The 86209-nt window shown below is 57.2% G+C and carries 80 protein-coding genes and 7 tRNA genes (1 of these 87 only partly in view); 28 read left to right on the plus strand and 59 right to left on the minus strand.

The features are described 5' to 3' along the window. Both O146_RS0107025 and O146_RS11435 read right to left on the minus strand, forming a co-directional pair. Nucleotides 1–112, minus strand: partial view of an enoyl-CoA hydratase-related protein gene (locus O146_RS0107025; protein ID WP_035000638.1) — the 5' end (the start) only. Its footprint begins 680 nt before the window's first position; only the first 112 of its 792 coding nucleotides appear in the window; the start codon lies at nt 110–112; its stop codon lies beyond the left edge, outside the window. Nucleotides 113–181: 69 nt separating this feature from the next. After that, complete coding sequence (locus tag O146_RS11435) at nt 182–1528, minus strand: glutaminase (protein ID WP_021354081.1); 1347 nt, start codon at nt 1526–1528, stop codon at nt 182–184. Between the two features lie 108 nt (nt 1529–1636). On the opposite strand from O146_RS11435, the gene O146_RS0107035 reads away from it, so the two are divergent. Continuing rightward, a complete protein-coding gene (locus O146_RS0107035; RefSeq protein WP_027018039.1) occupies nt 1637–2221 on the plus strand; it encodes a nicotinamidase in 585 nt (194 codons plus the stop codon). Nucleotides 2222–2260: 39 nt separating this feature from the next. Here the strand turns inward: O146_RS0107035 and O146_RS0107040 are convergent, their stop codons facing one another. Next, nucleotides 2261–2542: a DUF3618 domain-containing protein gene (locus O146_RS0107040; protein ID WP_021354079.1), complete on the minus strand. Its 282-nt coding sequence runs from the start codon at nt 2540–2542 to the stop codon at nt 2261–2263. Between the two features lie 236 nt (nt 2543–2778). Between O146_RS0107040 and bcp the strand changes: the two genes are divergently transcribed. Together bcp and O146_RS0107050 are read left to right on the plus strand one after the other, a co-directional pair. Further along, on the plus strand, nt 2779–3249 hold the full coding sequence (gene bcp, locus O146_RS0107045; protein WP_027018040.1) for a thioredoxin-dependent thiol peroxidase: 471 nt from the start codon (nt 2779–2781) through the stop codon (nt 3247–3249). 75 nt (nt 3250–3324) lie between these two features. Next, entirely contained in the window at nt 3325–3945 is a 621-nt protein-coding gene (locus tag O146_RS0107050; protein WP_021354076.1) for a TetR/AcrR family transcriptional regulator, read from the plus strand. Nucleotides 3946–3982: 37 nt separating this feature from the next. Here O146_RS0107050 and acpS read toward each other — a convergent pair whose 3' ends face one another. The 4 genes from acpS to O146_RS0107070 are packed head-to-tail and all read right to left on the minus strand — an operon-like array spanning nt 3983 to nt 7531. After that, complete coding sequence (gene acpS / locus O146_RS0107055) at nt 3983–4387, minus strand: holo-ACP synthase AcpS (RefSeq protein WP_023018320.1); 405 nt, start codon at nt 4385–4387, stop codon at nt 3983–3985. Between the two features lie 4 nt (nt 4388–4391). Continuing rightward, complete coding sequence (gene bioD / locus O146_RS11440; RefSeq protein WP_051619319.1) at nt 4392–5069, minus strand: ATP-dependent dethiobiotin synthetase BioD; 678 nt, start codon at nt 5067–5069, stop codon at nt 4392–4394. After that, nucleotides 5066–6607: an adenosylmethionine--8-amino-7-oxononanoate transaminase gene (locus O146_RS11445; protein WP_081820604.1), complete on the minus strand. Its 1542-nt coding sequence runs from the start codon at nt 6605–6607 to the stop codon at nt 5066–5068. The genes bioD and O146_RS11445 overlap by 4 nt, the downstream gene beginning before the upstream one ends. Before the next feature lie 3 nt (nt 6608–6610). Then, nucleotides 6611–7531, minus strand: a complete 921-nt coding sequence (locus O146_RS0107070; protein WP_021354072.1) for an SPFH domain-containing protein — start codon at nt 7529–7531, stop codon at nt 6611–6613. A 248-nt stretch (nt 7532–7779) separates the two neighbouring features. On the opposite strand from O146_RS0107070, the gene O146_RS0107080 reads away from it, so the two are divergent. Beyond that, the gene (locus O146_RS0107080; RefSeq protein WP_051619334.1) at nt 7780–8601 is read left to right on the plus strand and encodes an SDR family oxidoreductase; all 822 of its coding nucleotides are present in this window, start codon (nt 7780–7782) and stop codon (nt 8599–8601) included. A gap of 106 nt (nt 8602–8707) precedes the next feature. After that, on the plus strand, nt 8708–9319 hold the full coding sequence (locus O146_RS0107085; RefSeq protein WP_021354069.1) for a class I SAM-dependent DNA methyltransferase: 612 nt from the start codon (nt 8708–8710) through the stop codon (nt 9317–9319). Nucleotides 9320–9438: 119 nt separating this feature from the next. Here the strand turns inward: O146_RS0107085 and O146_RS0107090 are convergent. Next, nucleotides 9439–9520, minus strand: a tRNA-Leu gene (locus tag O146_RS0107090). 72 nt (nt 9521–9592) lie between these two features. Here O146_RS0107090 and O146_RS11450 point away from each other — a divergent pair. Both O146_RS11450 and O146_RS0107100 read left to right on the plus strand, forming a co-directional pair. Continuing rightward, complete coding sequence (locus tag O146_RS11450; protein ID WP_023018325.1) at nt 9593–10030, plus strand: hypothetical protein; 438 nt, start codon at nt 9593–9595, stop codon at nt 10028–10030. Continuing rightward, nucleotides 10030–10392 (plus strand): DUF3817 domain-containing protein, encoded by a 363-nt coding sequence (locus tag O146_RS0107100; protein ID WP_021354068.1) that lies wholly within the window; start codon nt 10030–10032, stop codon nt 10390–10392. The genes O146_RS11450 and O146_RS0107100 overlap by 1 nt, the downstream gene beginning before the upstream one ends. 74 nt (nt 10393–10466) lie before the next feature. Here O146_RS0107100 and O146_RS0107105 read toward each other — a convergent pair whose 3' ends face one another. The 8 genes from O146_RS0107105 to clpS all read right to left on the minus strand — a co-directional run bounded on the left by O146_RS0107105 (nt 10467) and on the right by clpS (nt 16490). Then, on the minus strand, nt 10467–11108 hold the full coding sequence (locus O146_RS0107105) for a non-canonical purine NTP pyrophosphatase (protein WP_023018326.1): 642 nt from the start codon (nt 11106–11108) through the stop codon (nt 10467–10469). Continuing rightward, on the minus strand, nt 11108–11899 hold the full coding sequence (gene rph / locus O146_RS11455; protein ID WP_023018327.1) for a ribonuclease PH: 792 nt from the start codon (nt 11897–11899) through the stop codon (nt 11108–11110). Before rph ends, O146_RS0107105 begins: the two co-directional genes overlap by 1 nt. Before the next feature lie 29 nt (nt 11900–11928). Then, a complete protein-coding gene (locus O146_RS0107115; protein WP_021354065.1) occupies nt 11929–12702 on the minus strand; it encodes an MBL fold metallo-hydrolase in 774 nt (257 codons plus the stop codon). A 68-nt stretch (nt 12703–12770) separates the two neighbouring features. Continuing rightward, the gene (murI, locus tag O146_RS0107120; protein ID WP_021354064.1) at nt 12771–13604 is read right to left on the minus strand and encodes a glutamate racemase; all 834 of its coding nucleotides are present in this window, start codon (nt 13602–13604) and stop codon (nt 12771–12773) included. Nucleotides 13605–13767: 163 nt separating this feature from the next. Next, the gene (locus O146_RS0107125) at nt 13768–14478 is read right to left on the minus strand and encodes a rhomboid family intramembrane serine protease (protein ID WP_021354063.1); all 711 of its coding nucleotides are present in this window, start codon (nt 14476–14478) and stop codon (nt 13768–13770) included. 15 nt (nt 14479–14493) lie between these two features. Further along, nucleotides 14494–15579, minus strand: coding sequence for a P1 family peptidase (locus O146_RS0107130; RefSeq protein ID WP_021354062.1), 1086 nt, complete (start codon nt 15577–15579; stop codon nt 14494–14496). Nucleotides 15580–15593: 14 nt separating this feature from the next. Beyond that, nucleotides 15594–16127, minus strand: coding sequence for a DUF2017 domain-containing protein (locus tag O146_RS0107135; protein WP_021354061.1), 534 nt, complete (start codon nt 16125–16127; stop codon nt 15594–15596). A 51-nt stretch (nt 16128–16178) separates the two neighbouring features. Beyond that, entirely contained in the window at nt 16179–16490 is a 312-nt protein-coding gene (clpS, locus tag O146_RS0107140) for an ATP-dependent Clp protease adapter ClpS (RefSeq protein WP_031268667.1), read from the minus strand. A 224-nt stretch (nt 16491–16714) separates the two neighbouring features. On the opposite strand from clpS, the gene O146_RS0107145 reads away from it, so the two are divergent. After that, nucleotides 16715–18058, plus strand: a complete 1344-nt coding sequence (locus O146_RS0107145; RefSeq protein ID WP_023018331.1) for a nicotinate phosphoribosyltransferase — start codon at nt 16715–16717, stop codon at nt 18056–18058. Further along, nucleotides 18059–20197, plus strand: coding sequence for an ATP-dependent DNA helicase (locus O146_RS0107150; protein WP_027018044.1), 2139 nt, complete (start codon nt 18059–18061; stop codon nt 20195–20197). It abuts the gene before it with no gap. Between the two features lie 18 nt (nt 20198–20215). On the opposite strand, the gene serB is transcribed toward O146_RS0107150, so the two are convergent. The 3 genes from serB to nrdF all read right to left on the minus strand — a co-directional run bounded on the left by serB (nt 20216) and on the right by nrdF (nt 24898). After that, the gene (gene serB / locus O146_RS0107155) at nt 20216–21517 is read right to left on the minus strand and encodes a phosphoserine phosphatase SerB (protein WP_051619320.1); all 1302 of its coding nucleotides are present in this window, start codon (nt 21515–21517) and stop codon (nt 20216–20218) included. Between the two features lie 240 nt (nt 21518–21757). Beyond that, nucleotides 21758–23500 carry an aa3-type cytochrome oxidase subunit I gene (ctaD, locus tag O146_RS0107160; protein ID WP_027018046.1) on the minus strand — a complete coding sequence of 581 codons (1743 nt, stop codon included), beginning with the start codon at nt 23498–23500 and terminating at the stop codon, nt 21758–21760. 414 nt (nt 23501–23914) lie between these two features. Continuing rightward, on the minus strand, nt 23915–24898 hold the full coding sequence (gene nrdF / locus O146_RS0107165) for a class 1b ribonucleoside-diphosphate reductase subunit beta (RefSeq protein ID WP_021354054.1): 984 nt from the start codon (nt 24896–24898) through the stop codon (nt 23915–23917). A 195-nt stretch (nt 24899–25093) separates the two neighbouring features. Here nrdF and O146_RS0107170 point away from each other — a divergent pair, with 195 nt between their 5' ends. Beyond that, nucleotides 25094–25834 carry a FadR/GntR family transcriptional regulator gene (locus O146_RS0107170; protein WP_023018334.1) on the plus strand — a complete coding sequence of 247 codons (741 nt, stop codon included), beginning with the start codon at nt 25094–25096 and terminating at the stop codon, nt 25832–25834. Between the two features lie 52 nt (nt 25835–25886). Here the strand turns inward: O146_RS0107170 and nrdE are convergent, their stop codons facing one another. From nrdE to O146_RS0107195, 5 genes are all read right to left on the minus strand, one after another. After that, a complete protein-coding gene (gene nrdE / locus O146_RS0107175) occupies nt 25887–28049 on the minus strand; it encodes a class 1b ribonucleoside-diphosphate reductase subunit alpha (protein WP_021354052.1) in 2163 nt (720 codons plus the stop codon). A gap of 92 nt (nt 28050–28141) precedes the next feature. Continuing rightward, entirely contained in the window at nt 28142–28582 is a 441-nt protein-coding gene (gene nrdI, locus O146_RS0107180) for a class Ib ribonucleoside-diphosphate reductase assembly flavoprotein NrdI (protein WP_023018335.1), read from the minus strand. A gap of 145 nt (nt 28583–28727) precedes the next feature. Then, nucleotides 28728–28973, minus strand: a complete 246-nt coding sequence (gene nrdH / locus O146_RS0107185) for a glutaredoxin-like protein NrdH (RefSeq protein ID WP_021354050.1) — start codon at nt 28971–28973, stop codon at nt 28728–28730. Between the two features lie 462 nt (nt 28974–29435). Continuing rightward, entirely contained in the window at nt 29436–29558 is a 123-nt protein-coding gene (gene ykgO / locus O146_RS0107190) for a type B 50S ribosomal protein L36 (protein WP_021354049.1), read from the minus strand. Between the two features lie 184 nt (nt 29559–29742). Continuing rightward, nucleotides 29743–31164 (minus strand): sugar porter family MFS transporter, encoded by a 1422-nt coding sequence (locus O146_RS0107195; protein ID WP_081820605.1) that lies wholly within the window; start codon nt 31162–31164, stop codon nt 29743–29745. 41 nt (nt 31165–31205) lie between these two features. On the opposite strand from O146_RS0107195, the gene nadE reads away from it, so the two are divergent. Beyond that, a complete protein-coding gene (gene nadE / locus O146_RS0107200) occupies nt 31206–32060 on the plus strand; it encodes an ammonia-dependent NAD(+) synthetase (RefSeq protein WP_081820606.1) in 855 nt (284 codons plus the stop codon). Nucleotides 32061–32067: 7 nt separating this feature from the next. Here nadE and O146_RS0107205 read toward each other — a convergent pair whose 3' ends face one another. Beyond that, complete coding sequence (locus tag O146_RS0107205; RefSeq protein ID WP_027018049.1) at nt 32068–32826, minus strand: fructosamine kinase family protein; 759 nt, start codon at nt 32824–32826, stop codon at nt 32068–32070. A gap of 57 nt (nt 32827–32883) precedes the next feature. Here O146_RS0107205 and O146_RS11460 point away from each other — a divergent pair, with 57 nt between their 5' ends. Beyond that, the gene (locus tag O146_RS11460) at nt 32884–33726 is read left to right on the plus strand and encodes an SNARE-associated domain-containing protein (RefSeq protein WP_238632401.1); all 843 of its coding nucleotides are present in this window, start codon (nt 32884–32886) and stop codon (nt 33724–33726) included. A gap of 51 nt (nt 33727–33777) precedes the next feature. On the opposite strand, the gene O146_RS0107215 is transcribed toward O146_RS11460, so the two are convergent. Beyond that, nucleotides 33778–34320: a hypothetical protein gene (locus O146_RS0107215; RefSeq protein ID WP_027018050.1), complete on the minus strand. Its 543-nt coding sequence runs from the start codon at nt 34318–34320 to the stop codon at nt 33778–33780. Between the two features lie 96 nt (nt 34321–34416). Here O146_RS0107215 and O146_RS0107220 point away from each other — a divergent pair, with 96 nt between their 5' ends. Continuing rightward, on the plus strand, nt 34417–35607 hold the full coding sequence (locus O146_RS0107220; protein WP_027018051.1) for a cytochrome P450: 1191 nt from the start codon (nt 34417–34419) through the stop codon (nt 35605–35607). A gap of 108 nt (nt 35608–35715) precedes the next feature. On the opposite strand, the gene O146_RS0107225 is transcribed toward O146_RS0107220, so the two are convergent. The 7 genes from O146_RS0107225 to ramA form a co-directional block, all read right to left on the minus strand. Continuing rightward, a tRNA-Ala gene (locus tag O146_RS0107225) sits at nt 35716–35788 on the minus strand. A gap of 204 nt (nt 35789–35992) precedes the next feature. Continuing rightward, nucleotides 35993–36712, minus strand: a complete 720-nt coding sequence (locus O146_RS0107230; protein ID WP_027018052.1) for a DsbA family protein — start codon at nt 36710–36712, stop codon at nt 35993–35995. Between the two features lie 65 nt (nt 36713–36777). Next, nucleotides 36778–37299 carry a MauE/DoxX family redox-associated membrane protein gene (locus tag O146_RS0107235; RefSeq protein WP_023018347.1) on the minus strand — a complete coding sequence of 174 codons (522 nt, stop codon included), beginning with the start codon at nt 37297–37299 and terminating at the stop codon, nt 36778–36780. A gap of 1 nt (nt 37300) precedes the next feature. Next, entirely contained in the window at nt 37301–39916 is a 2616-nt protein-coding gene (locus tag O146_RS0107240; RefSeq protein ID WP_027018053.1) for an ABC transporter permease, read from the minus strand. 2 nt (nt 39917–39918) lie between these two features. Next, a complete protein-coding gene (locus tag O146_RS0107245) occupies nt 39919–40737 on the minus strand; it encodes an ABC transporter ATP-binding protein (protein ID WP_027018054.1) in 819 nt (272 codons plus the stop codon). A 126-nt stretch (nt 40738–40863) separates the two neighbouring features. Beyond that, the gene (gene murA, locus O146_RS0107250; RefSeq protein ID WP_027018055.1) at nt 40864–42126 is read right to left on the minus strand and encodes a UDP-N-acetylglucosamine 1-carboxyvinyltransferase; all 1263 of its coding nucleotides are present in this window, start codon (nt 42124–42126) and stop codon (nt 40864–40866) included. A 30-nt stretch (nt 42127–42156) separates the two neighbouring features. Next, nucleotides 42157–42999, minus strand: a complete 843-nt coding sequence (ramA, locus tag O146_RS0107255; RefSeq protein ID WP_021354037.1) for an acetate metabolism transcriptional regulator RamA — start codon at nt 42997–42999, stop codon at nt 42157–42159. Between the two features lie 319 nt (nt 43000–43318). Between ramA and cysK the strand changes: the two genes are divergently transcribed. Further along, nucleotides 43319–44254 (plus strand): cysteine synthase A, encoded by a 936-nt coding sequence (gene cysK, locus O146_RS0107260; protein WP_027018056.1) that lies wholly within the window; start codon nt 43319–43321, stop codon nt 44252–44254. A gap of 20 nt (nt 44255–44274) precedes the next feature. Further along, nucleotides 44275–44841: a serine O-acetyltransferase EpsC gene (gene epsC / locus O146_RS0107265; protein ID WP_021354035.1), complete on the plus strand. Its 567-nt coding sequence runs from the start codon at nt 44275–44277 to the stop codon at nt 44839–44841. 264 nt (nt 44842–45105) lie between these two features. Here epsC and O146_RS0107270 read toward each other — a convergent pair whose 3' ends face one another. The 3 genes from O146_RS0107270 to O146_RS0107280 all read right to left on the minus strand — a co-directional run bounded on the left by O146_RS0107270 (nt 45106) and on the right by O146_RS0107280 (nt 46073). Further along, nucleotides 45106–45399 (minus strand): GNAT family N-acetyltransferase, encoded by a 294-nt coding sequence (locus O146_RS0107270; RefSeq protein ID WP_021354034.1) that lies wholly within the window; start codon nt 45397–45399, stop codon nt 45106–45108. Between the two features lie 473 nt (nt 45400–45872). After that, nucleotides 45873–45945 (minus strand) — tRNA-Phe (locus O146_RS0107275). Between the two features lie 54 nt (nt 45946–45999). Then, nucleotides 46000–46073: transfer RNA gene (locus O146_RS0107280), tRNA-Asp, on the minus strand. Between the two features lie 147 nt (nt 46074–46220). On the opposite strand from O146_RS0107280, the gene O146_RS0107285 reads away from it, so the two are divergent. Then, a complete protein-coding gene (locus O146_RS0107285) occupies nt 46221–47135 on the plus strand; it encodes an SDR family NAD(P)-dependent oxidoreductase (protein WP_081820607.1) in 915 nt (304 codons plus the stop codon). 118 nt (nt 47136–47253) lie between these two features. Here O146_RS0107285 and O146_RS0107290 read toward each other — a convergent pair. Continuing rightward, nucleotides 47254–47330: transfer RNA gene (locus O146_RS0107290), tRNA-Asp, on the minus strand. 31 nt (nt 47331–47361) lie between these two features. Next, nucleotides 47362–47434: transfer RNA gene (locus O146_RS0107295), tRNA-Glu, on the minus strand. A 140-nt stretch (nt 47435–47574) separates the two neighbouring features. Between O146_RS0107295 and O146_RS11465 the strand changes: the two genes are divergently transcribed. Beyond that, a complete protein-coding gene (locus tag O146_RS11465) occupies nt 47575–47973 on the plus strand; it encodes a metal-sensitive transcriptional regulator (RefSeq protein WP_023018352.1) in 399 nt (132 codons plus the stop codon). Here the strand turns inward: O146_RS11465 and O146_RS0107305 are convergent, their stop codons facing one another. Beyond that, on the minus strand, nt 47974–49452 hold the full coding sequence (locus tag O146_RS0107305) for a DUF4185 domain-containing protein (RefSeq protein WP_051619322.1): 1479 nt from the start codon (nt 49450–49452) through the stop codon (nt 47974–47976). 144 nt (nt 49453–49596) lie between these two features. Between O146_RS0107305 and O146_RS0107310 the strand changes: the two genes are divergently transcribed. Further along, on the plus strand, nt 49597–49830 hold the full coding sequence (locus O146_RS0107310; RefSeq protein ID WP_027018059.1) for a heavy-metal-associated domain-containing protein: 234 nt from the start codon (nt 49597–49599) through the stop codon (nt 49828–49830). Nucleotides 49831–49858: 28 nt separating this feature from the next. Then, a complete protein-coding gene (locus tag O146_RS0107315; protein ID WP_035000639.1) occupies nt 49859–52180 on the plus strand; it encodes a heavy metal translocating P-type ATPase in 2322 nt (773 codons plus the stop codon). A gap of 330 nt (nt 52181–52510) precedes the next feature. Here O146_RS0107315 and O146_RS0107320 read toward each other — a convergent pair. After that, nucleotides 52511–52583: transfer RNA gene (locus O146_RS0107320), tRNA-Lys, on the minus strand. A 98-nt stretch (nt 52584–52681) separates the two neighbouring features. Beyond that, nucleotides 52682–54193, minus strand: a complete 1512-nt coding sequence (locus O146_RS0107325) for an acetyl-CoA hydrolase/transferase family protein (protein ID WP_021354028.1) — start codon at nt 54191–54193, stop codon at nt 52682–52684. A 293-nt stretch (nt 54194–54486) separates the two neighbouring features. Between O146_RS0107325 and dusB the strand changes: the two genes are divergently transcribed. After that, a complete protein-coding gene (gene dusB, locus O146_RS0107330; protein WP_027018061.1) occupies nt 54487–55635 on the plus strand; it encodes a tRNA dihydrouridine synthase DusB in 1149 nt (382 codons plus the stop codon). A gap of 24 nt (nt 55636–55659) precedes the next feature. Here the strand turns inward: dusB and mshD are convergent, their stop codons facing one another. Then, on the minus strand, nt 55660–56754 hold the full coding sequence (mshD, locus tag O146_RS0107335; RefSeq protein ID WP_051619323.1) for a mycothiol synthase: 1095 nt from the start codon (nt 56752–56754) through the stop codon (nt 55660–55662). Nucleotides 56755–56784: 30 nt separating this feature from the next. Between mshD and O146_RS0107340 the strand changes: the two genes are divergently transcribed. Further along, a complete protein-coding gene (locus tag O146_RS0107340; protein ID WP_051619324.1) occupies nt 56785–57585 on the plus strand; it encodes an LmeA family phospholipid-binding protein in 801 nt (266 codons plus the stop codon). Here the strand turns inward: O146_RS0107340 and O146_RS0107345 are convergent. Further along, nucleotides 57582–58616, minus strand: a complete 1035-nt coding sequence (locus O146_RS0107345; RefSeq protein ID WP_021354023.1) for a diacylglycerol/lipid kinase family protein — start codon at nt 58614–58616, stop codon at nt 57582–57584. The genes O146_RS0107340 and O146_RS0107345 overlap by 4 nt on opposite strands. Before the next feature lie 151 nt (nt 58617–58767). Here O146_RS0107345 and O146_RS0107350 point away from each other — a divergent pair, with 151 nt between their 5' ends. Continuing rightward, nucleotides 58768–59385: a heme-binding beta-barrel domain-containing protein gene (locus tag O146_RS0107350; protein ID WP_027018064.1), complete on the plus strand. Its 618-nt coding sequence runs from the start codon at nt 58768–58770 to the stop codon at nt 59383–59385. Between the two features lie 52 nt (nt 59386–59437). Here O146_RS0107350 and O146_RS0107355 read toward each other — a convergent pair whose 3' ends face one another. Then, nucleotides 59438–60397: an aminodeoxychorismate lyase gene (locus tag O146_RS0107355; protein WP_027018065.1), complete on the minus strand. Its 960-nt coding sequence runs from the start codon at nt 60395–60397 to the stop codon at nt 59438–59440. A 40-nt stretch (nt 60398–60437) separates the two neighbouring features. Between O146_RS0107355 and ygfZ the strand changes: the two genes are divergently transcribed. Beyond that, nucleotides 60438–61673 carry a CAF17-like 4Fe-4S cluster assembly/insertion protein YgfZ gene (gene ygfZ / locus O146_RS0107360; protein ID WP_027018066.1) on the plus strand — a complete coding sequence of 412 codons (1236 nt, stop codon included), beginning with the start codon at nt 60438–60440 and terminating at the stop codon, nt 61671–61673. A gap of 120 nt (nt 61674–61793) precedes the next feature. Beyond that, nucleotides 61794–61973, plus strand: coding sequence for a DUF3073 domain-containing protein (locus O146_RS0107365; RefSeq protein WP_027018067.1), 180 nt, complete (start codon nt 61794–61796; stop codon nt 61971–61973). Between the two features lie 151 nt (nt 61974–62124). On the opposite strand, the gene purM is transcribed toward O146_RS0107365, so the two are convergent. The 12 genes from purM to purD form a co-directional block, all read right to left on the minus strand. Further along, complete coding sequence (gene purM / locus O146_RS0107370; protein WP_027018068.1) at nt 62125–63207, minus strand: phosphoribosylformylglycinamidine cyclo-ligase; 1083 nt, start codon at nt 63205–63207, stop codon at nt 62125–62127. A 67-nt stretch (nt 63208–63274) separates the two neighbouring features. After that, nucleotides 63275–64786 (minus strand): amidophosphoribosyltransferase, encoded by a 1512-nt coding sequence (gene purF, locus O146_RS0107375; protein ID WP_238632404.1) that lies wholly within the window; start codon nt 64784–64786, stop codon nt 63275–63277. 126 nt (nt 64787–64912) lie between these two features. Then, nucleotides 64913–65314, minus strand: coding sequence for a sterol carrier family protein (locus O146_RS0107380; RefSeq protein ID WP_027018070.1), 402 nt, complete (start codon nt 65312–65314; stop codon nt 64913–64915). A 78-nt stretch (nt 65315–65392) separates the two neighbouring features. Next, the gene (trhA, locus tag O146_RS11470; RefSeq protein WP_051619338.1) at nt 65393–66043 is read right to left on the minus strand and encodes a PAQR family membrane homeostasis protein TrhA; all 651 of its coding nucleotides are present in this window, start codon (nt 66041–66043) and stop codon (nt 65393–65395) included. 257 nt (nt 66044–66300) lie between these two features. Then, nucleotides 66301–68607, minus strand: coding sequence for a phosphoribosylformylglycinamidine synthase subunit PurL (gene purL / locus O146_RS0107390; RefSeq protein WP_051619325.1), 2307 nt, complete (start codon nt 68605–68607; stop codon nt 66301–66303). Between the two features lie 12 nt (nt 68608–68619). After that, nucleotides 68620–69300 carry a phosphoribosylformylglycinamidine synthase subunit PurQ gene (gene purQ, locus O146_RS0107395; RefSeq protein WP_021354014.1) on the minus strand — a complete coding sequence of 227 codons (681 nt, stop codon included), beginning with the start codon at nt 69298–69300 and terminating at the stop codon, nt 68620–68622. After that, entirely contained in the window at nt 69300–69602 is a 303-nt protein-coding gene (purS, locus tag O146_RS11475) for a phosphoribosylformylglycinamidine synthase subunit PurS (protein WP_081820609.1), read from the minus strand. Before purS ends, purQ begins: the two co-directional genes overlap by 1 nt. A gap of 72 nt (nt 69603–69674) precedes the next feature. Then, nucleotides 69675–71006 (minus strand): glycosyltransferase family 87 protein, encoded by a 1332-nt coding sequence (locus O146_RS11480; protein WP_051619327.1) that lies wholly within the window; start codon nt 71004–71006, stop codon nt 69675–69677. 112 nt (nt 71007–71118) lie between these two features. Beyond that, on the minus strand, nt 71119–73383 hold the full coding sequence (locus O146_RS0107410; RefSeq protein WP_027018072.1) for a S9 family peptidase: 2265 nt from the start codon (nt 73381–73383) through the stop codon (nt 71119–71121). A 98-nt stretch (nt 73384–73481) separates the two neighbouring features. Beyond that, nucleotides 73482–74381, minus strand: coding sequence for a phosphoribosylaminoimidazolesuccinocarboxamide synthase (locus O146_RS0107415; RefSeq protein ID WP_027018073.1), 900 nt, complete (start codon nt 74379–74381; stop codon nt 73482–73484). 154 nt (nt 74382–74535) lie between these two features. After that, nucleotides 74536–75954 (minus strand): adenylosuccinate lyase, encoded by a 1419-nt coding sequence (gene purB, locus O146_RS0107420; protein ID WP_425265833.1) that lies wholly within the window; start codon nt 75952–75954, stop codon nt 74536–74538. 188 nt (nt 75955–76142) lie between these two features. Then, nucleotides 76143–77498, minus strand: a complete 1356-nt coding sequence (purD, locus tag O146_RS0107425; protein ID WP_027018075.1) for a phosphoribosylamine--glycine ligase — start codon at nt 77496–77498, stop codon at nt 76143–76145. A gap of 66 nt (nt 77499–77564) precedes the next feature. On the opposite strand from purD, the gene O146_RS0107430 reads away from it, so the two are divergent. Next, entirely contained in the window at nt 77565–77990 is a 426-nt protein-coding gene (locus tag O146_RS0107430) for an HIT family protein (protein WP_027018076.1), read from the plus strand. A 91-nt stretch (nt 77991–78081) separates the two neighbouring features. On the opposite strand, the gene O146_RS11485 is transcribed toward O146_RS0107430, so the two are convergent. Continuing rightward, nucleotides 78082–79731 (minus strand): sensor histidine kinase, encoded by a 1650-nt coding sequence (locus O146_RS11485; protein ID WP_155896246.1) that lies wholly within the window; start codon nt 79729–79731, stop codon nt 78082–78084. Between the two features lie 66 nt (nt 79732–79797). Further along, on the minus strand, nt 79798–80511 hold the full coding sequence (locus tag O146_RS0107440; RefSeq protein ID WP_023018374.1) for a response regulator transcription factor: 714 nt from the start codon (nt 80509–80511) through the stop codon (nt 79798–79800). 142 nt (nt 80512–80653) lie between these two features. On the opposite strand from O146_RS0107440, the gene O146_RS0107445 reads away from it, so the two are divergent. From O146_RS0107445 to O146_RS0107455, 3 genes are read left to right on the plus strand one after another with little or no spacing between them, the layout of a single operon-like run. Continuing rightward, on the plus strand, nt 80654–81721 hold the full coding sequence (locus O146_RS0107445) for an App1 family protein (protein WP_027018077.1): 1068 nt from the start codon (nt 80654–80656) through the stop codon (nt 81719–81721). A gap of 58 nt (nt 81722–81779) precedes the next feature. Next, nucleotides 81780–82826: a daunorubicin resistance protein DrrA family ABC transporter ATP-binding protein gene (locus O146_RS0107450; protein WP_027018078.1), complete on the plus strand. Its 1047-nt coding sequence runs from the start codon at nt 81780–81782 to the stop codon at nt 82824–82826. Next, nucleotides 82826–83647, plus strand: a complete 822-nt coding sequence (locus tag O146_RS0107455; protein WP_027018079.1) for an ABC transporter permease — start codon at nt 82826–82828, stop codon at nt 83645–83647. Before O146_RS0107450 ends, O146_RS0107455 begins: the two co-directional genes overlap by 1 nt. 208 nt (nt 83648–83855) lie before the next feature. Here the strand turns inward: O146_RS0107455 and O146_RS0107465 are convergent. Beyond that, a partial coding sequence (locus tag O146_RS0107465; RefSeq protein ID WP_027018080.1) for a YPDG domain-containing protein occupies nt 83856–86209 on the minus strand: 2354 nt, incomplete at its 5' end.

An 86209-nucleotide genomic window follows, 5' to 3' on the forward strand; every position in this document is an offset into this window, starting at 1 on the left:
CGAAAGCGGTGTGCGTAAGAGCATTGCGTTTATCTGGGTTATGCAGCGTAATTATTGCCAAATTGTCAGCAATTTCTTGCTGTACGAGCTGCTGGGGCTGCTGTTCGGGCATTATGTATGTTCACTCCTAGTGTGGCCTGTTTTGCACCACACTAGCAAAGAATTAGTGACCCAACACACATTAGCCTTCCCAGGCGGGAGGCTGCGGTCCTTCGTCTGGGTCCGGGCAATCGTCGTCATGATAACGATCGTCTTCCCGCTCAGTAGCAAACGGCGCAGATTCCTGCTCATTGACATGAATCTCCGTGCCATCCACCGTGCGGTAATCCGGCACATGATCGTCTGGGTCCACAATCGAGATTCGGAAACCTTTTTCTTCCAGCAGGTGCATACCTTCTTTGAGCAAGAACCGGCCCATGCGGCGAATACCCGACACGCGCGTCATATCGAAAATAACGTGGTCCCCGGAAATCTCGTGCTGCGACAACTCGTACAAGATGGATTCTGCAGAGTTGAAGTTAATCATGCCCTGCAACGTGACGACGGTGTCTTCCTGGTAGGTCACGATCGAGCGCACCGCATCCACTCCGGCGCGGTCATCCGCTGCCATCAAGTGCAAGCCCATGTCTTTCGAAAGCAGTTTAAAAATACGGACGCCACGAACAGAATTACCGTATTCATTCAAGCGCGGAGAATATGAGGCAAAGCCCAACTGCCCAGGCAAAGTACCCAGCAAACCACCCGAAACACCAGATTTTGCGGGAATGCCCACATGCGCCATCCAACGCCCAGCCTGGTCGTACATTCCCGCTGAGCTCATCACCGCCAAGGTTAAGCGGCAGACATCTGGCTCCAGGACACGCTTGCCGTTCAGCGGATGCACGCCACCATTGGCCAACACTGCGGACATGAAGGCCAAATCGCGGGTCGTCACCATGACCGAGCATTGCGCGGTGTAACTAACGACGGCATCGTGGGCGTCGTCCTGAATAATGTCGTAATTGCGCAGCATGTGTGCCAATGACAAGTTACGGTCAGCGTATTGCAGCTCGGAATCGCAGAGATCATAGTCCACCCGCAGCTGGCGGCAGGCCATCTCAGACAAGAAAGCGCGGATCATTTCAATCCGGTCTTCCACCGTAGCGCCAGTCCCGCCGATCAACTGGGTCACGGCAATCGCGCCCGCGTTGATCATCGGGTTTACCGGGCGGTGGCCTTCCCGGTCCAGGGAAAGCTCATTGAACGCTTCACCCGACGGTTCCATGCCGACGATCTCACTGACCACGTCGATGCCATGCTCTTGCACAGCCATCGCATAAATAAACGGCTTAGAGATCGATTGGATGCTGAATTCCACCTCGGCATCACCGGCGCTATAGATATGCCCTGAGGTGGTACACATCGCCGCACCCAAGGAATTTGGGTCTTTATTCGCCAGTTCAGGAATATAGTCGGCATTAGAACCGGCGTCTTGGTAGCGAACCTCGTCCAGGATGGTGTCGAGGTAGGAAGAAATTGGTGCTTTCACAATCACTCTCCTGGATAAATTAAATCTACTGAATCGGCAAAAATCTCGTGCCAGAATACGCCCCACTGCAGGCGGGCAAACACCCGGGGAATACTAGACTGAGAAACTATGAGCAACAACACTAAGCAAAACCGCACTGCCCTAATAGTGGTGGACGTGCAAAATGACTTCTGTCCAGGCGGTTCTTTGGGTACTGCACGGGGCAATGAAGTCGCCGAGCACATTGGCACACTGGCCACCGACGATTATGACTATGTCGTAGCGACCATGGACTGGCACATTGCTCCAGGCTCGCATTTTGCCCCAGAAGGCGAAGAACCGAATTTCACTACTACCTGGCCGGTGCACTGCGTGGCGGATTCCCATGGCGCACAGTTGCACCCGGCAGTAGCGGAGATGAAATTCGACGAGACCTTCCGCAAAGGCGAATACACCGCGGCGTATTCCGGTTTTGAGGCTACGAGCGCTAGTGGCACCGGGTTGGCCGATTGGCTGAACGAACGTGACATCGCGCAGGTCGACGTCGTCGGTATTGCCACGGATTATTGCGTGCGCGCAACGGTACTGGATGCCTGCACACAGACAAAAGCCCGCGTGCGCGTGCTACGTGAGCTGTGTTCACCGGTAGCGGAAGACACAGAACGCAGCGCTATCGAAGAGATGCGCAACGCGGGTGCAGAAATCATCGACTAACGCCGATTTTCACCAACGCGACGGATAAAACCTAAGGTTTTATACGTCGTGTTCCACAATCATGCGCTTGAGCTCTTGAATGTCATTCTTGCGCTGACGCCCCTTGAACACGTTGAATGCGATGCCAGCAGCCACAACGGCACCCACACCAGCCAAGATCTTCTGCACCTGCGGGTCTTGCAGCTTTTCCAGGAGGTTGGACTTGGCATCGTTGACTAAGTTGCCAGGTTTGGTGCGCTGCGCGAGCTCATCAAGCGTTCCCGCCAGCTGCTTACGGGTGCGTTCAATGTCACGCTGAATATCATCAATTTTCCGTGCCACGTGGACTCTCCTAATTATTCACTGCGTTTTATTCACAACGTTTTATTCACTGCGCTGGTTCACTGCCCCAGTTCGCCACACCGGTTCATGACACCGGTTCGCTGAGCCGGTGCGATACGCCGGTTCACAACACCGGTGCGATGCTCACAGTTTCCTGGCAATTGTGTTAGCTAGTCTACGTCAGACTACCCTTGCACGCCTACCCGGCGGCCTGCCAAGCCGGTATGGTGTTAGGTATGAGCAATATTCAACTTGGCGTAGGAGATGCTGCACCCGATTTCGAGCTGCCTAACGACGAGGGCGGCACCACGAAACTATCGGATTACTCGCGCGTACTGGTCTATTTCTACCCCAAGGCCAATACCCCAGGTTGTACAAAACAAGCCTGCGATTTCCGCGACTCCTTGAGCCAACTCAATGATTTGGGCATCGACGTCGTCGGTATTTCACCGGACAAGCCAGAAAAACTCGCGCAGTTTAAAAAAGACCACGACCTGAATTTCCCGTTGCTTTCCGACGTCGACAAGAAAGTCATGGAAGCCTACGGCGCTTTCGGCGAGAAAAACAACTACGGCAAGAAGGTGCAGGGCGTTATCCGTTCCACCTTCCTCATCAACAACGGTGCTGTGGCACTCGCTCAGTACAACGTCAAGGCCACGGGCCACGTTGCGCGCGTAGTGCGTGATTTGCCAGAGCTAGAAAGCTAAACGGCGCCACATCACTGGTTCTGTTAAGCAAACACTAAAAACTCACGTAGTAGACAAGTCAGGGCGTAGAAGCCGATGTCAGAGATTCTGGTGCCACGGCGTCGGCCGTCGCAAGCACGCAGCCGGGAGCGTTTCCATCGCATTTTGCAGGCCGCACGGGCTGTGCTTGTCGACGTCGGTTTCGAGTCCTTCACTTTCGATGAAGTCGCCCGCCGTGCCGAGGTACCCATCGGCACGATCTACCAATTCTTTGCCAATAAATACGCAATGATCTGCGAACTTGATCGCGTCGACACCGCAGAAACCGTTGGTGCTCTGCAATCATTTTCTGCACAAATCCCCGCTCCACAATGGCCCGAGGTGTTGGAAGGTTTCATTGACCACCTCGCACATATGTGGAGTGAAGATCCCTCCCGCCGTGCTGTCTGGCACGCCATCCAGTCCACGCCGGCTACGCGTGCCACAGCCGCGGATACCCAGCAAGAAATGCTGGCGATTATCGCACAAGCCCTGCGCCCGCTGGCACCAGAAATGGGGGAAACGGCCCGCCATGAGATGGCCGGGCTGCTCGTGCACACCGTGGTCTCCCTGATGAATTTTGGTGTACAAAGCGACGATGCCAAAGCTTTTTCCCGCACCGTCGACGAAACCAAACGGATGCTGGTCGCCTACCTATTCAGCGTGGCCACTCTATAGTGCTGATAATAATCGCTGGGCAAACACGAGTTTTACGCTAGTAATAGAGCACGCAGCTCGCGGTGGCGTAATCACCATCGTGGCTGATGCTGATGCTGTGCTGAAATTGCCCGATCGCTGCCGTGATCTCATGCGCCAAATCCGGGGCGAAATCCAGTGCTAACCTGCCCCAGCGGTCCGGGCGCACCGTGATTGCCGACCAATCGATGTCTTCTTCCCGCAACCACGGCGCACTGCCATAACGAGCCTGCGCCCAGGCCTTCAAAAAAGCCTCTTTCGCGGCCCACCGCCCCGCCAAGTGCACATACTGCCCGTGGGCGCTGGCCTGGGCGCTACGCCACTCAAAATCACTGAATACACGACGGAAACGAGAACCAGGGATCTCTAATTGCTCACGTAATCCGGGCACATGAACCAGGTCCGTCCCAATGGAAATCTGCACTGTTTTACATCCCCAACATTGGTAGCCCGGCTACCGTATGAAACGCCGGAACCCCCAGCTTGTCGACGCGCTCGCGAAACTCTTCTGGGGAGCACTCCCCCATTGCTTCCGGCAGGCTAAACCACAATTGCTTGCCCGTTACCCGCGGCAATTCTTGCACATTCAATTCCGTTGCCAAATCTGGCTGCTCCGACATGCTCCCACCAATCAATCCGGCGACTTCCACCCCGGCGGCTTCTGCGGTGCGCACCGTCAACTCAGCCATGTTCAAGCTGCCCAAGCCGGTGCTCGTCACCACCACCAACTTTTCCCCAAGGTCTTTGGCCAGGTCCAGCACACTAAACTCCCGCCCATTGCGGTCAGTGCCTAAGCGCACTAACAAACCTCCAGCGCCTTCCACTAAACAAATTCCGTGTTCCGCGCGGAAATCAGAGATCCACTGGCCCACTGCGTCGCGGTCTGCCTGCGTGAGCCCGGCGCGCTTGGCTGCCAGGTTTGGTGCCAGTGGGTCTGGGTAACGCCGGTACACGTCACCGGCAATGCCCGTGAGTTTGGTGACCACGGCGGCGTCATCGTCGTCACCAGTTTGTAGTGGCTTCAGCACCGGTTGCTGCCAAGCCCATCCGAGCGTGGCGGCTGCGATGGTTTTGCCCACTCCGGTTCCAGTACCGGTAATGATCATGCGGTTTCCTTTGGCGTGGTTGGTGCGGTTGCTGTGGTCCGTGTAGTTGATGTGGTTGCTGGCGTTGTTTCCGTCAGCTGAGTTGTTCGCGCCTCGGTGTCGCGAATGCCGCGGGTGCCATGTGCGTCACCGGTGCCACGGGTGCCGCAGACTTCAACAATGCGTGCGATGGCTTGGCAAATGGCAGTCAGCTCATCATCGTTGCAGATATACGGTGGCATGGTATAAACCAGGCGCCCGAAGGGGCGAAGCCAGACCCCAGCAGACAGCGCAGCGGCAGTTGCTTGCGCCATGTCGACGTCCGCATCCATTTCCACTACGCCGATCGCACCGAGCACCCGAACATCAGCCACGCCGGGCTTGTCGCGTAATGGCTGCAGCCCCGCGACGAGTGCTGATTCGATCCGTGCTACGTCGCTGCGCCACTCGCCTTCCCGAATCATTGCTGTCGCCTCGGTGGCAACTGCACAAGCCAGCGGGTTAGCCATGAACGTCGGGCCATGCATCAGCGCAGCAGGCTGCATGGTCTCCGCGACTTCTTTCGTGGCCAAGGTGGCTGCCAAGGACATAAATCCACCGGTGAGAGCCTTGCCGACGCACAAAATATCCGGGGTGATGCCCGCTGCATGGGTGGTAAACACCTCGCCAGTACGACCAAAACCGGTGGCGATCTCATCGGCGATTAACACGATGCCGTGTTTGCTGCACAACTCGCGAATGCCCACGAGTAGTTCGTGATCGTGAAAACGCATGCCCCCGGCTCCTTGCACCACCGGCTCGATGATCATCGCGGCAACCTCGCCATTCATGGCGTCTTCTACCACCTGCAGGTATTCTTCTCGCTCTTGCGCGCTCGCACCCCGCGTGGGGGGCGCGGGCACAAAGATTTGTTCTTTTACTGTTCCGTTCCACAGGGAATGCATGCCGCCGTCGGGATCGCACACGCTCATCGCTTGGAAAGTGTCGCCGTGGTAACCAGAGCGCCAGGTTAACAGCTTGTTGCGGCTGGTTTCGCCATCTGCGGCTGGGCTCGCTCCACGGGCGTATTGCAGCGCCATTTTGATGGCAACTTCCACGGCAACTGACCCAGAATCCGAATAAAACACCTGCTGGTAACGGTTTTCGGTGAGCGCGAGCAAATTTTCTGTTAGCTGCGCAGCTGGTTGGTGCGTCAGGCCGCCGAACATAACGTGACTCATCGCATCAATCTGATTTTTCGCTGCCGCCACCAAACGCGGGTGAGAATGACCAAAGCAGGCAGCCCACCACGAACTCATGCCGTCGATCACCCACTGCGAATCTGGTTGTGCTGAGCTTTCCGAATCGGCTGAAGCTTCCACCGCTGGGCCGGGTGCTGCGGTGGTGACGGCGTCGGCAAGCTCCAAATAGCAACCATCGGTCGAGCGAACCACCCTCGTTGGCTCGCCAGGTGCAGCATATGGGTGCCAAATATGCTGGGCGTCGATCCGAGAGATCTCCCGGCTAGACCTGAATTTCGGGGAAAATTCTGGGGAAAATTGTGCTGGCGTGTCAGGCACGGGTTAGTCCTTTTTCTTGTTCGCAGGCTTGTTACTAGAGCTGAGCTGAGTTGAGTACAACACATTGCGCATGCCGTCGAAAAGCTCGCCCATGCCGCCTGGGTTATTAGGCATAAACATCACATTCGAGCCCCCATTACCGGCAACATCGACCATTGCGTCCAAATACTGCGAAACCAGCATGAGTACCTCCGGAGATTCCTCAATGCCCGCCTCACGCAGCAGCTCATACTGCGCAGCAATGCCTTCCACAATTTCTTTACGCTGGTCCGCCACACCCCGTCCCTGCAAACGACGGGCCTCCGCAGCTCCTTCAGCTTCCTTGACCACACGGATCTTTTCGGCTTCTGCCTGGGAGACCGCAGCATCACGCTCGCGCTGGGCGGCGTTGATGGCGTTCATGGAATCACGCACCTTGGAATCTGGGCGGATATCCGTGACCAGGGTATTGACAAAGTGCCAACCATATTCCGCCATGTTGTCGCGCAAGGATTCCGCCACATTGCGGGCAATATCGTCTTTGGAGGAAAACGACTCATCCAGCTTCATCCCAGCCACCGAAGAACGTACATTGTCTTGCACATACGCGATGATTTGCTGCTCATGGTTAGACAGCAGGTAGTAGGCCTCGCGCTCGCGACCTTCCACGACTTGGTACTGCACCGCGACGGGGATTTGCACAAAGACGTTGTCCTGGGTTTTCGTCTCGACCATCACATCAAGTTGCTGCACCTGCAACGAGATCCGATCCCGCACCCGGTCGACAAAAGGAATTTTGATATTCAGCCCGGCGTGCGCAACATGGTGAAATTTGCCCATGCGCTCGATGACAGCCGCCTGCCGGGTTTGCACAGTAAATATGGAGGACGTAGCTACCAAAATTAGCAGTACGAGGAGAATCCCCACCATAGAGAGCAAAATCATGTGCGCGTCCTTTCAGTTGCTGTGTTTGCTGTGTTCGGAAGTCTGCTGTGTTCGGAGGTCGCCATCCCAGATTGAGATCAGCAGAAGCACCACGAGCGCTTCTTTCCCATTTAAACGCATTTTCTTTGCGCGCGTAACCCCAAGCACTCCTGAGGGCGGCAACCACAACAAGGCCCCTGTTCTCCTAGGAACCACCAGCAGGTGTTAAATACAACATATACTCGGAAATTGTGGCGTAGCCTATGAACATGAACTCCCAGCAACCGCACCTAGCAACCGGCCAACACCCCATTCACGTGACCCCACGCAGCATTTTTGTCTCCGGCGGCGCAACTGGAATTGGCAAAGCTGTCGCCACGAAATTCCTTGATTCCGGATGGGTGGTCGGTGCCTATGACATTGACGACGACCGCCTGCAGCAGTTCCAATCCGAATATCCACAACTCATCACCGGCCACCTGGATGTCACCGACGCCGAACAATGGGACGAGGCATTGGCGCATTTCACCGCGTATACCAACGGAACGCTAACCGTCCTGGACAACAACGCCGGCGTGATCGGCTTCGGCGATATTACCGAGCAAGACCCTGATCTGATCGCAGCCCAAGTAAGCATCAACTGCACCGGTGTCACCCTGGGAGCGCGCGCAGCACACCAATACCTAAAAAAGACCCCGGGAGCTCATCTCATAAACATGGGCTCAGCATCCTCGATCTACGGACAACCGCACATCGCCCCGTATTCGGCATCTAAATTTTATGTCCAAGGCTTCAGCCAAGCGCTGGAGCTGGAATGGGAAAAAGACGAGATACGTGTACTCAACATCATGCCACTCTGGGCAAAAACAAAGCTGGCCAGCGGTAACGCGGAATCCATTAAACGCTTAGGCGTGCATCTAACACCAGAACAGGTAGCGGACAAAATTTGGCAAGCCGTGCACCCCGCCAACAGGTTAACCCGGCATCGCATCATGTACTCAGTCGGGCTACCGTCGTTAGTCATGCGCTACGCCGCCAGGTTTGCCCCTTCCATTGTCGTGCGATGGATAAACAAGTTGATCGCACAGTAACCATCCCCGCCGCGCAGAGCTCTTGAACCAGCCGCGTTGGCGCCGGGCGCTTGGAATCCCCGCCGCGCCAGGCCACTTGGTCGCGCAGACGAACTAGAATGGAACCATGCCTACCTGGAATGACCTCACCCGCAACAATCCGTCACACTCTGAGAATTACGCTGCCCGGTGGAAACGCTTCGTCGCCGAAGGCAAAGACATTGATGGCGAAGCCCGCTTCGTCGACGCATTGAGCCCACGCAGTGCCAAAATCCTCGACGCAGGCTGCGGTACTGGCCGGGCCGGCGGGCCACTGATCGCACGCGGCCACACCGTTGCCGGAATCGACCTAGACCCGGTGCTGATTGAGCATGCCAAACACGACTTCCCCGACGCCGAATGGCACGTTGGTGATCTAGGCTCTGCCACGTTGTACGAACAGCCAGAGCTGGGGCACATGCGCGGCAGCTTCGACGTCGTCTTTAGCGTCGGTAACGTACTCGGCTTCATTGACCCAGCGGATCGGGAAACCGCCATTGCGAATCTCTATGAGCCATTGCGGCCAGGTGGTCGCGCAGTACTAGCATTTGGTGCTGGCCGTGGTTGGGGCTTCAGCGAATTCCTCGAATCGTGTACTGCGGCTGGTTTCGCCCAAGACCTCCTGCTATCTAGCTTCAACATCGAACCATTCGATACTGACTCTGATTTCCTCATCGCTGTGCTACGTCGACCACGGTAGGCTTCAACCCGGGCATTTTTGACCCATTTTTGACCGAGAACGAGCCCTCACGAACCCAAACCAGAAATCAAAAAACCCTCGCTTACCTGGAAAAAACCTGGTGGCGAGGGTATAAAATGTGCGCCCGGTGAGACTTGAACTCACACGTCCGAAGACACTGGAACCTAAATCCAGCGCGTCTGCCAATTCCGCCACGGGCGCTTGCGAAAATATAGTTTAGCGCACACCGTCGCCAGTGCCAACTTTCGCCCCCAGTTAGGTAATCTTGAGGCCGTGAAGGACTCGCAGAATGACAAACGCGCCACGATCCGCGTGCGGTGGTGGCACCTCGTCCTGCTCGCTATCGTCGTCATCTGCTTCTTCGGGCTGGCCTGGTGGCAATGGACGCGATTCCAATCCGGTTCCGGCACCTTCCAAAACCTCGGTTACGCACTCCAATGGCCCTTGTTCGCAGGTTTCGCGGTATTCGCCTACCGCATGATTTTGCGCTACGAAAACGAGAAACTGGCCGAAGAAAACAACCCCGAAACAAGCAACCAGCCTTATGTCGCAGACAGGCACAAGCTAGAGCAAACCGTTACTGCCATCGACGACGATTTCCTGCCCACCCGACGCAATGACAACGTCGAGGCGTTCAACGAACTGGCAGACCCGGCAGCGCGTCGTCGGCAAGCACGTAAGCAGCACCCAACCCAGAAAAAGGACAGCTAGTGAGTACTCAGAAATCCATCCACCCCGAGCGGCAAAAACGCGTGCGCAGCGCACTAACCATTTTCTCGGCGCTGGCCTTTATCACCGGCTTCTTTTTGCTGTTTTTGGTCGGCCGCATGATCAGCGAATACATCCTGGGCCTCGAGATCCCCGTGTGGGCCCGCTATATCGGCGTCGCCCACGGTTGGGTTTATGCCGGGTTCGTGCTCAGCGTGATCAACCTGGGGCTGAAGGCACGCTGGGAGCCCCTGAAATGGCTCAGCACTGCCTTATCCGGAGTGGTGCCGTTTTTCTCCTTCTGGATGGAGGCCAAACGTCGCAAGGAAATTACCACCGAATTTCAGCTTGCCGACGTCCGGTAACTGTCCGGTAACAGTCAGGAAACTGTGAGTCACCGGCTAGCGCCAGTGCCACTGTTTTTCGCAGCTGTCACTGTTTAACGCAGCAATTCGGCCAATGTCGGCACCAGCTGCGCCAACGCCTTGCCCCGGTGCGAGGCGGCATTTTTCTCTTCCGGGCTTAGCTGCGCGGAACTGCGCGCCTGCTCGATGCCCCCAGCCTGGGCAATTTCTGCCTCCGGGACGAAGAGCGGATCATAGCCGAAACCATTTTCACCACGCGGGCTGCGCAACAACTGGCCTTCCCAGCGGCCTTCTACCACGTGTTCGGCTCCGTCCGGAGTAACTAGCGCGCACACCGACACGAATGCACAGCTGCGGCGCTCATCCGGGACGTCGGCAAGCTGCGCTAAGAGCAGTGCATTATTCGCAGCATCATTGCCATGCTCACCGCACCAACGCGCAGACAACACGCCCGGCATCCCAGCAAGCTCGTCAACCGCCAAACCGGAATCATCCGCGATGGTGACCAAGCCGGTGTTTTTCGCCCCGGCGCGGGCTTTGATCAGGGCGTTATCTGCAAAAGTGCGGCCGTCTTCCACCGGTTCCTCGTAAGCCGGGGCATCTGCGGTGCCGATGACCTCGACGTCGGCCAGATCAGCCAACTCCGGAGCCTCGGCAACAATCTTGCGCAACTCAGCGAGTTTCTTGGGATTATTCGATGCAACCAGGATCTGCACTAAGCATCGCCTCCCCGGTCGCCATCATGAGCACCTGCCTGCGCAGCAGCGCCGCCAGACAGCGGCTTCGCCAAAGCGGCACGCTGCGCCTCAATCAACTCGTAGCAACCTTTTTGCGCCACATCCAGCATCTCGTCCAGCTCATCGCGCCCAAAGACGCCATTTTCGCCAGTGCCCTGGATCTCCACGAAATCACCGTGCGCATCCATCACCACGTTCAGGTCAACTTCCGCGCGAGAATCTTCCTCGTACGGCAGATCCAAGCACACGTGTCCGTCGATGATGCCCACGGAGATCGCAGCGATCGGATCCAGCAACGGCTCGCCCGGCACCACTCCCTGTTCTTGCAGCACAGCGATGGCGTCGGCAAGCGCCACGTAGGCGCCGGTGATCGCGGCGGTACGGGTACCACCATCAGCCTGCAGCACATCGCAGTCCAAGTTGATGGTGTTTTCGCCCAACTCGCCCAGATCCACCGCGGCACGCAGCGCACGGCCCACCAAGCGAGAAATCTCGTGGGTACGGCCTTTAACTTTGCCGCGCATGGACTCGCGCGGCATGCGCTCGTGGGTAGCGGAAGGCAACATGGCGTATTCGGCAGTCAGCCAACCTTCGCCAGAGAATTTTTTGAAACGCGGCACGCCCTCTGAAACTGAGGCTGTACACATCACGCGGGTATTACCGAATTCCACCAACACGGAACCAGCCGGGTTGGAGGTAAAACCACGGGTGATGCGCACCGGGCGGAGTTCATCGAGGGCACGTTGATCAGCTCGCTGAAAATCAGACATGCTTGCCAGCATACCTGCGTGCAGCTGGCTTAGACTGTGTATTCATTACCCGGCAGTGCAACTTGCACCCGACCGGAAAAATGATTCTCGGCTGCCCGCACTGTGGCAGCGCTATCACCCCAGGGCTGTAAATGCGTCAGCACCAAATTGCGCACCCCGGCCTTCGAAGCCAGCACCCCGGCATCAGCGCCAGACATATGCATGCCAGAAATCTTATCGGCTGCGGTCACCCCCCAAGCAGCCTCGCAGAGGAAATACTCTGCGCCACGTGCACATTCCACCAGGTCCTCGGTGTAGGCAGTATCAGCCGAATAGGCAATCACCTTGCCACTGACGTGATCTTCAATCCGCAATGCGAACGTCTCTGTCGGGTGCACAGTACGAAACGGGGTGATCGTAGCTTGCTCAAAAACCTGCGGCACACCATGTTGCAAAGCGGTGAACTCGAAAGTATCTGAGAGATCATCTACCTCGTCCAGAAAATTCCCACTCATCCGGCCCAGGTGCGTGACCGTATGGCTCGGACCCAATAGGCGATGACGTCGGTGCGCATTGCGAGTGGGATGAAAACGTCGCCAAACCATCAACCCTGGAAAATCACTGCAGTGATCCGCATGCATATGGCTGATCACTAAGTGGCACGCCGAGGGTTCCGCAATCTCCTGCAGGGCAGCGAACACGCCAGAACCGAAATCTACTACTACCGAGGGCGCAGATGAATCACTAAACGTCAGCAAATAGCCACTAGCCGGGTTGCCCGGCGAGGGTACCGATCCAGAGGAACCAAGAACTGTGAGTTTCATGATGTCTATCCCAGTTGCATCACAGCTGTCAGTTAATCACCAACAACTTATTTTCTAATCCCCATAGTTTAAGCCTTGCCGACGCCAGTTGCAGATCGAGTGACTTCACCCACACCCAAACCTAAAAAGCGCTGGGAAAGCTCCGCGAATTTTTCTGGATCCCCCGTAGATTCAAAAATACGTTGTTGTTTTTTCCCAGTCGCCAACAGATCCAATTCCGTCAAATGCCGCAGAACATCCTTCGCGGTCTCTTCTGCCGAGGAAACCAAGGTGACGTTTTCGCCAATCGCCAACTGCAAAACTCCGGACAACAACGGGTAGTGCGTGCAGCCCAACACGAGCGTGTCGACGCCCGCCGACTGCAGCGGCTCAACATAGCCTTGCGCCACCCCCAAAATCTGCCGCCCGGAGGTAATGCCGCGTTCCACAAAATCCACGAATGCCGGACACGCCACCGCTTGCGCAGTCACCGCCGGATTCAGCCGGAACATGTCTTGGTAGGCACCAGACTTCACGGTTCCTTCGGTACCAATGACACCGATCTTGCCGTTTCGGGTAGTTGCCATCGCACGCCGCACAGCAGGCTGGATCACCTCCACCACAGGCACGTCGTAGCGTTCACGCGCATCGTGCAGGAAAGCTGCGGTGGCGGTGTTACATGCAATAACCAGCATTTTGCAACCACGTTCCACCAATTCATCAGCCACCCGCTGGGCATGGCTGCGCACCTGAGCAATAGGCAAAGGCCCGTAAGGCCCATGCGCAGTATCGCCTATATATAGCACCGATTCATTCGGCAGCTGATCCATAATGGTGCGCGCAACTGTCAAGCCGCCGACCCCAGAGTCGAAAATCCCGATCGGTGCTTCCCGGTCCAGCTGGCGCGGGGTGCGGTTGCTCATGGGCGCAGACAACGTGTTCTGTACGGGGCTCTTGCCGGTGGTCTCGGTTGTGCTCACGGGTTGTAGTTTAGCGGCTGCACAAAATCAGGTTGCTCAGTCTTGTCGATGCCTGCGCTTTACGACAGCCTGAGCGCGCTCGAGCCCACACGTGCACTGCCGCTGGCTATTTCGTGTTGCGCACCATGAATCCGGCAATGATGCCACCGATGAATCCACACAGGTGCGCCTGCCAGGACACGCCCGGCATCGTCGGGAAGATTCCCCAGATTAATCCCGAGTACACGCTGGCAATGACCAGGCCGATAACCAGTTGGGTGAAACTACGATTGAAAATTCCGCGTACCAACAAATAAGCAAACCAGCCATAGAGCACACCGGAAGCACCGATATGCACCGTACCCACGCCGCCAATCAGCCACGTGCCCATGCCTGCAACCAGGGTGATGATCAACGTCGATTTCAGCCATACATGCTTGCCCGAGGCCGCAATCACAAAAGTGAATAATGCCCCTGGGATGGTATTCGAAATCAAGTGCGCGAAATTGCCGTGAATCAGCGGCGCCGTAAACACCGTCCACCAGGCTGTGGTATCCAGCGGGTGTACACCGTAGGCCAACAGCGATCCGCCGAGCACATACTGGTTGACGATGTGCACCGCCCAAATCACGACGACATAGGTCACGGCATAGGATGTGCCCGCTTGTAAACGCCGACCGACGCCTAGCCGCGCAGGTCCACCACCACCGCGGCGGGCCGGTTGGTTCGACAGGTACGGCATCATCCCGCCAGTGTGGCCAGTATTTCCCGGCCCGGAGTAATTCGGGTTGTACTGCCGGAAGTTATCACGGGGTGGTCGGCGAAAACTTGGTTCCATCGGCTGGTCATTCTCCTAGTTCGCGAAATTCGCTGCCTTAGCCAGTTGCGAGTACGTCGGCAAGCCGTAACCGGGTTCCGCATGGACCACGGCATGCACGATGGCATCGCAGACCACCTGGGAACTTGCCGCACACAGGGCAGTCATCGTTTCTGTGGTGATCGTTTCTGCAGTCATCGTTTCTGTGGTGGTCGCTGGATCGTCCACCATGCTAGACGAATTGTGGGGTGAGTCAGCCGATTCTTTCGCAACTGATTCTTTCGCAGCTGTCGAAACCGCAAACAGCGTGTCCCCGTCCAACGGGCTGTGGGCAGGCCGTACAGCCCAGGAAATCCCATCGTGGCCACACATCGCCAACCGGCGTAACTGCGCTTTGCTGAGCGGCGCGTTGGTGGCGATCACCCCGATGGTGGTATTCAGTGACGCGGCTGGGCTGGGCAGATCCGCGAATCTTTCCGGGTCCACGGGTGCGCGCTCCGGGGCACCGAACAATCTACCCGTAGCTGCATCGACGACCTCACCGACGGGGTTAGCTACCACGGCGGCAGAGACTTGGTAGCCTGCAACTTCCCGGCTGGCTTGGCCGAACCCGCCACGTAGCTTTCCGGCGGTAGCTCCACAGCCAGCGCCGATGTTGCTTGTCGATGTCGTATTGGCAACGCCGTCGAAGTTTTCCAGCGCACGAGCCGTGGCACGCTGCCCGTCTGCCGCAGTCGGCCGGTGTTGCGGATCGCCTACGGCAAGATCAAAAATCACCGCCGCGGGCACGATCGGCACCACTGGCCCATCGCTATCCGGGCCGAAAACGCGAAAACCAGCCCCGCGTGATTCCAACTCCGCCATCGCACCATCGGCAGCTGCCAGCCCATACGCAGAACCGCCGGCCAGCACAATCGCTTGTACTGCACCAACGGTATTTTCTGGCGCTAACAAGTCTGTTTCTCGGGTTCCGGGGCCGCCGCCGCGCACATCAACGCTGGCGACCGCGCCTGCGCCAGAACCAGCTGCAGCGAAGCTCAGCACACTCACCCCGGTAGCACCGAGGCTGACATGTCCGATGCCCACACCGGGGCAAAAGTCCATTTCGGACCGATTAGACATACGCATCTAATCTTTTAGTCTTCCATCATGGCGCTAAGCAGCGAATCTTGGTTATAGGCCAACCATTCCACCAACGCGTCGCGGTCTGAGATCAGCTCTGAGACTTTCTTATCCGTATTCGCCAGATACAACCGGGCGTCATTCAGGCCCGCAACAAAGGCCTGCACCTCGGATTCATCCAAGTTAATTTCTACGCCCTCGTTGACCTTTTCGGAGACCAACTGCAGGTTCTGCAGCTTGGCACGCGCAATGTCATTTTCGTGCAGCGAGCGCAACAGGGAACGATCGCCGTCGTATTCCTCGTCGCCTTCGCGCTGAAAATCCGGGAACAACCGCGCCAGTGCGGGATCGTCCGGCGCTTCTTTGTGGCCAGAAGGCATATCCATCATCTCAGCCAACTCGTCTTTCGGCGCGGACTGCGCTCGGGCGATAATCGCTTCCACGACAGCTGCGATAATATCGCCCATGGCTTCACGCTCAATGGGGTCGAGAACGGTCTGGAATTTCGGGCTGCGTCGCAGGCCCTTCTTCTTGCGCCACGGTTGCATGGTCTCGAAAGCTCCTCTAGTCCTTAATTACTCGGAATATCGCGCCGGGGATTAGCCCGCTTGCTGCATCGTCGCCCACAGCCCAGCGGTGTGCAGCTTTTTCACGTCGGCTTCCACCTTATCGCGCTCACCGGAGGTCACCACGGCTTTGCCTTCCGAATGCACCTGCATCATCAGCTCCTGCGCGCGGGATTTCGAAAAGCCCAGCACGGTTTGGAACACGTAAGTTACATAGCTCATGAGGTTGACGGGGTCATCCCACACGATGCACATCCACGGCAGATTCGCACTCGTAGCAACCTCAACGTCAATTTCTTCATCCAGCTCGGGGCTGGCCATTGGGCTAGATGCGTGCACTTCCATGGCGGAGGTTTCTAGTTCTACAGAAACTTCCGACTCGTGAGCCAACTCGTGAGCCTCAGACTTGCGCGTATTCATGACTGCTAGTTTACTGACTCGTTCCCGTGATTTCTGCATATTAGACACCCACGAAGTTCAAGCTAGACACTCACGAAGTTCAAAAGCCTACAATTTCTAGGGCCGTTGAACCTGCTCAGCCCTCCTGCGGCCACCAGCCGTCGGCAAGAATGCTGGGTGTATCCTTAGCGAGTGTGAATTCTTTGCAGCATCCTGCCGCTTCCACCGCGCTATTAACAGATAAATACGAGCTGACGATGCTCGAAGCCGCGCTTGCCGACGGCACCGCCCACCGCAACGTCACCTTCGAGGTTTTCACCCGGCGCTTGCCCACTGAGCGCCGCTACGGCATCGTCGCTGGCACGGCGCGAGTGCTGGAAGCAATCCGCGATTTCCGCTTCACTGAAAAACAACTGGAACAGCTCGATTTCCTGCAACCGGAAACCATCGAGTACCTGCGTAATTATCATTTTCGCGGCCAGGTAGATGGCTACCGCGAGGGCGAGCTCTACTTCCCGTCTTCACCCATTTTGACGGTCCGCGGGACTTTCGCCGAATGCGTCATCTTGGAAACCGTCGTGCTGTCCATTTTGAACGCGGATTCTGCTGTGGCCTCTGCCGCTGCCCGCATGGTCTGCGCTGCGGATGGGCGATTCATGCTCGAAATGGGCTCGCGCCGCACACACGAGTACGCTGCGGTAACTGCCGCCCGTGCGGCTTATCTCGCCGGGTTCGACGCCACCTCTAACTTGGAAGCCGCCAGCCGCTACGGCATTCCGGCGCAGGGGACAGCCGCGCACGCGTGGACACTGTTGCACGTCGACGAGAACGGCCAGCCGGATGAGAAATCAGCTTTTGCTGCGCAGGTGAAACGCCACGGTGCATCGACGACGCTGCTGGTTGATACTTTCGATATCACCCGGGGCGTAGAAAACGCGGTCGCTGTTGCAGGCACAGAGCTGGGGGGCGTGCGCATCGACTCCGGTGACCTCGGCGCACTCACCCGCCGGGTGCGCAAACAGCTTGATGGGCTCGGCGCGACCAACACCAAAATCGTAGTCTCTTCTGACCTCGACGAATTCGCCATCGCTGGTTTGCGCGGTGACCCCGTCGATGTCTTTGGCGTCGGCACTTCCGTGGTCACTGGCTCTGGCTCGCCGACGGCATCGCTGGTGTACAAGCTGGTGGAAGTCGAGGGCAAGCCTGTCTCGAAGCGTTCGTCCGGAAAGGTCTCCGACGGCGGCACCAAAGCCGGCGTGCGCACGTACCGTGAAACCGGAGTGGCTGTGGAAGAAATCATCTACCCGCTTGGCGGCGAGATACCTGCGCATTCCGGTGCAGAAATCCGCGAATTGACGGTTCCGTTGATCCGCGACGGCGAGATCGTCGATGGCTTGGATGACCTGCATGCCTCCCGCGAACTAGTCTCAGCAGGCATTGCCAGCCTGCCGTGGGAAGGTTTGGCTTTGGGCCGCGGTGAACCTGCGGTACCGACGCGTCTGGCTGGGTTCTAAATGGAGTCTGCCAGCACCAATACCAGCGCCAGCACCGGGACCGGCAGCACTAGTACGGGTACCAATACCGGCAGCACCGAAGAACTTCTCGCCACTGCCGTGAGCGGTTTCGGCGGTGCAGATCGCCCAGGCCAGCGTCGGATGGCCAACGCCGTCGAATCCGCCCTCGGTTCCGGGCGTCACTTGGCAGTCCAAGCCGGCACCGGCACCGGGAAATCCCTGGCCTATCTGGTCCCGGCGTTTCGCCACGCGCAAGAAACCGATACGTGCGTCATCGTCTCCACTGCGACTCTGGCTTTGCAGCGCCAGCTCATAGAACGCGATCTGCCTCGGCTTGCCGACGCCCTGGAGCCGGTGATGGAACGGCGGCCAACTTTCGCAATCATGAAGGGTCGGTCCAATTACCTGTGCATGAACAAAATCGCGCAAGCACAACTGGAGCCGGAATTAGAGGCAGCAGCCGAAGACGCAGCTGCCACAGAGGCCGCCAGAGAAGCGGCTGCAGATGCCGCTGGAAAGGCCGCCACAGCTTCCGGGCACACAGTCGAACAAGCTGCTAGCGAAACGCCCGCACGCCCTGGCAACCCGCAACCAATCACCTGGCTAGGAAAACAAATCGCCAGCCTGCACAACTGGGCCCAAGAAACCGAGAGCGGCGACCGCGATGACCTTGACACCAGTGTCAGTGATGCCGCTTGGCGCCACGTTTCGGTCAGCTCCCAAGAATGCCTCGGTGCCTCGCGCTGCCCACACGGCGTGGAGTGTTTCGCCGAACTCGCCCGCCAAGAAGCCCGCGAGGTCGACGTCGTCGTCACGAATCACGCCATGCTCGCCATCGACGCAATCTCCGAGATCGATACCCTCCCCGAACACGATTGCGTCATCATCGACGAGGCCCACGAACTCGATGCCCGCATAACCTCTGCAACCACCGCAGAACTTTCCCCGCGCTCACTGACCTTGGCAGCCAATCGCGCCGGTCCGCTTGGCGCGGAGGGCAAGGATTCCCGTTTGAAGGATCTCGCCGAGCAATGGCGGATTACCACAGAAGATCTTCCCGACGGGCGCTGGACGGAATTGGATCAGGCCGCCGATTCTGAACTCACCGCCATCGCAGATGCGCTGGCGTCGCTACGCGCCACGCTGAAAGATGCCCCGGAGGGCGAAGCCACTAATGAGCCAGAAACCGCAGCCGAGCGTAATAACCTGCGCAATCACTTGGCGACGTTGGAAGAAACCGTGCATCGCATCCAAGAAGTCTTCGATACCGAGGACCCGGCCGCGCAAGACGATGTGGTTTGGTTGGACCGCAATGAACGCTACGGGGACACATTGCAGGTAGCACCCTTGTCGGTGGCAGATTTACTGCGCGACCGCTTATTCGGGGAGAACACCGTGGTGCTGACCTCGGCGACGCTGACTTTGGGCGGGCGTTTCGACGCCATGGGCGCGCAATGGGGTTTGCCCAAGGGTAAGTGGGACAGTTTGGATGCGGGCACCCCGTTTGATCCGGCGAAATCCGGGATTCTCTATGCGCCGAGGCACCTGCCGCAGCCGGGCAGAGATGGTCTGGCACCAGAAACCTTGGAAGAGATGCGTGAGCTGATTATGGCAGCCGGCGGGCGTACCCTCGGGTTGTTTTCCTCGAAGCGGGCGGCCGTGCAAGCGGCCGACGAGTTGCGCCCGAAGTTGCCCTTCCCCGTCTATGTACAGGGTGAGGATTCGATTGGTGCGCTCGTCGAAAAGTTTGCCGCGAAAGAACACTCTGTCCTGTTTGGCACTTTGACGCTGTGGCAAGGTGTCGACGTACCCGGCAAGGCTTGTTCACTCGTGCTGATGGACCGCATTCCGTTTCCGCGGCCCGATAACCCACTGCTGCAAGCACGCTCGGAGGCAGCGCAGGCAGCTGGGCGTAACGGCTTCATGGAAGTCTCTGCCACCCACGCCGCGCTATTGATGGCGCAGGGTGCAGGGCGTCTGTTGCGTTCAGCTACCGACCGTGGCGTGGTCGCGGTATTGGATAACCGGGTGGTCACTAAGCGCTACGGCCAGTTCTTGTTGTCATCTTTACCGCCGTTTTGGCGCACCCAAGATAAAAAGACCGTGCTGGGTGCACTGAAGAGATTGGTGCAGAGCTAGTCCAAAACCGGTCCAGAGCTAGTCCAATGCGACGCGGTGGTAGCTGCCATCCTCCCGGTCGGAAGTATCGATCTCTGTGCGGGGAATCCCCATGATGTAGAGCACTTCATCCAAAAATGGGTGGCTCACCGAGGTATCAGCAATTTCCCGCAATGCTGGCTTCGCATTGAAAGCCACGCCCAGGCCGGCAGCGGAGATCATGTCGATGTCATTGGCACCGTCGCCGACGGCCACGGTTTGTGCCATCGTCAGGCCCGAATCCGCGGCGAATTCCGCGAGTAAATTCGCCTTCGCGGCACGGTCTACCACCTGTCCAATCACCCGGCCGGTGAGCTTACCGTCTTCGATTTCCAGGGTATTGGCCCGAACGTAATCGAGCTCGAGTTCTTCGGCGAGATCTTCTAGCACCTGAATAAAACCACCAGAGACCACCGCGGTGCGATAACCCATACGGTTCAGCGTACGCAGCGTAGTGCGCGCGCCTGGGGTTAGTTCGATGGCATCGGCGACTTCTTGCACCACGGACGCATCCAGCCCAGCCAAAGCCTTTACGCGCTCACGCAACGATTCTTCAAAATCTAATTCCCCGCGCATCGCCCGTTCAGTCACTTCGGCGACTTCCGCTTCCCTGCCTGCGTGGGCAGCGAGCATTTCAATAACCTCGCCGGTGATTAGCGTGGAATCGCAGTCAAAGCACACCAGTCGTTTACCCCGACGGGCCAGACCTGCGCGTTCGATCGCAATATCCACCCCGAGGTTGCTGGTCAGCTGCGCTAGCGCCGCACGGAGGTCTTCACTGGCACCAGGTGCTGGATTTGCTACCGACACAAAGATTTCTAGGCCAGTAACTGGGTAATCCGCTATGCCACGCATGCGGTCGATATTCGCACCGTGCTGGGCCAGGGTGGCGCCGACCGCTGAAATCGCCTGTGCCGTAACTGGGTTTCCCAGCACGACCACGACGTGAGTAGACCGTGGATCTGGTGCCGGAGTCTCGTTATCTTCTGTTCGGTACTCGATGGTGACCTGCTGGCCTAACGGGGTTAATGCAGCGGTCAAAGCTTCAGATAGCTCAGCGAAATGCTCGTCTTTGATGCCAGTAAACGCAGCCAATTGCAGGTGGCCCAAAAACTCAGACTGCTGCACGTCTAACAGCTGCACGCCATAATTAGCCAGCACGCGGAAAAATTCCGCGGAAACGCCTTTTTGGTCTTTCCCGCTGACGATAACGACGGCAGAGCGCAATCCTTTCTGCAAGCGGACGGTTGGTTCGGCTTGCCGGGATGCAGCGGGGGTCTGCTTGGGATCTGGTTGGTTCACAGGTTCCTCAATTCGGTTGCTACGTCGGTGAAACTAGCGGCGGCGTATACGCAGGGTGCCGTTTCTAGGATAAGCCAAACCCCCGCTACCCACTAGGAGTGGATGGGCGCGGGGGTTTGGCTGATTAGCAGGTAGTGGCTAGTTCTGGCGCAACCGCTGTGGCTGATTTCTCCAGAACTATGCTGTTAGAACTTTCGACCTGCTAAGAGCGTTCTTAAGCGTCAGGAGCACAGGCACGGACTAGTGCTTGGCGTGCGAAACCTGGCGTGGGTCTTCGTGTGCTCCGGAGTCGTGAGCGCCAGAGTGCGCTTCGGCACGCATGCGCTCGACCATGTGCGGGTAGTGCAGCTCGAATGCTGGACGCTCCGAACGAATGCGAGGCATCGAGACGAAGTTGTGGCGTGGTGGTGGGCACGAGGTTGCCCATTCCAGAGAGTTGCCGTAACCCCATGGGTCATCGACAGTGACGATCTCGCCGTAGCGCCAAGACTTGAAGACGTTCCATACCAGTGGGATAACCGAAGCACCCAGAACGAAGGCGAAGACGGTGGAGATCTGGTTGTAGATGGTGAATCCGTCGGAGTCCAGGTAGTCAGCGTAACGACGTGGCATACCCATGTTGCCGACCCAGTGCTGCACCAAGAATGTGCCGTGGAAGCCGATGAAGGTCAACCAGAAGTGGATCTTGCCCAGACGCTCGTCCAGCATACGACCAGTCATCTTCGGGAACCAGAAGTACAAACCGGCGAATGCGGAGAACACAACGGTACCGAACAAGGTGTAGTGGAAGTGAGCGATCAAGAAGTAAGACTCAGCCAGGTGGAAGTCCAGTGGCGGCGAAGCCAACATGACACCGGTCATACCACCGAACAGGAAGGTGGTCAGGAAGCCCATGGCCCAAATCATTGGGGTCTCCCAAGTGATGTGGCCCTTCCACATGGTGCCTACCCAGTTGAAGAACTTCATACCGGTTGGGATGGCGATCAGGAAGGTCATGAACGAGAAGAACGGCAACAGGATAGCGCCGGTCACGAACATGTGGTGCGCCCACACAGCCATCGACATGCCACCGATGGACAGCGTCGCGAAGACCAGGCCGATGTAACCGAAGACCGGCTTGCGGGAGAAGACCGGAACAATCTCGGAGATAACACCGAAGAAAGGCAGAGCCAGAACGTAAACCTCTGGGTGGCCGAAGAACCAGAACAGGTGCTGCCACAGGATGGCGCCACCGTTGGCTGGCTCGTAGATGTGGCCGCCAAGCTGACGGTCATACAGAACACCCAATGCACCAGCGGTCAGAACTGGGAAGATCATCAGGGCCAGGATGGCGGCAACCATGATGGTCCAGCAGAAAACTGGCATACGGAACATGGTCATACCTGGTGCACGCAAAGTCAGCAGGGTGGTCAGCATGTTAATAGCTGAGGCGATGGTACCGACGCCAGTAGCGCCGACACCGACGATCCAGAAATCAGCACCCAAGCCTGGGGTGTGGATCGAGTCAGCCAACGGCATGTACATGGTCCAACCGAAGTCCGCGGCACCACCTGGGGTCAGGAACCCAGCCAACATGACGAAGCCACCGATGGTGGTAATCCAGAAACCAAAAGCGTTCAGACGCGGGAAAGCCACATCCGGTGCGCCGATCTGTAGCGGCAGGATGTAGTTAGCGAAACCCCACACAACCGGGGTAGCGAACAGCAGCAGCATCACGGTGCCGTGCATAGTGAACAGCTGGTTGAACTGCTCGTTGGACAGCATCTGCAGGCCAGGGGTGAACAATTCGGCACGAATCAACAGTGCCATCAAGCCACCGAGGAAGAAGAAGCTGAAGGACATGATCAAGTACATGATGCCCAGCTGCTTGTGGTCGGTGGTTGAAAGAATTGTCAACGCCTTAGACCCGGTGCGTTCATGCCCCGTTGGTTGGGGACGAGTTGGCTCGACATAATCATCAAGCCGTGGCGCCACAGCGGTCATAATTCCTCCTAATTACGAAAGCACTCGCCGACCACCAGCACAGCTAATCGGCGCGCACTGGAGGTACAGAAAATGCCAATTAATTACGAGTATTTATATTAGGTCACTGCGAGGTTTTTAGGTAACCACTGAACGTTTTTGTTTTCTCATTTCCCACCTGCGCCCGGCCCAGCATTAGTTAGGCTTAGCCAGGCTCTTTTCGACGGCCACTACCCCACTGGCATGGTGGCACGAGCCTTAGACGGCTTAAGTGCAGGAACACGAAAAACCCCACCAGTAACACGGCGGGGCGCACATAATCTGGAGCACATACTCCGTGAGCCACCCCACTGTAACTGTTGAGGTTTCTGTGAAAAGTTCAACGCCGGAAGGGGGCTGCTATTCCCCCGGTTGGTGTCATACTTTCGACGGGGTTTAGAAATCCCAGTCGTCGTCAGTCGTCAACTCTGCTTTCCCCATGACATAAGAGGAACCGGAACCAGAGAAGAAGTCATGGTTTTCATCAGCATTCGGCGCCAACGCAGACAGAATTTCTGGGGACACTCGTGTTTCGTCAGCCGGGAACATGCCTTCGTAGCCGAGGTTGTTTAGTGCCTTGTTTGCGTTATAGCGCAGGAATCGCTTGACGTCTTCAGTCCACCCGAGCTCGTCGTAAAGATCCTCGGTGTACTGCATCTCGTTTTCATACAATTCGTACAATAACTCGAAGGCGTAATTCTTCAGCTCTTCCTGGCGCTCTGGCGACTGCTTTTTCACCGACTGCTGGTATTTATAGCCAATGTAATAGCCATGCACGGCCTCATCACGAATGATCAGACGGATGATGTCTGCGGTGTTGGTCAACTTCGCACGCGAGGACCAATACATTGGCAAGTAGAAGCCGGAGTAGAATAGGAAAGATTCCAGGAGCGTGGAGGCAACCTTGCGCTTGTCTGGGTCTTCACCGTGGTAATAATCCAGCACGATGCGTGCCTTACGCTGCAAACGCTCGTTTTCTTCCGACCAACGGAATGCATCGTTAATCATCGGCGTCGAGGCCAGAGTCATGAAGATATTCGAATAAGACTTGGCATGCACGGACTCCATGAACGCAATATTTGTCATGACTGCTTCTTCATGCTGCGTCTGGCAATCCGGCAACATAGCCACAGCCCCGACAGTGCCCTGGATGGTATCCAGCAGAGTAAGACCCGTAAAGACCCGCATGGTGGTCTCTTTTTCTTTCTCAGTCAGGGTTTTCCAGGTGGGAATGTCATTGGAAACGGGAACCTTTTCTGGCAGCCAAAAGTTACCAGTCAACCGATCCCAGACCTCTTGATCTTTATCATCGGGGATGGTGTTCCAGTTGATGGCTTTGACCGGTTTGTTCGGATCGTCGGGAGCAGTACCAGATGCCATGGGAGTACCTCGTTCTGTCGGGGATTTTCACTTAAAATTAGGCGTGTATCCCGCCTTTTAACTATCCAATCTAGCCTATTTTGCGCACTCATTTCGGCCTGGATTCGAGCAGTTCTGCACCTAACAAGTGCCGCTCATAACTAAGCTGGATACGGCGTTGCTAATCGACGACTCGTGACGAAAGGAACACCACCCGTGACCCCGCCGCACCACCCCCACGGCGCAACTGCCACTGCCCCACTGCTGGGGTCTGTCTTCGATGAACTTGGCCGCGAAATCGTCTCGGGTGAACACCCAGCAGGTACACAATTTACGCTGCATGCAATCTCCGAGCGTTTTGGAATTTCTCGTACCGTAGCCCGCGAGACCATGCGCGCACTGGAGCACGTGGGCTTAGTAGCCGCAGGCCGGCGGGTTGGCATCACAGTCTTAGAGCAACGACATTGGGCTTTGTTCGATCCGGCTGTCATCAGCTGGCGCTTAGCAGCTCCCACTCAGCGCAGTGCACAGCTGGCTTCCCTCAATGAATTACGGATGGCGGTCGAACCGGTTGCTGCACGGCAAGCCGCGGACAATGCCAGCCCGCAACAACGTGCCGAAATCCTGGAATTGGCTAGCACCTTGGTGCACTTAGCAAAAATGCCCGCCGAAGCGGGCAGGCAGGAGGACGACGCAGCAGACTTCCTAGCAACAGATTTACGTTTCCACTCACTGCTCCTGGAAGCTTCTGGTAACGAGATGTTCGCGGCACTCGTACCGGTATTTTTTGCCATCCACAGTGGCAAAACCGTCTTCGGTGTAGGTGCAGATAAGCCAGTGGCCAACACCCTGGATCTACACCAGGAGTTGGCCCAGTACGTTAGCGACGGCGACGGCATTCACGCAGAGCGCACCTCGCACGCTTTACTGCACGAAGTGGCGCGCTCATTGGAGTAACCGCCCCGACGGGTTCAAACTTTAGTGGTTTCCCCGGCGGGTTTTTAGCGGCTTACAGCATGCAAGAAACGCAGCCTTCTACCTCTGTACCCTCCAACGCTTGCTGGCGCAGGCGGATGTAGTACAGGGTCTTAATACCCTTACGCCAAGCATAAATCTGGGCTTTGTTGATATCGCGAGTGGTCGCAGTATCCGGGAAGAACAATGTTAAAGACAAGCCCTGGTCTACGTACTTCGTGGCTACCGCATAAGTATCAATGATCGCCTCGTAGCCGATCTCGTAGGCATCCTGGAAATACTGCAGGTTGTCATTGTCCATGTGCGGCGCCGGGTAGTAGACACGGCCGACTTTGCCTTCTTTGCGGATCTCGATCTTCGACGCAATCGGGTGGATCGACGAGGTCGAATTGTTGATATACGAGATGGAGCCTGTCGGCGGCACGGCCTGCAAATTACGGTTGTACAAGCCGTGCTTGGCGACGTCTTGTTTCAACTGTTCCCAGTCTTCTGCACTCGGCGTGGTGATCGAAGAATTTGCGAAGAGCTCTTTGACTTTCTCAGTCTGTGGAGCAAATTCGGCTGGGTCGTAGCTGTCGAAGAAGACTCCGCTGGCGTAATCCGATTGTGGGAATTCCGCAAAGTGCTCGCCGCGCTCGCGGGCCAGTTTGTTGGAGGCCTTCAAGCTGGCATACATCACGGATGCGAAGTATGCGTTGGTGAAATCCAGGGCTTCTTCCGAGCCGTAGTAGATGTGCTCGCGGCCTAAGTAGCCGTGCAGGTTCATCTGCCCCAGGCCAATTGCATGCGAGGTGTTATTGCCCTCACGCACTGATGGCACCGAGTTGATCGTGGTCTTGTCCGAAACAGCGGTCAACGCGCGGATAGCCATCTCAATGGTCTTTTCGAAATCCTGCGAGTCCATGGCCTTGGCAATGTTCAAAGAACCCAGGTTGCAGGAGATATCGTGGCCGACGGTGTCATAGCTCAGGTCGTCGTTCAGTACCGATGGACTGTTGACCTGCAAGATCTCTGAGCAGAGATTGGACATGTTGATCCGTCCGGTTTTGACCGGGTTCGCACGGTTCACCGTGTCTTCGAACATGATGTACGGGTAGCCGGACTCGAATTGCAGTTCGGCGATGGTCTGGAACAAGTGCCGCGCATTGATCTTGGACTTGCGGATGCGCGGGTCCTCCACCATGTCCTCGTAGTTGTCGGTAATCGAGATATCGGCGAATGGCTTCCCGTAGACGCGCTCGACGTCATAAGGCGAGAACAAATACATGTCTTCGTTGCGCTTGGCTAGCTCGAAAGTAATATCTGGAACGACCACGCCGACGGACAAGGTCTTGATGCGGATTTTCTCATCTGCGTTTTCGCGCTTGGTGTCCAAAAACGACAGGATATCTGGGTGGTGTGCGTTCAAGTACACCGCACCTGCGCCCTGTCGCGCACCCAGCTGGTTGGCGTAGGAGAAGGCATCTTCCAGAAGTTTCATTACTGGAATCACGCCGGAAGACTGGTTTTCGATGTGCTTGATTGGCGCACCGGATTCACGCACATTGGATAGCAGCAGGGCCACGCCACCGCCGCGCTTAGACAACTGCAAGGCAGAGTTGATGGAACGGCCAATCGATTCCATGTTGTCTTCGATACGCAGCAAGAAGCAGGAAACCAACTCGCCGCGCTGGGCCTTACCAGCGTTCAGGAACGTCGGGGTAGCTGGCTGGAAGCGCCCAGACATGATCTCATCCACCATGGCCTTGGCGATCTCTTCGTTGCCGTCGGCAAGGAATAATGCGGTCATGGATACGCGGTCTTCGAAACGCTCTAGGTATCGACGGCCGTCGAAAGTCTTCAGCGTGTAGCTGGTGTAGTACTTGTAGGCGCCCAGGAAGCTCTGGAAGCGGAATTTGTAGGCATAAGCTTGCTTGAACAATGACTTGATGAATTCGAAGTCATATTGTTCGATCACGGACGGGTCGTAGTAAGAATTTTCGATCAGATAATCAATTTTTTCTTCCAGGTCATGGAAGAACACAGTGTTCTGGTTGACGTGCTGGATGAAGTATTGATTCGCGGCTTCGCGGTCTTTGTCGAACTGAATCTGACCATTTTCGTCGTAAAGATTCAGCAACGCGTTCAACGCGTGATAATCCAGCTGGTGATCGGTACTGACGGGTTCGGCGACAGTTTTGCCGACGTGATTGGTCACGGATGCAACCTTCCTGCTTTGAGACATTGTGAATTAAAAGGTGGTGAATTGAGGGGTTGTGAATTGAGGGGTTGTGGAATGAGATTCTGGAATTAGGATGCGAGATCTTCTACTAGGCCGAGCCGTTGTGCGTTATTGTCCAGACCTTGCCGGACTAGCTCCACGTCTTCGGCGGTTCCCATGAGCTCGAAGCGGTAGACATACGGCACGTTACATTTAGCGGCGATGAGGTCGCCTGCTTTGCCGTAGTCGGCACCGAAATTGCTGTTTCCACCAGAAATGACAGCCCGTAAGTGTTTTCGATTATCGGGGTCATTCAGAAATTTAATAACTTGGGGCGGAACTGGTTTAGCGGTTGCTCGAGTCAACGAAACCCCTCCCCCATAGGTCGGACACACCAGCACGAATGGTTCATCAACACTCAGGTGGCCTTCCTGTGCTGGACGCAGCGGAATGCGTTTGGAGCGATAACCTAGCTTGTCGACGAATCGCTTAGTGTTTTCCGTGGTGGAAGAAAAATACACGACCAACATCGTGGGCCACACTCCTGTCTGCACACGGCAAAAGAAATGACTTGGGTTGACTACCTGAAGGTGACTGCTGGGCTCATTGTTAGGAATGGCCGCTGTCTATGGGAGAGGGGGGAAATATGCAGTTATAACGATGTTCTGTCAGCGATTAGGCCGAGGCAGTAGCCATGGTCTCCGCCAATGCGCTCAGGCGCTCTGGACGGAACCCGGACCAGTGCTGCCCCTCTGCTACTACGACAGGCGCTTGGAGGTATCCCAGGGCCATGACGTAATCGCGTGCTTCATCGTCCATGGAGATATCGATAACGTCGTAGTCCAGATCAAGTGCGTCTAGCTTCTTTTTAGTCATGGTGCACTGCATGCAAGCTGGCTTGGAGTAAACGGTGATTGCCATGGGGAGACTTCCTTGTCAGTACGCATCGGGCGGGTTTTTCGAGTGTTCCTCGATGAAGTTGTGTGGCAAGCCCATCGGCTCGCTTCGACTTCATCGACACTATACGTTGTGCCAATATGTCGCAATTACACTACATATAGTAGTTACATCTGTGGAATCCCCTGCTGGAGGTATTCACAGCCCCCACATCTAGCTCGCGGGCGAGTGATTACTTTCCCAGCCAAGAACACCTTTTCCAGCCCCCGTCAGCATTTCCGCAGGACGACTCACCACACCGTTATCAAATCGTTATACACGGATGTAATTTCACAGGCTGTGATTAGGCTGTGTACAAAATGTGGAAACTCAGCACAGGACGAAAACAGAAATCAGAGCAGGGTGAAAACATAGCAAAACCGCCGCCCCACTCAGTTAAGAGTGAGACGGCGGCATGATACAAGCTTCGGAAGAAACCCAGGTGAATTAGCCCTGACGTGCCTTGAAGCGTGGATCTTTCTTGTTGATCACGAAGGTTTTACCGTGACGGCGGATGACCTGGGCGCCCGGTTTCTTCTTCAGCGACCGAAGCGACTTGCGGACCTTCATCGGGCGCTCCTTTCTGTACGCAGCTACTACACAGCGTGTAGACAATAATTATCAGCGACCGCCCAAAACGGCGATCATAACACAAGCTGACAGTCTACCTATCTCACACCAGTTTTCTCAAATCCCAGTGTTTTCGTGCACTCTCGCCCTGACAGGATAGCTCGTCAACACTCGCTAATGCGCTTTACTTAGCCCAGCGTTTTTCCATAACCTCGCCGACTTCCTCCAAGCTGCGCCCCATCGTCTCCGGGATAAACACCCGGACAAAGCCCAGAGCAACCACACCCAGCATGGAGAAGGCCACGAAGGTGCCGGAACCGCTCAGAATCTCTGTGACTGGCAAGAAAAATTGTGCGACAGCCCAGTTCGCCACCCACAGCGCAAGACCGGCGATGCCCATACCCAGACCACGAGCCTGCACTGGCACAATCTCCGAGATCAACAGCCAGGTAGTTGGGGAAACCGCAGCCTGTTGGAAAGCGATAAACACAGCCATCAGACCTAGCGAAACCATCGCCCAGGTGAAGCTTCCGTCGGCAAGACTATAGGTCAGAGCCAGCACCAACAGGGAGATAATATTTCCGGTCAGCCCCCACGTCAGCAAGCGTTTCCGGCCGACGACATCGATGATCTTCAGGCCTACCCAACAAGCAATAACGGAAACCACACCAATGACGATCGAGGTATACACCGCATTGGTGGTCGAGATACCGACCTCACTCATCATCGTCGGCGCGAAATAAATCACGGCGTTTACGCCCGTGATCTGCTGCGTCACGCCGATCAGCATGGCAATCAGAATGGTCACCCGGATCCAGCGCATCTTTTTCAGCGCCTGGAATTCCTCTGAGGTTTTCGCACCACCGGAAGCAGCGGTACCGGCGTCGTCAAGCTGTTCTGCCTCAACGACGATCGACAGCTCTTCCAACGACATCCCGGCGCGAGCAGCAACCTCGCGGGCCTGATCGGTGCGGCCTTTGCGTGCCAACCAGACCGGGGTATCGGACAAGAAAATCATGCCAGCGGTGAGCATGGCACCCGGAATCGCGGCCATTCCCAGCATCAGGTGCCAGTTGCCAGTCGGTGCCAACAAGGAGTTGACCAGGTACGCCAGCAGCTGGCCGACGACGATCATCAGCGTGTTCAGGGAGACCATGCGACCCCGTACCGCGGCTGGGACCTTCTCCGCGATATACATCGGAACCACGATCGAGACCGCACCGACGGCCACGCCCAAAAAGGTGCGCGCGGTGGCCAGTTCTGCGACGGATCCAGCCAACGCACACCAAATGGAACCAGCACAGAAGATCACACCGTTAACCAGCAGGGTCATGCGCCTGCCCCACCAATCCGCCACGCGGCCACCCAGCAACGCACCGATGGCGGCGCCAACCAGCAGCATGGCGGTAACGCGCCCTTCCTCGGCAGCGCTCATGCCAAATTCGGGGCTGATATATAACAGTGCGCCGGACATCACTCCGGTGTCGTATCCGAAAAGCAGGCCACCGATGGCGGCGAAAGCGGCGACCATTTTCACGTAACGACGGGTTTCGGTCGTTTCGGCACGGGAGGTATCGCGCGCACCAGTCTGATTATTCTCGGTCATTTTCACAAACACTCATTGTGTCAGGCGACTAGGCTAAAACCATGCCGAAAAACCCCAGCATGAAGCAGCAATCGATCATAAAAGCCCTGGGTGTTAAGCCCTTAATCGATCCAGAAGAAGAAGTTGCCCGGCGCGTAAATTTCCTGGCGGAATACCTGAAAACCACCGGTGCACGAGGTTTTGCCCTCGGTATCTCCGGCGGCCAGGATTCCACCCTGGCAGGCCGTTTAGCACAGCTAGCAGTAGAAAAACTGCGCACAGAAGGCCGCAGCACAAAAGGCCACCAGGTGGAGTTTTGGGCACTGCGCCTGCCGCACGGCCAGCAGCACGACGACGCCGATGCGCAGATGGCCCTGGAGTTTATTCGCCCCGACCACCGCGCCAGCATCGATATCGCTCCCGCCACCGTCGCGATGGATCAGGCTGCTGCCGCTGCCGTCGGCGAGACTAGCCTGAGCGATTTCAACCGCGGCAATGTCAAAGCCCGCCAGCGCATGATTGCGCAATACGCAGTCGCAGGTGCACGCGGCCTGTTGGTTATCGGTACTGATCACGCCGCGGAAAACATCACCGGTTTCTTCACTAAATTTGGCGACGGTGCTGCAGACGTCTTACCACTGGCTGGGTTAAATAAACGACAGGGTGCAGCACTCTTGCGCCACCTCAAGGCCCCAGATGCTACTTGGCAGAAGGTCCCCACCGCTGATTTAGAAGACGACCGCCCGGGGCTTGCCGACGAAGAAGCCCTCGGACTGCAGTACTCAGAGATTGACGATTACTTGGAGGGTCGAGAAGTCAGCGAAGAGACGTCCACGCGCATCGAGCGATTGTGGGATGCCGGCCAGCACAAGCGCCACTTACCGGCCACGCTTGCCGACGACTGGTGGCGCAGCTAGACCAGAATTAACCCAGCAGCTGCGCGGTCACCTGAGCTGCGCGTTGTAGTGGCCCCGCATACGCCGACCCATGCGTCAGCGAATGTACCGCCAGTGGGTGCAACTGATGCATCGGGATGAACTCGCGCCAATTTTTCGGCAGCGGCGAAACCTCGTGATAACCGGCGACAATCTCGTCGAAATGCGGGACGCCAAATAGATCCAGCATGGCCAGGTCGGTCTGCGGATGCCCGCCGTGTGCCGCGGGATCAATGAACGCAGGCCCGTCGCTACCGAACAGCAGATTGCCCGTCCACAAATCACCGTGAATGCGGGCGGGCTTCACCGACCACTCCGCAGCGCGGATCGCCTGGCAAGCGCGTAGTACGTCGGCAAGCTCGTCGTCGGCAAGCGTGCCTGCCTGGGCTGCGGCGCGGGCGAATGGCTCGACACGCTGGCGAGTATAAAACTCTCCCCAATCGTCTGTAGGGATGCAGTCCTGTTGCTGGGTACCGATATAGTTCGGACCCTGCCAACCAGCCGGGGGTGCGCCAAAAGCAGGCGCTCCGGCGGCGTGGATGCGGGCTAATTCGGCACCAGCTCGGCGCGCGGTCTTAGCAGTCGGGGCCACCGATTCGATGTATGCCGTCTGCAGCTCATTGCGCTGCGTGTCCACGGCAACGACGCGGGGCACGCATTCGCTGGCTTCACCCAGCCACTGCAACCCTGCAGCTTCAGCCTCGGCAGCACGGTGTTCGTTCGGGCGTTTGGTGAAACTCTGCGTCATATCCCCCGATGGTACGGAAAGGGATCTGGACAGTTCATGGTGCTATAAAGGATCGGTATGAGCGAGACAACCGCAGACGGCACGCACGGGCACAACTTCGGGGATGCAGACCCCTCACAGAAAACTAACTCCCCGCAAGACACTGAGTCCTGGCAGCAAGAACTGCCCAGTTTCATGCGCAATTTCGAGCGCTTCGACTGGATTCTGTGGGGTCTGCTCGCTGCCTCAGGCATCTATGGTTTTGCACTGCTGCCATTCCGCGCGATGCTGCTGGTGGATCACCCCTTTTTATATTCCGCACTGAGTGGTTCAAGCCTGTCGGTGCTCGCGCTAACAGCAGAAAATGAAAACAACACCGGGCTGATCGTCGCTACGGTACTGGTCGCGGCTGTAAGCATGGTGAAGTTTTTGCCGCTGTTTTTCTTGATCGGCAAGCGCTGGGGCCCATCGTTTATCGATTACTCATTTATGGGCCATCCCCCGTTGTGGTTCCGGAAGCTGGAAAACTTCATCTACCGCCACCCGGGTTTTTGTCTGCTGCTGTCGTATATTCCGTTTTCCCCGATCCCAGCGACAATCATCGTCGTCATCGCAGGCATTAAACGCACCAAGGGCTGGATAATCGGCGCCTATGTGTTGGTTTATGCCATTGCGCTGAAGTGCTTCTACGTCTATTTGGGTCTGACCTTCGGTGCCACGGTACGCGAGACGCTGGTAACCATCGAGCGTTACGTCACCTGGATTACCTTCGCCCTGCTGGGATACATGTTTTTCACGATGTGGCTGAAATCCAAGCGGAAGAAGGCACGTTTGCACACCATGGACGACGCCCATGGACTCAGTAATACGGACGGCAGGGCTGAGAAAGACGACCGGATCACGAAAGACGACGCGAGCTAGTGGGGGAGCTCGGTGCTAGTCCGCCGACGGGGGCGACCCGACTAACAACAGCTAGCCCAGAGCCTGCGGGTTTTTCGGCAGCAACCGGCGAGTAACTACCACCATGAACGTGATCAGCAAAATAAACAACGCAGCATCAGCAGCAACGTAGAAATAGTGCGTGGTCGAGCCACCTGCAAAATTTCCGGCCAGCACGGCATCGGTACGGATATTGAGGATCGGGCGAATCACCAGAATCTTGATCGCCAGCACCACGCTAATCGCGATGCCCAGGCCCCAGAGTTTCTGCCGCGACGGCCGACCCAGCAGCCGCACCAGCGTCGTGATGAGTACGACGGCCAGGATGACCTCGACGATGTTCATCGCGAAAAACACCCGTCGGCCAATGCCCAGCCCCAGTGGAATCGTAATCCCTGGGGCGGTGAATTTCAGCGGTGCCTCGATCAGGGAAATGCCGATGATCAGGCCCAACCAAATCGCAGGCAGGAAAAACAGTAGGCTCCGTTTTCCGCGGCCACCTCCGATGGGTTCCGAAGCCAGCTTGCGCGCACTGCTTTTTCCAGGGCTTTTGTTCGAACTAGCAGTCTTTTTCATGCCTCCAGTTTAGCGGTTTGCCCTACTGCTATTGGCCAGAATTTTCTATTTCACATTTCTTATTTCAACAGAAAAATTTCTGTTAACCTCGAAATTGTGTCTGAAAAACTATCTTCTTCCCCTGACAAACTAGACATTCGCACTTCCGACCCGGCCGGGCGTGATCCGTTGGCTTATTCCCACGACGTCCATGCCCATGGCTGCCCGATTGTGCATGACGACGCCGGAGATATCGTCGTTGTTGGTCACGCAGAAGCCACCCGCGTCGCCCAGGATGCCGAAACCTTTAGCTCCGCGGTCTCGCGTTATTTGCAGATCCCGAACGGGCTGGACGGCGACAAGCACAGCGCTTTCCGACGCTTGCTGGATAACTACCTGAATGCCGACGAGGTTGCCCGTTACAGCGCAGATTTCCACCGGGTGGCCCGCGAGGTCATCGACGGTTATCTTGCCGACGCCCCCGCTGCCGGGGATGAAGTGAGCGTCGATGCCGTGCAAGATTTGGGCTACGATTTTGCGGTGCGCGCCATGGTCGCATGGCTGGGATGGCCGCGTGCGATTGAGCCACGGCTGAAGGAATGGGTGGAGAAAAACGCGGCCGCCACTCGCTCTGGGCAGCAGCACCGCACCGCCCGAGTGGCCCAAGAATACGACGAGATCATCAACGAAGTCGTCGGCGAGGTTCGTGCTGCCGGGCAAGATTGCGTGACCTACCGCTTGATCAATGACACCAGTTTGGGCCGCGAGTTGGAATTCGAAGAGATCGTGTCCATCCTACGAAACTGGACCGGCGGTGATCTTGGTTCGATGGCGAAATGCGTGGGAGTTTTGCTGCACGCGCTCGCAAGTAACACTGCCGTAGAAGAGCGCATCCGCTCCGGCATATCTTTCGAGGAGCTGGTGGCGCTTGTCGACGAGATCTTGCGCATTGACGATCCGTTTGTTTCTAACCGGCGGGTCACCACCTGCCCGGCAACGGTGGGTGGCAAGCAGGTCGACGAAGGCCAGCGAGTGTATTTGCACTGGACTGCTGCAAACCGTGACCCGGAGACATTTGCTGACCCAGACGGCTTCAATCCAGAGGCGAATGCCGAGAAGAATCTGGTCTGGGGTACCGGGCCACATGCGTGCCCCGGCAAAGATCTGTCGATGGTAGAAATTGGCGCTTTTGTCGAGGAGCTGCTCGCTGTAGCCACCGTGCAGGCGAGTTCGCAGGCTGGCGCAGAACGCGATGAGCACCCGGTCGGCGGCTGGAGTAGCTTACCGATTACTCTGCAACGGCGCTAAAAGGATAATCCAAAATCCCGGCGCCCCTGCCTAGATTCGAACCTAGGACCAAGTTCGAGCTATACAACAAAACCCCCGGTCATTAACGACCGGGGGAAATGCAAAAAGTGGAGCTAACGGGACTCGAACCCGTGACCCCCACACTGCCAGTGTGGTGCGCTACCAGCTGCGCCATAGCCCCAGGTTGAAACTCACAGCGATGATTGGGTGTTCCTCGCCGTCTGTTCAACGAATGTTGAGTCTACACTTTCACCTTATGCGCAAACAAATCCCGCGCTCAGGCAAGGTTTTCGGAAGATTTTCTTCTACCCTAGCCTGAGCGCGGGAGGTGTCTGTGAAGCTGTGTTAGCTTTCGAGATCAGCACTGAGCTTAGCGCAGCGCGCCTTATTTGGACGCAACAGCGACCTTCACCCAGTCGTTGATGTCTTCAACTTCCAAGTCTTTGCCATCCATCAGAACGCGTGGGGTAGAAACGCGACCGACCTTAGATTCCAAGTCTTTAGCATTGGCCTCGCCAGCTTCGCGGGCCTTCTCCAGGAACTTGCCGCTGCGAATGTCCTCGACAGCCTCGTCAGATGCTTCCATCTGCGCGGCCGCATCAGCGAAATCATCAGGGCCCCAGCTACGGGCAATATCCTGCTGGTTTTCGAACATAGCTTCACGCAGGTTCCACAGGGCATTGACGTCGTCATGCTCTGCTAATGCCAGCAGAGCGGCAACTGCCTGGGTGGAATGACCGTCGCCCTGGTTATCCAGGAAAGTCATAGGGTGAATCGATACGGCCAGGTTTCCAGCGTTGATTTCTTCCAGAGCCTCAGCATCCGTGGCTTCTGCCAAGTGTGCACAGTATGAGCAGGAGAAATCCTCATACAGATCAACGTGTGGGGACTTGTCGGCAGCACCAAACGTCAGGGTGTTGCCGTCAAAACTCGTTTCTGCGGAAACTTGCTTGATCTCCCAATTGGCAAATTTCTCTGCTTTCGCACCCTGTCCAGCAAGGACGATATAGGCAATTACTGCTACCACGATGACCAGCACCGCGACGATGGCACCGATAAAGCCCGCGCTCGATTTCTGGTTCGGGTTGGTTACTTTCTTACTCACTCATCCACCTTGTTCTTCGTTGGTTCTCGCTTGCGAGAAGGTCTCAGTTAAGGATAAACGGCCGCCTACGGATAAATAGCTAAGCGTCGGAAAGGCCTGCGCGCAATCCACACGCTTAAGAAGATATAAAACACATCCCGCAGGATTGTGCGCAAATAGTTCATAGCCTGATCCGATTCGCTGATATCGATGGTGAAGCAACCGCAATCGATCATCAGCCCACGCGCCCAAGCAGACCCTACACCGATAATAAACAGCACCAGCACCGTCGTCGATACCCAGGCTGCTGGTTTCAGGAACAAACCAAGAAGCAGGAATACTCCCCCTGCGATCTCCAGCGGGCCAATCAGATGTGCCAACGCCGAAGACCACTCCGGGGTGAAGATTTCGTAGCCCTCAATGGTCTGTGTCACGGACAGGTGCTGGTTTAGTTTTGCCGAGCCAGCACTGATCCAGATATAGGCCATATAAAACCGAGCGAAAGCGCGAATGGCCTCGAGCACCCAGAAACCTAGAGAGCGCCCCTTCCAGGTGCGTTTCACCACACCAACATCCTTGGGTTCGGTCGTGTTGTCCATATCGCTCATACTAGTCCGCGATAGCTTCCAGCGGTGGTGTTTTAGCAGCCTTGCGTGCTGGCCACAACGCGGAAACCACGCCCACGACTGCCGCACCACCCAGCATGATCAGCACCTGATGCCACGGAATCACCGCACCGCCGAGGCCTTCACCTGCCAGCACGTCGATGAACGACCAGCCCAGGCCAAGCCCCGCAAGAATGCCCATGATGGCACCGAATAGCGCAATCTGGACGGCCTCAACAATGATCATCGTGCGAATCTGTCCACGGTAAGCACCAACTGCGCGCAACATGCCGATTTCTTGTCGACGCTCAATCACACCGAGTGTCAGCGTATTGATAATGCCCAGCACCGCGATGATCACGGCAAGTGCCAGCAAGGCGTACAGAATCGACAGCATCTGATCGATCAGCTGGCTAGCCTCGTCAGCATATTCAGCACCGGTTTTCACCTGGATGACCAGGAATTCCTTGACTGATTCCACCAGCCGCTCGCGCATCTCATCTTCCCCGACAGAATCATCGGTGTTTACCGCGATCATCTGGATCGGAGCGGTATCGCCTTCCATGACTTCATCAACGGCAGATTGTGAGACCAGCAGGTTTTCAAAGATATCGTTCTCGCTGCTGTAAATGCCGGTGATGGTCACTTCGGTTGCGTGCCCAGGTTCCACAGCGACTGGTTCGCCAGATTCATCGGAGCTTTCGGCGGTCTCGAGCGTCGTCAGTGGGAGTGCCTGGCCGACGGTCCAGCCTTCCGCCTTTGCCAGTTCATCACTGACCAGCACTCCAGGTTGGGCAACCAAATCCGCAGAGCCTTCCAGAATTTCCATATCGACGAAATCCTGCGGGCTGCCGTCAATGCTGTTGGTAAAGGTATAGCCCGGACCATAGTTGTATCCGGCCTGCCCGGCGATCTGCACTGGCGCCATGCGCATGGTCACTGTGCTTTCCACGCCATCGGTTTCTGCCAAAGCCCCCGGAACCGCTTGAGGTACTGGGAAAGACCCATCCTGCGGCCCGGTAGCCAGGAAATCTGCGGTGACCGTATCTTCCAGCATGTCACCAATGCTGTTTTTCATGGTCGCACCCAGCATGCCAATGCCGGTGACCAGCATCATTCCCAGGGTCAACGCGAATGCCGTGGCAGCGGTACGACGTGGCGAACGGCGCGCATTCGTGGAAGCCAACCGCCCCATGGAACCAAACGGGGCTCCGATGACCCGGCCCAAAACTGGCACGATGCCCATGCTGAATGCTGGACCGGCCATGAAGTAGCCGACGACCACCAAGAAGGCGCCAATGCCGACCAAGCTGGCGCGCAGGGTGGTTCCAGAATCGTCCAGCAGCATCGCCAGGCCTGCGGCCAGTACACCAGCCACGATGATCACAGTGCCGATGATGGTGCGCACGGTCAGTGGGGCACCTGCAGCGGACTCCGTCGAACGCATGGCTTCTACCGGTTTCACCTGCCCGGCCCGGCGCGCCGGCGCCCAGGCAGAAGCGATGGTGACCACGACGCCCAGGATTATCGGCAGGACGATGGCGGTCAGTGACAATCCCAGCCCTCCACCATCGAAGGACATGCCGCGTGCAGAAAATACCGCGCGGATGACCGCAACCAAACCAATACCGGCAACCACACCAAGAGCCGAACCCAGCAGGCCAACGACCAACGCTTCCACCACCACTGATCCGGTGATCTGGCGCTGAGACGCACCGATAGAACGCAGTAGTGCGAATTCTTTGATGCGCTGCGCCACGATCATAGAGAAGGTATTGGCGATGATGAACGTCCCCACCAGCAGACCAATCAGGCCGAAGGCAACCAAGAAGTAATTGACAAAACTGAGCGCATTGCTGATTTGCTCCGTCAATTCGTCGGCAAGCGCCTGCCCGGTTTGGGCTTCTACCTGTGGATACGTTTCGTTGAGGTGGTTCACCAGTTGCTCAGCAGTGGTGCCGTCATCTGCCGCGACAGCCATCTGGCTAGCAAGACCGTCTGGGTTAAACAGGTTCTGGTAGGAGCCGGCTTCCATCAACACCGACAACGAACCCAATCCTTGTTCCAGTGCTGGGGTGTAGATTCCGCTGACGGTGACTTCGTAGCGGTCTTCTGGAGTGACCAAAATGATCTTCTCGCCGACGCTGATGCCTTGCTCTTCTGCAGCGGTATCGTTGACGATGACCTCGCCTTCACCGTGCGGTGCTGTGCCGTCAATGATCTCGTCAGCGTCCCCCACCTTGTTTTCCGGTGGGTAATACATCTGCAGCGTGGAAGTACCACCACCTACCTGGTAAGCCTCCAGGTTCTCATTGGCGACTACCACGTTGGTAGATTCGGTCAGGTTGACCGCGCGCACCGATTCATCGTCGGTAATCGCTTGCACGGTCTCTCCATCGATGATGGGCAGGCCTTCTGCCGGACCGACTGCTGCGTCGACGTCCTCATAGGCGCTGCCCACGGCTGCCTCAAAGGTCGACGACAGCGAGTTGGTAAACATGAACGCGCCAGAAATAAATGCGGTACCCAGCATCACTGACAGTACCGTCAGTGCCAGGCGCAATTTATGCGAGACGATATTGCGCACGGCGATGGTGCGCATGGAAGTTCGCTTCGCCATATTTAGCCCTCAATTCCCGCCATGGTCTGCAAAATATCGTCCATGCTGGCGCCGTGTAGCTCATCGACGATAGTGCCGTCTTTCAGGAAGATCACGCGGTCGGCATACGAGGCCGCGCGTGCGTCGTGGGTGACAATCACCACGGTTTGGTCGTCGTCATCAACGGCAGTGCGCAAAATGTCCAGCACCTCTGCCGAGGAATTGGAATCCAAGTTACCGGTCGGTTCATCACCAAAAATGATCTCCGGGCGCGAAACCAAAGCGCGAGCACAAGCCACGCGCTGCTGTTGGCCACCAGAAAGTTCTGCGGGGCGGTGGCCCAAACGTTTCGCCAGGCCCAGGCGCCCGGTGACCTCGTCGAACCACGCCTGATCTACATCTTTACCTGCGATGTTGAGAGGCAGCGTGATGTTTTCGGCTGCAGTCAGCGTTGGCACCAGGTTAAAGGATTGGAAAATAAAACCAAGGCGATCACGACGCAGCTCGGTGATACCTTTATCGCCCAACTGCGAAAGATCTGTATCGCCGATGAAGGAATGCCCAGCAGAAGCCGCATCCAAGCCAGCCATACAATGCATGAGGGTGGATTTACCAGAACCAGATGGCCCCATGATCGCGGTAAATTTTCCGCGTTCGAAGATCACATCGACGGAATCAAGCGCGACGACTTCTGTGTCACCAGAGCCATATTTTTTCGACAACCGGTGTGCGCGAGCCGCCGGAACAGCTTGCGGCGAATCTTGTGCGGCAACGGCATGTTTGCCAGTGGCGTGTTTACCAGTACCTGAGCCGTGCTGTGGGCCATTGTCATAAGCCGTCATGTGGGTGCGAACCTTTCCGGAAAGTTTCGGCGAAATCTACTGTGCGATTACTCCAAGCAGACTACCCGATAGGGTTCACACCCGGGCAAGGCTTACCGCCCCAAGGGCTAGGACTAGTAGCTGCTCCTAAGCGACAGAACGTTCGATGGTGGCACCCAAACGTTGCAGGTTTTCCACAAAGTTCGGGTACCCGCGATCAATATGGTGCACGTCATGAACCGTAGTTACGCCGTCGGCACGCAAGGCCGCCAGCACCAAGCCGGCACCAGCACGAATATCGGAGGACCAGACGCTTGTCGACGACAGCTCATCAATACCCCGCAATACGACGTGGTGGCCGTCAACTTGTGCATCGGCACCTAGGCGCTGCATTTCGTCTACGAAACGGAAACGCGCCTCAAACACATTTTCCGTAATCACAGACATGCCGTCGGCAAGCGCAGAAATCCCAATGGCCATCGGTTGCAGGTCCGTCGGGAATCCCGGAAACGGCAGGGTTTGGTAGTCAACAGCAACCGGGCGTTGTTCCATGCGCACACGGAAGCCGTTTTCATACGATTCAATTTCTGCCCCGGCACTGCGCAGTTTTTCCAGTGGCAAGTGCAGGTGCTTGGGGGCAATGCCACCGACAGTAATATCCCCCTGCGTCATCGCGGCAGCATAAGCCCAGGTGCCAGCTACAATCCGATCGCCAATCACGTGGTGTTCGGTTGGATGCAGCTTGTCGACGCCGGTGATAATGATCGTGGAAGTTCCGGCTCCTTCCACCTGGGCCCCCATGTCATTGAGCATCTCGCACAGGTCGACGATTTCTGGTTCCCGGGCGGCATTATGCAGCGTCGTCACGCCCTCAGTCAGCACCGCGGCAGTCAAAATATTCTCCGTGGCCCCTACCGACGGGAAGTCGAGCTTGATCTCTGCGCCGTGCAAGTTGTCCGCTTCTGCTACCACAGCGCCATGCTGGATACGGGTAGTCGCACCCATTTTTTCCAAGCCAGACTGGTGCATATCCAGCGGACGGGAACCGATCGCATCACCGCCGGGCAAAGCCACGACAGCACGCCCACAGCGCGCAGTTAGTGGCCCCAACACGCACACAGAAGCTCGGAATTGGCGGACTGCTTCAAAGTCCGCATTTGAAGAAAGCTGATCACTACTTGGTGTAGTGATGCGTACGGTTGGCCCGTCGATCTCCACAGCACAGCCCAACCCCTGCAGCACATTTTGCATCAGGGGAACATCGAGGATTTCTGGGCAATTGTGCAGCGTGGTAGTTCCTTCTGCCAACAACGCCGCGGCCATCAATTTCAGCACGCTGTTTTTGGCTCCGTCGACTTTGACTGAACCCTGCAAGCGTGCCCCACCGGTGACTAAAAATATATCCTTCACAATGTTAAAGACTACCGATTTCTCGAGCAGTTACGGCAACGCGCCGATGCGCCGGGCAGCGTTAACGGCCTCATACCTAGTGTGCGCACCGAGCTTGCGCATAACAGAGCGCAGATAAGACTTCACGGTTTCTGCACCAATGCCCATTTCTTCCGCTGCCTCCACGTTGGTATGCCCTAAGGCAACACAAGAAAGCACATCAAGTTCGCGGGCGGATAGACGCGTGGACTGCTTGACGCGTACGGGCGAGACCATTTGCTCGCATAAGACCTCCAGCTCTTTGCGCACGTGCTCATCATTCACCCGGTTAGCCAGCATGCGCAGCTTAGAGTGTGTCGAACGAACTTGTTCCCATTCAGCACCATTCATGCTGCGGTTGGAACGCGGCGTCGCCGGAACAGAGGCTTCGATTTGCCGCAGCGCGGAATTAACCGCAATGTCTTGTTCCAGGCACCGTGCGGTCATGGTGACTTCTTCGATGACCTTATCGCCCAACCGCACCGGGGAATGCACACCGACGTAAAGTACGCCACGAATTTCTCTACGCACGATCACAGGAACGGCCAAAAGAGAATGTAGGCCTTCGTCCTGCATCACGCGGTCGTTTTCGTGGCTAATAATATTTGCGCGCGTGTAATCAGAAACACCGACTGGACGACGCGTGCTGACCACTCTGCCCCCCACACCAGTACCTGCCTCCATAATGATGTTTTGCAAGGCAGGAGTACGCAGGCCCACCCACTGGGTAATTTGCAAGCGGTTATCAGGCAACAAGGTGGCATACATAGTGACGGGGATGCTGGTGGCGTTTTTCAACGCAGTGAGTGCTGAGCGGACAGCCTCATCGTCATCTTTGATTAGGTGGGAATCCATGAAGTCTCCTCATCTGGGTGTACCCATTTGGGTGTTTCCAAAACCGCTTGACCTCACTGTAGCGTGAAAACGGGGGTAATACCTAACCCCGTTCACCCCGCCGATATTGCGGCCACACATCTGAAACTATTGCGGCCAAACATCTGAAATTTCGTCAGCAAAATTCCCCACCTGACCCGACTTAGCGGTCTAGAATATAAAGACTGCTCTGTCTGGTTTTTTATGTATAGTAGTGCGCAGAAAGTTAACCCCAACTCACTGCAGGGTGGCATGCATGCTCATGTACCGCCTCTGCAGCCGCAAAGGAGCTAAAGAATAAATGGGTAAGGTATACGACAACATTCTGGATACCATCGGTGGAACCCCACTGGTTCGTTTGAACGAATCCGTCAAGGGCCTGAAGGCTAACGTCTACGCCAAGGTGGAATCCTTCAACCCAGCAAACTCGGTGAAGGACCGCATTGGTCGCGCAATTGTCGATGCAGCCGAGGAGTCTGGCGAACTGAAGCCAGGCGGCACCATCATTGAGGCGACCTCCGGCAACACCGGAATCGCCCTGGCACTGGTGGGCGCGGCCCGTGGCTACAAGGTTGTGCTCACCATGCCAGAAACCATGTCCAACGAGCGTCGCGTTTTGCTGCGCGCCTACGGTGCAGAAATCGTCCTGACCCCAGGTGCGGCAGGTATGCAGGGCGCCGTCGACAAGGCTAACGAGATCGCCGAGACCGAAGACAACGCCATCCTGGCCCGCCAGTTCGCTAACCAGGCCAACGCCCAGGTTCACTACAAGACCACCGGCCCAGAAATCTGGGAAGACACCGACGGCAACGTCGACATCTTCGTCGCTGGTATTGGTACTGGTGGCACCATCTCCGGTGCAGGCAAGTACCTGAAGGAAAAGAACCCAGATCTCAAGGCTATCGCCGTTGAGCCAGCTGCTTCCCCACTGTTGACCGAGGGCAAAGCTGGCCCACACAAGATCCAGGGCCTGGGTGCAAACTTCATCCCAGAAATTCTGAACCGCTCTGTACTGGATGAAGTCATTACTGTCAGCAACGAAGATGCCGTCAAGGCTTCCCGTAAGTTGGCTGTTGACGACGGCATCCTGGGAGGAATCTCCACCGGCGCCAACATCAAAGCTGCCCTGGAAGTTGCAGCTCGGGAAGAAAACGAAGGCAAGAACATCGTCGTGATCATTCCGGACTTCGGTGAGCGCTACGTTTCCACCTTGTTGTACGAAGACATTCGCGACTAGTCCCTGTTAGGCTCTTGTCTATGTTCCAGATCGTGTCCCGCATCCGCGAAGATCTCCAGAATGCCCGCGAACATGACCCCGCTGCGCGTGGCTCACTGGAAAATGCACTCGTTTATTCCGGCCTGCACGCGATCTGGGCGCATCGGGTTTCCCACTGGTTGTGGCAGCACAACTGGAAAGGGCCGGCCCGAATCCTGGCACAGCTGAATCGCTTTTTCACCGGTATTGAAATTCACCCCGGTGCAAAAATCGGTCGGCGTTTTTTCATTGACCACGGCATGGGTATCGTCATTGGCGAAACCGCCGAAATCGGCGATGGCGTGATGCTGTACCACGGTGTCACATTAGGTGGCCAGGTGCTCACACAGACTAAACGTCACCCAACGTTGGAAGACAACGTGGTGATTGGTGCCGGAGCCAAAGTGTTGGGTCCAGTGACCATCGGGAAGAACTCTTCCGTCGGCGGCAACGCAGTAGTAACCAAGGACGTTCCCGCGGATTGCATTGCCGTGGGAATTCCTGCTGTGGCGCGCCCACGGAAGAAAGAAGAGTGCGAGAAGCTCCGCGATCCGGATTACTACATCTAAGATTTCGAGCCTCACCACCCCGCCCCCACCATGCGGGGATATTGCTTGAACATGCGGTTGCGCAGCGTCTAAACCTTGCTACCTTGCATACATGATTAAAGCCCGGGTATTTGAACTGACCCCCGAAAGTTGGACTGAGCAATCAGTTTCTGACTAGTGGGAGCACTTCAAATACCCGGGCTTTTGTGCGGCCTATTCCGCGCAGCTGGGCGCGAATCAGGCGAACGGTTGGTCGCAAATTATGCCGCGCAGTTAGGCGCAAAGTTAGTTCTCTGCGACAAGATCTTGATATTCCTCGTTTTTCTGCAGGAATTTCTCATACGCAGAGCACGTTGGAAGAATCTGCAGATCGTTCTCTCGGGCGTGGTCCAGGCTAAACTTGATCAGTGGTTTAGACAGGCCCTGGCCCCGGAATTCTTCGAAAACCTCGGTGTGGTTGAAATTTCGGACATTGCCTTTGTCTTGGTAATCAGCAAACCCTGCCAATTTTCCGTCGACGGTTATTTCAAAACGGGATTCTGCAGTGTTATTGGTGATTTGCTGGTTATGTGCAGTCATAAACTATCTCCTTGGATCAAATAGTTTCCGTGGACCTCGTGGTTCTTAAAACGGAAGCACTATGAGCTCTAGTATGCCAGGATTCCTCTACCGAAGATGCACAAAACGGTGGACAAGACGTTGGGAAAACATGGATAAAACGGTGGGAAAACGCGGGAAACGAGCATGCACGGTGAGGGCGTGACAAATGCAGGGTTATGCAACAAACCCCGGGAGTCCGATCTAATGTGCGATTTTTACAAATAGGGTCGCTAAAAGAGGCCTTTTTCGTTCACTATTTGTAAAAATCGCACAAAATTCCGGCTCCCCGACACGGGATAACAACCCCAGACACACCTTTGCCGTATAACCCTCATATATCCCGATATCCCCACTTTTGTCGTATAAATCGGAAACGAGCATGCACGGTGAGTGCGTAACAAATACACAAAACCCGCCAGCATGTTTGTGCAAACATTCTGGCGGGCTAGATGTGGCCAGAAGCGGGATCGAACCGCTGACCTTCCACTTTTCAGGCGGATGCTCTACCGACTGAGCTATCTGGCCAAGGAAAACAATCTTAGGATTTACGTTTCCGCAAACACCCAGCATTTTCCTGAGCGACCCTGACGGGACTTGAACCCGCGACCTCCGCCGTGACAGGGCGGCGCGCTAACCAACTGCGCCACAGGGCCTTATTAACTTTGCGTGACTCCGAATCCTGACTGTGCAGTCTCCGTTGCGCACGATGGTTAAGACTACCTTTTTCCTATGCAACTGAGCAAATCCGCACTACAAGTGGCATAAAACCTACATACCAGAACCACCGCTAGACTCACCTTATGCCTACCGAAAATCCTGTACCAAGCGGCTCTGCACACCATAACCCAGCACACCATTACCTGGCGCGCTACGGCTCTTCATCAAGCAGCTCTGCACCGCGCACCATCGTGATCACCGGAGCATCAGATGGAATCGGCGCCGCAGCCGCACGCACGCTACACAACGCCCGCTCGGAAGACCGACTCGTCATCGTCGGGCGTAGTCCAGAAAAGACACGCAACGTCGCCAATACCTTAGGTGCAGAGCATTTCACCGCTGATTTTTCTTCCCTCACCGAAGTTCGGGAGCTTGCCGACGAACTCAACCGGCTAGACCATATTCACGCCTTGGCCAATAATGCCGGTGGGATTTTTGACGGGCCCGTAACCACAGCTGATGGTTTTGAACGGACCTGGCAGATCAACGTCGTTGCCCCTTTCCTGCTGACTTCCCTCTTGCAGGATAAACTCCGTGCCGACGATGCCACCGTCGTTCAGACCGCTTCAGTGGCACATTTGCTGATGTCTTATTTCCGGCCAGATGATCCGAACACTTTCCAACACTTCAGCTCGTCCCGCGCTTACGGTAACGCGAAACTCGGCGATATCTTGCTCACGCGCTATCTCGACTCGCACGGACTGACTGCGGTGTCTTTTCACCCTGGAGTACTAGCAACATCGTTTGCGCAGACTTCATCCGGCGTAATCTCTCGGGTGTATTCCAGCGTTTTGGCGAAAGCCCTCAGTGCGCCTGCTGTGGGCGGCGATAACCTGGCTTTTTATTTGGCTGGAACTCCAGGTATTCATTTTGAATCCGGTGAGTATTACAACGAGAGGCGCCGCCCAGGCAGGCAACGCCCGATAGCGAAAAACCTGGGGGTGGCTCGCCGTATTTTCGACGATTTAAGTGACAAGCTGGGCGTCTGTTGGGCCTAAGCATGAATCTGAGCTTGAATATGGGCTCGGACATAAGCCCCGGACTTAAGCTTGCTGACAAGTTGTTAAAGAAAAAATCTCGAGGCACCGTTTTTCAACGATGACTCGAGATTTTGTTTGGCGACCCTGACGGGACTTGAACCCGCGACCTCCGCCGTGACAGGGCGGCGCGCTAACCAACTGCGCCACAGGGCCTTAGTGTAAAAGAGATTATGAAAGCTCTTTGTACCCCCAACGGGATTCGAACCCGTGCCGCTGCCGTGAAAGGGCAGTGTCCTAGGCCGCTAGACGATGGGGGCTAGCGTGTTCAACACCTTGTTTCCTTGGTGTCGGCGACTTGCTACACATTAATACACTTCTTAGCATTTGACAAAACCGCAGGAGAAACACTGTTTTTCGCCGTTTGTATGCACTAGTTATCTGCCAGTATTCTACGGTTATGAGCGCCGCGGATACTCCACAAAAACTCGCCAAGACACTCGCCAAGACAATGGACACACAAAACGCGCAACAGCCACCCGAGCACGCTGACGACCCATGCCCATGCACCCACCATGAACACGGGTACAGCGCAGACAAATCCCGCTACTTGTCCCGTTTACGCCGCATCGAAGGGCAAACCCGCGGGATCCAGCGCATGATCGACGAAGACCAATACTGCATCGACATCATCACGCAAATCTCCGCGATCACCTCAGCCCTAGAAAATATTTCTCTGGACCTACTCAATGACCACATTCACTCCTGCGTAGCCGATGCCGCGACCCAATCTGGGCCACAGGCAGAAGCCACGCTGGACGAGGCCATGAAGGCCATACGCAAGATTGTGAAGAGTTAACTAATCCAGCAGTGCAGCAGCTTCGGCGTCGTCAAGCTCAACGATCCTGGTGGCCTCATCAGGCGTCAGTTGCGGTACCGCATTGTCGTCTGGAGCTACCTCGGTGACATCCAGAACTTCAGCATCAAACGGCGCGACATCCGGGCTTGGTACCGGCGCTGAACGCAACGCACGCGGCTGAACTGTCTCGGCACCCGCAATGCCGAAGAATTTGTCGAGGCCACGCACGTTGAACTGCGTGGAGTTATAACGTGAATTGTCCGAGGTGTTCCATTGCGAGATCACCAAATCAAGGTTGTCCAGGGTTGAACCCGGGGTGATGTAGCCGCCATAAGGTTGCGAGAAATTATTCGGCCCCTGCGGCTGATCCCATGGCCCGTTGCGCACGATGGTCGCTACCGGCACGCGGTTCCAGTCCGTGGCCAGCTCGCGGGAAATCCGAACTTCCACAGCCAAGGTTTCCTCGTTAAACATCGCCAGCACCCAGTGGCCTTGGATATAGCGCAGCGACATCTCTCCGGCCTGCACAGGCTCGCTGAGCACAGGGTGCAAGACGCTTGTCGACGCAGACTCCCACTGCCCCGTGCGCGGGTTGTAGTGCTGCCAGGCCCGCGGATTCGCTAGGTCGCGGGGCTGCATACGGCTGAGGTAGACGTCGTGCTTACGGCCAAATTTCGTCGACACCTGATAAACCCAGCCATCCGGACCTTGTTCCCAGGACAACAGCTGCAGCAATCCACCTTTATAGCCACCGTCGATCGTGCCGACAGATTGCCACGTCGCGCCCTGATCGAGTGACTTCCACACCTGCGTGTGCGTGACATTGCCAAAAGGCTTGTTCCACATGCCCTGCATATACAGGGTGCCGTCGAGATTGAGCAGATCCGAAGGAATCACGGTCAGTCGACTTTCGCCGTGCGAATATTTGACCAGCTGTTGGACTTTCGGCCCGTCGTTCAGTGGCTCCAGGATCTCGATGCGCCCGTCATGGGTTTTCTGGGCCACAACACCAACCGGGCTGAGCCACTCACCTTCGCCGAAGCGTTGACCTCGGAAGGAATCACCGAAAACCACCGCAAATTTCTTGCCCGGGGTAATTTCGCGCATGATTCCCAGATCACCAGAATAGAAACCAGCGGCATCAGACTTGCCGACGCCCAGCAGGTCGCCCAGCATGGTGACGTTGAAATCTTGTCGGGGCGCACCGGGCTGGCTAGGTTGTCCGGGCACACCAGGTTGTTGTCCCGGCCGCTCTGGTTGCGGCGCTGGCTTGGGCGCAGGGCGGCTACCTTGGTTGTTGCCGTTATTTCCGCTACTTCCGTTCGAGGAGCCGAAAGCAGGCAAGGATGATTGCGCATGAGCAGCAACTGGGTGTGCACTAACCCCGACCCCAAGGCCGAAGCTCAGGCCCAGCGCAAGAATTAGCGTCGCTGGGCGCTTGTGGATTGAAGTCCGCGGTGTGCGGCGTGATTCTGACATACATAGAAATCTAGACCACCGCCCACCCTTGTCGTATACCCCCTAGGGGTATAAACTGGGGCCGGTAAGACAAATCCGAAAAAGATCTGCACACGAATATTCGCGATCAGACACGCATATTCGCCATCAGAAAGGAACCTACTTATGTCCAACCCCAGCACCACTTTCCGCGTCACTGGCATGACCTGCGCGCATTGCGAAAACGCCGTGCACGAGGAAGTCTCCCAAGTCCCTGGCGTAGCCGGACTAACAGTTAGCGCACAAGAAGGCACCCTCACCGTCTTCTTCAACAACTCCGCCAAAGCCGAAAACCAAGCCAGCGACGAAGACATCATCGCAGCCGTCGACGAAGCTGGTTACACCGCCGAACGCGCCTAACCCACCGCATAAAGGAGCGCTTTCTACAATGCCCACCCCAAGGTCAACCTCCTCGCCTATTCCAGCGCCAAGCACTGCTTCTTCCACCATTGAGCTGAATATTTCCGGGATGACGTGCGCCTCCTGTGCTGCACGCGTCGAAAAGAAGCTAAACAAGCACGACGGCGTGCATGCCGAGGTCAACTACGCCACAGAAAAAGCCACCATTACCGGCGACACGGACGCGCTGGATGCTGATGCGCTCATCGCCACCGTCGAAAAGACCGGCTATGGCGCAGAGCTCACCCCAGAGTCCACCACAGCAGGCACACAGGCCCCGCAGGATGCGATGGCCGAGGCCGAGCTGGATTCTTTACGACGCCGACTCATCGTTTCCGCAGTACTGGCGGTACCGGTGATTGCTTTGGCGATGGTTCCGGCGTGGCAGTTTGATTACTGGGGCTGGGTGTCACTGGCGTTGACTTTGCCAGTCGTAGTGTGGGCGGGATGGCCGTTCCATAGAGCTACTTGGCAGAACCTGCGACACGGCAGCGTAACCATGGATACGCTGATCTCGCTGGGAACATCATCGGCACTGGTGTGGTCAATGGTCGCACTGCTTTTTGGTTCTGCGGGCGATCCTGGCATGCGCCACGGCTTTGATTTCACGGTCTCGCGTGGCGACGGCCTGAGCCACATTTACCTCGAAGTCGCCGCTGGCGTAATCACGTTCATCCTGCTGGGTCGGTACTTCGAAAAGCGCTCGAAGCGCACAGCCGGCTCCGCTTTGCGGGCATTACTGGATCTGGGTGCCAGTGAAGTCACCGTGCTGCGCGATGGTGCAGAGACCACCATCAACATCAATGAGCTGACCGTTGGCGATGAATTCGTCGTCCGTGATGGCGAAAAGATAGCCACCGATGGGGTGATCGTCTCCGGCCACAGCACCATTGACACCTCGATGCTCAGTGGAGAATCCGTCCCCGTGGAAGCCGGTCCAGATGATGCCGTCGCTGGCGCCACGATCAACGTTGGTGGCGGCAAGTTGGTGGTACAAGCCACGAAGGTAGGCAAAGATACCCAGCTAGCGCAGATGGCCCAGATGGTGGAAGACGCACAATCAGGCAAGGCTTCTGCCCAGCGGCTGGCCGATAAAATCTCCGGGGTTTTCGTCCCCATCGTCATTGCCGTTTCCCTGCTCACGCTCATCGCCTGGCTGCTCATCGACGGTGACTGGGCCGCCGCATTTACCGCCGCGGTAGCCGTGCTGATCATCGCCTGCCCGTGCGCATTGGGCCTGGCCACCCCTACTGCCCTGCTGGTGGGCACCGGACGCGGCGCGCAGATGGGCGTGCTAATCAAAGGCCCAGAGGTGCTCGAGCATTCCCGTGGAATTGATCGCGTGATCCTGGATAAAACCGGCACTGTGACCACCGGCGTGATGGAACTTGCCGACGTTGTCACCGCCGAAGGCTTCGACCGCGACGAAGTGGTGCACTTGGCAGGCAGCCTGGAACACGAATCTGAGCATCCGATTGGCCGCGCAATCGCCCGGGCAGCCACAAACCAGCGCGCCGACGGCACACTGAGCGAGGTCAGCGATTTTGAGTCCATCCGCAGCGCTGGTGTGCGCGGCGTGGTGGAAGGTCGTCGGGTGGCCGTCGGCAAGCCCAGCTTGGCGGACAACGCAGATCTGGGCGCGCTGCAGCAACCGTTTCTGAGCGCGCAGACCCAAGGTCACACTGCGCTCGTGGTGCTTGTCGACGGCACCCCCGCCGCCGTGCTGATGGTGGCCGACCAAGTCAAGACCACCAGCGCTGCAGCAATTCAGCAATTCCATGAACTTGGCATTGAAACGATGCTGCTGACTGGCGATAACCAGGCGGTGGCAGAAACCGTCGCGGCGGAAGTTGGCATCGAGCACGTGCGCGCCGAAGTTATGCCGGAAGACAAGGTCGCGGTGATCGCGGATTACCAGGATCGGGGCTATAAGGTCGCGATGGTTGGCGACGGCATTAACGATGCTCCTGCCCTAGCGCAAGCCGATTTGGGCATGGCGATGGGGACCGGCACCGATGTGGCAATGGAATCCGCCGATATCACGCTGGTGCGTGGTGATCTGCGGGCAGCCACCGACGCTATTCGCTTGTCTCGTCGCACGCTGGGCACCATCAAAGGTAATTTATTCTGGGCTTTTGCCTACAACACCGCCGCCATCCCGTTGGCCGCTCTGGGGCTGTTGAACCCGATGCTGGCGGGTGCGGCAATGGCGCTATCGAGCGTGTTCGTGGTTAGCAACAGCCTGCGCTTGCGTGGATTCACTTCTACCGCTGGTGCCGGCGTGGATGCTACCGTGCGTGCAACCGTGTAGCCCCCCGCGAGTGCTACCTTACGTGCAACCGCTTAGCCCATCGCCGGTGATCATGTCTATTGTGTCTTTTTTGCAAATAGGCCCGCTGAAAGTGGCCTTTTTCGTTCACTATTTGCAAAAATGCACCATCTGCCGACGCTCCGAGCAAACATGTTTGGGGATGCGGAAAATCCTCCAAGATTCCGTCCGCATCCTCTTTTTGCTACTTAACCTACTTCCCCCTCTTTCACCCCAGCTTCGCTCAGAAAGATAATGACCCCTTGAACTCAAGAGCAAAGCAGATACAGCAAAACCCCTGGCCAATTTCTTGGCCAGGGGTTTACCTGTTTGTGGGCCCTGCGGGGGTCGAACCCGCGACCTTCGGATTAAAAGTCCGCAGCTCTACCAACTGAGCTAAAGGCCCAACAGCTCACTATGCTAATACACACCAAACATAAATAAAAATCACCCCAGCCAAGTGCAGAAACTGCACCGGCTGGGATGACATGCGAGTGCCAGGAACTAGTCCTGCTTGCCGCGCATATCGCCGTATTCTTCGAAGTTGCGCTGGAAGTTGAAGGCGGTCTCCAGGTCAACCGGGGTGTGGACGTGCTGCTGCTTCATGGCACGGTCGAAGTAAGCCTGCAGCTCATCGCGGTAATCCGGGTGCGCGATCGCGATCATCTTTTCGGCACGGTCACGTGGGGTCAGGCCACGCAGGTCGGCGTAGCCGTACTCGGTGATGAAGACCATGGTGTCGTGCTCGGTATGGTCGATGTGCGAAGCGAATGGAACAATCGCAGAGATTGCGCCGCCCTTAGCCTGCGATGGGGAGATGAACGTCGAGATGTAGGCGTTACGGGTAAAGTCGCCGGAACCACCGATACCGTTCATCACACGAGAGCCCATGACGTTGGTGGAGTTGATGTTGCCGTAAATGTCGGCCTCAATCGCACCATTCGAGGAGATCAGGCCCATACGGCGGATTACCTCTGGGTGGTTAGAAATCTGCTGTGGACGCAGGATGATGTGCTCGCGGTACTTTTCTGCTTGCTCGTTCATCTTCTCCGCATACTCTGGGGAAAGAGCAAACGAGGTTGCCGAGGCAACGGTCATTTTGCCGGCGTCGATCAGATCCAGCATGCCGTCCTGGATAACCTCGGTGTAGGCGGTGATGTTTTCGAACTTGGAGTCCAGCAGACCTGCCATCACGGCGTTTGGCACGTTCCCGACGCCGGATTGCAGGATGAACTGATCGTATTCCAAACGACCTGCTTCAACTTCGCCTTCGAGGAATTTCAGGAAGTTCGCTGCAATCTTCTCAGAGATCTCATCTGGTTCACTGAACGGCGCGTTGCGGTCGGCGGCATCGGTCTCGACGACAGCGACGACCTTTTCTTTGTCGATCTCGATATATGGCGAACCAATGCGATCGCCGACGTTGACGATTGGAATTGGGGTGCGGTTCGGCTTGCGCGGGATCTGGTAGATGTCGTGCATGCCCTCGAGGTTTTCGGACTGCCAGGAGTTAACCTCGATGATGACCTTGTCGGCGTTGTCAATCCACTCCAGGTTGTTACCAACAGCAGACGATGGCACGATCATGCCGTCTTCGGTGATCTTGGTGGCCTCAATAATGGCGACCTGGAAACGCCCGAAGAAGCCCTGCTCTACCTGCAAGCCCAGGTGAGAGAGGTGGATATCCTGGTACTTTGCCTCGCCCGCGTTGAACTGGTTACGCAGGTTTGGATCAGAGTTGTACGGGGTTCGGTAGTTAATCGCATTGGCTTCTGCCAATACGCCGTCGCACTCTGGAGCGGTGGAAGCACCCGTGAACAGATCGATCTTGAACTCTTCGCCCTTGTCGTGGGCTGCCTTGGCTTTGTTGGCGATGGCCGTAGGCAGGGCCTTTGGGTAGCCGGCGCCAGTGAAACCGGACATACCGATCTTGTCGCCGTTGTTGACGTGCTCCGCAGCCTTCTCAGCGGAAGTGATCTTGTCTTTAAAGAATGCGTTAAGGATACGGTCAGCCACGTTATCTCTCCTTGTTCTGAACTTTCGTTCTGTTGCTATGCACGCTGTGCAGTCTGATGGATACCCAGGCCAGAAAAGTGAGGCCTAGAACTCAGTTACTGCGTAGCGCTTCTAACACCACAGTATAGCGGAGGTCACTGTGATTGTGTTCATGATGAATACTAGTCCACCTCATATTTTTGGTGCCATTCTTCGCACTTTCACGATCTTCTTCGCGTTTGCACCCCACAGCTGGTGTCTCTTCTGATGTCTCGCGTTTGGTGGATTCCGCGTAGTTAGCGACAATAGGGCCTGTGAGCTTAACAATTGGCCCCCACCGGCTTTCTTCTCCCGTCGTCCTCGCCCCCATGGCTGGGGTGACGAATGTTGCTTTCCGACGTCTCTGCCGCGAGCAAGAAGTGAGCAAAACCGGCACGGTCTCTGGTTTGTACGTGTGTGAAATGGTCACCGCTCGTGCGTTAGCAGAACGCAACGAGAAAACGTTGCACATGACAACATTCGCACCGGAAGAGTCCCCGCGTTCGCTGCAGCTGTACACAGTAGATCCGGAATGGACCTATAAAGCAGCAAAGATGATCGTCGAGCAGGATATGGCCGACCATATTGATATGAACTTCGGTTGTCCGGTACCGAAGGTGACCAAGCGCGGTGGTGGCGCTGCCTTGCCCTACAAACGCCGGTTGTTTAGCCAGATCGTGGCAGCTGCGGTCAAAGCCACAGAAGGCACCGATATCCCGGTGACCGTGAAATTCCGTATCGGCATTGACGACGAGCACCACACCCATTTGGATGCTGGCCGCATCGCAGTCGAAGAAGGCGCCCAGGCCGTCGCATTGCATGGCCGTACCGCCGCACAGCGTTATTCCGGCACTGCGGATTGGGAGCAAATCGCGGCGCTGAAACAACACCTCGCGCACACCGGAATTCCGGTGTTGGGTAATGGCGACATTTTCAAAGCGTCTGACGCCTCCGCCATGATGGAAGCCACTGGCTGCGACGGCGTGGTTATTGGCCGCGGGTGCCTGGGGCGGCCGTGGCTTTTCGCTGAGCTTTCCGCCCACCTGCGCGGTGAGCAACCCCCGGCCCCGCCGACTTTGGGTGAGCTCACCGGCATCATCACGCGCCACGCGGAACTGCTCGCCGAACACCAAGGCGAAGAGCGGGCCTGCCGTGACCTACGTAAGCATATGGGCTGGTATTTGCGTGGTTACCCAGTCGGTGGCGAGGTCCGGGCACGCTTAGCAAAAGTATCCAGCCTGGCCGGTCTCGCCGAAGAACTCGCACCTTGGGCAGATTCTATGGCGCTTGCCGACGACGCCGACGGCGCCCGCGGCCGCCAGGGTTCTCCTTCGAAAGTGGCGCTACCAGAGGGCTGGTTGGATGATACACAGGACAATGCCCAGGCGCTGGCTGGTGCAGAATCGATGAATTCAGGCGGCTAGTACTAGTGCTGCCGAGCACTGGCTCTAGGCACTGTTTTCGCTGTTAGAAGCGTAGACAACATGGTTTTCTGCGATGTCGAATCCCGATTTTTCGTACACGCGCACCGCAGATTCATTATCTTTTTCGACATACAAGATGACGTTCGTTGCCCCTTTATTCACCATCTGTTTAATTCCCAGGCGCAACAGGTGGCCAGACAGACCGCGGCCTTGGTAGGCACTCGCCAGGGCAATCACGTAAACCTCACCTACATAGGCCTCGTCGGTAGCTTCTGGTGAATTTTCGGAAGCATCATCCTTTGCACCTTCACCAGCAGCATTACCAGCACCGTCACCAGCAGCACCGTGCCATTTCGTCCAGTGAAAACCCGCTAATGCAGGGTGCTTGTCGACGCCTACTGCAACATCGTTGTCCCACAAAAGAATCACATCCTGCGGGTCAAACCACTCGGCCTCCATGGAGCGGTGCAAGCGGTCGCGATCCCAACCGCCTTGCTCGGGGTGCCAGGAAAATGCCTGGTTATTAGCCTCTACCCAACTGTTTTCTACGTGATCCGCACCGAAGCGGTCCACAGATTCCGTGTAATCGGCAGCCACAAAACCAGCGGGGGCTGCACCTGGCTCCGCGGATTTCTGCAACCCCGCACCGGTTAACGACATCACCAGCAGGTGCCGAACAATCTGTAGCTGATGTTTTTCCGCGATGGTGCGCGCAGCCGGCAACTGCCCGTGCGCCCACACCTGCAGACCCGCACCAACGACCTGCTGCAAATGCTCATATAAACACGTTCCATAGCCCTGCCCGCGGTGTTTCGGAGCAATCACCATCTCTGCATTATCATCATCCAGCCCAGCCAATCCCACCAGCTCGTCGTCAAGAAAAGCCAGTACCTGCTGCTGCCCGACACGCTGGTCAGATAGGCCGGCAACAAATTGCTCAGACAACGGAGCAAAACCATCAGCAGCTTCCGCAGCCTGCAGAATCTGTTCTGCTGCCCGGCGCGTTGCGGTAACAAGGTGTTCACCACCTGGTTCGCCGGAACCGGCAAGGTCTGCTTGCGCGCGATTGGCGTCGGCAAGAATGGTGTGCTGGAAACGTAAGCGATCGTAATTAACCATGGCCCTACCCTAATACGGTATGAATGAGGAGTGTCATCGATCGTCGTCAAGCGCAAAACCGCCCGCCGTGCGGCCTGGGCCTTGGGCCTGGCCGGTGTAGTGAGTATCGCCTGGATCGGCGATACCGTGGTCGCTTCCAACGTGGAGCGCAAGATTTCTGATGCGGTGTATGAGTCTTATGCGCCCGAATCCGGAAATGAGCTGGCCACGCCCCCATCGGTGTACGTCGGCGGGGTTCCGTATCTGCAAGCCTTGCGCTCTTCCCAGGTACCGGTTGTTGGGGTATCGGCACTTGATGTCGATGTCGACGGCGTCGGCATGGTCAACACCGGGGTCACGTTGCAAGGGTTAAAAGCCGAACCGAATCAGGTGTGGTCTGGTGATTTCCTGGGCGCGAAGGCGCAATCCATGCGTCGCACGATGCGGCTTGATGGCGTGGCGATGGGTGCTTGGCTGGATATGAAAGATCTGACAATCTCGCACCCGAAAAATATTTCTCCCGGTGGTGGCCCTGCAACCGAGGCCGTGTTTCAGGGCCGCCCGCCGGGTTTCCACGAACCAGTATCTGTGCTGGCAACGCTGCGGCTGGTGGGCGACGAATTTCAGCTGCGCCCGAAAGAAGTCATTAGTTCCTCAGTGCACCCAGACGATGCCGACGACGACGCGCTGGCAGCTTTTGATTTGACCGTAAACACCACGGCCTTGCCGTTGGATAAAGCCGCCGACGCGGTGTACTTGGAAGGCGGTTCCATCGTCTTTGAGGCGGTGCGCAATAACGTCATCGTGCAGCCGGAATATCTCGCCCCCGTCGGCAGAGCGAACGAGCTTTAAATCCGGAACAGGTCACGCACCACGGCTAAAATGCCGCGCTGCTGTACTGGAATGATTTCTTCCGGCGAGAACACCTCGATGGCATCCGGGATGCTGTTGAGTTCCACGGTTTTTAGTTTGCCCTGCGCCTCGCCATCGGCTTGGAAGCGCAGCGCCTCGTCACATTCCAAGGTAATGCGGGTGGCATCATCAAAGCGCAGCGTGCGGGCATCGGTGAATTTGTTCAAGCGGCCCTTTTCATCTGCCCCGAACAGGTGCAGTAGGCCGACGAAGCCGCCAACCCCTGTCAGATCCGTCAAGCCGAAGGTTCCCAGGCCCTTGTCGAAGGAGTTGCGCGGGTTGGTCACCACGGGCAGCGGCCCCAGGAAAGTCCATGGGTTCGTATTGGAGGCGAAAACCAGGGGGGCTTGGTCAATGTGCTGGGTTTGGCCGTCGGCAGATTCTGCATGCGCACTAATCTTCGGTGGTGCATGCAAGATTCGCCGCCATGCCTGGTACGAGATACGCAGGTAGCGCAGCGGGGTGGCGGAAAAACCTTGCTCGCGGAGTTTGTCGATGCTGTGCAAAACGTCAGCGTCAATGCCAATGCCGGCGTTGACGGCAAACCAGCGGTCATTCCACGTACCCAGACGGATACGGCGCCGTAAGTTCTTCTTAATGTGCCCTACCAGCAGCTCTGTGGTGTGCACGGGGTCCAGTGGGTAGCCCAGCGCACGCACAAACACGTTGGCCGAGCCCGTAGGAATCACAGCCAGGGCCGGAACCTCAGAGGCTTTACGACGCCCATCGCCGACCTTGCCCAACAGGCCGTTGACCACCTCGTTGACGGTGCCGTCGCCGCCAATTGCGATGACCACGTCGTAATCATCACGACTAAGCCCACGCGTCATGTCTTCAGCGTGACCGGCATAGTGGGTGAATTTAGTGATCAGATGCGAGTCATCAATACTGCGCACCAAAGGAATGATGCGGCGGAAAAGCTCATTGGTTTGACTCGTGGAATTAGGGTTAGCGATTAACAGTAGGCGCACGACTCAATAGCGTAGCCGATCACACGGACGATCACACGGCAGCGTAGCCGATCGCCCGGACGATCACACGGTAGAATTGATGGTTATGACTTCCGAGGAGCAGAACAACCCCAAAAACCAGAAAGACCAGAAGCAAAAAGTCAACCCACAGATGCGTTTGGACGGCAACCAGGCTGTCAATTTAGCGGAACAACAGGCAAAGAAAACTGCCGACAAGAACATTCCGCAGACCGGCCTGGGCGCACTGCCAGTCCCGGATGACACGGCAAACCTGCGTTATGGCCCGAACCTGAACGACGGTCTGCTCGGAGTGCTGCCGCTCATCGGCGTGTGGCGGGGCGAAGGCCAGGCGGTTACCTCCGAAGGTCAGCACACCTTCGGCCAAGAGATCACCTTTTCACATAACGGCGAAAACCACGTGAAATACGACTCCCGCACCTGGTTCATCGACGAAAACGGCAAGCCTGCGGGTGCTTCCCGACGCGAAACTGGCTACCTACGCATCGACGGTAAAGATGCCATGGAGCTGACCTACACTTCTTCCGACGGCATCGTGGAGATCATGTACGGCCAGCCGCACAACGAGCGTTCCTGGGAGCTGGAATCCGCTTCCACCATGGTCACCGAGACCGGACCAAAGACCCTGGGCCCCGGCAAGCGTTTATACGGCCTGATGCCCAACAACGACCTGGGCTGGGTGGACGAGCGCGTCACCGACGGCGAGCTAGCACCGTATATGTCTGCACAGCTGCAGCGCGTAGCTGGCTAATGGCTGCCGCGCGGTGCTTGCTAAAACTGCACTGCGTGGCCGAGGCAACAGCTTATAAGCTGAGTGCTTGTTCAATGAGGCCACGAATTTCCGCATGATTTGCCGGCGCTGGCAACTCCACTGCCGGCGAGTTCGTGTCTCCCAGGCTGGTCACCCGCACTGCGATGCGCACTGACGAGATCAGCCACACCGATTCCGCCTGGTACAGCTCCCCAGCTGTTACCGGGCGGTTTTCGCATATCCACCCCTGCTGCCGCGCATAGTCGAATAGAGCATCGACTGTGGTTCCCGCCAGCACATCCCCGGCAGGGGTCACCAGCCGACGCTGGCTGCCTTCCCGCAGCACCAGCACGACAGTGGAGGTCGCGCCTTCCAACACCCGAGCATCGCTTGCCGACGCGGGGCTGGTCGTCGCGTCGCTTGTCGGCTCCACGAAGATCACATCATCGAAACCGTGGGCCTGCCGCAGCGCCGCCATCGTGGCCGCATAATTCACGGTCTTCGCGCCCACCGTCGTGGTCCAGCCACGCGGCACCAATTGCGCCCGCACCCCGTCGTGCCGCTGTTGTAGAACCCCTTGTGCCACTGGCGCGATCACCAGCCACGCCGTCGGCTGGGGCGCATCCGCTCCGGCGTCTCCGGCACCCCCGGTGCCCCCGGTGTATTGCCGTCCGCGCGAATAGGTCCAGGTGCACTTTCCTTCCCGGCCATCGGACTGTTCTTGCCAGTCCGCCACCGCTGCCGCGGTCATCTGATGCCACACAGCGCGGTCTGGGGCCGGAAGGTCCATCCGCTGCGCCGAACGTTGTAAGCGGTCCAGATGCCGCTGCAGGTTCGCTGCCCGCCCGTTTCGGACCAACAGCGACTCAAACACGGCCTCGCCGCGAGTCACCGCGGCATCGTCCCAAAAGACCACCGGTTGCGCCGGATCATGGCGTCGGAAAGTACCGGCGCGCACATCCACGGTGTAGATAACGGGGGTTAGCGGTGCTGACGAGGGCTGCTCACACATGCCATGGATTATGCCAAGGTTTTAGCGCTACCATGGTGCTGTGACTACGCATTACCGTTCTGTACTGCTCAACCGTCCGAACGCTATGGCTTATCAGGAGGAGCCACCACACCCGGATGTCACGGGTGTGGCCTGGCATTACGGTGAGCCACTGAGCGAGCAGCGCGCCATTACCTCCACTGGCGCGATTGTGGATCGCTCACATCGTCGCGTTATACGGGTGACCGGGCCGGAAGCCGCCGCGTTCTTGCATAATTTGCTTTCGCAAAAGCTTGACGACGTGCAAGCGGGCTGGTCTGGTTCTGCGCTGGATTTGGACACGCAGGGCCGCATTCTGCACACCATGGACATCGCGGTGACCACAGACACTGGTGCCGACGCGGGCGCTAGTGCTGGTGACGGCGCGGGTTCTGGCACAGGCGCTGGTGCTAGTGATCACACAGGCGATAGCGCCGACGCAGGCGCCGCAGCTGCCCCCGAAGGGCTGGCCTTCTACCTGGACTGCGAAGCCGGGAAATTCGATTCCCTGCGGGATTTCTTGCAGAAGATGATCTTTTGGTCCCAGGTAACCATCGAAGAAGCCGATTTAGCGATCATCACGGTGCTTGGTGGACCAACGGATACGCACCTGCCTTCGCAGGCCGTCTATTCGCGCACGGTTTCGACGGCAACTCCCGCCGGTACTGGCAGCGCACAACCAACCACTGGTTTGTGGGAAGCCAGCCGCACTGACGTCGCAGTTCCACGAGAGCAGCTAGAAGCAGCCGTCGAAGAGCTAGAAAGCACCGGTCTGCAGCTGGTCGGACTGATGGCGTATACCGCCGAACGGGTCAAGGCACTGGAGGCGGAGTCTGTGGATTTGGATGAAAAATCCATCCCGCATGAAATTCCACACTGGATCGGGCGTGGCGAAAGGGTCGGCGCTGTGCACCTAGAAAAAGGGTGCTACCGCGGGCAGGAAACCGTCGCGCGCGTGGAAAATTTGGGTCGTAGTCCGCGGGTGCTCGTATTACTGCACTTGGATGGCTCGGCGCCCACTATGCCTTCTCCTGGCGCGGACATTCAGGCGAAGGGGCGTCGCGTCGGCAAGCTGGGCACCGTGATTGATGATTGCGACTATGGCCCGATCGCGCTGGGCGTCATCAAACGTTCGGCATTGGATGCGGGACAAGTCAACATTGGTGATGTTGCCGCCAGCATCGATGCCGATTCCATCCCGGTCGAGGAAGAAGAAAAGGCTGGTCGGGCGGCTATTAACAAGTTGCGCGGACACTAGTTAGGCCCCAGTGCAGAATTTTTTGCAGTTTTGCTCTATCCTGTAACACAGGACGAATAAAAAAGCAGATGGGGCATCCGAATTCCCTGGATTGCCCTTAACCCAAAGGGGGTCATGGCTATGGGTCGAGGACGCCAAAAGGCAAAGCAGACTAAAGTTGCCCGGGAGCTGAAGTACAACTCCCCAGCAATGGATCTGGACTCGCTCCAGAAAGAGCTCGCCTCTCAACCGCCGGGACGCGGCTGGTCTCAGGACTCCGATGATGACTATGACTATGATTCGGACTACCGGGAAGACTAGCCCCCTAGGCTTACAGCGAAACTAAAGTTTGTCCCTTTAGTTTTTCTCCACCCCACTACCCCTTCCAGGTCGCACAAGGTTTCTCCGTGCGGTCTCCTGGAAGGGGTTGTTGTGTGGCTGCCACGCGGGCAGCCGAAACACCCCAAACAGCCTAAAACTGTGGGTGTGCACCGTGCATGACGACGCGTGGTTCTTCCTGTTCTGCAGCACGAACCGTGCCCAGCTCCCAAGCGTCGATGTGACGCGCCGTGAGCACAGCTAGTGCACGGTCGCGGTCCTCCGGAGAGACAACAGCAATCATGCCCACGCCCATGTTGAAGGTTTCTTCCATGGCTGCCAGGCTGACGTTGCCAGTCTCAGAGATCTTCTTGAAGATCGGCCCAGGAGTCCAGGTGGTGCGGTATACATCGGCAGCCAGGCCTTCTGGGATGACGCGCTCCAGGTTTTTCGCCAAGCCACCGCCAGTGACATGGCAGAACACCGATACTGAGCATTCCGACATCAGTTCCAGGCAGTCTTTCGCATAAATGCGGGTAGGTTCCAAAAGCTCTTCGCCCAAAGTGCGGCCGAATTCTTCCACGTGGCCATCAAGTGGCAGGTTGGCCTGCTCCAGCAAGACGTGGCGCGCCAACGAATAACCATTGGAATGCAAACCAGACGATGCCATCGCGATAATGACGTCGTCTTCGTTGACCTTTTCTGGCCCCAGCACGTCATCAGCTTCTACCACACCGACGGCGGTGGCGGATACGTCGTAATCGTTTTCACCCATGACACCTGGGTGTTCTGCGGTCTCGCCACCCAGCAGTGCGCAACCTGCGGTCACACACCCCTCGGCAATGCCACCGACAATATCAGCAACCTTTTCCGGGTACACCTTGCCAATGGCCAGGTAGTCCTGCAAAAACAGTGGTTCTGCGCCACAACAGATGAGGTCATCCACGCACATGGCCACCAAGTCAATGCCGATGGTGTCGTGCTTATCCATCGCTTGGGCCACGGCTAGCTTCGTGCCCACACCATCGGAACCGGATGCCAGCAGCGGCTCACGGTACTTACCCAGAGCAAACAGGCCGGCAAAACCGCCAAGGTCACCGCGGACCTCTGGGCGGGTGGCGCGCTTGGCGTGCGGCTTAATCAGCTCAACAGCCTGCTCGCCTGCTTCTACGCTGACGCCAGCATCGGCATAAGTTGGGGAATCCGGCTGCGATCCAGGCTGGGAAGAATTCGTCATAATCTCAATCTATCCTTTTATCGTGTGTATTCTGCGGCGCAATGCAGCGCGGTATCAAGCATCCTGGCTACTCAGCACTGTTGAGCAGCGTGCGCACAGCATCAGCATTGGAATTACCCTGCGGCAGGCCCAATGGGTAATTACCGTCGAAGCACGCGGTGCACAACTGCCTGGCTGGCTGCTCGGTGGCAGCGACCATCTCATCAATAGAAACAAAGCCCAGAGTGTCCGCACCGATGGCACTGCGGATGGTTTCAGTCATGCCTTCCAGGGAATCATCGCCACCAATATTGGCAATCAACTCAGCAGGGCTAGCGAAGTCAATGCCATAGAAGCATGGCCACTTCACCGGCGGCGAAGCGATGCGCACATGCACCTCGGCGGCACCGGCTTCCCGCAACATTTTGATCAGCGCGCGTTGGGTATTACCACGCACGATGGAATCATCCACCACCACCAAACGTTGGCCTTCGATGACCTCACGCAGCGGGTTCAGCTTCAAGCGGATACCCAGCTGCCGCAGGGTTTGCGTCGGCTGGATGAAGGTGCGCTGCACATAAGCGTTTTTCACCAAACCCTGGCCAAACGGAATGCCGGATTCGCGGGCATAGCCCACGGCAGCCGGGGTGCCCGATTCTGGCACCGGAATTACCAAATCGCCGTCGGCAGGATGGGTTTGCGCCAGGCGTTTACCGATCTCTAAACGCGTGGCATTCACATTACGGCCCCGGATGGTGGAATCCGGCCGAGCCAAATACACGTATTCGAACACGCAGCCCTTGTGCTTGGTTTCTGCGAAACGCTGCGTGCGCAGCCCGGCTTCATCAATAGCGATCAACTCACCCGGCTCAATTTCCCGGATGAATTGCGCGCCGACGATATCCAACGCACAGGTTTCCGAAGCCACGACCCAGCCACGCTCCAGGCGGCCAAGCACCAACGGGCGCACACCGTGCGGATCACGGGCAGCATACAAAGTATTGCCGTCGGTGAAAGTCAAAGAAAACGCGCCATGTACGTCTGGCAACAGGCGCGCGGCGGATTCCAAAATCGAATTATCATCACCGACGCCGTCGGCAAGCAACGCGGACATCACGGCAGTATCCGAGGAGGTATCCCCCGCCGTGATAAGGCCGCGCTCTTCGGCCATGCTGCGCAGCTCCAGGTAATTAGTCAGGTTCCCGTTGTGTGCGAGAGCAACATCCTGGCCATGCTTGGACGTACGGAACATGGGCTGGACGTTGGCCCATTCTTTACCACCAGCGGTGGAATAACGATTGTGCCCAATGGCTACATCGCCCTGCAAAGATTCCAGCAGGGATTCATCAAAAACATTTGAGACCAAGCCCATGTCTTTAAACACAAGCAAGCCGTCTTCCCCACCGACCGCCATACCGGCAGCTTCTTGGCCGCGGTGCTGGATGGCATAGAGGCCAAAATAAGTTAGTTTCGAAACTTCTTGCCCCGGCGCCCAGACCCCGAATACGCCGCATTCTTCGCGTGGTTCGGTTTCACCGTGATCGTCGAAATCATTGTGCTCAGCATGGTCAGTAAATGTGTTTGCTACCACGCAGTTCATCATAACGGTTGACGGTGGAATCCGCTAACAAGCACTTTTGACACGCCTACCGTGGGCTCGGGAAAAGCTGCGAAGAGCTCGACTAGGGCCCCACTAAAACCCGGCTAGAGCCAGGCTAGAGCCAGATTAGAGCTTGATGATGGGCATCCACTGCGCGATTTCACCGGCCCTCGTACCCGACGCGGTCGTGTCTGCCTGAGCCACCAGTTCATCCCAGTTGCTGTGGCCGGTGGCCAAACGCAACCAGGCATGCGGGCTGGCCTCCACCACATTGGGCGGGACTCCCCTAGTATGCCGGGGCCCCTCAATACACTGCACTGCCACGAACGGTGGCACGCGCAGTTCCACGCTATGGCCGGGCGCATCGGCGGAGAGTAAACGCGCGGTGTGGCGCACGGCGTCGGCAAGCTGAGAACGGCTCGGCTGTGCAATGCCAGCCGCACGCGCGGCCTCAGGGGAATCGGCGGCGATCCAATCCGCGATCGCAAGTACTGCCGCGCGGGCTTTGGCCGGGTCAGGTTTTTTCACAGAGTTTGACCTCAAAAGCTTTCTTTTAGGAGTTCCATTGTGGCAACACCCCTCTGAACTCAATCTGCAAATTCTACGCTAAGCACTGGCCACGATGATCCACACCGCTACCAGGTGAAAGATCGCCGCAATGATCGTCGCGGTATGGAAATGCTCGTGATAGCCATAAACGCGTGCGTTACGGCCCGGCCATTTCAAACCATAAGCCACCGCGCCGACGGTATACACCACACCACCGGCCAAGAGCAGCCACACCACGGCAGGCCCAGCGTTGGTCCATAGTTGAGATACCAGCGGCACAATCAACCAACCCAAGGTCACGTAAATGGCCACATCAACCCAGCGTGGACGGGAAAGCCAGAAGAATTTCATCACCGCGCTGGTGATCGCACCGCCCCACACGGTGGCCAACAACCACCACGCCTGCGGTAACACGATCAAGCAAAACGGGGTGTAAGTCGCGGCAATAAACACCGCGATCATGGCATGATCAGCACGACGCCAAGCCTGCACGGTTTTCTGCTTAGCCCACGGGATGCGGTGATACAGCGCAGAGACCGCAAACAGCGCGATCAGGCCGCAACCGTAGACCGTCGCGCCCAGGGCTTGCCACCATTCCAGGCGCATCCAGGAAAACGTGGTGAGCACACTAGCCGCAGCCAGCATAAGAATGGCTGCGGCCGTATGGAACCAACCTCGGGTGGCCGGGCGCGGTCCGCGATCAACCATGAAGAAAGTGCGCTGCACCAGGCCTTCCCGGTCATGGGTTTGCCAGTCACGACTCTCCCTGTCACGGTTTTCCTGGTTCGCAGCGTGCGAGACAGACGAGGCATTGTTTTTCACGCCCCTTATTTTAGACGAGAAAAATCCCACCGCGGAAGGTCTTGGCAGTTTTTGCCGAACACAATCCGTGGCGGGAACGCCGAACGCTAATAAGTGGCGGGAATGCCGAGCTCTAATAAAATGCGAAGCGCTAGCGCTGGCTCTTAGTCAAGAACGGAGTTTGCTCCGGTGGCATTACCGAACAAGCCAGGCAACGTGGCTGCCCATACTTCGCGCAGCTCCGCAACCGAAACGGCGACTCCCTCAACAACCTGCAGGGTCTGCTCTTCGGTAGTGGTACCGATTTCTGCAGCCGGAACGCCAGCCTTCTTGGCAGCCGCCAGCGTGGCCTCCACGTCGTTCGTGGCTACCAGGATGCGGGAGGCAGACTCAGAGAACATCGCCGTGGTGGCATCAGCGTGCACAGCGGACAAATCCACCTTCGCACCGACGCCACCGTCGAAGCACATCTCAGCCAAAGTTTGGCCCAAGCCGCCCTCGGAAAGATCATGCGCTGCGGTGATACCAGTGGCCTCGCCAGCGCTCAGCACAGCCGCCAAGCGCTCTTCGTTCGCCAGATCCACCTGAGGTGGCAGGCCGTTCAAACCAGCACCGGTGACCTGCTGCCAGATGGAACCGCCAAATTCTTCCTTGGTCTCACCCAACAGCACCAGCTTCTGGCCGGCTTCCGGACGGTGCCCGATCGCCTTACGCACATCATCAAACACACCGAGCACGCCGACGACTGGCGTCGGCAAGATTGGTTCCTCACCAGTTTGGTTGTAGAAGGAGACGTTTCCGCCGGATACCGGCAGTTTCAGCTCCACGGCGCCGTCGGCAAGACCATGCACGGCCTCGCGGAACTGCCACATCACGTCGGTGTTTTCTGGGGAACCGAAGTTCAAGCAGTTGGTGATCGCCACCGGGGTCGCGCCCTTGGCCACCACGTTGCGGTAGGCCTCTGCCAGTGCCAGGCGCGCACCCATGTTTGGATCCAGCTTGGTGTAACGGCCGGAGCAGTCCGCAGACACAGCCACACCACGGTGGGTTTCTTCGTCGATACGCAGCACGCCAGCATCCGAATGCAAAGCGTCCACGGTGTTGCCGCGCACGTAGCGGTCGTATTGCTCGGTGATGAAATCGCGGGAGCACAGCGCTGGTGAAGCCACCATCTTCTTCCACGCGGCCAGCAGGTCTGCTCCCACCGGCTTGTCGACGCCACGGAACTGCTGCAGCTCGTCCTGCCACTCGGGGCGGGCGTACGGGCGTTCATAGACTGGGCCTTCATCGGCCATGGTGTAGGCCGGAGCATCCACGACCACTTCGCCGCCGTGGCGGATCACCAGGTGCTTGCCGTCGACGACCTCGCCGATCTCCGCACAGGTGACATCCCACTTGGCGCAGATTTCGCGGAAGCGTTCCACGTTTTCTGGGGCCACGACTGCACACATGCGCTCCTGGGATTCCGAGGCCAGGATCTCTGCCGCCGTCATGTTTTCTGCCCGCAGCGGCACCGCATCCAGGTTGACTTCCATGCCACCGTCACCGGCGGCGGCCAGCTCAGAGGTTGCGCATGCCAAGCCGGCGCCACCGAGATCCTGAATACCCACCACGGTTCCTGCGTGGTACAGCTCCAGGCAGCATTCGATCAGAACTTTTTCTGCGAATGGGTCGCCTACCTGCACGGCCGGCAGCTTGCGCTCTGCGCCTTCGTCGAAGGATTCCGAAGCCAGCACGGACACGCCACCGATGCCATCCAGGCCGGTGCGCGAACCAAACAGCATGACTTTGTTGCCCTTACCGGAGGCAAAAGCCAGCTTCAGGTCTTCCACCTTCAGCGTGCCGACGCACAACGCGTTGACCAGTGGGTTAGCCGCATAGGATTCATCGAAGACGGTCTCGCCACCAATATTGGGCAGGCCCAGCGAGTTACCGTAACCGCCGATACCATGCACGACGCCCGGCAGCACGCGGGAAGTATCCGGTGCTTCTGCTGGGCCAAAGCGCAACTGGTCCATCACGGCAATTGGGCGCGCCCCCATAGCCATGATGTCGCGAACGATGCCGCCGACGCCGGTAGCAGCGCCCTGGTAGGGCTCAACGTAGGACGGGTGGTTGTGGGATTCCACGCGGAAAGTCACCGCGTTGCCATCTCCAATGTCCACCACACCGGCGTTTTCGCCAATACCGGCGAGGATCTTCTCAGCCATCTGCTCTGTCATAGTCTCACCGAAGTAACGCAGGTGCGCCTTGGAGGATTTATACGAGCAGTGCTCCGACCACATCACGGAGTACATGGTCAGCTCGGCATCGGTCGGGCGACGGCCGAGGATTTCTTTAATGCGCGCGTATTCGTCGTCTTTCAGACCCAGCGCGGCATAAGGTTGTTCTTGGTCTGGGTTCTGCTGGGCTTGTTCGACTGTGTCGTTGACGATCTTTTTCGCAACAGCGTCATTGGCGACGTGGGCCATAGGTGTGTCTCCTTAGAGCTTCTCGGCGCTCAAAGCGTTGAGTGCGGAACGGAAAATGCCCAGGCCGTCGACAGAAGGCCCAGTCAAAGCTTCAACAGCGTGCTCCGGGTGGGGCATCAAACCAACGACGTTGCCAGCCTCATTGGTGATGCCGGCGATGGAGTTGATCGAGCCGTTGAAGTTGTCGGTATAGCGGAATACCACGCGGCCTTCTGCTTCTAGCTGCTCGATGGTGGCAGCATCGGCTTGGAAACGGCCCTCGCCGTGCTTAGCTGGGATCAAAATTTTCTGTCCCTGCTCATATTCGCTAGTCCAGGCGGTGTTCGCATTCGCGACTTCCAGGTAGGTATCCACGCAGTGGAAGTGCAGGTGCTGGTTACGGGTGAGCGCTCCCGGCAGCAAACCGGACTCGGTCAAAATCTGGAAACCATTGCAGATGCCCAGCGTCGGCATGCCTTCGCGGGCTGCTGGGATCACAGCCTGCATGACTGGCGACAGCGCAGAGATCGCACCGGAGCGCAGGTAGTCGCCGTAGCTGAAACCACCTGGGACGATGACGCCGTCGACGTTGTGCAAGCTGTTGTCGTCATGCCACAGCTCCACCACGTTTGCTCCGGCCAGTCGGGCAGCGCGGGCCGCGTCGACGTCATCAAGAGAACCTGGGAAGGTAATGACACCGATGGTTGGGCTCATTAACGCTCACCCCGGTCAGCAACTGCGGAAGCACCGGTAGCTTCGTCCGCAGCTACCTCGGCGTCGCGTTCTTCGATGACGATTTCAAAATCTTCAATAACCGTGTTGGCCAGCAGTTTTTCTGCTACTGCCTGGATTTCGGTTTCGGTGACGGTCTCATCGACGTCGAGTTCAAAACGCTTCCCCTGGCGCACCTGGCTGGCGCCGGTCACACCGATGCGGCCCAAGGCCTGCAATACTGCTTTGCCTTGCGGGTCCAAGATCTCGGGCTTGGGCATGACATTGACTACGACTCTGGGCATTGCACTTCCTTTAGCGACTCGGAGTGTGGGCGTGCCACGGCGTGTGGGCGTGCCACCGTTTTCGTTGCCAGTCTAGCGTGAAAGCCAAAAGGATAAATGCATGGGCTTGCGTTCTGGCCGGGGTTCGTCGCGCAAAAATTCTGCTAGACATAACGCAAGCACAGAGCCCAGCAGCGCGGTGAACGCCGCCCAGGGTAACCAGCGCTCGGAATCCCAGGCTGCCAGGGGCGGGAAGGCAAAGACTGCACAGACGGGAATTAAATACAGCACCCATCCTTGGCCCCGGGCTAAAACGCCTAATAAGGGCAGTACGATCAATAAAACGTAGTGATCCCACAGGATGCCGCTGGTGGCGGTGAGCGTGGTAAAAATTCCCACTGTGGTGATCTTCCACGGTTCGCTCGAGCACCAAGCGATGTAGACCACCACAGCGAGCAAAGCTAACGACAACAAGCGCGGCACCAGGCTGGTGACCAGCGACGGATCTTCCACGATGGAAACCAGGGCGTCGGGATCTTCCACGACACCAACGTTAATCAGCGAGGCAAAGGCACCATTAACGGGCGCAACTAACGCGGCCGCGTTGAGTTCTTGCAGGGTTTCCACCCAGGTGCGGAACGTGGCAAAGCCCAGGGAAACAATCGAAACCACCACCGCAGTAATACCAAAAAGCAGCCCGGCCACCCCGGCTTTGCGTGCGCGGGGAAAGAACAAGCAGATGATTACAAGCACCACCGGGGTGAGCTTGACGACGGCGACCGCGCCGAGAGCCAACCCGGCGCGAACCGGGTATATGCGTGCTGCTGCGAGCCCATAGGCCACCCCAGCGAAAATCAACGGAGTGGTTTGCCCCAGATACAAGGAGGATTGAAAAGACGTGGCCACCCAGCCCAGTACAAGGCCTAAGGCCAAATATCCTGGCGGGATTTCATCTTCGAACCAGAACCGCCAAGCGGACACGATGAGTATTACCAGGGCCCACGCTGACAAAACGGTTATCCAAAATACCGCAGAATCAAAGCTCAGCAGCTTGGTAATCCACGACATCACCTGGGCCACAAACGGGGTGTGCACGAATGGGTGCGGGTAGGCCGAAACATCGGATTGTTCGTAGGTGTTGATCCAGGCTTCGCCTGTGATGAGGGCGAAGTCAGTTTCGTGAATGGCGTAGAGGTTTTCGGTGTCGCCTTTCCCCACCAGCAAACCAGCGATCCACAGTGAGCCGAGGTCGCCCGGGTCTTGTGCGCCACGCACCAGGAGCATAACGACCGCGCCGAAAAGCAAGCCGGTGACATGGTGGTACCACCGCACGATGGCCGAAGAGTCCGTCGCAGCTTCGGGCTTACGGTGGCGGGCCCGCCGTGTGGAGTTCGTGGAGACTCTCGTGGAGGCTGATGTACTCATGATGTCACTAAGTTATCAGCTTTCACACAAACACTCAGCAGCCACATCTGCCACAGCAAATACTCACCGGCGACACCCACCCCACCAAGCTATTCGGCCGCCGGAGCTATTTTTATTCCGTGATACCCGTGGCCTTGTTGATCGTCCACGCGTATTCGAATGCCGTCTGCTTCCACTTGCCGTAGCGCCCCGACACTCCCCCGTGGCCAGCTGCCATCTCCGTTTGCAACAAGAACTCGCCGCCACCGGCGATCTCACGCAACTTCGCAATCCACTTCGCCGGTTCCACGTACAACACGCGGGTGTCGTTTAGTGAAGTCACCGCCAGAATATCCGGGTAGCGCTGTTCCGTGATGTTTTCGTACGGCGCATATGAGGCCATGTAGTCGTAGTAGTCCGGGTCGTGGTACGGATCGCCCCATTCGTCCCACTCGACGACGGTCAGCGGCAGCTCTGGTTTCAGCATGGATGTCAGTGGGTCTACGAACGGCACGATGGCAGCAATGCCCGCGAACCGGTCCGGCGCCATGTTGGCGATCGCGCCCATGAGCATGCCTCCGGCCGAGCCGCCTTCGGCCACCATCGTCTCTGGTGCGGAAAGCCCACGGGAGACCAGGTCGTCGGCCACGTCAATGAAGTCAAAGAAGGTGTTTTTCTTCTTGTCCATTTTGCCGTTGTCGTACCAGCCACGGCCCATCTCTCCGCCGCCGCGCACGTGTGCGATGGCGAAGATCATGCCGCGATCCAGCAGCGACAGCCGAGAAATGGAAAAGCCGGGGTCTGTGCTGGACTCATAGGAGCCGTAGCCGTACAGCAAGGTTGGTGTCGGGGTGCTGGTGTCCAAGTCCGCGTGGTGGATGATCGACACCGGAATCTCGGTGCCGTCCCGGGCGGTGGTCCACAAGCGATACGCGGTGTAATTGCTGGCATCGTAGCCGCCGAGGACTTCTTGGCGTTTCAGCAGCGTAAACACGCCGGTGGCCGGGCGGTAATCATACAGGTGCGCCGGTTGGGTGAACGAGGTATAGCCCAGACGGATCACCGGGGCGTCCCATTCCGGGTTACCGGACACGCCGACGGTAAATAGTTCTTCCTCGAATTCGATTTCTTGGAAGCTCCCCCAATCACCGGTGGCATCAGTGATCGAATCCAGCATCATGATCGCCGCGCGTGGGATCGCGCCACGTCGGTAAGAAAGCACCAAAAAGTCGCGGTAGGCGTCGACGTCTTCGATGCGCACTTCCGCATCATGCGCAAGCAACACCGGCAAATCCCGCAGGCCAGGCAGGGTGCTTGCCGACGCCACGCGTGCGCTCGTACCGCCGCCGTGACCGTTGCCTTCGTGAACACCAGCGCCCATACCACCGCCATTTCCAGCCCCACAGCCTTCCGGAACCGGCACGGTGGATACCGCAAAATTCGCGCCCGCGGTGTTGTGCGTGACAATCCAATAATCCGCACCAGCTACCACCGCGTGATCAACTTCGTATTCCACGCCTGGTTCGCGAGCCCACAGGCACTCGAACTCACCTTCTGGGTTGTTGTAATCCAGCACCCAGACTTCGGAGGTGATCTTCGAAGAGGTGACGATCATCAGGTACTTTTCAGAGCGTGTGGCACCAACCCCGACGTTGTAGCGCTCGTCTTTTTCTTGGAAAACCAACACGTCTTCCGACTGCGGCGTACCAATGCGGTGCCGCCAGACGGTATCCGGGCGCCAAGCTTCGTCGACACGCTGATAAAAGATGTAATCCTCGCCTACCCAGCTGGCGCCGTAAAAAATGCCCGTGAGCTCATCGGCAAGATAGTCGCCGGTCTGCAAATCTTTCACGTACAGGTGAAAGCGCTCGTCACCGGCGGTGTCCACGGAATACGCCAGGTAGCGCCCGCTGGTGGTCACCGTGGAAGCACCCAGGGAGAAAAACTCGTGCCCTTCGGCCAAAGCGTTGAGGTCCAGCAGGATTTCCTCGCCCGGCACCGGGCCGTCGTCTGGGATGCTCGGCGGGGTCCACGGGTCCGTGCCCTCTTCTACCGGGATGCGGCAGGAATAGCCGTAGTCTTTGCCCTCTTCGGTGCGCCCGTAATACCAATAATCGCCCGCGCGCGTAGGCACGGACATGTCGGTTTGTTTGATGCGCGAGGTGATCTCGGAATAAATATTGTCCCGCAGGCCGGCGAGGTGTTCGGTCTGTGCGTCCGTGTAGGCGTTTTCCGCCTTCAGATAAGCGAGAGTGTCCTCTGCTTCTTTGTCGCGTAACCACTCGTAATTATCCACGAAGTCCCGGCCATGGAAACTACGGGTGACCGGGTGTTTCTTCGCCTGTGGCGGCTGCGCGGGTGCTGGGGTGTACGGAACGCTAGTAGCAGAATTATCCATACCGCCACATGATACTGGTTTTAACTAATGCGCTCGCCAGCCCGCTTGCCGACGTTTAGCCGCCTAGCCAACCCGCTTTCCGGGGTGCTTGCCGACGTTTAGCCGCCTAGCCAGTCGCTAAATTGCGCACCGCTCAGGCGTTCGTAGGCCTCGATATAGCGCGCCCTGGTCGCTGCCACGACGTCGTCGGGAAGCTCGGGCGGGGTGGACTGACCATCCCAGCCGGATTCCGCGCTGGTGAGCCAGTTGCGCACATATTGTTTATCGAAGCTCGGCTGCACCTGGCCTTCCTGGTAGGAATCTGCTGGCCAGTAGCGGGAAGAATCCGGGGTCAGTACCTCATCGCCCAAGACCAGCTGGCCGTCGGCATCCAAGCCGAATTCAAGCTTGGTATCGGCCAAGATGATGCCCCGTTCGGCAGCTAGCTGCTGCGCGCAAGCGAAAATGTCCACGGTGGCGCTACGCAGCTGCTCGGCGCGCTGTTCACCCAAAGAATCGGCTACCACTGCGAAGCTAACGTTTTCGTCGTGCTCACCCTGCTCCGCCTTAGTTGCCGGGGTGAAAATTGGGGTCTCCAGCTTGGAGGCTTCCACCAGGCCGTCGGGAAGCGCCACCCCGCACACCTCACCGGTCTTCTGGTATTCCTTCAGCCCAGAGCCGGTCAGGTAACCGCGGGCCACGCATTCGAAAGGCAACATGTCTAGCTCATGGCACACCATCGCGCGGCCCAGCACGGATTCTGGAATGCGCGGGTCATCCAACGGGCCCGCCAGGTGGTTGCGCACACCCATGCGCTGGGATAGTTCTTCGAAGAAGTACGCAGAGATCGCGGTGAGCACCCGCCCTTTATCCGGGATGGCTGGTTCCAGGGCGTAGTCATAAGCAGAGATCCGGTCCGAGGCGACAATCAGCAACGTGGAATCGTCAATACGGTAGATATCGCGCACTTTGCCGGTGGCAATCGGGGTATAAGCAGAAAGTTCTGGTCGCGTGGTCATCTACGCTCGTGGGCCTTTCGTGAATTCAGGGTTCGGAAATGCGGGGATTCAGGAATTCGGGTGCTAAAGCTAAGGCATGCCCGCAGGCTTGCTTCAGCCATGCTGGGGCGTGCAGAAGGGGCGCACTGGAGAACATGCCGGAACAGTAACGGGCTTAGAGAATCTCGCCTGGGCGGTAATTCGCAGCGTCCGGGTGCTCGTTGCGCAGTGTGCTTACCCGCGCCAGCACGCGCTTTACCTGTGATTCTGCGGCACCGATGAAAGCGTGCTTGTCCGCTAACGCCTCGTCCAAAGCCTGCTTATCCAGTGGCAGTGCGTCGTCAGCAGCCAAACGCTCCACCAGGTCTTGATCCGCACCGTTTTCACGCATGTTCAGGGCCACGGCAACGGCGTGCTTTTTGATGATTTCGTGGGCGGTTTCGCGGCCCACCCCGGCGCGCACGGCGGCCATCAGGATGCGGGTGGTGGCCAAGAATGGCAGGTAGCGCTCTAGTTCGCGGTCGATCATGGCTGGGAAGGCGCCGAATTCATCCAACACCGTCAGGAAGGTTTCGATCATGCCGTCAATGGCAAAGAACGCATCTGGCAGGGCAACGCGTCGCACCACCGAGCACGAGACGTCGCCTTCGTTCCACTGTGTGCCAGCTAAATCGCTGACCATGGTCAGGTAACCGCGCAGCACCACCTGCAGGCCAGAAACCCGCTCGCACGAGCGCGCGTTCATCTTGTGCGGCATGGCAGAAGAACCAACTTGGCCTTCTTTGAAGCCTTCTGTGACAACCTCATTGCCGGCCATCAAACGGATCGTCGTGGCTAGCGAAGACGGCCCGGAACCCAGCTGCACCAGGGCGGATACGGCGTCGAAATCTAGGCTGCGAGGGTAAACCTGCCCAACGGAATGGAACAGGTGGGCAAAGCCGAGGTAGTCCGCGATTTCAGTTTCCAAGCTGGCGAGCTTATCGTGCGAACCGCCCAGCAAGTCCAGCATGTCCTGGCTGGTACCCATTGGGCCTTTGATGCCGCGCAACGGGTACCGGCTGAGCAGGCCGTTGATGCGGTCGATAGCCAGCAATATTTCTTCCGCCGCGCTGGCAAAACGCTTGCCCAGCGTGGTGGCTTGGGCGGCGACGTTGTGGGAACGGCCGGCCATCACCAGCGACTGGTAGTTGGCAGCATGCTCACTAACGCGGGAGACCACGGCGATGGCTTTATCGCGAATGATCTGCAACGAGCTGTAAATCTGCAGCTGCTCGACGTTTTCCGTGAGATCACGCGAGGTCATCCCCTTGTGGATGTGCTCGTGGCCCGCCAGCGCGTTGAATTCTTCGATGCGGGCTTTGACATCATGGCGGGTGGAACGCTCGCGCTGCGCGATGGATTCCAGATCAACCTGGTCGATGACCTTTTCATAATCCGCGATGATCTCCGCGGGAATATCAATGCCCAGGGAACGCTGGGCGCGCATCACGGCGATCCACAGCTGACGCTCGTAGATCACCTTGTTGTGCGGGCTCCACAGATTCACTAGGTCTGCAGAACCGTAGCGGGAGGCAAGGACATTACTCATCGGCATTTTTTGTTGCGTCACATTGTGTATTATCACACGAATTTCGCTAGACCGACAACGCTTGCCGACGCCACCCCTACCCCGGGCGTCGGCAAGCAACCATGGGCATTAAACACCCGTGGGCATTAAACACCCGTGGGCATTAAGCAACGGGTATTAGACAACCGTGGGCTTTAAGCGACCATGGGTAATCGCTAAATGCTGATCTCGCCGCGTGCGGCCTTGGCACCGATATCGCGACGGTAGAATCCACCGGCCATCTGGATGTCGCCGATGGTCTGGTACGCGGCCTCGCGGGCAGCGTCCAGATCCGCGCCGGTACCGATCACGTTCAGCACGCGCCCGCCGTTCGAGTAGTATTCGCCGGATTCGCGGCTAGTGCCACCGTGCAGGACCTTTTCCGCGTTCTCGATATCTTCCGAAACAATCCGGTCACCTTTGCGCGGGCTGGCCGGGTAGCCTGAGGCGGCTAAGACCACGGTGACAGCCGAGCCTTCATGCCACTCCAGAGGTGCCAGCTCAGCCAAGGTGCCATTCGCACAGGCTGCCAGCGCCGGGGCCAGTGGCGATTGCAGCATCGCAAGCACCGCCTGGGTTTCTGGGTCGCCAAAACGGCAGTTGAATTCCACCACCGCTGGGCCGTCTTCACCCCAGGCCAGCCCGGCGTACAGCAGACCAGAATAGGCACAGCCGCGCGCAACCAGTTCCTTAGCTACGGGGCGGCAGACTTCATCCACGATGCGCTGCACGCCGTCTTCCGGCAACCACGGCAATGGCGTGTAGGCGCCCATGCCGCCGGTATTCGGACCTTCATCATTGTCGTAGGCACGCTTGTGGTCTTGGGCGGGCAGCAGCGGAACCACGTCTTCGCCATCAACCAAGCAGAACAGGGAAACCTCTGGCCCGGAAAGGAAAGATTCCAGCAGCACGGGGTTGCCGCCTTCGTGTACGGCATGGATGTGCGCAACGGCTTCGTCGTAATCCTGGGTAACAACCACCCCCTTGCCGCCGGCTAGGCCATCATCCTTGACGACGTAATTGGGACCGAAATTCTGCAATACCCGCGCGATCTCTTCCTCGCTGGCACCAGGGGTGATTTGTTCAGCGCGCGCGGTAGCTACACCAGCGGCAGCCATCACGTCTTTGGCAAAGGCCTTGGAACCTTCGATGCGGGCAGCGTCTTTGTTGGGGCCGAATACGGCAAAACCAGCTTCGCGTAGCGCATCTGCCACACCTGCAACCAGCGGAGCTTCCGGGCCGATGACCACGAGTTCTGCCTGCAGCTTCTGCGCCAAAGCCACCATGGCTGCGGCGTCATCGGCGCTGCCAGCATCGGTGTGCCGGGTGGCTAAGTTCTCCATGCCTGGGTTGCCGGGGCAAACATGCAGCTCATGGGCTACGGCCTGGGAGGCACCGTTCTGGCCGTCAGTATTCGAACCTTCACCGTTCGAATCTTCAGTGTTCAGGGCGTCATTTTTCTGCGCGTCGCGGGAAAGCCCCTGCAGCAGGGCATGTTCGCGGCCGCCAGTTCCGAGTACGAGAATACGCATGGCCTATATCCTATATGGCTGGGCTTGCCCGCCGGGCTGCACACCAAAGCCCGGTAGTGTGGTGGCATGAGCACAGTATTTAGCAAAGTCATTAATGGCGAACTGCCTGGCCGTTTCGTCTACCGCAGCTCGGATGTGGTGGCGTTTTTGAGCATCGAGCCGCTCACCTACGGCCACGTGTTGGTGGTGCCGGTCGAAGAGGTGGATAAGTGGACCGATATGGCCCCAGAGCTGTGGGCGCGGGTCAATGCGGTTGCTTATGAAATCGGCAATGCCGTGATCGAGGCCTTCGACGTCCCGCGTGCTGGCAATGTCATCGCTGGTTTTGAAGTCCCCCACACACACATTCACGTTTTCCCGGCCAGCAGCATGGATGATTTCAATTTCGCCAACGTCATCCCAGCCGATCAGACAAATGACGCCGCAATGGACGAGGCTGCGCAGAAGCTACGCGCAGCGCTGGGCACTAACGAGGACGGCACCAAGCTTTAACGTCCCGGAACCGGGGCAGCCTTCGGCTGTCGCTTATCCGGCTGTCTTTTATTCGAACGCCGTTTTTGGGCGCCGTTTATCCGTCTGCTGTTTAGTAATTTTCGCCGTAGTCGTCGAAGGTTTCTTCGCTTGCCGAAGGCTCGTCTAGCGCCGGAATGCGCACGGTGAAGGTCGAGCCAACCCCTGGTTCACTGTCGACGGTGATTTCACCATCGTGCTGGTCTACCAGAGATTTCACGATCGCCAGCCCCAGCCCGGAGCCGCCACCGGCACCCCGGGCGCGGGATGGATCTTCGCGGTAGAAGCGCTCAAAAATCAGCCCGGTTACTTCTTTACTCATGCCGCGGCCGTCGTCGGTGATGTCGATGCAGACGTAGCCCTTCGCGCTTTCCCCGTCTGTGCCCTTGTTGCCGTCTTTCCCAGCCTTGCCATTTTTGCCGTCTTCCTGGCTCCAGCCGCTGGTTTTCTCCTCGGCCTCGTAGTTATCGCCGGCTTCCTGCTGTTCGGCTGCAACGCGCATACAATCGTCCTGGCTTTCTTTGCGCAGCGTCAGCGTGACTGAGGCCTCCGGCCCACCGTGGTTCAAACCGTTGGTGATGAGGTTCAGCAATACTTGGTGTAGGCGGTCTGGGTCGCCAGAAACCACCGGAATATCGGTGGTTTTATTCTCCACCCGGATGGTGCGTTCTGGGTAGGCGGCTCGTGCGGTACCAACCACCGCCAGGGATAGTTCCAGCACGTCGACGGTGCGTTTATCCAGCCGGGAACCTTCTGCCCGCGTAAGCGCCAGCAAGTCTTCCACCAACAACTTCATGCGCCCGGATTCATCATCAATGGTGGCAAACACATGGTCCACATCATTGGTGGCTCCGGAGCGGTATAGCTCCACGTAGCCGCGCAAAGAGGTCAGTGGGGTGCGCAGCTCGTGTGAGGCATCACCGACGAAGCGGCGCATTTGTTCCTCTTTCGACTGCGCAGTTTCGACGGAATCCTGCAGCCGTTCCAGCATGATGTTCAAGGCAGCCGCCAGTTGGCCTACCTCTGTGTTCAGGGGCCATTTTGGCACGCGGAGGTCCAGATCGCCTTCGGCAATATCACTGGCGGTGCGCTCCACAATCTGCAGGGGTTTCAAGGTTTGTCTAATCACCGCAAACGCCAACAATGCCAAAAATCCCAGCATGACCAGGCTGATTAAGGCCTGCAGCATTGCCAAACCGCGTAGTAGGCCGTTTTCGCGTTCCAGGTTCTTGGCGACGATCGTCACCACGCCGTTTTGCTGGTTGGCCAGTGCGCGCCATTCTGGTTGCTGCGGCCCGTCAACGCTCGCTACGCTACGCGGTCCACCGCCGATCACCAGGTTGTTGATTTGTGGCAGGGTATCGCGATCGTTATACACCCGCGAGGAACCATCCGGGAAGATGTGGATCACGGCGTAATCTGTGGGCGGGCTGGCGGAAAGGTTGCCGGAAAAGAGTTCGGAATTTTGTGCCCACCCGGCCATGGATTGGGTTAGGTCGTCGTCGACGCGCTGGTAAAAGACCTCACGCATGACGGAGTACACCGCAAACGAGCTAGCAAAAAGCCCGAAGGCAGAAACCAGGACGGTGAGCACCACCAGCCAGGTGCGTAGACGCAACGGCCGGTGGGTGCGGTATGCGCGGTAGGAACGGCGTTTGCGTTCCCCCGGAGCGCCCCATCCTGTGGATGGCTCGGGGGCTTTCTGCGGCTCGGACTCGGACATTGGCGTAATTCTAGCGCTTCGGGCTCTGCTTTAACGGCATTAAGGGTTTTAGTTACTTCAGCATTTTTAGCGACGTGGTTTCCGCAGCACGTAGCCCACTCCACGCACGGTGTGGATCAGCGGGGTATCACCTGTATCAATTTTGCGGCGCAGGTAGGAAATATAAGATTCCACCACGTTGCCGTCGCCGCCAAAATCGTAGTGCCAAACGTTATCCAGGATCTTCGCCTTGGACAGCACTACTTCTTTATTCAGCATCAAAAAGCGCAGCAGGTTGAACTCGGTTGGGGAAAGTTCAATGAGTTCGCCGCCTTTGGTGACTTCGTGGGTGTCATCATTCAGCGTCAGATCGGCGTAGCTAATCGAGGAATCTTCTGCCGTATCCTCCTGCACATTGCCGCGGCGCAGTACGACGCGCAGGCGGGTGATAACTTCTTCCAGGCTAAATGGCTTGGTGATGTAGTCGTCTGCACCGATGGTCAGGCCATGGATGCGCGATTCGACGCCATCTTTCGCCGTCAGGTACAACACGGGGCCTTCTAGGCCTTCGGCACGTAGTTTCTGCAACAACTCGTAGCCGTCCATGCCTGGCATCATGACGTCCAAGATATAAGCGTCTGGGCGGAATTCCCGGGCCACGCGCAATGCGTCTGTGCCGGAGTTAGCGCTACGCACGTCGAAGCCTTGGAACTTCAGGGAAACAGTTAAGAGTTCAACAATATTAGCTTCATCGTCAACAACGAGAACCTTAACGGGATCGTTATGGGTGTAATCATCCATGGAAATCACTGTCTTCTTTCTTGGTGCTGGTGTAACTAGTTTATCTATGTCTTTTCTACGGCTAGGAACTTGCACCCAACTGACCGGACACTGAATAGATTCTGTGAGCACCCAAGGCCGCTGAACCAGTATTGTTGAACATATGGGATTTTCTGACCTCGTCCGCGCAGCCGAGCACAAGATCAACACCTACGGCGTCCAGCGTAAGACCCGGGCGGGTTGGCTGCCGAAAATCGTTCCGTACACCGGCTACGGCACCACTGAACGTGTGCACATTATCGGGCGAATTCTTATGGACGATCCAACGTTCGATGATTCCGATTCTGCCGCTACCGGCAGCCACCGCACAGCTGCAGGACACGTGGAAAATTTCGCGCACGAGGCCCAGCGAGGCTACCGCCAATTCTTTACCGTCCAGGTGGGCGATCACCCGGTGCAGGTGCACGTCGGCGGCGAGGTGGTGCAAACCTATACTGATTCCAACGGCTATTTTGATGTGTCCATCGTCGGCCATGGCTTAGAACCTGGTTGGGGCGAGGTGGATGTCACTGCCGAGGGCGCAGAAGCTGTGAAGGCCAAAGTGCTCATCACCTCCAGTGAAGAGACCATCGGGTTGATCTCTGATATTGACGACACCATCATGGTCACCAACCTCCCGCGCGCCTTGCACGCGGCCTACAATTCTTGGTTCAAAAAGACGAACAATCGGCAACCCATACCCGGTATGGCGAAGTTGTACAGTGAGCTGCTTAAGGACCACCCCAATGCCCCGGTGTTTTACCTATCCACCGGTGCGTGGAACACTTTCCATACGCTCGAGCAGTTCATCGACGACAACAACCTGCCCCAAGGCCCACTGCTGTTGACCGACTGGGGGCCAACCCCCACCGGTTTATTCCGTAACGGTTCTGAACACAAGAAAGTGCAGTTGCGGAACCTGATTATCGATTACCCAAATATCAAGTGGATTTTGGTAGGCGATAACGGGCAGCACGACCCACTCAACTATGGCGATTTAGCCATTGAGCACCCCGGTGCGGTCGCGGGCATCGCTATCCGTGAGCTCACCCCCACCGAGCACATGCTTTCGCACGGCACGATGAGTTCCCTGACCGGCCCGCCGCGCACCAACCGGGGCGCTGTGCCGACGATTTATGGCCCGGATGGCCATGCCTTGCTGAGGGAGTACCGGCAAAAGCCGTTTGCCTAGTTGGCACAGCCGCCGCGAGCTTGGATAAGGCATCACCTATTGGTGTTAATCTGCATCCATGACTGATGACTTATTGATCCGCATGCGCGATGTGCGGAAAAATTATGCGGCAAAATCCGGCACGGTGCATGCCTTGGATGGGCTAAACCTGGAGGTTGCGGAAGGAACGGTCCGGGGCCTGTTGGGACCCAATGGTGCGGGTAAGACCACTACCGTGAAAGTCTTGACCACCCTCACGCGGCCGACTTCCGGCGAGGTCACCATCGACGGCCTGGATGTGGTGCGTCATGGCCACGAGGTACGCAACCGCATTGGGGTTTCTGGGCAAAACGCCACTATTGATGAGGAGCTCACGGCCCGGGAAAACCTCATGCTGGTGGGCCGCCTGTTCCATCTGGGCGATAAGGGGGCGAAAAGGCGCACCGATGAGCTGCTAGAGATTTTTAATTTGGAGCACGCCGCAAACCGCCCGATCAAGGGCTTTTCTGGTGGTATGCGCAGGCGCGCTGATCTGGCGGCGTCTTTAGTAAATGATCCGAAGATTTTGTTCCTGGACGAGCCCACTACGGGCTTGGACCCGGCTGCGCGTTTGTCTTTGTGGGAAGTTATCAAACAGCGGGTACGTTCTGGCACTACTTTGCTGTTGACCACACAGTATTTGGAAGAGGCCGACTATTTGGCCGATCAGATCAGCGTGATTGACCAGGGCAAGGTTATTGCCGAAGGCACTGCCGACGAGTTGAAGTCTAGTGTCGGTGGCCAGCGGATTTCCGTGGTGCCGGTTAATCAGGCGGACCATGCTGCTGTGCAGAGTTTATTGGATGCGGTTGCGGCTAATCGCGGGTCGGTGACCATTGATGGCAACGAATTGAGCGTGTCTGTGCACGATGGTCCTGCTGCACTGGAGCAGGTGGTGACCAAGCTACGCGCGCAGGAGATCGCGGTGCATGATGTTGGGATGTCGCGCCCAAGCCTGGATGAGGTCTTTTTGGATCTCACTGGGCAAAGCGTTACTGGGGAAACCCACGCGAAGCGTACTGACACCGGGGCGGGTACTCCGGCCCACGGCACGCAAGAATCTGCACAGAAAGGCGGCACTAACTAATGAACACTACGAGCCCTATCCCGGCTATTACTTCTGCCCCTGCGATGTGGCTTGCCGACGTCCGCGCGGTGGTTATTCGCAATTTGATTCGGATGCGCCGTTCGCCGGATATCATCGTGTTTACCGTGTTGCAGCCGATCATGTTTGTGTTGCTGTTTTCGCAGGTTTTTGGCGGCGCTATTGATATTCCGGGAATGAGTTATGAGAATTTCTTGATGCCGGGCATTTTTGTGCAGTCGGCGATTTTCGGTTCTACTACCTCTGGCCTTTTTATCGCGAATGATAAGAAGGATGGTCTGATTAGTAGGTATAAGACTTTGCCGATGGCGCGTTCGGCGGTGGTTTTTGGCCGCACGGTGGCTGATATCACGTTGGCGAGTGTCACTTTGTTGGTGATGGTGGTTACTGGTTTGGCGATTGGTTGGCGTCCGGAATCTTTCTGGGGTTTTGTGCAGGGCTATTTGTTGCTGTTGTTGTTTGTGTGGGCTTTTTCTTGGTTGATGGTCACGTTGGGTTTGGTGGTTCCGCGCCCGGAGGCGATGAATTCGGCGACGTTTATTACCCTGTTCCCGTTGACTTTTTTGTCGAATGCTTTTGTGCCGCAGGAGACGATGCCTACGCCGTTGCGGGTTTTTGCGGAGTGGAATCCTTTGTCTGCTTTGGTGCAGGCGTTGCGTGATTTGTTTGGTAATAATGGCGCGTTGGAGACTCCGGATGTGTGGAGTTTGCAGAATCCGGTTGCGTTGGTGTTGGTTGGCGCTGCGTTGTTTTTTGTGGTTTTTTGTCCGCTTGCGGTGCGGGCTTATGACCGGAAGGCTTAGGCTTTAACGTTTTAGGCGTTTTGGTTATAGCAAAACGGGGCATCCGGTGTGATGGGCACTTGTTGAGAGTGCGTTCACACTAGATGCCCCGTTTGCTTTGGGCATTGTTTGCGCGTAGTACCCGGTTGCCTGGGCTACGCGTCTGGTATCCCCCGGCCTGGGCCGGGGTTCTACCTTGTCCTAGCTTTGTGCTGGGACTTCCGCGTTATTACTTGCGGTTGAACAGTCCTTGGAACCAGCCGACGATTCCGCGGGACTCTGTCTGCTGCTCACTGGAGGATGAGGACAGGTCGACCGAGGAACCAGTAGCCGAGGAGGACTGGTTGGCCTGGGTGTTCATGCAGTGCTGGTAGCTCAGGCCGGCCACGGCGATGGCAGCTGCTGCCAGGCCGATGTGGCGGTTTTCGTGAGCGAATTGACCCAGCTGCTGGTTGAACTGGTTCAGACGACCGTTGATGTGATCCAGAACATCCAGTGCAGCGCGTCCTTCTGGTCCCACGCTACGACGCACTTGCTGGTCAATCGCGTGGATTTCACGGTTGAACTGTTCACGCAGGCCAGCCAGGTGCGGGTTCATGACCAGTTCGTACATGTTGTGCAGTGGCGACAGCAGGATCAGTGGGATGGCGGTGACGCCACCAGCGAACACTGCGCACTGCAGGTGCCGTGGAATGTCGAAGTTGCTGGAGCCCAAGGAGGATCCTGGCAGTTCAGACGAACCTGGGACCGGCACGATCTCACTGTCCCCGCCCACGGTCACGAGTACCTGATCGGACTCATTCTTGTCACCGTCCTTTTGGGAAACGATGTACTGCGCTTCTGGGGTTGCTCCACCAGGTAGATCGATAGACCAGTTGCCATTCTCGTTCACCGTTGTGGTGGTGGAGAAGCCGTTAGGTCCGGTGACCGTGATGGTAGCGCCTGGTTTACCGGTACCGGTGATGATGTTGTCACCTGGGTGTACATCATTAACCGTTGGTGCTTCAGTGAAGAGATCACCTGCGGTGAGGTCTTCTTTATCATCGCCGGTCAGTGGAGCAGGCTCACCAAAGTTGCCTGGTACAAATTCTTCACCTGTAACTGGTACTTGGGTGATGAAGGACTTGGTTTCTTTGGTTCCGTCTGGGTAGGTGATGGAAACCTCGACAACGATAGAGTCGCCTGGCTTAGCATCAGCGCCTGGTTTGACGGTGATGTCGCCGTTTTCTTCCAGGTCAACGTCCCAGTCTTGCGTACCCTTGTTGTGGGTTCCGTGGCCCCAGCCAAGATCTACCTTAGTGCCGTGAGGCAAGGCATCACCAGTGTTCTTAACCGTGACAGGAGAGCCATCTTCAGGGGTGCTGGTATCAGCCCAGTTAGGCTCGATCATCTCAGCTTGACCGAAAGCTTCCTCAGCGGTGAGTTCGGTTTCTTCAGACTGCAGCATTGGACCGTACTCGCCAAAGTTTCCAGGTACGTACTCTTCACCGGAAACTGGTACCTGAACGATGAATTCTTTAGTCTCCGTTGAACCATCGGCGTAAGTGATTACCGCCTGGACCAAGACAGAATCGCCGTGTTCAGCATCAGCACCTGGAGTGACGGTGATGTCGCCGTTTTCTTCTAGCTCGACATCCCAGTCTTGCGTGCCCTTGTTGTGAGTTCCGTGACCCCAGCCAAGTTCAACTGTGGTGCCGTGAGGCAACGCATCACCGGTGTTCTTAACCGTGACAGCAGAACCATCCTCAGGGGTGTCGGTATCGTTCCATTCTGGGTCAAAACGATCGGCTTGGTCGAAGACATCTCCTGCAGTGATGTCACCGGAATCCTCACCTGTGATTGGACCGAACTCGCCGTGGGTTGTGTTAGGCGTATTCGGACGATCGGAACCTTCACTGTTTGGATAATCTGGTTCGCCGAGATTTTCTGGGAAGAATCCTTCAAAGGTTAGAGGGACTTTGACAATGAATGTCTTAGTCTCGGTGGAGCCGTCTGCATAGGTCAGTTCCACGTGTACTTCGATGGAGTCCTCTGGCGCTGCATCGCCACCTGGGATAACGGTGATTGATCCGTTTTCTTCCAGGCGTACGGTCCAGTCCTGTTCGCCCTTGTTGTGTTCACCATAGCCAACCAACAAGTCAACATCGGTGTCATGAGGAATCTCATCGCCGGTGTTAGGAACGTTCACGCGCGAACCATCATCTGGAAGGTTGGTGTCGTTCCAGTTTGGATCGACGACCTCAGAGATGTCCTTAGTCACCTTCGCATCAATCGGATTCCCAACATTCTTGCCATCAGCATCAGTGATCTGAACCTTCGCAGGCTTCTCAGTAACACCATCACCCAAAGTTCCCTCAGGAACCGTAACAGTGATCTCACCAGACTGCGGATCAACAGCTACCGTCGCACCATCAACAGGCTTGTCATCAATAGTGACGGTACCGCCCATACCCTCAGTCGGATTAGCAACCTTCTGACCAATCTTGGTCGGCTTACCCTCAGGAACCTCATTGCCACCAGCAGTAGCATCACCAGAAATCGAAGGCGCAGGAACCTCCTTAGTCACCTTCGCATCAATCGGAT

The organism is Corynebacterium pseudodiphtheriticum DSM 44287, from assembly GCF_000688415.1.
GTDB lineage: Bacteria > Actinomycetota > Actinomycetes > Mycobacteriales > Mycobacteriaceae > Corynebacterium > Corynebacterium pseudodiphtheriticum.

Bases quoted from the DNA above. Each gene is read 5' to 3' on its own strand.
- O146_RS0107035 (WP_027018039.1), top strand. From the start codon at position 1,637: ATGAGCAACAACACTAAGCAAAACCGCACTGCCCTAATAGTGGTGGAC.
- bcp (WP_027018040.1), top strand. From the start codon at position 2,779: ATGAGCAATATTCAACTTGGCGTAGGAGATGCTGCACCCGATTTCGAG.
- O146_RS0107050 (WP_021354076.1), top strand. From the start codon at position 3,325: ATGTCAGAGATTCTGGTGCCACGGCGTCGGCCGTCGCAAGCACGCAGC.
- bioD (WP_051619319.1), bottom strand. From the start codon at position 5,069: ATGATCATTACCGGTACTGGAACCGGAGTGGGCAAAACCATCGCAGCC.
- O146_RS0107070 (WP_021354072.1), bottom strand. From the start codon at position 7,531: ATGATTTTGCTCTCTATGGTGGGGATTCTCCTCGTACTGCTAATTTTG.
- O146_RS0107080 (WP_051619334.1), top strand. From the start codon at position 7,780: ATGAACTCCCAGCAACCGCACCTAGCAACCGGCCAACACCCCATTCAC.
- O146_RS0107085 (WP_021354069.1), top strand. From the start codon at position 8,708: ATGCCTACCTGGAATGACCTCACCCGCAACAATCCGTCACACTCTGAG.
- rph (WP_023018327.1), bottom strand. From the start codon at position 11,899: ATGTCTGATTTTCAGCGAGCTGATCAACGTGCCCTCGATGAACTCCGC.
- O146_RS0107115 (WP_021354065.1), bottom strand. From the start codon at position 12,702: ATGAAACTCACAGTTCTTGGTTCCTCTGGATCGGTACCCTCGCCGGGC.
- murI (WP_021354064.1), bottom strand. From the start codon at position 13,604: ATGAGCAACCGCACCCCGCGCCAGCTGGACCGGGAAGCACCGATCGGG.
- O146_RS0107125 (WP_021354063.1), bottom strand. From the start codon at position 14,478: ATGGAACCAAGTTTTCGCCGACCACCCCGTGATAACTTCCGGCAGTAC.
- O146_RS0107130 (WP_021354062.1), bottom strand. From the start codon at position 15,579: ATGTCTAATCGGTCCGAAATGGACTTTTGCCCCGGTGTGGGCATCGGA.
- O146_RS0107135 (WP_021354061.1), bottom strand. From the start codon at position 16,127: ATGCAACCGTGGCGCAAGAAGAAGGGCCTGCGACGCAGCCCGAAATTC.
- clpS (WP_031268667.1), bottom strand. From the start codon at position 16,490: ATGGAAGTGCACGCATCTAGCCCAATGGCCAGCCCCGAGCTGGATGAA.
- O146_RS0107145 (WP_023018331.1), top strand. From the start codon at position 16,715: ATGCTGGGTGTATCCTTAGCGAGTGTGAATTCTTTGCAGCATCCTGCC.
- O146_RS0107150 (WP_027018044.1), top strand. From the start codon at position 18,059: ATGGAGTCTGCCAGCACCAATACCAGCGCCAGCACCGGGACCGGCAGC.
- ctaD (WP_027018046.1), bottom strand. From the start codon at position 23,500: ATGACCGCTGTGGCGCCACGGCTTGATGATTATGTCGAGCCAACTCGT.
- nrdF (WP_021354054.1), bottom strand. From the start codon at position 24,898: ATGGCATCTGGTACTGCTCCCGACGATCCGAACAAACCGGTCAAAGCC.
- nrdI (WP_023018335.1), bottom strand. From the start codon at position 28,582: ATGTTGGTCGTGTATTTTTCTTCCACCACGGAAAACACTAAGCGATTC.
- nrdH (WP_021354050.1), bottom strand. From the start codon at position 28,973: ATGGCAATCACCGTTTACTCCAAGCCAGCTTGCATGCAGTGCACCATG.
- ykgO (WP_021354049.1), bottom strand. From the start codon at position 29,558: ATGAAGGTCCGCAAGTCGCTTCGGTCGCTGAAGAAGAAACCGGGCGCC.
- O146_RS0107195 (WP_081820605.1), bottom strand. From the start codon at position 31,164: ATGACCGAGAATAATCAGACTGGTGCGCGCGATACCTCCCGTGCCGAA.
- nadE (WP_081820606.1), top strand. From the start codon at position 31,206: ATGCCGAAAAACCCCAGCATGAAGCAGCAATCGATCATAAAAGCCCTG.
- O146_RS0107205 (WP_027018049.1), bottom strand. From the start codon at position 32,826: ATGACGCAGAGTTTCACCAAACGCCCGAACGAACACCGTGCTGCCGAG.
- O146_RS11460 (WP_238632401.1), top strand. From the start codon at position 32,884: ATGAGCGAGACAACCGCAGACGGCACGCACGGGCACAACTTCGGGGAT.
- O146_RS0107215 (WP_027018050.1), bottom strand. From the start codon at position 34,320: ATGAAAAAGACTGCTAGTTCGAACAAAAGCCCTGGAAAAAGCAGTGCG.
- O146_RS0107235 (WP_023018347.1), bottom strand. From the start codon at position 37,299: ATGAGCGATATGGACAACACGACCGAACCCAAGGATGTTGGTGTGGTG.
- O146_RS0107240 (WP_027018053.1), bottom strand. From the start codon at position 39,916: ATGGCGAAGCGAACTTCCATGCGCACCATCGCCGTGCGCAATATCGTC.
- O146_RS0107245 (WP_027018054.1), bottom strand. From the start codon at position 40,737: ATGACGGCTTATGACAATGGCCCACAGCACGGCTCAGGTACTGGTAAA.
- ramA (WP_021354037.1), bottom strand. From the start codon at position 42,999: ATGGATTCCCACCTAATCAAAGATGACGATGAGGCTGTCCGCTCAGCA.
- cysK (WP_027018056.1), top strand. From the start codon at position 43,319: ATGGGTAAGGTATACGACAACATTCTGGATACCATCGGTGGAACCCCA.
- epsC (WP_021354035.1), top strand. From the start codon at position 44,275: ATGTTCCAGATCGTGTCCCGCATCCGCGAAGATCTCCAGAATGCCCGC.
- O146_RS0107270 (WP_021354034.1), bottom strand. From the start codon at position 45,399: ATGACTGCACATAACCAGCAAATCACCAATAACACTGCAGAATCCCGT.
- O146_RS0107285 (WP_081820607.1), top strand. From the start codon at position 46,221: ATGCCTACCGAAAATCCTGTACCAAGCGGCTCTGCACACCATAACCCA.
- O146_RS11465 (WP_023018352.1), top strand. From the start codon at position 47,575: ATGAGCGCCGCGGATACTCCACAAAAACTCGCCAAGACACTCGCCAAG.
- O146_RS0107305 (WP_051619322.1), bottom strand. From the start codon at position 49,452: ATGTCAGAATCACGCCGCACACCGCGGACTTCAATCCACAAGCGCCCA.
- O146_RS0107310 (WP_027018059.1), top strand. From the start codon at position 49,597: ATGTCCAACCCCAGCACCACTTTCCGCGTCACTGGCATGACCTGCGCG.
- O146_RS0107315 (WP_035000639.1), top strand. From the start codon at position 49,859: ATGCCCACCCCAAGGTCAACCTCCTCGCCTATTCCAGCGCCAAGCACT.
- mshD (WP_051619323.1), bottom strand. From the start codon at position 56,754: ATGGTTAATTACGATCGCTTACGTTTCCAGCACACCATTCTTGCCGAC.
- O146_RS0107350 (WP_027018064.1), top strand. From the start codon at position 58,768: ATGCGTTTGGACGGCAACCAGGCTGTCAATTTAGCGGAACAACAGGCA.
- O146_RS0107355 (WP_027018065.1), bottom strand. From the start codon at position 60,397: ATGTGTGAGCAGCCCTCGTCAGCACCGCTAACCCCCGTTATCTACACC.
- O146_RS0107365 (WP_027018067.1), top strand. From the start codon at position 61,794: ATGGGTCGAGGACGCCAAAAGGCAAAGCAGACTAAAGTTGCCCGGGAG.
- purM (WP_027018068.1), bottom strand. From the start codon at position 63,207: ATGACGAATTCTTCCCAGCCTGGATCGCAGCCGGATTCCCCAACTTAT.
- purF (WP_238632404.1), bottom strand. From the start codon at position 64,786: ATGAACTGCGTGGTAGCAAACACATTTACTGACCATGCTGAGCACAAT.
- trhA (WP_051619338.1), bottom strand. From the start codon at position 66,043: ATGGTTGATCGCGGACCGCGCCCGGCCACCCGAGGTTGGTTCCATACG.
- purL (WP_051619325.1), bottom strand. From the start codon at position 68,607: ATGGCCCACGTCGCCAATGACGCTGTTGCGAAAAAGATCGTCAACGAC.
- purQ (WP_021354014.1), bottom strand. From the start codon at position 69,300: ATGAGCCCAACCATCGGTGTCATTACCTTCCCAGGTTCTCTTGATGAC.
- purS (WP_081820609.1), bottom strand. From the start codon at position 69,602: ATGCCCAGAGTCGTAGTCAATGTCATGCCCAAGCCCGAGATCTTGGAC.
- O146_RS11480 (WP_051619327.1), bottom strand. From the start codon at position 71,006: ATGAGTACATCAGCCTCCACGAGAGTCTCCACGAACTCCACACGGCGG.
- O146_RS0107410 (WP_027018072.1), bottom strand. From the start codon at position 73,383: ATGGATAATTCTGCTACTAGCGTTCCGTACACCCCAGCACCCGCGCAG.
- O146_RS0107415 (WP_027018073.1), bottom strand. From the start codon at position 74,381: ATGACCACGCGACCAGAACTTTCTGCTTATACCCCGATTGCCACCGGC.
- purB (WP_425265833.1), bottom strand. From the start codon at position 75,954: ATGCCGATGAGTAATGTCCTTGCCTCCCGCTACGGTTCTGCAGACCTA.
- purD (WP_027018075.1), bottom strand. From the start codon at position 77,498: ATGCGTATTCTCGTACTCGGAACTGGCGGCCGCGAACATGCCCTGCTG.
- O146_RS0107430 (WP_027018076.1), top strand. From the start codon at position 77,565: ATGAGCACAGTATTTAGCAAAGTCATTAATGGCGAACTGCCTGGCCGT.
- O146_RS11485 (WP_155896246.1), bottom strand. From the start codon at position 79,731: ATGTCCGAGTCCGAGCCGCAGAAAGCCCCCGAGCCATCCACAGGATGG.
- O146_RS0107440 (WP_023018374.1), bottom strand. From the start codon at position 80,511: ATGGATGATTACACCCATAACGATCCCGTTAAGGTTCTCGTTGTTGAC.
- O146_RS0107445 (WP_027018077.1), top strand. From the start codon at position 80,654: ATGGGATTTTCTGACCTCGTCCGCGCAGCCGAGCACAAGATCAACACC.
- O146_RS0107450 (WP_027018078.1), top strand. From the start codon at position 81,780: ATGACTGATGACTTATTGATCCGCATGCGCGATGTGCGGAAAAATTAT.
- O146_RS0107455 (WP_027018079.1), top strand. From the start codon at position 82,826: ATGAACACTACGAGCCCTATCCCGGCTATTACTTCTGCCCCTGCGATG.